92 protein-coding genes and 3 tRNA genes (2 of these 95 cut by a window edge) are annotated in these 115,343 nt (G+C 67.8%); 42 read left to right on the top strand and 53 right to left on the bottom strand.

Annotation, left to right across the window (positions count from 1 at the left end):
- The 3 genes in view from WFL22_RS08995 to WFL22_RS08985 are tightly spaced (at most 9 nt apart) and all read left to right on the top strand, a layout consistent with a single transcriptional unit that may run on beyond the window.
- On the top strand, nt 1–693 hold the 3' portion of the coding sequence (locus WFL22_RS08995) for a glycosyltransferase family 2 protein (RefSeq protein ID WP_336652210.1). Its footprint begins 6 nt before the window's first position; 693 of the gene's 699 nt are visible here — the last part of the coding sequence; its start codon lies off the left edge, out of view; it ends in the stop codon at nt 691–693.
- Between the two features lie 9 nt (nt 694–702).
- Complete coding sequence (locus WFL22_RS08990) at nt 703–1,047, top strand: DUF2304 domain-containing protein (RefSeq protein WP_336652211.1); 345 nt, start codon at nt 703–705, stop codon at nt 1,045–1,047.
- Nucleotides 1,044–2,996 carry a DUF6541 family protein gene (locus tag WFL22_RS08985; protein WP_336992381.1) on the top strand — a complete coding sequence of 651 codons (1,953 nt, stop codon included), beginning with the start codon at nt 1,044–1,046 and terminating at the stop codon, nt 2,994–2,996. Before WFL22_RS08990 ends, WFL22_RS08985 begins: the two co-directional genes overlap by 4 nt.
- Nucleotides 2,997–3,061: 65 nt before the next feature.
- Here the strand turns inward: WFL22_RS08985 and WFL22_RS08980 are convergent, their stop codons facing one another.
- Nucleotides 3,062–3,814 carry an ABC transporter ATP-binding protein gene (locus tag WFL22_RS08980; protein WP_336992380.1) on the bottom strand — a complete coding sequence of 251 codons (753 nt, stop codon included), beginning with the start codon at nt 3,812–3,814 and terminating at the stop codon, nt 3,062–3,064.
- Nucleotides 3,815–3,824: 10 nt separating this feature from the next.
- Entirely contained in the window at nt 3,825–4,706 is an 882-nt protein-coding gene (locus tag WFL22_RS08975; protein ID WP_336652214.1) for an ABC transporter permease, read from the bottom strand.
- Between the two features lie 151 nt (nt 4,707–4,857).
- Between WFL22_RS08975 and WFL22_RS08970 the strand changes: the two genes are divergently transcribed.
- The 5 genes from WFL22_RS08970 (at nt 4,858) to WFL22_RS08950 (ending at nt 12,530) form a co-directional block, all read left to right on the top strand.
- Nucleotides 4,858–5,595: an acyl-ACP--UDP-N- acetylglucosamine O-acyltransferase gene (locus WFL22_RS08970; RefSeq protein ID WP_336992379.1), complete on the top strand. Its 738-nt coding sequence runs from the start codon at nt 4,858–4,860 to the stop codon at nt 5,593–5,595.
- Nucleotides 5,596–5,597: 2 nt separating this feature from the next.
- A complete protein-coding gene (locus tag WFL22_RS08965; RefSeq protein ID WP_336992378.1) occupies nt 5,598–7,613 on the top strand; it encodes a DUF6541 family protein in 2,016 nt (671 codons plus the stop codon).
- Nucleotides 7,614–7,668: 55 nt separating this feature from the next.
- On the top strand, nt 7,669–9,309 hold the full coding sequence (locus WFL22_RS08960) for a glycosyltransferase (protein ID WP_336992377.1): 1,641 nt from the start codon (nt 7,669–7,671) through the stop codon (nt 9,307–9,309).
- On the top strand, nt 9,297–10,187 hold the full coding sequence (locus WFL22_RS08955; RefSeq protein ID WP_336652218.1) for a glycosyltransferase family 2 protein: 891 nt from the start codon (nt 9,297–9,299) through the stop codon (nt 10,185–10,187). Before WFL22_RS08960 ends, WFL22_RS08955 begins: the two co-directional genes overlap by 13 nt.
- A 96-nt stretch (nt 10,188–10,283) precedes the next feature.
- Nucleotides 10,284–12,530: an acyltransferase family protein gene (locus WFL22_RS08950; protein ID WP_336992376.1), complete on the top strand. Its 2,247-nt coding sequence runs from the start codon at nt 10,284–10,286 to the stop codon at nt 12,528–12,530.
- A 21-nt stretch (nt 12,531–12,551) separates the two neighbouring features.
- On the opposite strand, the gene WFL22_RS08945 is transcribed toward WFL22_RS08950, so the two are convergent.
- Genes WFL22_RS08945 through WFL22_RS08935 form a run of 3 tightly spaced genes read right to left on the bottom strand, consistent with a single transcriptional unit; the run spans nt 12,552 to nt 15,999 of the window.
- Entirely contained in the window at nt 12,552–13,412 is an 861-nt protein-coding gene (locus tag WFL22_RS08945) for a glycosyltransferase (RefSeq protein ID WP_336652220.1), read from the bottom strand.
- Nucleotides 13,409–14,395: a glycosyltransferase gene (locus tag WFL22_RS08940; protein WP_336992375.1), complete on the bottom strand. Its 987-nt coding sequence runs from the start codon at nt 14,393–14,395 to the stop codon at nt 13,409–13,411. The genes WFL22_RS08945 and WFL22_RS08940 overlap by 4 nt, the downstream gene beginning before the upstream one ends.
- A gap of 41 nt (nt 14,396–14,436) precedes the next feature.
- A complete protein-coding gene (locus WFL22_RS08935; protein WP_336992373.1) occupies nt 14,437–15,999 on the bottom strand; it encodes an LTA synthase family protein in 1,563 nt (520 codons plus the stop codon).
- A gap of 218 nt (nt 16,000–16,217) precedes the next feature.
- Here WFL22_RS08935 and WFL22_RS08930 point away from each other — a divergent pair, with 218 nt between their 5' ends.
- Nucleotides 16,218–17,234 (top strand): nitronate monooxygenase, encoded by a 1,017-nt coding sequence (locus WFL22_RS08930; protein ID WP_336992371.1) that lies wholly within the window; start codon nt 16,218–16,220, stop codon nt 17,232–17,234.
- A gap of 40 nt (nt 17,235–17,274) precedes the next feature.
- On the opposite strand, the gene WFL22_RS08925 is transcribed toward WFL22_RS08930, so the two are convergent.
- Both WFL22_RS08925 and galE read right to left on the bottom strand, forming a co-directional pair.
- A complete protein-coding gene (locus WFL22_RS08925) occupies nt 17,275–18,702 on the bottom strand; it encodes an LCP family protein (RefSeq protein ID WP_336652224.1) in 1,428 nt (475 codons plus the stop codon).
- Nucleotides 18,699–19,712, bottom strand: coding sequence for a UDP-glucose 4-epimerase GalE (gene galE / locus WFL22_RS08920; protein ID WP_336652225.1), 1,014 nt, complete (start codon nt 19,710–19,712; stop codon nt 18,699–18,701). The genes WFL22_RS08925 and galE overlap by 4 nt, the downstream gene beginning before the upstream one ends.
- A 193-nt stretch (nt 19,713–19,905) precedes the next feature.
- Between galE and WFL22_RS08915 the strand changes: the two genes are divergently transcribed.
- On the top strand, nt 19,906–21,027 hold the full coding sequence (locus tag WFL22_RS08915) for a glycosyltransferase (RefSeq protein WP_336652226.1): 1,122 nt from the start codon (nt 19,906–19,908) through the stop codon (nt 21,025–21,027).
- A gap of 62 nt (nt 21,028–21,089) precedes the next feature.
- Here WFL22_RS08915 and WFL22_RS08910 read toward each other — a convergent pair whose 3' ends face one another.
- The 3 genes from WFL22_RS08910 to WFL22_RS08900 all read right to left on the bottom strand — a co-directional run bounded on the left by WFL22_RS08910 (nt 21,090) and on the right by WFL22_RS08900 (nt 24,079).
- On the bottom strand, nt 21,090–22,334 hold the full coding sequence (locus tag WFL22_RS08910; RefSeq protein ID WP_336992369.1) for an MFS transporter: 1,245 nt from the start codon (nt 22,332–22,334) through the stop codon (nt 21,090–21,092).
- A 10-nt stretch (nt 22,335–22,344) separates the two neighbouring features.
- Nucleotides 22,345–22,860: a 5-(carboxyamino)imidazole ribonucleotide mutase gene (gene purE, locus WFL22_RS08905; protein WP_336992368.1), complete on the bottom strand. Its 516-nt coding sequence runs from the start codon at nt 22,858–22,860 to the stop codon at nt 22,345–22,347.
- A gap of 70 nt (nt 22,861–22,930) precedes the next feature.
- A complete protein-coding gene (locus WFL22_RS08900; protein ID WP_336992367.1) occupies nt 22,931–24,079 on the bottom strand; it encodes a 5-(carboxyamino)imidazole ribonucleotide synthase in 1,149 nt (382 codons plus the stop codon).
- A gap of 318 nt (nt 24,080–24,397) precedes the next feature.
- On the opposite strand from WFL22_RS08900, the gene WFL22_RS08895 reads away from it, so the two are divergent.
- The gene (locus WFL22_RS08895) at nt 24,398–26,149 is read left to right on the top strand and encodes a DHA2 family efflux MFS transporter permease subunit (protein WP_336992365.1); all 1,752 of its coding nucleotides are present in this window, start codon (nt 24,398–24,400) and stop codon (nt 26,147–26,149) included.
- A 10-nt stretch (nt 26,150–26,159) separates the two neighbouring features.
- Nucleotides 26,160–26,702 (top strand): MarR family winged helix-turn-helix transcriptional regulator, encoded by a 543-nt coding sequence (locus tag WFL22_RS08890; RefSeq protein WP_336652231.1) that lies wholly within the window; start codon nt 26,160–26,162, stop codon nt 26,700–26,702.
- A gap of 136 nt (nt 26,703–26,838) precedes the next feature.
- Here the strand turns inward: WFL22_RS08890 and WFL22_RS08885 are convergent, their stop codons facing one another.
- The 5 genes from WFL22_RS08885 to WFL22_RS08865 all read right to left on the bottom strand — a co-directional run bounded on the left by WFL22_RS08885 (nt 26,839) and on the right by WFL22_RS08865 (nt 33,545).
- On the bottom strand, nt 26,839–29,733 hold the full coding sequence (locus tag WFL22_RS08885; RefSeq protein WP_336992363.1) for a metallophosphoesterase: 2,895 nt from the start codon (nt 29,731–29,733) through the stop codon (nt 26,839–26,841).
- 61 nt (nt 29,734–29,794) lie between these two features.
- On the bottom strand, nt 29,795–30,640 hold the full coding sequence (gene phnE, locus WFL22_RS08880) for a phosphonate ABC transporter, permease protein PhnE (RefSeq protein ID WP_336652233.1): 846 nt from the start codon (nt 30,638–30,640) through the stop codon (nt 29,795–29,797).
- 12 nt (nt 30,641–30,652) lie between these two features.
- Nucleotides 30,653–31,444, bottom strand: a complete 792-nt coding sequence (locus tag WFL22_RS08875) for a phosphonate ABC transporter ATP-binding protein (protein WP_336652234.1) — start codon at nt 31,442–31,444, stop codon at nt 30,653–30,655.
- Nucleotides 31,444–32,355 (bottom strand): phosphate/phosphite/phosphonate ABC transporter substrate-binding protein, encoded by a 912-nt coding sequence (locus WFL22_RS08870; protein ID WP_336652235.1) that lies wholly within the window; start codon nt 32,353–32,355, stop codon nt 31,444–31,446. The genes WFL22_RS08875 and WFL22_RS08870 overlap by 1 nt, the downstream gene beginning before the upstream one ends.
- A 68-nt stretch (nt 32,356–32,423) precedes the next feature.
- The gene (locus WFL22_RS08865) at nt 32,424–33,545 is read right to left on the bottom strand and encodes a TIGR03364 family FAD-dependent oxidoreductase (RefSeq protein WP_336992362.1); all 1,122 of its coding nucleotides are present in this window, start codon (nt 33,543–33,545) and stop codon (nt 32,424–32,426) included.
- A gap of 165 nt (nt 33,546–33,710) precedes the next feature.
- On the opposite strand from WFL22_RS08865, the gene WFL22_RS08860 reads away from it, so the two are divergent.
- Nucleotides 33,711–34,490: a GntR family transcriptional regulator gene (locus WFL22_RS08860; RefSeq protein WP_336652237.1), complete on the top strand. Its 780-nt coding sequence runs from the start codon at nt 33,711–33,713 to the stop codon at nt 34,488–34,490.
- 77 nt (nt 34,491–34,567) lie between these two features.
- Nucleotides 34,568–35,284 carry a phosphonatase-like hydrolase gene (locus tag WFL22_RS08855; protein ID WP_336992361.1) on the top strand — a complete coding sequence of 239 codons (717 nt, stop codon included), beginning with the start codon at nt 34,568–34,570 and terminating at the stop codon, nt 35,282–35,284.
- A gap of 179 nt (nt 35,285–35,463) precedes the next feature.
- Here WFL22_RS08855 and WFL22_RS08850 read toward each other — a convergent pair whose 3' ends face one another.
- On the bottom strand, nt 35,464–36,159 hold the full coding sequence (locus WFL22_RS08850) for an endonuclease/exonuclease/phosphatase family protein (protein WP_336652239.1): 696 nt from the start codon (nt 36,157–36,159) through the stop codon (nt 35,464–35,466).
- 99 nt (nt 36,160–36,258) lie between these two features.
- Complete coding sequence (locus WFL22_RS08845) at nt 36,259–37,173, bottom strand: LysR family transcriptional regulator (protein WP_336992359.1); 915 nt, start codon at nt 37,171–37,173, stop codon at nt 36,259–36,261.
- Between the two features lie 258 nt (nt 37,174–37,431).
- On the opposite strand from WFL22_RS08845, the gene WFL22_RS08840 reads away from it, so the two are divergent.
- Nucleotides 37,432–41,013, top strand: coding sequence for a bifunctional proline dehydrogenase/L-glutamate gamma-semialdehyde dehydrogenase (locus WFL22_RS08840; protein ID WP_336992358.1), 3,582 nt, complete (start codon nt 37,432–37,434; stop codon nt 41,011–41,013).
- A gap of 29 nt (nt 41,014–41,042) precedes the next feature.
- Here WFL22_RS08840 and WFL22_RS08835 read toward each other — a convergent pair whose 3' ends face one another.
- The 13 genes from WFL22_RS08835 to WFL22_RS08775 all read right to left on the bottom strand — a co-directional run bounded on the left by WFL22_RS08835 (nt 41,043) and on the right by WFL22_RS08775 (nt 58,938).
- Nucleotides 41,043–42,593, bottom strand: a complete 1,551-nt coding sequence (locus WFL22_RS08835) for a DUF5684 domain-containing protein (RefSeq protein ID WP_336992357.1) — start codon at nt 42,591–42,593, stop codon at nt 41,043–41,045.
- Between the two features lie 113 nt (nt 42,594–42,706).
- A complete protein-coding gene (locus WFL22_RS08830) occupies nt 42,707–43,327 on the bottom strand; it encodes a hypothetical protein (protein WP_336992355.1) in 621 nt (206 codons plus the stop codon).
- Nucleotides 43,324–44,178: a PP2C family protein-serine/threonine phosphatase gene (locus WFL22_RS08825; RefSeq protein ID WP_336652244.1), complete on the bottom strand. Its 855-nt coding sequence runs from the start codon at nt 44,176–44,178 to the stop codon at nt 43,324–43,326. Before WFL22_RS08825 ends, WFL22_RS08830 begins: the two co-directional genes overlap by 4 nt.
- Complete coding sequence (locus WFL22_RS08820) at nt 44,175–46,622, bottom strand: transglutaminase domain-containing protein (RefSeq protein ID WP_336992354.1); 2,448 nt, start codon at nt 46,620–46,622, stop codon at nt 44,175–44,177. The genes WFL22_RS08825 and WFL22_RS08820 overlap by 4 nt, the downstream gene beginning before the upstream one ends.
- On the bottom strand, nt 46,619–48,004 hold the full coding sequence (locus WFL22_RS08815) for a DUF58 domain-containing protein (protein ID WP_336992353.1): 1,386 nt from the start codon (nt 48,002–48,004) through the stop codon (nt 46,619–46,621). Before WFL22_RS08815 ends, WFL22_RS08820 begins: the two co-directional genes overlap by 4 nt.
- On the bottom strand, nt 48,001–49,002 hold the full coding sequence (locus WFL22_RS08810; protein ID WP_336992352.1) for an AAA family ATPase: 1,002 nt from the start codon (nt 49,000–49,002) through the stop codon (nt 48,001–48,003). Before WFL22_RS08810 ends, WFL22_RS08815 begins: the two co-directional genes overlap by 4 nt.
- A 70-nt stretch (nt 49,003–49,072) precedes the next feature.
- Nucleotides 49,073–54,985, bottom strand: coding sequence for an Ig-like domain-containing protein (locus WFL22_RS08805; protein WP_336992351.1), 5,913 nt, complete (start codon nt 54,983–54,985; stop codon nt 49,073–49,075).
- Nucleotides 54,985–56,112 carry a serine/threonine-protein kinase gene (locus WFL22_RS08800; RefSeq protein ID WP_336992349.1) on the bottom strand — a complete coding sequence of 376 codons (1,128 nt, stop codon included), beginning with the start codon at nt 56,110–56,112 and terminating at the stop codon, nt 54,985–54,987. The genes WFL22_RS08805 and WFL22_RS08800 overlap by 1 nt, the downstream gene beginning before the upstream one ends.
- Nucleotides 56,113–56,268: 156 nt before the next feature.
- Nucleotides 56,269–56,958 carry a 50S ribosomal protein L1 gene (gene rplA / locus WFL22_RS08795; protein WP_336652250.1) on the bottom strand — a complete coding sequence of 230 codons (690 nt, stop codon included), beginning with the start codon at nt 56,956–56,958 and terminating at the stop codon, nt 56,269–56,271.
- A 12-nt stretch (nt 56,959–56,970) separates the two neighbouring features.
- Nucleotides 56,971–57,402 carry a 50S ribosomal protein L11 gene (rplK, locus tag WFL22_RS08790; protein WP_017884363.1) on the bottom strand — a complete coding sequence of 144 codons (432 nt, stop codon included), beginning with the start codon at nt 57,400–57,402 and terminating at the stop codon, nt 56,971–56,973.
- 277 nt (nt 57,403–57,679) lie between these two features.
- Nucleotides 57,680–58,480 (bottom strand): transcription termination/antitermination protein NusG, encoded by an 801-nt coding sequence (gene nusG, locus WFL22_RS08785; protein ID WP_336992348.1) that lies wholly within the window; start codon nt 58,478–58,480, stop codon nt 57,680–57,682.
- Between the two features lie 55 nt (nt 58,481–58,535).
- Nucleotides 58,536–58,811: a preprotein translocase subunit SecE gene (gene secE / locus WFL22_RS08780; protein WP_336652252.1), complete on the bottom strand. Its 276-nt coding sequence runs from the start codon at nt 58,809–58,811 to the stop codon at nt 58,536–58,538.
- Nucleotides 58,812–58,862: 51 nt separating this feature from the next.
- Nucleotides 58,863–58,938, bottom strand: a tRNA-Trp gene (locus WFL22_RS08775).
- Nucleotides 58,939–59,185: 247 nt separating this feature from the next.
- On the opposite strand from WFL22_RS08775, the gene WFL22_RS08770 reads away from it, so the two are divergent.
- Complete coding sequence (locus tag WFL22_RS08770; RefSeq protein WP_336992347.1) at nt 59,186–60,388, top strand: pyridoxal phosphate-dependent aminotransferase; 1,203 nt, start codon at nt 59,186–59,188, stop codon at nt 60,386–60,388.
- Nucleotides 60,389–60,533: 145 nt separating this feature from the next.
- Here WFL22_RS08770 and WFL22_RS08765 read toward each other — a convergent pair whose 3' ends face one another.
- From WFL22_RS08765 to WFL22_RS08755, 3 genes are all read right to left on the bottom strand, one after another.
- Nucleotides 60,534–61,103, bottom strand: a complete 570-nt coding sequence (locus WFL22_RS08765; RefSeq protein ID WP_336652254.1) for a TetR/AcrR family transcriptional regulator — start codon at nt 61,101–61,103, stop codon at nt 60,534–60,536.
- A 75-nt stretch (nt 61,104–61,178) separates the two neighbouring features.
- Nucleotides 61,179–63,410 carry a YhgE/Pip domain-containing protein gene (locus tag WFL22_RS08760; RefSeq protein ID WP_336992346.1) on the bottom strand — a complete coding sequence of 744 codons (2,232 nt, stop codon included), beginning with the start codon at nt 63,408–63,410 and terminating at the stop codon, nt 61,179–61,181.
- Nucleotides 63,411–63,444: 34 nt separating this feature from the next.
- Complete coding sequence (locus tag WFL22_RS08755; protein ID WP_336652256.1) at nt 63,445–64,203, bottom strand: ATP-binding cassette domain-containing protein; 759 nt, start codon at nt 64,201–64,203, stop codon at nt 63,445–63,447.
- A gap of 183 nt (nt 64,204–64,386) precedes the next feature.
- Between WFL22_RS08755 and WFL22_RS08750 the strand changes: the two genes are divergently transcribed.
- From WFL22_RS08750 to WFL22_RS08740, 3 genes are read left to right on the top strand one after another with little or no spacing between them, the layout of a single operon-like run.
- Entirely contained in the window at nt 64,387–65,574 is a 1,188-nt protein-coding gene (locus WFL22_RS08750) for a CE1758 family FMN-dependent luciferase-like monooxygenase (protein WP_336992344.1), read from the top strand.
- A gap of 26 nt (nt 65,575–65,600) precedes the next feature.
- The gene (locus WFL22_RS08745; RefSeq protein ID WP_336992343.1) at nt 65,601–66,056 is read left to right on the top strand and encodes a MarR family winged helix-turn-helix transcriptional regulator; all 456 of its coding nucleotides are present in this window, start codon (nt 65,601–65,603) and stop codon (nt 66,054–66,056) included.
- Nucleotides 66,057–66,103: 47 nt separating this feature from the next.
- Nucleotides 66,104–66,793: a CE1759 family FMN reductase gene (locus tag WFL22_RS08740; protein ID WP_336992342.1), complete on the top strand. Its 690-nt coding sequence runs from the start codon at nt 66,104–66,106 to the stop codon at nt 66,791–66,793.
- A gap of 5 nt (nt 66,794–66,798) precedes the next feature.
- Here WFL22_RS08740 and WFL22_RS08735 read toward each other — a convergent pair whose 3' ends face one another.
- Together WFL22_RS08735 and WFL22_RS08730 are read right to left on the bottom strand one after the other, a co-directional pair.
- Complete coding sequence (locus WFL22_RS08735) at nt 66,799–68,055, bottom strand: MFS transporter (protein ID WP_336992400.1); 1,257 nt, start codon at nt 68,053–68,055, stop codon at nt 66,799–66,801.
- Nucleotides 68,056–68,196: 141 nt separating this feature from the next.
- Nucleotides 68,197–68,658: a MarR family winged helix-turn-helix transcriptional regulator gene (locus WFL22_RS08730; RefSeq protein WP_336992341.1), complete on the bottom strand. Its 462-nt coding sequence runs from the start codon at nt 68,656–68,658 to the stop codon at nt 68,197–68,199.
- A gap of 170 nt (nt 68,659–68,828) precedes the next feature.
- Between WFL22_RS08730 and WFL22_RS08725 the strand changes: the two genes are divergently transcribed.
- Nucleotides 68,829–69,281: a VOC family protein gene (locus tag WFL22_RS08725; protein ID WP_336652261.1), complete on the top strand. Its 453-nt coding sequence runs from the start codon at nt 68,829–68,831 to the stop codon at nt 69,279–69,281.
- Between the two features lie 88 nt (nt 69,282–69,369).
- On the opposite strand, the gene WFL22_RS08720 is transcribed toward WFL22_RS08725, so the two are convergent.
- The 3 genes from WFL22_RS08720 to WFL22_RS08710 all read right to left on the bottom strand — a co-directional run bounded on the left by WFL22_RS08720 (nt 69,370) and on the right by WFL22_RS08710 (nt 73,841).
- Complete coding sequence (locus WFL22_RS08720) at nt 69,370–70,746, bottom strand: NAD-dependent succinate-semialdehyde dehydrogenase (RefSeq protein ID WP_336992340.1); 1,377 nt, start codon at nt 70,744–70,746, stop codon at nt 69,370–69,372.
- A gap of 92 nt (nt 70,747–70,838) precedes the next feature.
- A complete protein-coding gene (locus WFL22_RS08715; RefSeq protein ID WP_336992339.1) occupies nt 70,839–72,230 on the bottom strand; it encodes an aspartate aminotransferase family protein in 1,392 nt (463 codons plus the stop codon).
- Between the two features lie 126 nt (nt 72,231–72,356).
- Complete coding sequence (locus WFL22_RS08710) at nt 72,357–73,841, bottom strand: CoA-acylating methylmalonate-semialdehyde dehydrogenase (RefSeq protein WP_336652264.1); 1,485 nt, start codon at nt 73,839–73,841, stop codon at nt 72,357–72,359.
- A gap of 171 nt (nt 73,842–74,012) precedes the next feature.
- On the opposite strand from WFL22_RS08710, the gene WFL22_RS08705 reads away from it, so the two are divergent.
- The gene (locus tag WFL22_RS08705; RefSeq protein WP_336992336.1) at nt 74,013–75,704 is read left to right on the top strand and encodes a PucR family transcriptional regulator; all 1,692 of its coding nucleotides are present in this window, start codon (nt 74,013–74,015) and stop codon (nt 75,702–75,704) included.
- A 30-nt stretch (nt 75,705–75,734) separates the two neighbouring features.
- Here the strand turns inward: WFL22_RS08705 and WFL22_RS08700 are convergent, their stop codons facing one another.
- The 3 genes from WFL22_RS08700 to WFL22_RS08690 are packed head-to-tail and all read right to left on the bottom strand — an operon-like array spanning nt 75,735 to nt 78,495.
- Nucleotides 75,735–76,382 carry a Maf family protein gene (locus tag WFL22_RS08700; RefSeq protein ID WP_336992334.1) on the bottom strand — a complete coding sequence of 216 codons (648 nt, stop codon included), beginning with the start codon at nt 76,380–76,382 and terminating at the stop codon, nt 75,735–75,737.
- A 20-nt stretch (nt 76,383–76,402) separates the two neighbouring features.
- Nucleotides 76,403–76,942 (bottom strand): methylated-DNA--[protein]-cysteine S-methyltransferase, encoded by a 540-nt coding sequence (locus tag WFL22_RS08695; protein ID WP_336992332.1) that lies wholly within the window; start codon nt 76,940–76,942, stop codon nt 76,403–76,405.
- Nucleotides 76,939–78,495, bottom strand: coding sequence for a DNA-3-methyladenine glycosylase 2 family protein (locus tag WFL22_RS08690; protein ID WP_336992330.1), 1,557 nt, complete (start codon nt 78,493–78,495; stop codon nt 76,939–76,941). The genes WFL22_RS08695 and WFL22_RS08690 overlap by 4 nt, the downstream gene beginning before the upstream one ends.
- A 98-nt stretch (nt 78,496–78,593) precedes the next feature.
- Here WFL22_RS08690 and WFL22_RS08685 point away from each other — a divergent pair, with 98 nt between their 5' ends.
- The 5 genes from WFL22_RS08685 to WFL22_RS08665 all read left to right on the top strand — a co-directional run bounded on the left by WFL22_RS08685 (nt 78,594) and on the right by WFL22_RS08665 (nt 83,642).
- Nucleotides 78,594–79,133 carry a TetR/AcrR family transcriptional regulator gene (locus WFL22_RS08685; protein WP_336652269.1) on the top strand — a complete coding sequence of 180 codons (540 nt, stop codon included), beginning with the start codon at nt 78,594–78,596 and terminating at the stop codon, nt 79,131–79,133.
- A gap of 203 nt (nt 79,134–79,336) precedes the next feature.
- Nucleotides 79,337–80,485: a tyramine oxidase subunit B gene (locus tag WFL22_RS08680; RefSeq protein ID WP_336992328.1), complete on the top strand. Its 1,149-nt coding sequence runs from the start codon at nt 79,337–79,339 to the stop codon at nt 80,483–80,485.
- Nucleotides 80,486–80,553: 68 nt separating this feature from the next.
- On the top strand, nt 80,554–81,720 hold the full coding sequence (gene solA / locus WFL22_RS08675) for an N-methyl-L-tryptophan oxidase (protein ID WP_336992326.1): 1,167 nt from the start codon (nt 80,554–80,556) through the stop codon (nt 81,718–81,720).
- An 81-nt stretch (nt 81,721–81,801) separates the two neighbouring features.
- Complete coding sequence (locus WFL22_RS08670) at nt 81,802–82,797, top strand: ABC transporter ATP-binding protein (protein ID WP_336992324.1); 996 nt, start codon at nt 81,802–81,804, stop codon at nt 82,795–82,797.
- On the top strand, nt 82,794–83,642 hold the full coding sequence (locus WFL22_RS08665) for an ABC transporter permease (RefSeq protein WP_336652273.1): 849 nt from the start codon (nt 82,794–82,796) through the stop codon (nt 83,640–83,642). Before WFL22_RS08670 ends, WFL22_RS08665 begins: the two co-directional genes overlap by 4 nt.
- Before the next feature lie 66 nt (nt 83,643–83,708).
- Here WFL22_RS08665 and WFL22_RS08660 read toward each other — a convergent pair whose 3' ends face one another.
- The 5 genes from WFL22_RS08660 to WFL22_RS08640 form a co-directional block, all read right to left on the bottom strand.
- On the bottom strand, nt 83,709–84,395 hold the full coding sequence (locus tag WFL22_RS08660) for a TrmH family RNA methyltransferase (protein ID WP_336652274.1): 687 nt from the start codon (nt 84,393–84,395) through the stop codon (nt 83,709–83,711).
- A gap of 35 nt (nt 84,396–84,430) precedes the next feature.
- Nucleotides 84,431–85,399 (bottom strand): aldo/keto reductase, encoded by a 969-nt coding sequence (locus tag WFL22_RS08655; RefSeq protein ID WP_336992322.1) that lies wholly within the window; start codon nt 85,397–85,399, stop codon nt 84,431–84,433.
- A 196-nt stretch (nt 85,400–85,595) separates the two neighbouring features.
- Nucleotides 85,596–86,189, bottom strand: coding sequence for an excalibur calcium-binding domain-containing protein (locus WFL22_RS08650; protein ID WP_336992320.1), 594 nt, complete (start codon nt 86,187–86,189; stop codon nt 85,596–85,598).
- Nucleotides 86,190–86,380: 191 nt separating this feature from the next.
- The gene (locus WFL22_RS08645; protein ID WP_336992318.1) at nt 86,381–87,313 is read right to left on the bottom strand and encodes an aldo/keto reductase; all 933 of its coding nucleotides are present in this window, start codon (nt 87,311–87,313) and stop codon (nt 86,381–86,383) included.
- A 159-nt stretch (nt 87,314–87,472) separates the two neighbouring features.
- Entirely contained in the window at nt 87,473–89,728 is a 2,256-nt protein-coding gene (locus tag WFL22_RS08640) for an ATP-dependent Clp protease ATP-binding subunit (RefSeq protein WP_336652284.1), read from the bottom strand.
- Between the two features lie 262 nt (nt 89,729–89,990).
- On the opposite strand from WFL22_RS08640, the gene ddaH reads away from it, so the two are divergent.
- Together ddaH and WFL22_RS08630 are read left to right on the top strand one after the other, a co-directional pair.
- Nucleotides 89,991–90,761 carry a dimethylargininase gene (gene ddaH / locus WFL22_RS08635; protein WP_336992316.1) on the top strand — a complete coding sequence of 257 codons (771 nt, stop codon included), beginning with the start codon at nt 89,991–89,993 and terminating at the stop codon, nt 90,759–90,761.
- 68 nt (nt 90,762–90,829) lie between these two features.
- On the top strand, nt 90,830–92,101 hold the full coding sequence (locus tag WFL22_RS08630; protein WP_336992314.1) for an MFS transporter: 1,272 nt from the start codon (nt 90,830–90,832) through the stop codon (nt 92,099–92,101).
- Here the strand turns inward: WFL22_RS08630 and WFL22_RS08625 are convergent.
- Nucleotides 92,088–93,272, bottom strand: a complete 1,185-nt coding sequence (locus WFL22_RS08625) for an acetyl-CoA C-acyltransferase (protein WP_336992312.1) — start codon at nt 93,270–93,272, stop codon at nt 92,088–92,090. The genes WFL22_RS08630 and WFL22_RS08625 overlap by 14 nt on opposite strands.
- Nucleotides 93,273–93,469: 197 nt before the next feature.
- Here WFL22_RS08625 and WFL22_RS08620 point away from each other — a divergent pair, with 197 nt between their 5' ends.
- On the top strand, nt 93,470–94,732 hold the full coding sequence (locus tag WFL22_RS08620) for a D-alanyl-D-alanine carboxypeptidase family protein (RefSeq protein ID WP_336992310.1): 1,263 nt from the start codon (nt 93,470–93,472) through the stop codon (nt 94,730–94,732).
- Between the two features lie 15 nt (nt 94,733–94,747).
- Here WFL22_RS08620 and WFL22_RS08615 read toward each other — a convergent pair whose 3' ends face one another.
- From WFL22_RS08615 to WFL22_RS08600, 4 genes are all read right to left on the bottom strand, one after another.
- Nucleotides 94,748–95,584 (bottom strand): class I SAM-dependent methyltransferase, encoded by an 837-nt coding sequence (locus WFL22_RS08615; RefSeq protein WP_336992309.1) that lies wholly within the window; start codon nt 95,582–95,584, stop codon nt 94,748–94,750.
- 159 nt (nt 95,585–95,743) lie between these two features.
- Nucleotides 95,744–95,817 (bottom strand) — tRNA-Met (locus WFL22_RS08610).
- A 27-nt stretch (nt 95,818–95,844) separates the two neighbouring features.
- A tRNA-Thr gene (locus tag WFL22_RS08605) sits at nt 95,845–95,916 on the bottom strand.
- 111 nt (nt 95,917–96,027) lie between these two features.
- Complete coding sequence (locus tag WFL22_RS08600; RefSeq protein ID WP_336992307.1) at nt 96,028–97,374, bottom strand: LCP family protein; 1,347 nt, start codon at nt 97,372–97,374, stop codon at nt 96,028–96,030.
- Nucleotides 97,375–97,517: 143 nt separating this feature from the next.
- On the opposite strand from WFL22_RS08600, the gene WFL22_RS08595 reads away from it, so the two are divergent.
- From WFL22_RS08595 to trpS, 3 genes are all read left to right on the top strand, one after another.
- Nucleotides 97,518–98,396, top strand: coding sequence for an exodeoxyribonuclease III (locus tag WFL22_RS08595; RefSeq protein ID WP_336652291.1), 879 nt, complete (start codon nt 97,518–97,520; stop codon nt 98,394–98,396).
- A gap of 19 nt (nt 98,397–98,415) precedes the next feature.
- The gene (locus tag WFL22_RS08590) at nt 98,416–99,285 is read left to right on the top strand and encodes an exodeoxyribonuclease III (RefSeq protein ID WP_336992305.1); all 870 of its coding nucleotides are present in this window, start codon (nt 98,416–98,418) and stop codon (nt 99,283–99,285) included.
- A gap of 141 nt (nt 99,286–99,426) precedes the next feature.
- A complete protein-coding gene (gene trpS / locus WFL22_RS08585; RefSeq protein ID WP_336652293.1) occupies nt 99,427–100,443 on the top strand; it encodes a tryptophan--tRNA ligase in 1,017 nt (338 codons plus the stop codon).
- A 53-nt stretch (nt 100,444–100,496) separates the two neighbouring features.
- Here trpS and WFL22_RS08580 read toward each other — a convergent pair whose 3' ends face one another.
- Nucleotides 100,497–101,678 (bottom strand): M20 family metallopeptidase, encoded by a 1,182-nt coding sequence (locus WFL22_RS08580; RefSeq protein ID WP_336652294.1) that lies wholly within the window; start codon nt 101,676–101,678, stop codon nt 100,497–100,499.
- Nucleotides 101,679–101,932: 254 nt separating this feature from the next.
- Here WFL22_RS08580 and WFL22_RS08575 point away from each other — a divergent pair, with 254 nt between their 5' ends.
- From WFL22_RS08575 to WFL22_RS08565, 3 genes are read left to right on the top strand one after another with little or no spacing between them, the layout of a single operon-like run.
- Nucleotides 101,933–102,871 carry an ABC transporter substrate-binding protein gene (locus WFL22_RS08575; protein ID WP_336652295.1) on the top strand — a complete coding sequence of 313 codons (939 nt, stop codon included), beginning with the start codon at nt 101,933–101,935 and terminating at the stop codon, nt 102,869–102,871.
- A 44-nt stretch (nt 102,872–102,915) separates the two neighbouring features.
- Nucleotides 102,916–103,851 (top strand): amino acid ABC transporter permease, encoded by a 936-nt coding sequence (locus WFL22_RS08570; protein WP_336652296.1) that lies wholly within the window; start codon nt 102,916–102,918, stop codon nt 103,849–103,851.
- The gene (locus tag WFL22_RS08565; RefSeq protein ID WP_336652297.1) at nt 103,848–104,621 is read left to right on the top strand and encodes an amino acid ABC transporter ATP-binding protein; all 774 of its coding nucleotides are present in this window, start codon (nt 103,848–103,850) and stop codon (nt 104,619–104,621) included. The genes WFL22_RS08570 and WFL22_RS08565 overlap by 4 nt, the downstream gene beginning before the upstream one ends.
- 58 nt (nt 104,622–104,679) lie before the next feature.
- Here WFL22_RS08565 and WFL22_RS08560 read toward each other — a convergent pair whose 3' ends face one another.
- Entirely contained in the window at nt 104,680–105,588 is a 909-nt protein-coding gene (locus WFL22_RS08560; RefSeq protein WP_336652298.1) for a MurR/RpiR family transcriptional regulator, read from the bottom strand.
- Between the two features lie 215 nt (nt 105,589–105,803).
- Between WFL22_RS08560 and WFL22_RS08555 the strand changes: the two genes are divergently transcribed.
- The 7 genes from WFL22_RS08555 to WFL22_RS08525 all read left to right on the top strand — a co-directional run.
- Nucleotides 105,804–107,657 (top strand): cyanophycinase, encoded by a 1,854-nt coding sequence (locus tag WFL22_RS08555; RefSeq protein WP_336652299.1) that lies wholly within the window; start codon nt 105,804–105,806, stop codon nt 107,655–107,657.
- A 53-nt stretch (nt 107,658–107,710) separates the two neighbouring features.
- Nucleotides 107,711–109,324 carry an ABC transporter substrate-binding protein gene (locus tag WFL22_RS08550; protein WP_336652300.1) on the top strand — a complete coding sequence of 538 codons (1,614 nt, stop codon included), beginning with the start codon at nt 107,711–107,713 and terminating at the stop codon, nt 109,322–109,324.
- 63 nt (nt 109,325–109,387) lie between these two features.
- Nucleotides 109,388–110,338: an ABC transporter permease gene (locus WFL22_RS08545; RefSeq protein ID WP_336652301.1), complete on the top strand. Its 951-nt coding sequence runs from the start codon at nt 109,388–109,390 to the stop codon at nt 110,336–110,338.
- Nucleotides 110,339–110,343: 5 nt separating this feature from the next.
- Complete coding sequence (locus tag WFL22_RS08540) at nt 110,344–111,330, top strand: ABC transporter permease (RefSeq protein ID WP_336652302.1); 987 nt, start codon at nt 110,344–110,346, stop codon at nt 111,328–111,330.
- Entirely contained in the window at nt 111,327–113,051 is a 1,725-nt protein-coding gene (locus tag WFL22_RS08535) for an ABC transporter ATP-binding protein (RefSeq protein ID WP_336992302.1), read from the top strand. Before WFL22_RS08540 ends, WFL22_RS08535 begins: the two co-directional genes overlap by 4 nt.
- Entirely contained in the window at nt 113,048–114,739 is a 1,692-nt protein-coding gene (locus WFL22_RS08530) for an amidohydrolase (protein ID WP_336992300.1), read from the top strand. The genes WFL22_RS08535 and WFL22_RS08530 overlap by 4 nt, the downstream gene beginning before the upstream one ends.
- Before the next feature lie 9 nt (nt 114,740–114,748).
- Nucleotides 114,749–115,343: the beginning of a bifunctional lysylphosphatidylglycerol flippase/synthetase MprF gene (locus tag WFL22_RS08525; RefSeq protein WP_336992299.1), read on the top strand. Its footprint extends 1,511 nt past the window's final position; 595 of the gene's 2,106 nt are visible here — the first part of the coding sequence; it begins with the start codon at nt 114,749–114,751; its stop codon lies beyond the right edge, outside the window.

Below are 115,343 nucleotides of genomic sequence, written 5' to 3'. Positions count from 1 at the left end.
CCTGCCCTCTCAGGCGATCTGCGCGGCCTCAACGACGATGCGTGGGTCGTCATCCCCCTCTACAACGAGGCGCAGGTCATCGGCGATGTCGTGAGCGGTCTTCTCCCGCTCTTCTCGAACGTAGTCTGCATCGATGACGGCTCCCGCGACGGCTCCGGTCGAATCGCCGAGGCGGCGGGCGCGCGGCTCGTCACCCACCCCATCAATCTCGGCCAGGGAGCCGCACTGCAGACCGGGTTCGAGTACGCCCTCGAACGCGGCGCGCGCTTCGTCGTAACCTTCGATGCCGACGGCCAGCATCGGGTTGAAGACGCTGTGGTGATGCTCGAACGCGCCCGCTCGGAAGATCTCGCCATCGTGTTCGGGTCGCGGTTCCTTGACGACCGCACCAAGCCCGGCATTCTCAAGAAAATCGTGCTGAAGACTGCCGTGTGGGTCACCAACCTCACTACGCGCACGCGACTTACCGATGCGCACAACGGCTTGCGCGTGATCCGCGAGGATGCGCTGTCGCGCATCAAGCTGCGTCAGGATCGCATGGCGCACGGCACCGAGATCGTGGTGCAGCTCGGACGCACCGGCCTTCCCTACGCCGAGCAGGCGGTCGAGGTCATCTACAGTGACTATTCGAAGGCCAAGGGTCAGTCACTGCTCAACTCGGTCAACATCCTCATCGACCTGATCATCCGTTAGGAGAAGACGATGTCGATCTTCCAGTTCCTCCTCATCGCCGTGATCGTGATCGCCGCTGCGCTCGCGGTGAAGTTCCTCCCGGGTGAGCGTTCCCTCGCACTCAAACGGATCTTCGCGATCCTGTTCGTCATCGTCGCCGCGCTCGCAATCCTATTCCCGAGCGCGCTCACGGTCGTGGCGAACTTCTTCGGGGTCGGCCGCGGCACCGATCTCCTGCTCTATGTCTTTATCATCATGATGCTGCTCTTCGCCGTGGCGACGGTGCGCGCAAAGGCTCGAAGCGACGCGAGGGTTACCGAACTCGCGCGCGCTGTCGCGCTCATCGAGGCGCGCGCGCGCGAGGAGCGGCGTTGACAGCCTGGCTCTCAGCAGCACCGGCGCTGCTCACTACGATCGCCCTCACCACTCTTCCTGGCCTGCCGACGGCGTACGCCCTGCGGCTGCGCGGACTCGGCTTCCTGGCGGGCAGCATCGCCGCCTCCTTCGCCACAATCGCGGTCGCCTCGCTGAGCGCCCCGCTCCTCGGCGTGCGCTGGGGCCTGCTCCCCGTACTCATCTGCGCAGCAGTGCTCGCGGCCATCGCTTTCGGGCTGCGCCGCTGGTTGCCCGCAAGGCCACCGCTTCGGCAACATCCCAAGGCTCGCCTGCTCGCGGCGGTGCCGCTGCTCCTTGCCGGTAGCATCATCGCGGTCGAGGTGGCTCGCGCGATTCAAGCGCCCGAGAACGTCTCGCAGACCTATGACGCGGTCTTCCACCTCAATGCGGCCGAGTTCATTCTCGACACCGGTGATGCTTCTCCGCTGCACATGACTCTGGCGGTTCCCTACCAGGCCATCGCCCCTTACCCAACGCTCTGGCACGCCGTCGTCGCATTGGTCTCGGGCATCACAGGGGCGTCGATCCCCGTCGCCACAAACGCGATGGCGCTGGTAGTTGCCGCGTGGGTGTGGCCGATCGCGGTGCTCTTCTTCACCGCCCCCTTCGTCGCGACTCGGAGATCCGGGATGCTTGCCGCCGGGGTGTTCGCCGCAACCTCCTCGGCTTTCCCCTACCTGCTGCTCTCATGGGGGGTGCTCTACCCAAACCTGCTGGCAAACGCGCTCCTCCCGATCGCTGTCGGCTTCACCCACCTTGCGCTGCGCCCGTCGCTCCAAGCCTCGGCCGCCCCGCGCGCGTCCCTGTGGATCACTGCAGCCGGAGCGCTCGGTGCCACGGGCTTCGCCCACCCCAATGGCGTCTACGGCTTCGCTGTAGTGGCTCTTCCCCTGATCATTGCCTATGCCGGACGGGTCGATCGCCGCGGTCTCACCAGACGCGGCCGGATCGGGCGATGGATCGGCGTGCTCGCGGCCCTCGCTGTGATCGTGACGCTGTGGGCGGTCGTGCAGAACGGCGACAGCGACAAGCACTACGCCGGCGGAGTGCTCAAGGGCGCGCTGAGCGCGCTCTCCAACGCACCGCAGCTGCCCGCCAAGGCATGGTTCGTCTCGCTCTTCGTGCTTTCCGGCGCCGCGCTGCTGCTGATCTGGAAACAACACCGGTGGCTCGTCGTCTCATACAGCCTCATCGTCGCGCTGTACGCCATCGCTGTCGGTTTCAACGGCCCCCTGCGCGATGCCTTCACTGTGGCCTGGTACAACGATGCTGCCAGGCTCGCGGCGCTCCTTCCTCTTACAGCCGTGCCCCTCGCGGCAGTATCGGCCATGCTGCTCTTCGATGCGATCCGCCTCGGCCTGGCGCGCCTCCCCGAGCGGCTCCCGGCCCGTACGCCCGCGACGTGGATTCCCGTGATCGCGCTGCTCGCAGTCGCCGCAATCCTGCTCACCGGCGCGCGCGGCTCGAACATCGGCAGCCAGATCGGCTGGATGAGCGGGCTGTACTCCGCCACGCCCGCCGACAAGGACCAGCCAGACCTGCTGTCGGCCGACGAAATGGCGCTGCTGCAGCGGCTCGACACCGAAACGCCTGAGGACGCGCGGATCGCGGGCGATCCGTGGAGCGGTACGGCATACGCTTATTCAATCGCCGGGCGCACCGTGCTCTTTCCGCACATGACCTCGCAGTACGACGAGGACGCGGCCACGATCGCCGCCGGGCTGCGCGATATGGGCGACACCGCCTGCTCCTATCTTGATCGCCTCGGCGTGGACTACGTGCTCGACTTCGGCGACCCCAACTTCCAGGTCTACCCGGCTGAGAAGTCGGCGCACTTCTCCGGGCTGCGCCACGTCGGCGGCAATCCGATCCTGCAGGAGGTCGACCGAGAAGGAGACGCTGCGCTCTACCGTGTGGCGTGCAGCTAACAAGCAGCCGGTAGTCGGCAGAAAGGCGACCTCGCCAGGGGTACGATCAGCCAAAGGCAAGCCGTCTAATCAGCGACTCGGTACTCCTCCGAGCCGAGGTACGCGATCGCGTCTTCAATCGGCCCATCGAAGCGCTTCTTACCGCGCTTGATCACAATGCCCCGGCCGCAGAGCTCGCGCACCATCTCCATATCGTGGCTCACCACGACCATGGTCTTATTCTGCTCGATCATTTCCTGGAACTTCAGCCGACATTTCTCACGGAACGGTGCGTCACCGACCGAGAGGATCTCATCGACAAGAAGAATATCGAGCTCGACGTGGATCGCCACCGAGAACGCAAGGCGCATAAACATGCCCGAGGAGTAGAACTTCACTTCTTGGTCAAGGAACTCGCGGATCTCGGCAAAGTCGACGATCTCCTCGAAGATCGCGTCGATCTCAGCCTCTTTCATGCCAAGGATGGCGGCGTTGAGGTAGACGTTCTCACGACCGGTGAGATCGGGATGGAATCCAGCTCCCACCTCGATGAGACCTGCGACACGACCGCGGGTGAGCACTGCACCCTCGTCGGGCGGCATGACGCCCGACATGATCTTCAGCATCGTCGACTTGCCGGAGCCGTTGTATCCGAGCAGAGCGATCGACTCACCTTCGGCGACGTCGAAGCTCAAATCGTCGAGCGCAGTGAAGTCGGTGCGGAGCTGCTTGCCCTTCGTCCACCCGATGAACGCCTCTTTCATCGAGTGGGTGTGCTTGAGCGAGAAATGTTTCGTGACGCGATCAACGACAATCGCGGGAAGGTGCTGCTGTGCCATGCCGGTCTCCTTACAGGTCCTGCGCGAAGCGCGGCTCGATCTTGCGGAATGTCCACTGTCCGACGATCACGCCGAGGAGAGTGAGCGCTCCCGCAATGCCCACGGTGATCCAGAAGTTCTCGGGGAGCGCGTGAGCGTTCGCAGTCACCGGATCCCAGAATGCGAGGTGGAAGAGTTCGACTGCTGCAGTGAGCGGGTTGACCTGATAGATCCACATCGCCCAATTCGGTAGCTGCGAGGCGACCATCTCCCAGGAATAGAGCACCGGAGAAGCCCAGACCGCAACCATGAGAATGAGCTCAACGAAGTTCTGCGCATCGCGGAAGGCGACGTTGAGCGAGCCGAAGAACAGCCCGAGGCCGGTTGCGGCGAGGGCGATGATCAGCATGCCGAGGATCGCGGCGCCCAGGTACATCGGCAGTGGCAGCCAGCCGAAGATGAGTGCTACGGCGAGTAGCACAGCCGCCTGCGGCAGGAAGTGCACGAAGGAGACGATCACCGCCGCAACGGGGAAGAGTTCTCGCGGCATGTAGATCTTGCGTACGAGGTGGGCGTTGTCGACGAGGGAGCGCGTTGCGTTTGAGAATCCCTCGCTGAAGAAGTTGATGACGATGATGCCGGAAAACAGGTACATCGCGAAGTTCGGGATACCGCGGGCCATCTGCAGGAAGACGCCCATGACCAGGTAGAAGATCGTGAACTGTGCAGCCGGCCGCACATAGGACCACACCCACCCCAGCACCGAGTTGCGGTAGCGCGTCGACGTCTCCTTGCGCACGAGGAGACGCAGCAGGTAGCGCCAGCGGAATACCTCAAGCAGCCCTCGCCCCTGGCCGGGGACGTCGTATCCAGCCGGAATCGCTCCGGCACCGCCGACAGTCGTAGGTGCCACGTCTTCTCCTTACAGCCTGTCCCGCACACGCGCATCTCCGGGAGATTCACCCGGAGCAACCGCACGATTCTAACAAAGCACTTCCGGCGCGGGGCTGACGGCCCCTGCGGCTCACCGCCGCTCCCTATGAGGGGCCCGTAGAATAGTGCCCATGTCAGCCCCCCAGATCAGCCCGCTTGCGTACATCGGAGAGGGCGTCACCCTCGGTCAGAACGTGTCAGTTGGGCCCGGTGCCGTGGTTCTCGGTCCCGCAGTGATCGAGGACGATGTGTGGATCGGCCCCGGCGCGCAGATCGGCGCTCCGCCTGAGATGTCGAATCTGCGGCAGAACGCGGCATGGGCAGGCGATTTTGAACATGCCGGGGTGCGGATCGGGGAGGGTGCGGTGATCCGCGAGAATGCGGTGGTGCACCAGGGCAGCTACCGCGAGACGACGGTCGGCGCCGGCTGCTGGATTCTGGCGCGGGCCTACGTTGCGCACGACGTGCTGATCGGAGAGGGCACGACAGTGTCGGCAGGGGTGAGTATCGGAGGGCACTGCGTCATCGGACCGCGCGTGAACATCGGCATGAACGCCTGCATTCACCAGCGCCGCATCATCGGCGCCGGTGCGATGGTCGGCATGGGCACCCCCATCGCCCGAGATGTCCCTCCTTACGCCAAGGCCTTCGGCTCTCCCGCGAGACTCCGAGCGCTCAATACTGTCGGCATGGAGCGCTACGGCATCGATGCGGCCGAGGTCGCTCTGCTCAGCGAGCGCTACGCCAGCGGCGACGTGCTCGTTGCAGAACCGCTCGCCCTCAGCACCAACTCGCCGCTCGCCGCCGACCTCGCCTGGTGGGCCGCGCAGGAGGGCCGCGTGCCGCTGACCGTGGACCAGGCCGGCTGAGTTTGTTTGAGTGGATCGGCGCGCTCCCCGCAGCGGCGGTGAGCGTTTTCGTGCTGTTCGCGCCCGGCGCCGCTGTCGCGCACTTCTCGGGCATGCGCGGTCTGTGGGCGTGGAGCACAGCTCCTGTGATCTCGATCACGCTGCTGACGGGGGTGGCAATGCTGTTGCCCGTCATCGGGCTACCTTGGCACCCGGGGACAGCCCTGCTCGGCTTTGCGGCGCTCGGTGCCGCGGCGGTATGCCTCATACGATTCGCGCTGAGAACCCGCTTCTCAGCGTGTGCAGCGCCCGCAACGGAAGACGCCGCCATCCGGCGAGGGTCGGCCCGCTGGGTGCCGATCTCGCTCGCTATCTCGGGAGCGCTCCTCACGGTCCTCACCGTCGTCGGGCTGCAATCGCCGAGTCACATCTCTCAAACCGTTGACAATCTCTTCCACCTCAACGCGGTCAGGTACGCTCTCGACTCCCAGAACGCCTCCGCTTTCTGGATCTCAAGCTTCACCACCGCCTTTCCACAGCCCGTCTTCTATCCCGATGCGTGGCACGTCATGGTCTCCTTCGTGGTGGGAGTCAGCGGTGCCGACATTCCTACCGCGAGCAACATGTTCAACTGGGCGGTCTCAGCACTGGTGTGGCCGGCCGGCGCACTCACCCTGGCCTCACAGTTCGTACCGCGCCGCCCAGCCGTGCTCGTCACCGCAGCCGTACTCACCGCCGCATTCCCGGCCTTTCCGCTCAACACGCTGAGCTACGGAGTGCTCTACCCCTATTTCCTGGGCATCGCGATGCTGCCCCTGGCGCTCGCGCTCCTGCTGCAGCTCATCGGTCTCACCCGGGAAGCGCGCCTAGGTCGCTGGGATTCTTTGGCGCTGCTGGCCATCTTCAGCATCGGCGGCGTAGCACTCGCCCACCCCTCGGCGTTTCTGGGTCTCCTCGCCATCGCCATGCCACTGAGCCTCATCGCCCTCGTCGCGGCATGGGGGCACCAGCGCTGGCCGCTCCGGCTCGTGTCTGTCGCGCTCACTGGCGCAGTGCTGGCGGCGGGGGTGTTCTCCTTCACCAGGACCGTCACAGGCTTCCAGTGGCCGGCGCAGACGGGTACGCGAGCGGCATTCCTACAGGCACTCACCGGGGCCTTCCTCGACGCGGGCTTCCCAGTGGTGATCGGGCTTCTAGCCGTCGGCGGCGCACTGACATCGCTGATCTCGCGCAGTGTTCCCGGCATTGCAGCAACAGCGATCTGGGCCACGACCTCAGGCCTCTACGTGCTCGCCGCCGGGGTGAACGTGCCGGCGGCGCGCCAGATTCTCGCCGGCTGGTATGCGGATACCCCGCGACTGGGTGCCCTTGCAGTCATCGGCATCATCCCCATCGCGGTCTACGGCTGCGCCGCGATCGTCGGCTTCATTGAACGCCGCAACGTGCTGCCGCGCGCCGCTCTGGTCACCATCGGCGCCGCACTGCTCGGCTCGGTGCTCGTCACCTCCGGCTACGGTTCTTTCTTGAGGGTCATGCAACTCTCCTACGACCCGAGATCGTCTGAATACATCGACACCATCGCCCCTGAAGACCGTGCGCTACTCGGCAATCTCACCCCGGAGGGCGCACGACTCGCGCTTGACAACCTGATCTCCGCCGACGAACGCGCCCTTCTCAATCGCTTGGACACGCACGTCGCCCCTGAAGACCTCGTCATTGGCAGCCCTTGGACCGGCACCTCGCTCGCCTACGCACTGGAAGACCGTCGCACCCCTATGGCTTACGTCACATCCCCGGTCTCCGCCGAAACCCAGCTCATTCTGCAACGCTTCGCCTCCGAACCGGACACCCCGGAAATGTGCCGGGCGCTTGACACGACGGGGGTGCGGTTCATCATCGACTTCGGGCAGCGCGAGGTGCACGGCGGTCGCCACGAGTTCGCGGGCATTGAAGGACTCGACGCCAGCCCCGGAGTCGCCCTCGTCGATCGCGAGGGTGACGCGAAACTGTACAGGATCACCTCTTGCGGCCTGGGATAGCCCACGCGGCATACCGCCACAGGGTTTACAGCTACGGTGGTGTGTGATGGATTTCATGAACACGCCACTCGTCTCCCTCGCTCCGGCGAGCTCGGGACACCTCGAAGCGATCAGCGCACTCCAGCGGGAACAGCTATTCGCCGCGGCGAACTACCACGCGCTTCGCACCCCGGGGGCGACGCTCGAACTCCGTGTGGGCATCGGGAGCATCACCCAGATGCCAGCACTCACGGACGCCGGCACGGTCGACGGCAGTGCCCTCGAAGGCGAACCCGCCTTCACAGTCGAGGTGCGCAGCCTCGCAGTCGGCTCCATGCAGGCTTCCCCGCCTGAGCGCCCGGTGATCCGCTGGATCCGCCTCGGCCACGCCGATGCCACCCCTGCAACCACCGAGCCGCCCGCCCCGGCCTCCCTCCCCCGCCGCGTCTACCGCGAGCTGGAACGCCGCGCCCCCATCGTGCTCGACGCCGCGCGCGAGACGATCATGCGCCGACGCGAACGCGCCATCTCCGGCCCACTGCCCCGCTACCCGGAAGGGGCCGCCGCCGCTCACGGCCGCGCAGCCCTTGACTCTTGGCGGCACACCCCCGCTGCCGCGCCGAGTGATGCGCCGCCAGCCGTGCTCTTCGGGCTCCACTGGTTGCAGACCGGCGGTGCCGAGCGTTGGGCGGTTGAGACCATTCAGCTCGCGAAGAACGCTGGGCTGCTCCCCGTCGTGGTCACCGACCAGAACTCGGTGCACCCCTGGCTCACGCGCCCCGAGCTCGAGGGTTGCATCATCATCGCGCAGAGCTTCCGCGGGCATCTGCACGAGCTCGACATCGCCCTCACCCACGCAATCCTCGAGAACTTCAATCTGGCGGGCGTGATGCTGCACCACTGCCAGTGGCTCTACCTCAGCCTGCCATGGGTCGCCGAGCACCGCCCCGAGCTGCCCGTGATCGACTCGCTGCACATCGTCGAATATCTGGGCGGTGGATACCCGGGTCTCGCAGCTCAGTACGACGCTTTCGTCGACACCCACCACGCCATCTCACCCGAGCTAGTGCGCTGGCTGACCGAGGTGCAGGGCATTGCAGCACGCAAGGTCGCACTCGCCCCGCTCACCGCACTCACCGTCGACAGCAGCGCCGATTTCACGGGCCGCGACCCGCGAAACCCGTTCACAATCTCCTTCGTGGGCCGCCTGTCACGGCAGAAGCGCCCCGACGTCTTCCTAATGCTCGTGCACCGTCTGCAGCGATCAGGCATCCCCTTCCGCGCCATCATGCACGGCGACGGCGAGATGCGCGATGTGGTGCACGGTCTCATCGACCAGTTCGGTCTGCGCGGCATCATCGAACAGCGCTACGAAGAGACGCCCGTCTCCGAGACACTCGCAGAAACCAACTTGCTCGTGGTCACCTCGATCAACGAGGGCATCACCCTCACCACCTTCGAAGCGGTCGCCGCCGGGGTGCCGGTGCTGTCGGCCGATGTCGGCTCCCAGCGCACCATCGTGCAGGGCGACATGCTCGCGCCCCGCCCGGCGCGACCGTTCATCAAGGCAGCAGCCTCGGTGATCTCGAAGCTCGCCGCAGACGAGCAGCTGCGCGAGCAGCGGTGGAACGAGCAGCGCGAACGGGTCGCCGAGTTCGGCGAGCTGCAGAGCGCACACGAATGGATGAAGGAGACCTTCTCACAATGGCACGCGTAGCCGCAGTCGTCGTCACGTTCAATCGAATCGACAAGCTGAAGACCGTGATCGCCTCAATCGAGGCGCAGACGCACGCTCCCTCGTCGCTCGTGATCGTCGACAACGCTTCGACCGACGGCACCGGCGAGTACCTTGACGAGCTCGAATCGAGCCTGGACCTCGAGATCGTCTCACTGTCGAGCAACACCGGAGGAGCCGGTGGCTTCTCGGCGGGTATGCGGCGCGGGTACGAACTCGGCGCCGATTTCGTGTGGATCATGGATGACGACGGCTACCCCGAGCCCGACGCCCTCGAAAAGCTGATCACCGGCTTCGACGCGGCAGCCGCCGAACTCGGCGAGGAGATGCCCTTCGCCTGCTCCGTGGTGAAATACATCGACGGCACCATCTGCGAGATGAACAACCCCGTGCCCACCTGGGACTGGGGACGCCTGCTCGCCATCGGCCAGAACTCGGTGATGGTGACGAGCTGCTCCTTCGTGTCGGTGCTCGTGCCGCGCTGGGCGCTCGAACGCTACGGCCTGCCCTACAAGGAATACTTCATCTGGTTCGATGACGCCGAGTACACGCTGCGGCTCTCGAAGGCATGCCCTGGCGTGCAGGTGCTCGACAGCGTCACCGTGCACGACATGGGCGTGAACCAAGGCGTCAATTTCGGCATGATCGACGACAAGAACGCTTGGAAGTTTGCCTACGGCATCCGCAACCAGGCCTCATATCGTCGCCACCACCAGTCGCTGCCACACTTCCTGATGTTCGCAGCGCAGGTTATCGTCGGCATGCGCCGTGGGCGGGTGAAGCGCAAACTGCAGAGGCAGATGGTCTCGAAGCTCTGGGAAGGATTCCGATTCAACCCCCAGATCGACAGGGTCGTGTAGCGCTCCGGGATCTGCACCCCCGGGCGGCGACCCACCGCGGCGACAGCATGGACCCAGTTCACCCCGCAGCTCCCCACCGGGTGCGATACTGGCATGATGCCTGCTCCATCAGTGTCGCCTTCGGCAACGAACGCAAGACCCGCTGCACAGGCTCAGCATCCCCAAAACGGCTCGGCGAAGACCACATCGGCTCCGCGCTACCGGAAGGACATCGACGGCCTCCGCGCTGTCGCGGTACTGCTCGTGGTCGTTTACCACGTATGGCTCGACCGCGTCTCAGGCGGCGTCGATGCCTTCCTGATGATCTCGGCGTTCTTCCTCACGGGCTCCTTCGTACGCCGCCTCGAAGCCGGCAGGCCGCTTGCCATCGTGATCCAGTGGATCCGCACCTTCAAGCGGCTGATGCCGGCCGCAGCCGTAGTCATCGCCGCAACCGTCATCGCCGCAACCATCATCATGCCGGCCTCAGGCCACCCCGACCTCTGGCGGCACGCCTGGGCCTCACTCTTCTACTACGAGAACTGGGCACTGGCCGCCGAATCAGTCGACTACTACGCTGACAACTCGCTCGCCAGCCCACTGCAGCACTTCTGGTCGCTCTCGGTGCAGGGGCAGGTATTCTTCCTCTGGCCGCTGCTGTTCGCCGTCATCGCCTTCCTGCGCTGGGCCCTCGGCCGCCGCAGCGTGCGCGCCGTCGCGCTCGTGTGCTTCGCAGTGGTGTTCGCCGTCTCGCTCGCATACTCCATCATCACCACCCAGGAGCACCAGGAGAGCGCTTACTTCAACACCGGGGCCCGCATCTGGGAGTTCGCGGCCGGTTCGATCCTCGCGATCGCGCTGCCCTGGATCCGCCTGCCCCGCGCGCTCGGCGCCGTCATCGGCTGGCTCGGACTCGCCGCGCTCCTCGCGTGCGGCATGGTGCTCGACGTGCAGGGCGGCTTCCCCGGATACCTGGCGCTCTGGCCGGTGCTCGCCGTCGCGGCGATCATCCTGGCCGGCTCCCCCGACGAGAAGGGCTTCGGCCCCGCACTGCTGCTCGAAACGAAACCCGTGCTGATGCTGGGGCGCGACGCCTACGCGCTCTACCTAGTGCACTGGCCGATCCTCGTGCTGACGCTCATCGCCCGCCGCGGCGAACCCCTCGGCTTTTTCGAAGGCCTCGCCCTGATCATCATCTCGATCGTGCTCGCGCGTCTGCTCACCTGGCTCGTCGACGCCCGTGTGCGCCGACTGGCGTGGGCCAACAGCAACAACTTCCGCGGCGCCGCCGTGATCCTCCTGTCGATCGCGGTTGTCGCGATCCCTCTGGTGACCCTCCAGCAGTCGGCGCTGCAGGCCACGCAGGCGGTCCACTCGGCCAGCGCCGCCGAGCGCGCCGCCGCCAACCCCGGTGCCGCAGTCCTCGCCCCGGGGTGGGCCGGCAAGCTCGACCCCGACGCGCCCCGTATCCCGCTCCCCACCGAACTCGACCAGCAGTGGGGCACCATGCCCGAGTTCTGCAGCGCCGAAGACTTCGACTTCGCTTCGTCGGCCGTGCTCGAACGGTGCACCGAGAACGCCATGCAGTCACCCGAGCAGACCATGCTCGTTGTCGGCGATTCCCACGCCGAACAGTGGCTCGAACCGCTCGCAGCGATCGCAGAAGACCGCAATTGGCGTCTCGTCACCGTCCTGAACGGCGGCTGCCCCTTCACGCTCCGGGCAGCCGAAGACTACGCCGAGCCCGAGTTCGGTGCGAGCTGTCTGGCCTGGAACCTCGAACTCATCGACCTCACACTGGCGCTGCACCCAGACATATTCCTCACCGTCGGAACAGCGGCCGCCCCTGCCGACAACGACTCCGACATCGATGCGGGTGAGCGCGAGCACGCGCACGATCAGGCCGCAGCGCTCGACGTGTTCCGTTCTGTGGGCATCACGAGCATTCTGATCCGCGATAATCCGCGTTTCACCTTCGACAGCTATGTCTGCGTCGAACAATCGCGTAGCGTCGAGGAGTGCGAGGTGCTCCGGTCGCAGGCGCTCGCATCCGTAAACCCGCTCGATGCCGTCGCAGGCCCTGGCATCGCGACAGTCGACACCACCGACCTGCTCTGCCCCGGTGACATCTGCCGCGCCGTGATCGGCAACGTCAACGTCTACCTCGACGACAACCACCTCACCATTGCCTACACGGGCACCATGCGCCCCATGCTCGAGAAGCGCTTGCTGGCCGCTATCGCGCGGGCGCAGGAGGCAGCCGCCGCAGCGGTCGCGGCTGAAGAAGCTCAGCCGGCTGACGAGAGCGAAACCGTTGATCTTCCAGAGCTGGTATCCACCGAACCAGACAATAGTGGCGTCTGATCAGGTGCGCGCGGCGCGGAATCAGCCTGCGGTGCGATCCCCAGGTAGCCCCCGGCCGATGAGGCCGCGGAAGAGCACGCGCTTCACACTCGCGGGCATGAGACGGTAGGCCCCCTTCATCACCACGTTGCGCAAGTATTGCCCACGCGTCACAAACCCCATGCGCAGCATCTCGCGCTGCAGACGCCACTCGGTGCGCGCCTCGGCCCAACCACCACGGCGAGCGAAGGCACCAGAACCGACCCGGTAGGCGAGCAGGGGCTCGGCAATATTCTCGACACGGGCGCCGCTGTCGATGAGGCGGATCCCCAACCAGTAATCCTCCATCCTGCCGAAGGGCTGGTACCGGCCGACCCTGTCGAGCGCCGCAACGCGATACATCATCGTGGGGTGGTTGAAGGGATTGTGGGTGCGGGCGTGATCGCGGATGCGCTGCGCGCCCACCGGCGGCACACGCTGGGAAACAGGCTGCTGGGGATCATGCTCGAATTCGACCATGCCCGTGCCGACCAGGTCGAAGCCCTGCTGCAGCAGCTCCCACTGACGCTCGAATCGTTCCGGCAGCGAGACATCGTCGGCATCCATGCGCGCCACGACGGGCTGCGTGCACACCTCAAGGCCAGCATTGAGCGCCGCTGTGAGGCCGCGGTTCTCGGGCAGCCGCACCATGCGCACCGGCACGGGGCTGCCGGCCGCGATCCGCTCGATCTCCCGTGCGAGTGCGTCGGGCACCGGGCCATCCTGCACGATGACGGCCTCGGCTGGGCGCAAGCGCTGGCCATCGACGGAGCTTGCAAAAGCGAGGCGCAGAAAACCCGGATCATCGCCAGCGTAAACGGGGAGCAGCAGGGAAAACGGAGCCTGCGATGCAGAAGCACTCATGCGGCCGCCGCGCGATCGAGCTTCGAGAGCCGCTCGACCTCGATCATGACGTCAACGGGAACACCGGTGTTGCGCAGCACCTCGCGGGTGGATCGCGGAGCGCGCAGCCAACCATCGCGCCACCCCCGGCGCAAGCAGTCACGCAACTGGGCGCGGTCGGAGGAGGCGCGGAAGGTGCGGAACCAGCGCCGCGCCGTCGCCGCCGAGTACAGCAGCTTCTCCCAGCCGTAAAGCGCCCGCGACAGACGGAAGACCCACAGCTTGTTGCGCACCTCGAAATAGAAACGCTGCCCAGGATCGGCATCGCTCGAACCACGTTTGGCGGTCTTGTGCATGACCACCGACCCCGGCACGTAGAGGCCACGGGCGCCGCGCAGCAGGCGAGCCGAGTACTCGAAGTCGTCGTTCCAGAGGAAGTAGTCGGCGATGGGCAGACCCTGTTCGCGCACCCGCGGCGCACGCAAGAAGGCCGAAACGAATGAGATCGAGCGGATCTCCATACCGCCGGCCTCCGCGGCGCGCGCCCGCTCATCTTCCGATGCGCGGATCTTCGCCTTCGGAGTGTTCATCGGGTGATCCTCGCCGTCGGTCCAGACCACACGGGAGCCCATCACGGCAAGATCATCCTGACCGGTCGCACAGTAGCGCTCGTGCGCGGCGAGCGCACCGGAAAGCGCGTCGGGCCCTGGCACGGTGTCGTCGTCCATCACCCAGACCCAATCGACATCTTCTTCGGCGATCGCCGCAGCAATGCCCGTTGCGAAGCCACCGGCACCGCCGGTGTTCTTGGTGAGGGGAATGAGCCTTGCACGCTCGCCCCACTGCTCGAGCAGTTCGGCGGCCACCTCCACAGACCCGTCATCGGAAGCGTTATCGACGATCACGAGCCTGTCGACGGGTCGACTCTGCGCCGCCAGCGCTTCGAGGGACTCCCTCAGCAGCTCGCGGCGGTTGTAGGCGACCAGCACGGCCGTGACGTGCATGCGCACTCTCCTTCAGGGGGTCGAACCTGCACAGTCTACCGTCACCGATCCCACAGCTCACGATAGAACCCGGCGGCGCGGGCCGGCACCACGGCGCGATACTCCTCCGCGGTGAGGTCAAGGATGGTGCCGGGAGGCACCTGCGTCTCATCCGCGAGCGCCGAAACGCCGACCCCCGCGCGATGGTGCTCGAGCCCGATGCCCGCCAGTTCGATCAGGGTAGGGAACATGCTGAGTTGGTCGATATCGTCGCGGGCAAGCTCAACCCCATCGGGACTCCAGATCCTGTTGAAGATCGTGCGATCAGTGCGACCGTTCAGCTCATTCCAGAAGCTCGCCTCGGGCGCGAGCAGCTTCAGGTGATCGCCCATGAGCACGACGCTGGTGTCTTCGAGCACGCCCGCTTGGTCAAGCGCATCGACAAAGCCCGCGACCTGCTGCATCGAGCAGAAAGTGATCGAGGCGAGCGGCGCCTCCGTATCTTGCTCGCAGGAGTCGTAGAGGTGCGTCGGCTCGTGTGTGTCCAGGCTGAGTAACGTGAGATTGAACGGCTGCGCCTGCGCGTGCAGCCGCATCACCTCATCTTTCGCCAGCGCGAAAAGGCGCTGGTCTGAAAGGCCCCAGTCCTCGCGGATCTCCGTTTCGCCTGCGGCCTGCCACTCGGTCAGATCGTGCACTTCGTCATAGCCGTGGCTGCGGAAGAATGCGCCCTTCCCGGCGAAGTCCGCGTTCGCGCCGCCCATGAACACGTTATGGTAGCCCTCGCCTGCGAGCACGTCACCCAGGCAGCTCGCGTTGGGCAGATAGCTCGCCACCTCGTTGCCCTCTGAGCCCAGCAGGTTGAGATCGGCGTTCTCGCCCAGGGCGCCTCCCGAACGGAGCGGAATCCCGCACTGCGTGCTGACGATCCCAGCCATGGTCCAGCCGCCGCCCTCGTACTGCCGCAGACTCGGAATCGACTCCCACCCCGAGGTGGCCTGCTGCAGCGGGGCGAGCATGTTCTTCTCGAAGATACTGTCGTCGCCGAGTGTCTCCTCGACCGATTCCAGATAGACCACGATGAGGTTGCGATGCTCGTTCTCGCCGACGCCGCCCACGCTCATACCCTGACCGCCACCGCCGTTCGCGCTGACACCGTGCCGGGGCACAACGTAGTAATCGGCGACAGTAGCCGCACCCGCAGCTTCGCGAGCATAGGACTGCACGTACGCACCAATGCCGACAGTCGAACCAAACGCGACCACGCCGCTCACCATCACCGCGACGGCCACCACAGCGGAGAGCGTGCGCAGCACTCGGCTGGGCCGAGCCTGCAGGCCACCGCTGCGGCGGAGTGCGCACCGCGACCGCACCGTGAGCAGCACGAGCAGCAGCACCACCCCTGCTGGGATGAGCAGGATCGACACCACGGCATCAACGATCAAGCCGTCGCCTCCTGCACCCTCTCCCCCTGGCAGGTTCATGAGCATCTGATCGACGGAGATCGCCCCGAAGGTGCGCTGCACCCACAGCGCGGCGCCAAGGAGCACGGCTCCGATCAGGATGAGCAGCCAGAAGCCCGTGACAGCGGCACCCCGCAGGAAACGCGAGCGTCGGCTTGCCACTCGAACCCCACCGCTTCGAGTTTCGGCCGCCGACCGCCCGGGTTCACGCTCTTCTCTCGTCACAGTGGCACGAGTTTACGTCTTCTTTACGAGAGTTCACTTGGAGTTCATGCCCCGGATGCGGCGGGCGGCAGAATCTTGCGCCTGTCGCACGCGGAGAGCATGGAATGATAGTGGTGCGAGGCTGCCTCCGTGCCGCCGAGCGGTTTGGAGCGTCGATGCGACTACTGGATTCCGTGTTGCCGATCGTGGCTGCGCCCATGGCCGGCGGGCCGACGACGGTCGCGCTGGCTGCGGCGGTCGGGGCCGCGGGTGCCTATCCCTTCCTCGCCGGCGGCTACAAGTCACCCGAGGCGCTCGCAACAGAGATCGAGCAGCTGCGCCCCCAGGTGCACGGCTTCGGCGTGAACCTGTTCGTGCCGTCGCGCGCGGTCCCTGATCGGGCATCCTTCGCCGCCTATATCGATGAGATTCGCGGGGAGGCCGAGGCGCACGGCGTGCAGTTGCAGCCCGAGCCTGTGATCGACGACGACCACTGGAACCAGAAGCTGCGCTTGCTGCTTGAACGCCCTGTGCCGACGGTGTCGCTGACGTTCGGGCTGCCCGACGCCGGCGACATCGCCGCGCTGCGGCGGGCGGGCACGCGAGTGCTCGCGAGCGTCACCTCAGTTTCCGAGGCCCGGCTCGCACGCGCCGCCGGCGTCGATGGGCTGATTGTACAGGGGCCCGACGCCGGCGGCCATAGCGCCGTCTTCGATCCCGCACGGATCCCGGAACCGATCGACACCGCGGCGCTCGTGCACCATGTGATCCGCGAGAGCGACCTCCCCGCGATCGCCGCCGGAGGCGTCGACGGTCCGGCGGCCGTGAGCCGCTTGCTCGCCGCGGGCGCCGAGGCCGTGGCGGTGGGCACCCTGCTGCTGCGCACGGACGAGGCGGGCACGTCGCAAACCTACCGTGCAGCCCTTGCCGATCCCGCCTTCGACGAGACCGTCATCACACGGGCCTTCACCGGCCGCCCCGCCCGCGCACTGCGCAATGCCTTCATCGACCGTCACGGGAGCAACGCACCGAACGCCTACCCAGCGGTGCACCATCTCACCCGCGAACTGAGAGCCGCGGCCGCACGCTCCGGCGACACCGGCAGGCTGCACCTGTGGGCGGGAACCGGCTACCGCAACGCGAGCGAGGGCCCTGCCGCGGATGTTGTGCAGCGGCTCACCGCTGGCGTCTGAAGTCACTCGGGCAGGTCGCAAGGCCCGCACCCACGTGGGACTACTCCGTGGCCTCCTGCGGAGATGCGGCAGCAACGCCCTCGGCGACAAGCTGGTGGATGATGCTGTAATCGGGCAAATCGGGATCGACAGCCGGCGGCACCAACTCGACATTGACCGGAGCGTGCTCGCGCGCCTTCGAAGCCAGGTCGACGAAGCGGCCCAGCATCGACTCCGGGATATCGGTTTCGACAAGCTGCGTGCCAGCCGCAGCGACCTCCTGGAAGCGCAACAGCACATTCGCCGGGTTCATCTGCGCGAGAATCGCGGCCTGCAGCTCACGCTGACGCGCCATGCGGTCATAGTCGCCGTTCGAAGATCCGTAGCGCGAACGCGCATACCACTGCGCCTGATAGCCGTCGAGGCGCTGCTCGCCCGGCTCGATCCACCCGTCGACGTCAACAAGCTCACCCGTGTACTCATCAATGTGGCCGCCGATCGGCAATGGCTCCTGCACGTTCATCGTCACGCCACCGAGGGCGTCGATCATATGCGAGAACCCATCCATGTTGACGAGCACGTAGAACTGCACCTGCAGGCCGGTGATCCCCGTCACCGCATCCTTCGTCGCCTCGATACCGGGCGAAGACCCCTTCGATACCGCGTCTGCATACATGCCCTCGTACGAAGGCGATCCCGAGTCTTCAAGTTCGGTGACGAGCGAGTTCAGATTGCCCGTGGTGAAGCAGTAGTAGCCGCCGCCCTCGACAACGACGTAATCGTTCACCTCATCGCAATAGCCGTAGGGGTACACCGCAGCGAGCGGCGACTCCTCAGGGAATGGCGCAAGCTTGAGCTCGCGCGGCAGGCCGATGATGACGGACTGCCCCGTCTCGGCATCGACGCTGACAAGCGAAATGCTGTCGGGGCGCAGGCCCTCGCGATCCGCCCCCGCATCAGCGCCGAGCAGCAGAATGTTGTAGCGCCCATCGATCGGCTCAACAGCCGGCGCACCCTGAAACAGATCACCGAGCAGGCTGCGGCCCGCCCCCACCGCCGTGCCAGCCCATGCAGCGCCAGCAACCGGAAGAATCGTGAGCAGCACCGACAGAGCCGCCACCGGGACGCGCCAGTTGCCGGGCACGCGCACCAGGCGGGTGAGCCGCAGCGTATCGAACCCGAGCACCAACCACAGCACCGCATACGCGAACAGCAGAATCTGCACACCGAGCAATACGAAACCGTTGGTGAAGAACGACAGCGTCGCCACCCTGGCGAACAGCAGCCCCGCGAGCGAAGCGAGACCACCCGCGACCAGCAGCAGCGTTGCCGTCAGCCCCAGCCGGCCCAACCGACGGCTCCCTGCAAGCAGCTGCGCACTGCCAGGCAGCAGAAAGCCCAGCACGACCAACCAGCGGGCCCGCTTGCTCATCAGCGGACCCTCCGCCATATCGGGATGGCGGAGCGGCTGTTCGAGGTCGAGGCTCATGCCCCGTAGCCGCCCGGGTTCGCGGACTGCCACGCCCAGGTGTCGCGGCAGGCCTCGGCAAGGCTGCGAGTGGTGCGCCAACCGAGCCTGTCGTTTGCACGACGGGGATCGGCCACGACCTCGGCGACGTCACCCGGCCGCGGAGGAGCTACCTCGTAGGGCACCGGCTGCCCCGACGCCTCCTCGAAGGCGCGCACCACCTCAAGCACACTTGAGCCGATGCCGGAACCCAGGTTGTAGATCTCTACGCCCGCTTCGAGGTGTTCGAGGGCGGCTACATGACCCTCTGCGAGATCCATGACGTGAATGTAATCGCGCACCCCCGTGCCATCAGGCGTGGGGTAGCTGTCGCCGAAGACACTGAGGCGCTCGCGCGTGCCCACGGCAACCTGCGCGATGAACGGCATGAGATTGTTGGGAATCCCAGCAGGATCTTCTCCGATGCGCCCCGACGGATGCGCGCCGACAGGGTTGAAGTAGCGCAGCAGCACGGCACCCAAGTCGGGCCAGGAGGCGTGGGTATCGCGGATGATCTGCTCGTTCATGAATTTCGACCACCCGTAGGGGTTGGTGAGGCCAACGCCCGCGCGGTGCGACTCGTCGATGGGGGCCACATCGGGGTCGCCGTACACCGTCGCCGAGGAGCTGAACACGAGCTTGTCGACGCCTCGCTCGCGCATGAGATCGAGCAGCACAAGCGTCGAATCGAGGTTCACCCGGTAGTAGCGGGTGGGCTGAGCCACCGACTCGCCGACTGCTTTCAGACCCGCGAAGTGGATCACCGCATCGAAATCGACGCCCTGCAGCGCAGCAACAGCAGCGGCACGGTCGGCGAGATCGGCCTCGATGACGGGGATCTCCCGGCCCGTCAGCTGCTCCACTCGGCGCACGGCCTCAGGGCTGCTATTCGAGAAATCATCGAGCACGACAACCTCGTGGCCCCGCTCCAGCAACACAACGGCCGTGTGTGAACCGATGTATCCGGCTCCGCCGGTCAACAATACGCGCATGGATACCAGCGTACTGGGGCGAAACCCGAGAGAGCCGCCAGAATCTCGCGAAGATCACATTTCCATTACGGCTACGCGTGACGCCCAACTCCGCGGGACCCTCCGGGAGGTTTCCCCGGCGCACCTCAAATACAATGAGACCCAGGCACGCGCTTGAAGTTCCGCGCGCTGTTCGAGACGGAGGGGAGACTGCATGGCCACGCTCACCCTCATCGCCGAGCCGTTCCCCGACTGGGAAGCACCGGCCCACGCCGCAGCCGCCCGCGACCTCACCAATGCCGTCGCCGCCACCGCCCCGCGCAGCTGCAGCGCCCGCTATCTCATGGCGCGCGGCTCCGCACAACCAGCCTTCGCATCGCCGGTCATCCGAGTAGATCAGCTGCCGATGCGCGCCGCGATGCTCCCCTACGTCTGGCAGAGCGGCACCACGGCCCGCCCGCTCGACGGCGAGTTCGTGCACGCCCTCACCCCGATGCTGCCACTCCGCTCGCGCGGCGAAGACGACGGCTCGCAAACCTCGGTCACCATCCCGCACAGCCTCGCTTGGGAGGCGCCGGCGTTGCTCGGCAACGCCCAGGCCCGCCTCTTCCGCGCCTTCACGAGGCGCGCGGTGAAGCTTGCAGATGTGATCCTCACTCCCACCCACGCCACGGCCCGGGTGCTGCAGCGGCAGTACGGCGAGCACCTGCCCGTCCAGGTCCTGCCCCTCGCACCGCCGGCCGAGTACCTCGCGGGCAGTGATGCCGCGACGCGACGGGAGGCGCTGGCGTTGCCCGAGCGCTACGCGCTCACCACGGCGATGCCGGGCGAATTCGGCCGCCTCGAGTGGTTGTTCGACGCGCTGCGCACCGACCCGTCGCTCCCGGCACTGGTCGTGCTCGACGGGCTCGACCCGCGCGCACCTACGAAAGAGCACCGCGACGAGAACGGCGCGCACGAGATCGCGATTCCCGCAGAGTTGCACGATCGCGTCACCGTCGTGCGCCCCCGCGAGCTCGCCGATATCGGCGCTGTGCTTTCGGGAGCCGCGCTGCTGGTGCTGCCCCAGAGCTACTCCGGCACCGGCTACACCGTGCTCGGTGCGCTGAGCGCCGGCGTACCCGTGCTGCACGCCGACCAAGACGCCACCGCGGAGCTGGTGCTCGATGCCGGCGTCGCGGCAGAAAGCGCCGGGCCGTTCGCCGCCGAGTACAGCCGGCTATTCCGCGACGCCGAAGCGCTCGCCCAGCTGTCAGTGCTCGCCTGCGATCGGGGGCGCAGCTACAGCTGGCGCGGCGCCGCCTGGCAGCTGTGGGAAACCCACGCCAATCTCTAAGATCTATTGAGATGTGCGGATCCGCGAGCCCGGAGCCTCGCAGCGGTGCCCGCGGCACCCCCTCAGATCGCGTCGACTACCGCCACGCCTCCCCGCGAGCGCGCATAGCGCCACGCGAGAAGCGCAGCGAGCAGCGTCGTCGAGACGACGAAGGCGACGGTCGCCCACCAGCCGCCCGCACCGAAGGCCACACCGCCCACCCAGCCGAGCACACTTGAGCCCGTGTAGTAGCCGAGGTTGTAGAGCGCGGGTGCGAGGCTGCGCCCCGCCCCAGCCCGCCTGTCGATGAGACCGCTCGCAACGGTGTGGGCGGCGAAGAAGGCCCCCGTGAACAGCACCAGGCCGACGACCACCGCCACAAGCGAGGGGGCCAGCGTCAGCGCGAGCCCGGCCACCATCGTGGCAGCGCAGCCGAGCAGCGTCAGCGTCGGCGGAATGCCGCCTGTTGCTCGCCACACCCAGCGCGACGCCGCAGCGCCCGCGAGGTAGGCGAGGAAGATCCATGACGACTGCGCAAGCGACAGCCCGAACGGCTCGTGCTGCAGACGGAACGCGAGATAGTTGTACGCCGCGACGAAGCCGCCCATCATCAGGAACGCCTGGGCCACGAGCACCATGACGCCCGGCGTGCGGAGGTTGGCGAGGGTGGCGGGCAGGATCGCCATGCCGTCGCGCGGAGGCACGGCGGTCGGTGGGATGCGCACGAGAAACACCGCCGTCGCCGCGGCGGCGAGCACCGCGACGGCGCCCATCCCCCAGCGCCAATCACCGGGTTCGGCCGCTGTTGCGGCGATGATGCGGCCCGCGAGGCCGCCGAGCGTGGTGCCCGCAATGTAGGTGCCGATAGCGGTGCCGAGCGCCCGCGGGTGCACCATCTCGGCGATTGCGGTGACCGCGATGGCCACAAGCCCCGCGAGCAGCAGCCCTTCGACGAACCGCGCCGTGACGAACCATCCGAAGTGCGGAATGAACGGGGTGCCGAGGCCGACCACCATGGCCGACGCCATGGAGATACGCATGGCACGCACCCTGCCTATGCGGTCGGAGAGCCGTGCCCAGGGCAGCACCCCGATGGCGACGCCGATGGTCGCAGCACCGACCGCCCAGGAGGACTGCCCGGCAGACACTCCGAAGTCGCGCGCGAGATCCGGGAGTATGCCCTGCGGAGAATACATCTGCGCGAAGGTTGCGAGCCCCGCGCAGAACAGGGCGATCAGCGATCTCCGGTAGCGCGGCGTGCCCGCCTGCGCGCGAGGTTCGTCGCCGACGCCTTCCGGGCCGGAGCCCTCGCCGTCGCGGCCCGCCACAATAGCTCTGCTACTCGGAGGCGATGCGGGCCTGCAGCGCTGCGTTCTTCGTTTCAACGATGTCGGTGAGCTGCTGAGCGTACTCGGCAAGGCGCTGCGCGATCACCGGGTCGCTCGCGCCGAGAATGCGCGCAGCCAGCAGACCGGCGTTCTTCGCGCCGCCAATGCTCACTGTCGCCACCGGAATGCCACCGGGCATCTGCACGATCGACAGCAGCGAGTCGAGCCCGTCGAGCTTCGCAAGGGGCACCGGCACACCCACCACAGGCAGCGTGGTCATGGAGGCCACCATTCCCGGCAGGTGCGCGGCTCCGCCGGCACCGGCGATGATCACCCGAAGCCCGCGCGCGGCGGCCTCACGGGAGTAGCTCACCATTTTGTCTGGGGTGCGGTGGGCGCTCACCACCTCGACCTCGTGGGGAATGCCGAACTCCCGCAGCACCTGCACGGCGTCGGCCATGACGGAGAAGTCGCTATCGCTGCCCATGATCACGCCAACGAGGGGCGCTGCGGAGGTGTTGCTCATACGGTCCATCGTATCGTCGCGCGGCGGCCGTGCTCCGCGATCAGATCGGCGGATCCGCCGCGGTGCGAGCTCAGGCGAACGCTGCCGCGGCGGCGCGCGCCTCGGCGAGCACGACATCGAGCGAGTCGCCCGTGACGGTGACGTGCCCCACTTTGCGGCCGGGGCGGGGCTGCTTGTCATAGCTGTGGATCTTCGCGCGCGGGTGGGCGGCAAGCGCGGCGGCGTAGCGCACCGGCATCGGCCCCTCCTCGGGGCCGCCGAGCACATTGACCATCACCGCGACAGGCGCCGTCATCGAGGTGTCGCCGAGGGGCAGGTCGGCCACCGCCCGCAGGTGCTGCTCGAACTGGCTCGTCACCGAGCCCTCGATCGAGAAGTGGCCAGAGTTGTGCGGGCGCATGGCGAGCTCATTGACGAGCACCCGGCCATCGCGGGTTTCGAACATCTCAACGGCGAGCACACCAGTGACGCCGACGCCCTCAGCCACAGCGCTGCCGATGCGTGCGGCCTCTTCGAGCGTCTCGGCGCGCTGCACCGGAGCCGGGGCGACCACCTCAGCGCAGACGCCGTCGCGCTGGATAGTCTCGACCACAGGCCAGGTGCGAGTCTCGCCCCCGGGGCGGCGAGCCACGAGCTGTGACAGCTCACTGGTGAAATCGACGAGCTCTTCGACGAGCAGCCGCCCCCCGTGGCCGTCTTCGGCGAGCGCCGTGAACCAGTCGCGCACCTCTGCCGCGTCGGAGACGACGCGCACGCCCTTGCCGTCGTAACCGCCGCGGGCGGTCTTCACAACGGCACGACCGCCGTGCGCGTCGATGAACGATTGGAGCTCTTCGGCGTCGGCAACCGCCGCCCAGGCGGGCACTGGCACGCCCAGTTCGCCGAGCTTCTCGCGCATCAAGATCTTGTCTTGCGCGAACTGCAGGGCGTCGGGACGGGGGTGCACGGCGACGCCGCGGCGCTCCAGCTCGCGCAGAATCTCGCCGGGCACATGTTCGTGGTCGAAGGTGACCACGTCGACGGTCTCGGCAAAGGCGTAGACCGTCTCGGCGTCGCGGTAGTCGCCGACAACGTCAGCGGCGCGCGCGGCGCTCGAGCCCTCGGCTTCAGCGAGCACGCTGATACGCAGCCCGAGGTGGATGGCCGGCGGCACCATCATGCGGGCGAGCTGCCCGCCCCCGATGACGCCGATCCTGATGCTGCCGCTCTCGAGAGTCATGCCTTCTATTCTGCCGTATCGCGCCACTCGCCCCGCGCCCGCGCTCGCCAGCCGCTCCGCAGCGGAACCGATCGACGTTCACGCACCCCAATCCGCGGATGTTCGGTGCCTGCACGTCGATCGGTACGTTTGGGGGGCAGGGGATTTGGTTGATAAAAATCAACCATTGCCCTATAGTTGATCTTCGTCAACAAAGCGGAGCAGGATCCCGATCCGCCCCGGGCACACGCACCCCGGAGCCCCCGATCCGCACCCGCCAGCCGCGGCCCATCACCGAAGCCAGCCGCACCGCTCACCAGCATCCCGCGAAGGAACCATATGACGCACCCCTCCACCCAGGCCTCCGCAACGGGGCTGCTCACCGGCCGAGCCAAGAACCTCGCACTCGCGGGGCTCTTCCTCGCCAACTTCGTCTCCATGCTCGCCATGAACGTCGTGGGCACCTCGATGCCGATCATCATCGCCGACATCGGCGGCACGCAGGCCGCGTTCACCTGGGTGGTCACCGCCACCATGCTCGCCGCAGCGATCTCCACCCCGATCTGGGGCAAACTCGCCGACCTCACCAGCAAGAAGGTGCTGCTGCAGCTCGCAATCGTCATCTTCATCCTGGGCTCGGCGTTCGCCGGCATGGCGCAGGACCCCACCTGGCTCATCGCCTGCCGCATCGTGCAGGGCCTCGGCGTCGGCGGCCTCGGTGCACTCGCGCAGATCGTGCTCGCCGAGATCATCAGCCCGCTCGAACGCGGCAAGTACATGGGCATCCTGGGCGCCATCATGGCCGTGGCCACCGTCGGCGGCCCCCTGCTCGGCGGCCTACTCACCGACACCGTCGGCTGGCGCTGGAACTTCTACGTCGCCGCCCCCATCGCGATCGTCGCGATCATCATGCTGCAGCGCACCCTACACCTGCCCGTGCGCAAGCAGAAGGTCAAGATCGACTACTGGGGCACCGCGCTCATCTCGCTCGGCTTCTCGAGCCTGCTCATCTGGGTGACGCTCGCCGGCTCCAACTTCGAGTGGTGGTCGTGGCAGACCGTCGCTATGGTCGGCGGTGGCATCGCCGCCCTCGTGATCGCCGTGTTCGTCGAGCTGCGCGTCGAAGAACCGTTGATCCCGATGACCCTGTTCAAAAACCGCACCTTCACCCTCGCCTCCATCGCGTCGATCGCGGTCGGCCTCGCCATGATGGGCACCGCCGTGTTCCTCGGCCAGTACATGCAGCTCGCCCGCGGGCGCTCCGTGATCGAGTCGAGCCTGCTGACCCTGCCCATGATGGCGGGCGTGCTGCTCTCTTCCACGATCGTGGGCCAGATCATCACCCGCACCGGCAAGTGGAAGCGCTACATGGTGGCCGGCGCCGTCGCTCTGCTCGCCGGCCTGCTCATGATGGGCCAGCTGCGCTACGACACGAACTACTGGTACGTGGGCATCTCGATGGCGATCCTCGGCGCGGGCGTGGGCATGACCATGCAAAACCTCGTGCTCATCGTGCAGAACACTGTCGGGCCGACCGAGATGGGTGCGGCAAGCGCCTCGGTGACCTTCTTCCGCACCATCGGCGGCACCGCCGGTATCTCAGTGATGGGCGCGATCCTCGCCCACGAGATCGCCGACTACTTCACGGAGGGCTTCACGAAGCTGGCCGCGCTCATGCAGACGGACCCCGACCCCGCCGTGATCGCCGATCTGCAGCGGTTCCAGGAGAGCGACGCGATCCCGAAGATCGCCGAGCTGACCGCGCCCGTGCGAGAAATCGTCGAGTCGTCGTACGGTCACGCCATCGGCAACATCTTCCTCGCCGCCTCCCCCGTCGCGATCGTCGCGCTTATCGCGATCGCGCTGCTGCCCAACATTCCACTGAGCACCCAGAGCAATGCCGAGCGCATCGCCGAACTGAGCCGACGAGAGGCCACAGCCGCAAGCGACGCCGCGGGTACCGCCGCGCACGAACTCCTCGGCGACGCCGTGCAGGCGGCCACCGGGCCGATCGGTGTGGTGTCGGGCGATGACCGCTCGCAGCCCGCCACGGACGCCGAACGCGGCACCAGCCGCACTGAGGCCCGTTAGGCTCAAGACCATGGAGGATCACAACGGCCGCGCCCCGCTGGACGCCCCGGCGGGGACGGCCGACGCCCCCCGCGACGACCGCATCGCGCAGATCATCTCAGAATTCTCAGAGGTCTTCGCTTTCGCTCGCAGCCACTGGGCCAGCTACGCACAAGAAGTCGACCCCGAACTCAAGGGCGTCGGCATGATCGTGCTGCAGCTGATCTTCAAGAAGGGCCCGGTCACCGCGACCGCGCTCAGCCAGATGCTCGACATGGACAAGGCTGTGGTGAGCCGCCAACTCGCGAAACTGCGCGAACTTGCACTCGTCGACGCCGAACCCGCTGCAGAAGACCGCCGCGTGGTGTTGCTCACCACCACGCCGCGCGCCGCCGAAGTGCTCGAACGCGTCCGCACCCGTTGGGCGCACGCCTACCACGAGCGTTTCGCCGGCTGGAGTGCCGACGACCTCGACGGTCTGCGCGAGGGGCTGCACCGCTTCAACGCCTCCGCGCATGACATTCGCGTCGATGGGCCCGCCGGCCGCTGCACCCGCGGCCACACCGTCGAGTAGCGGATCGCCGCAGCAGCAGCATCTGCACGCAGCAGGCGCCGCAAACACCACAGTCACGACGACGGCCCAGTCTCGCAGGCCCACCCCGTGCGGGGTGAGACCTGGCGAGGCTGGGCCGTCGTCGTTGTTCAGAGCATCAGGCGCGTCGCCTGCGCGCCCGCCACACGATGATCGCGCCGCCACCCACCGCGAGCAGCAAAGCCCCAGCCGCAAGCGGTGCCGCACTCTGCGCACCCGTGCGGGCGAGCGAAGCGGAGTTCGAGCCCGCGCGATCCGCCGCCCCCTGACCGCCGGATCCACCCGATCCGCCAGCCCCGCCGCTGCCACCGCCGTCAGTGCCACCGCCACCGCTGCCTTCGGCGGCGGTGATCACCACAGGAGTCGACAGCTCCGAACCGTCGGCGCGCACCACCACCAGGCTGTGCTGGCCAGCGGGCGTCTCAGCCGGGATCCGCACCGTCTGCGACAGCCCTCCCTGAGCGTCGGCCACAGGCGACGCGAGCACCACAGGCTTCGACCGCAACTCGATCCGCAGCGCCTCCTGAGGCAGGAACCCGCTGCCAGCCACCGTGATCTCGCCGCCCTGTGCGACAGTGCTCACGCCGAGCGACACCTCCGGCGGCGCCGGGGGCGCATCATCAGCGGGCAGCGCGATATCGACGTGCTTGATCTCGGTCGGCTGCGCCTGGGTGTCGAAGCCATAGACCGTCGCGCGCAGACGATCTTCGTAGAGCGAGATGCGCAGGCCCGCGGGATCCGCGCCGCCGACACCCACCTCGCCCCAGTCCCCGCTCGGACCGTACTGGGTGGTGACCGCAGCGGTATTGATCACCGTCGGAGCGTGGCTCGTGGTCGGCACGAAGCGCTGCTCCACGCTCCAGTCGTGCAGCTTCGGGCTCCAGTGCGTGTGCGAACTCATCACTGTGACGTTCGGGTAGGCGGCCAGCAAGCGCTCCATGCGCTCCTGGTCGTCACCGAACTCACGCTTGTAGAGATTGGCGTAGGAACCCGAGACCGAATTCTCGAAGATGTGGTGCACGCTCAGCAGCACCGGCATGCCCGCGTCACGGTAGTGATCGAGGCGGTCGCGCAGCCAGTTGAACTGCTCGTCCCAGATCTCCACGAACGGTCCACTGCCGCCGTGGTACTCGTGGCGCTCGCTGCCGATCCAGAGCACCGGAAGCTTGCCGTCAACCACAACCTCACCCCAGAGGCCGCGGTTCGCGGACGCGGATCCCGGCACGCCGAGATCGCGCATGCCCGTGCGGTCGAGGAAGCGCTGGATGTAGGTAGCCGAGCCGTCGCCGCCGTAGAACTCGTGGTTGCCGATCGTGGAGATGCGAGTCGGGTAGTCGGCCCCGCCGCCGGCGTTGAAGGCCGCGAAGTAGCTGTCGTACTGCGCGGTCGTGCCGTTGCCAGTGAGGTCGCCGTTCGAGATCACAGTGTCGGCCCGGCCGCCCGGAAGGTTGCGGAAGCCGGGCAGCACCTGGTTCTGCAGCTTCGCGTTCGCGCCCTGCACGTCACTGAAGACGTCGACGATGGCCTCGGGCTCGGCACCGTCGGCGAGCGGCGCGAGCGGGGTCACGAGCTGCACGTCGTCGATCATCCATGAGCCGCCGCCTGCCGGCGCGGTGTAGTCGAACACGACGGTCGCGCGGGTCGCCGCCGCCGGCACCGACAGGGGCAGGCGCGGCTGCGCTGACTCCTCCTCAGCGGTGATGGCGCGCAGCTCCACGGTCTCGCCGGTGTCGAACTTCACGGCGACCGTACCCGTGTGGGCTCCGCCGCCGCGCACCCGGAAGTGGCTGTCGAAGCGCAGTTCGAGCTTTGCCCCGCCAGTGACCGCGACCGGAGCCGAGGTGAGCACACCGTCGAAGGCCGCGTTCTTCGCCTCGGCGACGGCGATCACCCCCGAAGCGCGGGTGAAGGTGTGTCGGCGGTCGAGGCCGTAGGCATCGACGACCTGCTGGCGGGTGAGAAACGCCCAATCGCCCTCGACACCCCAGGCATCGCTGGTGCCGTCGAAGCCGTCCCACCACAGCTGCGGCTCGGTGGTGGCGGCAGCAGCCGGAAGCTCTGCGAGCACCGTCACCGGGATCGACACCGGGGTCACCCCGCTGCCTGTGATGGCGAGCGGCAGCACGGCCTGCGGCTGCCCAGCCGGGATCGCCACGTCGAACGCAACCGTGCCGTCAGCCGCCGCGGCGGGGATGCCCGTGATAGGCACCGCTGCAGCCCCCTCACCGAGCACTGCGCTCAGTTGCTGGCCGGCACGCAGCCCGCGCAGCGACACCGTGGTGCTCGATCCCGGGGTCGCCACAGGCTTCGCGAGCGAGGTTACGACGGGCGTGCGATCGGCGGGCGCGGCCTCGGCGATGGCAACGTTGTCGATCATCCAGAACCAGTTATTGCTGCTCTTCAGGTACTGCCACCCGAAGCGCACGTTTTGCGCGCCAGCAGGCAGATCGATGGTGAAGGTGTGCGTCTGGTTCAACCGGTTCGCGGCGAAGGCGTCGACGAGTGCGGGGGCACCGCCGTCGATGCTGGCGAGCAGCTTCGCCTCCTGAGGCGCCTGGCCCTGCTTGTAGTGGCTGTCGAAGCTCACGCTCACTGCTTCGGCGCCGGGATCGACCGCGTAGGCGGGCGCCCACAGCGTCGAATCGAAGGTGCCGGTGGTGGGGCGATTGCTATCCGACTGCACCACGGCGACGAGGCCCTGCGCCTTGGAGAAGCTATTGCGGTCGCCGTTGTTGCCGAACGCCGAGACAACCTCGGCGGTGGTGTGGAAGGTCCACCCCTCCCAGCCGGCGCGCATCCCCGCAGTGTTCGTGCTCTCCACGGTCCAGCCGTCTGGTGCTTGGCCGGGGCCGCCGGCGGTGTCGAAGCCCTGCGTATACGGGGCGGCAACGGCCGCAGCCGGCGCGGCCACCGCGGGGGCGACGATGAGGCCACCGGCGAGCGCGAGCAGCGCGCCTCCGGCAATGGCACGTCCGGGCCGTCGCACGGCGCGACGGAGTGAACTGGGCAACATGGGGCGTTTCTCCTTATGTGAGCGTCAGATGCTGCGAAGAGCGGGAGGGGCGGATCGGCGGCTACTGCAGCCGCTTGCGGATCCAGCCCGAGGCGAGATCGACCGCCACGATCACCACGAGGATGATGATGAGGTAGGTGAGCATCTCGTCGAATTGGAAGGTCTTGATGGCTTTGTTGATGAGCAGACCGATGCCACCGGCACCCACGAGGCCGAGCACGAGCGAGGAGCGCACGTTCACGTCGAAGCGATAGAGCAGCAGCCCGGTCAGCTGCGGCAGAACCGTCGGGATCGTCGCGTTCGCAACCACCTGCCAGCGGCTCGCGCCGGCCGTGCGCAGCGCCTGCTCGGGGCCGGGGTCGATATCCTCCATGGCCTCTGACCAGAGCTTGCCCATCACGCCGGTGTTGTGGCAGATGAGCGCGAGCACGCCCGCGAAGGGGCCGAGGCCCACAGCCGTCACGAAGATGAGGGCGAAGACGATGTCGGGCACCGCGCGAAAGAACGACAGGATGCCGCGCGCAACCTGGTAGACGAAGGTGTTGGGTGCGGTGGTGCGGGCGCCGAGCACGGCGAGCAGCAGTGCGAATGGCACCGAGATCGTGGTGCCGAGCAGGCCGATCCAGAGCGTGGTCAGCGCACCTTCGAGACCCTTCTGCAGCACCTCGGGGCTGAGATCCGGCGGGATGGCCTCGGCGAGGAAGTTCACCATGCCTTGCGCGCCCGTGAGGAGCTTGGCGGGGTGGAAGTCGGTTGCCGAGAAGGCGAGCAGGTGCAGCACCACGAGTACCACGATGATCGCGGTCCAGGTTCCGGCCCGGTAGGGGGCTTTCGGATCCCGCGGCACGGGGATGTGATCGTCGGAGCGAGGCTCGCGGAGGGCGGCGGGGGTGAGCGTATCAGTCACGGGGAAGGTTCCTCAGAGGTACAGCGAGGCCAGCTCGATGTCGTCGATGTCGGCGGTGGGGGCGTCGAAGACGAGGCCGCCGTCGCGCAGGCCGATCACCCGGTGGGCGTAGCTGCGCGCCAGGTGGGGCTGATGCAGCACGGCTGCGACACCGAGGTTCTCCTCGACGGCGAGCTCGTGCAGCAGGCTCATCACGTCGTCGGCGGCCTTCGGGTCGAGGGCCGAGACGGGCTCGTCCGCGAGAATCATGCGCGGCCGCTGGCACAGGGCGCGGGCGATGGCCACCCGCTGCTGTTGGCCGCCGGAGAGGCTGCCGGCGCGGTCATGGGCGCGATCCGCCAGCCCCACACGATCGAGGCAAGCCATGGCCTCCTCCTTCAATGCGCGCGGGAACAGCGGGGGCAGCGAGCGCCAAGCGGACAGCCGCGAGAAGCCGCCGGCGCACACGTTCTGCAGCACCGTACGGCGCTGCACCAGGTGGATCTTCTGGAATACGGTCGCCGCGGTGCGGCGAGCCTCGGCGCGGCGCTGAGCGCTCGCCTCGGTCAGACGGACTCCGGCGATGGTGATGTCGCCGGAGTCCGCCTCGATGAGGCCGTTCACCGCGCGCAGAGTGGTCGACTTGCCCGAGCCATTGGCTCCGAGGAATGCGACGACCTCTCCCGCGTGCACGCGCATGCTCATATCCCTGAGCACGACGCGGTCGCCGAAGCTCTTGGAGATGGCTCGCACGTCGAGCAGCACTTCAGCGGTGCTGTTCGTCTGCGTCTGGGCGGGGGTTCCGAGCACGGTGACGGCACTCATCAGACGTCGGCCTCGGTGAGACCCATGGTGTCGGCGAGCTCGAACAGCGGCTGGTAGGTCTTGTTGTCGACCTCGATCAGCGGGCCTGCGGGGTCAACCCCGAGGAAGGCGCTGACCTTCGCAACGTCGGCGGCGTCGAGGCTCAGCAGAGCCTCCTTCACAGCGATCTGGAACTCTTCAGGCAGGTTCTTGCGCACGGTGATCGGATCGTTCGGGATAGGATCCGACTCCCAGACCTGGCGGAACTTCGAGGTGTCGAAGGTGCCCTCGGCAACCGCGGTCGCGAGCGTCTGCGAGTTGATCTGGGCAGCCTCGACGGTGCCGTTGGTGAGTGCGAGCAGCGCCTCGGGGTGACCGCCTGCGTAGTCCCACTGCACCTCTTCGTCGATGCCCGCATCGACGAGCGCCGACATCGGCAGCGCGTCACCCGAGGTCGAGCCGGGGCTGCCGAGGGCGAGGGTCTTGCCCTTCAGATCCTCGAGGGACTGCACGGGCGAATCCTTGGGCACCCAGATGCCGCCCGTGTAGGTGGTGGGCTTGCCCTCGGCGTCGCCGAAGGAGACCATCGCGGTGGCCCCGGCGCGCTCGTTCGCGAACACGAAGCCGAGCGGGCCGAACTGGGCGATCTCGAGCTGATCGTTCTCCATGGCGAGCACCTCGGCTGCGTAGTCCTCGGTGATACTCACCTCGACGGGGCAGTCGAGCTTCTCCGACAGCGCCTCGGCAAGCACCTGATAGGCGGGTTCAAGGGCCTCGGGATCCTCGTAGGGCAGGATGCCGAAGCGAATCTTGCCGTCGGGGCAGGTGGCGGAAGCCTCGCCCGATGCCGCATCGGCAGTGGACGAGCATGCGGTGAGGCCGAGGCCCAGCAGCGCGACCGCCGAGGCGGCGAGGATGGTGGTCTTCTTCACGATTCTCCTTGGGGTATGTGGTGCGGTGTGAAGGTCCGACCGCCTGTCGGGTTCGACAGGCGGGTGGTCTAGAGGGAGGCGATGGTGCGGGCGCCGAGGGCGAGGCCCACGGTCATGCCCACGCCCGTGGTCACGGTGACCACGGAGACGCCGGAGGCCGGGGTGGCGCGCAGGATGTCCTGCTCACCGCTCGTGGCGTAGAGCCCCTGCCAGCGTTCGAGCACGTCTAGATGGGGAACGCCGAGCAGCGCAGCAGCCTCGTCGAGCAGGATTTGCGACCAGCGCTCGTCGAGGAAGGGTGGCGCGGTGTCGTGGCTCGCGTGCGAGTCGCCCACGAGCAGCGTGCCGTCGGCCTGCTGGGTGAACATGACATTGGCGTCGATCTCGATCAGCTCGGGTCGGGAGATGCGGATCTCGGCGCGCAGCGCCTCTGCGGCTGGGCCGGCGAAAGCGCCGTAGCGCAGCATCGAGGTGCCGGTGAACACGGCGGGGCCGAGCCCCATCTCGCGCGGGGCGCGCACGCGCATCATCTGCAGCGCGCACTCTCGTACGCGGGCCTGCTCGGCGAGCTCGGGGAAGAGACGCCCCACGAGGTGACCGGCTGCGACCACGACGTGGTCGGCTTCGATCCGCCCCCGGCTCGTCTCCACAGCGCCCTCGCGCACCTCGCGCACCGCCGTCGAGAATCGCACTTCGCCGCGCTCGTGGGCGTCGACCCAGGCGGCGATGCGCGCCACCGTTGAGCGGGGGTTTGCGGTGAGATCGGCGGGGAGCAGCGCGCCGGCGCGCAGGTGGCTGGGATTCGGGATCCGCAGCAGTGCGCCGGCCTCGGTGCCGGTCACGAGCGTGGCGCCCTCGGGGGCGCGCTCGGCGAAGAACTCGTGGATCACTGATTCTTCAGCGGCGGATCGTGCCACGACGAGGGTGCCGGAGCGGCGCGCCTCGACGCCAGCGCGCTCGGCGAGCGACAGCCAGATCGGATTCGCTTCGAGCGCGAGTGCGCCGAGCTCGCCCGCCTGGGCCGAGGTGCAGACGTGGCCGAAGTTGCGCACGCTTGCGAGCACGGCAGCGGCGTCTTGTTCGATCACGGTCACGCGGCAGCCTGCGTCGAGCGCGGCGACGGCGTGGCCGAGGCCGACAATGCCGGCGCCGACGATCACGACGTGGGGTGCGGAGTGCGAGGAGGTCATGACTTCGATGGTGAAGCCTCAAAAGTAATCATGACAACTTTTCGCGGCGGTGTTCTTCAAGCGTTCACGGTGCGCCACCGGGTGATCGAAGATCGTCACAATTCGTTCACCTGACAGTCATCGGCACGCATTTCGAGTAGTACAGACAACTTGTAGGCTGACCGCATGACCGACAGCTCCCCGCTTCACGCACGGCTGTACGCCGAGATGGTGCACCGCATCCGCACCGGCGTCTGGCAGCCAGGCGACCGCGTGCCCAGCGAGAAATCGCTCGTCGCCGAGTTTGGCACCTCGCGAGGCCCCGTGCGCCAAGCACTGGCGGCACTGCGTGCCGAGGGCATGATCAGCGGTCGGCGCGGTGCCCCGCCGCGAGTGCAGCGAACCGCACCGGCGCAGTCGTTCGACACCTTCATGTCGTTCACCGAGTGGGCGCGAGAACTGGGGCTCGTGCCCGGCCAGCGCGTCATCGAGGCGAGTCGGCGGCCGGCCACCGAGGACATCTCGCGCGAGCTGCAAATCGAACCCGACACCCCCGTCGTCGAGATCATCAGGCTGCGACTGCTCGACGGCAAGCCCGCAATGCTCGAACGCTCGCTCTTCCCCTACGAAATCGGCAGGCACCTGCTCTCAGCCGACCTCGACGGCGGCAGCATCTACCAGACGCTGTGCAACGCTGGCGTGGTGCCCGTGCGCGCCCGCCACGTCATCGACGCCGTCGCCGCCCACCCCCTCGAAGTCGAACAACTGCATGTGCAGCCGGGAGCGCCGCTGCTGCGCGTGCGCCGCCTCGCCTACGACGTGCTCGGCACCGTCATCGAGACCGCCGACGACCGCTACCTGCCAGCCATGGCCACCTTCGTGGTCGAGAACAGCGCCGAACACCGCACGCCGCTGACGCGCCAGGCCGGCACCACCAACGTCGATCTTTTCGATCGCGCCCTCTGACCCCCGGCCGCACCCCTCCCCGGAGGAGGCGCGCCACCGGTGAACCCCGAGAAAACCCAACCTCCAGGAGTACCAGCATGATCACCCTCGCCGTCTTCGACATGGCAGGCACCACCATCGACGACGGCGGCGCCGTCTACGACGCTCTGCGCATCGCTGTCGAGGAGACGGGGGTGCCGGTCTCCCCCGCCGAGCTGCAGACGTGGATGGGCACCGAGAAGCGGGCCGCCATCACCGCGCTCATCGAACTCGGCGGCGGCGATCCGCTGCAGCCTGCCGACAAGGTCGATGCGGCCTTCGACAGCTTCCGCGCCACCCTCGACAAGCTCTACACCGAGCAGCCGCCCACGCCGATCGCCGGAGTGCCCGAAGCGATCGCAGCCCTCCGCGCCTCCGGCGTGCAGGTCGCCCTCACCACCGGATTCTCGCGCGACGTGGCCGAGGGCATCCTCGAACACCTCGGCTGGAGCATCGGTGAAGCCGCCGCGCCCGACGCGCCCACCCCCGCAACCGTGGTCGATGCGCTCGTCTGCGGTGACGAGGTGGCGGCCGGGCGGCCCGCGCCGTACATGATCCACCGTGCCATGGAACTCACCGGCACCCTTGCGGTCAGCGAGCTGATCGTCGCCGGTGACACTGCCGTCGACGTGCAGGCCGGCGCGAACGCTGGCGCGGCGATCACCATCGGGGTGCTCTCGGGCAAGCTCGACAGGCAGGCCTTCGAAGGGCAGCCGTACACGGCGCTGCTCGACTCGGTCGCCGAGATCCCGGCCTACCTCGCCACTCGAGGCTAGGCCCCCAAGCCCCCAAGCCCCTGCCCCCCTGTGCCCCCAGCACCCCCGCCGAGAGGCGGATTTCACAGCTCTCCGCGCGGGAGGTCCTGCGTTATCCGCCTTTCGACGGGGGTGAGCTGCGGGAGGGGATAAGAACAAAGGCAGGCAGGCAGAAGCAAGCCGCCCGCGCCCGCGAAGCCCTAGGCGGGCACGGGCGCGGTGACATCCTCCCGCAGCGACGCCGACACCATGATGGGCAGGTGGTCGGAGAGGCCGCGGTCGAGGGTGCGCACGCTGGAGATGTCGATGCCCGACGAGGTTGCGAAGTCGAAGTGCCCTCGGAACATCTTGTATCGGGTGTAGGTGCGCTTGTCGCTCAGGCTCAGCTCGTAGCCGTGGTCGCGCATTTCGGTGTCGAGGCGTCCCTTGAACACGGGGTAGTTGTAGTCGCCCACCATGAGCGCTGGCAGCCCGGGCCCGAGGGCGCGCAATTCACCGAGGGCGGCGTGGATCTGGTGCCGTCGCAGCGAGTTGAGTGCGGTGAGCGGGGCCGCGTGGAATGACGCGACCACGAAGTCGCGGCTCGTTTCCGAGTCGTGCAGCCGCGCACCCAGCAGGCGCTCGTGGGCGGGCGCGAGCAGACGGTCGTGCAGTGATTTTTTGAGCTGGAAGGTGTGCGCCGATCGCGCGACGAAGCGATCCTCGCGCACGTACATCGCGAGCCCGAGGCGGTTGCGCTCGGTGGCGTGCACGAGCGACATGTGGCCGAGGTGCGCCGGGAGGGCGACAGCTTCGGCTTCTTGCAGACAGAGCACATCGATCTCGTGATCATCCACCAGCGCACCGATCTCGGTGACGGCCCGGTTCTTGCGCAGGTTGTAGCTGACGACCTTCATGCAGCTCCCTTCCTCGGGTGGGCGTCGGATTCCGACAGCACCACCTTACGCTCGCGAAGCTGAGCACTCTGAGATTCTCAGCGCTTGCTGAAGTGGGGGTCACTCAAATGACAGCTGGGCGGCTTCGGCGGCGAGCGCTTCGCGTACGGCGGTGAGCGCCGGGTGTCTGTCTTGGGAGGCACGGGCTGCGGTGAAGACGGTGCGGTGGGGGCGGTCGGGGAGTTCGATGAGCCGCAGCCGTGGTTGCGCGCCGAGGTGCACGAGGCCTGGGAGCAGGGCGACGGCGTTACCTGATTCGATGAAGGCGATGTGGGCTTGCAGATCGGCGGTTTCGTAGCGCACATCGGGTTCGAAGCCGGCGGTGCGGCAGGCTTGCTCGGCCCAGTGCCTGGTGGCGGCGCCGTGCGGTTCCATCACCCAGGGCAGTTGAGCGAGGTCTTCGATGCCGCGGGCGCGGTCGAAGCGTGGGTCTCCGGTGCCGTGGGGTGGCACAGCGAGGCGGATCGGGTCGCTGGTGAGGGCTTGTCTGTCGAGCCCTGGGAGGTGCTGGGCGGCGTGGCCGGGGTACTGTTCGGCGACGACGAGGTCGAAGCTGCGGATCCAGGTTTCTTGGAGTGCTGCGCCCGGTTCGTACTGCATGATTTCGACCCGCAGTGCTGGGTATTGCTCGCGCAGGCGTCGAAGTGCGCCGGGCAGGATGGAGAGCATCGCGGTCTGGAAGGCGGCGACTTTGATGGTGCCGGTGACTTCTTCGCGCACGCGGTGGAGCGCTGCTTCGGCGCGTTCGAGGCCTGCGAGCAGTTCTGCGGTTTCGGCGACGAGCACTTCGCCGGCTGGGGTGAGTTCGAGGGTGCGGCCGCTGCGGCGCAGCAGTGGCGCGCCGGCTTCTCGTTCGAGCACGGCGAGTTGCTGCGACACGGCTGAGGGGCTGTAGTTGAGGGCTTCGGCGACGGCGGCGATGGTGCCACGGGCGTGCAGTTCCCAGAGGAGGCGCAGGCGTTTCATTTCGAGCATGGCGGCCTTTCGGGGCTGTGGGACGGGGGCGCGGATCTCCGCGTTCGCGCGGGGTGCCGGGTTCGGCGGCGAGGCCGGGCATTGCCGGGTACCCCTGAGTATTACCGGAGAGGCGATCGACGTTGATTCAGTTCAACTTCATGTTACTCGGAAAAAAGTACCGCTGTACTTCACGCTCGCCGCGCTCCACACTAGATACGCCCAGCCAAACAAGCACGTCACGTCACCGACGCCCCGCGCCCCAGAGAGAGGTCAGCAGTGAGCAGTCGCACCGCGGACACCGTTGCCCGCCCCCAGGATCTCGCCGAAGCGGCCGTCGCACTCGTGCGGCGCTGGCTGCGCGAGGCTGCCGAGTTTCCGGTTGACGCCTCCGCGGCGAGGCTCGCCGGGGTGCTGCGCGACCCGAACGGGCTCGACTTCACTGTCGGCTTCGTCGACGGGGTGGTGCGACCAGAAGATCTCGGCGCTGCCGCGAAGAAGCTGCACGAGCTCACCCCGCTCGCACCGAGCTTTCTGCCGACGCCGCTGCGCGCCGCGATCGGGCTGGGCGGCGCTATGGCGAAGCCGCTGCCAGGTGTTGTGGTGCCGATCGCCCGCCGGGTACTGCGCCAGATGGTGAGCCACCTCATCATCGACGCGAGCGACGCGAAGCTCGGCTCCGCCATCTCGAAGATCAAGCGCGACGGGGTGCGGCTCAACATCAACCTGCTCGGTGAGGCCATTCTCGGTGAGCACGAAGCCGAGCGGCGCCTCACCGGCACCCACCGCTTGCTCGGCCGCGCCGACGTCGACTATGTGTCGATCAAGGTGTCTTCGACGGTCGCGCCTCACAATCACTGGGCCTTCGATGAGGCTGTTGCGCACATCGAGCACCATCTGGTGCCGCTGTTCGAGCGGGCGAACGCTGCAAGCCCAAAGAAGTTCATCAACCTCGACATGGAAGAGTACAAGGATCTCGACCTCACCGTCGCAGTGTTCAAGCGCATCCTCGAACGCCCTGAGTTTGCGGGGCTCGAGGCCGGCATCGTGTTGCAGGCGTATCTGCCAGACGCGCTCGGTGCGATGGTGGATCTGCAAGGGTGGGCGGCGCGGCGCGTGGCCGCAGGGGGCGCGCCCATCAAGGTGCGTGTCGTGAAGGGTGCGAATCTGCCGATGGAGCACGTCGACGCCGCGCTCCACGGCTGGCCCACCGCCACCTGGGGTAGCAAGCAGGAGTCTGACACCAGCTATAAGGCCGTGCTCGACTACGCTCTTACGCCGGAGCGGGTGCGCCATGTGCGGATCGGCGTCGCCGGCCACAACCTCTTCGACGTGGCGCTCGCCTGGCTGCTCGCGAAGGAGCGCGGGGCGGCCGACGGTGTCGAGTTCGAGATGCTGCTCGGTATGACGACCGGCCAGGCCGAGGCGGTGAAGCGCGAAGTGGGGTCGCTGCTGCTCTACACCCCGGTGGTGCACCCCGAGGAGTTCGACGTGGCGATCGCCTACCTGATCCGTCGCTTGGAAGAGGGGGCGAGCCAGCAGAACTTCATGTCTGCCGTGTTCGAGCTGCACGACGATGAAGCCCTGTTCGAGCGGGAGCAGCAGCGCTTTCTTGCCTCGCTCGACGCGCTCGCAGCGATCACCGGCGATGGCTCACCGGAGTCTGTCACGGTGCCCCGCCCCAATCGACAGCAGGATCGCCGGCACTTCGATGAGGCCGGCGTTGAGGCCCGCGTGACGGCTCGTGTCGCGGCGGGGCGGCGTGGCGAGTTCGAGAACACCCCCGACACCGACCCTGATCTGCCGGGAAACCGGGAGTGGGGCCGCGCCGTTGCTGGCCGCATGGTGGGGTCGCAGCTGGGAAAGGCGCGTATCGAGTCTTCGCGCATCGACGACGCGGCAGCCCTCGACGCGGTGATCGAGCGTGGCATTGCCGCGGCCGACACCTGGCAGGCTGTCGGCGCCGATGAGCGTGCCCACATCCTGATGCGCGCCGGCGAGTGTCTGGAGGCGCGCCGGGCCGAGCTGCTCGAAGTGATGGGGTCCGAGTGCGGCAAAACCCTCGATCAGGGCGACCCGGAGGTGAGCGAGGCCATCGACTTCGCGAACTACTATGCGATGCTCGGCCAGCTGCTCGAACAGGTCGACGGCGCCATCTACCGCCCGAAGCGGCTCATCGCCGTGATCCCACCGTGGAACTTCCCGGTGGCGATCCCCGCCGGCGGTGTGCTCTCCGCGCTCGCCGCAGGCTCTTCGGTCATCATCAAGCCGGCCTCCAACTCGGCCCGCTCCGGCGCTGTCATGGTGGAGGCGCTGTGGGAGGCGGGGGTGCCGCGCGAGGTGCTGCAGATGGTGCAGTTTGCGGATCGCGAGCTCGCTTCGAAGTTTGTCGCCGATCCGCGCCTCGACAGACTGATTCTCACCGGAGCCTACGAAACCGCCGTCGCGTTCCGTGAGCTGCGCCCCGATCTGCCGATCCTCGCGGAGACGAGCGGCAAGAACGCGATCATCGTCACCCCCGACGCCGATCTCGACCTCGCTGCGCGCGATGTCGCCCAGTCGGCGTTCGGTCACGCCGGGCAGAAGTGCTCGGCAGCCTCGCTCGTGATTCTGGTCGGCTCAGTCGCCACATCGCAGCGCTTCCGCGGCCAGCTGCTCGATGCCGTGCGCTCGCTGCGGGTGGGCACGCCGGAACACGTCGACACCCAGATGGGACCGGTGATCACCGCGCCGGAGGGCAAGCTGCTGCGCGGGCTCACCGTACTCGGGCCAGGCGAGACCTGGCTCGTCGAGCCGAAGCCCGTCAAGAGCGACAGCCCGCTCGCGCGCGACCGCGACGGGGTGACGAAGCTGTGGAGCCCCGGCGTGCGCGACGGAGTGCAGCGGGGTTCGGAATTTCATCTCACCGAGTACTTCGGCCCGATCCTCGGCATCATGACCGCGAATACCCTCGACGAGGCGATCGACATGGTGAACGAGATCGACTACGGCCTGACGAGCGGCCTGCACTCGCTCGACCGCGCCGAGGTCGAGCACTGGCTCGACCGCATCGAGGCCGGCAATCTGTATGTCAACCGCGGCATCACGGGCGCCATCGTGCGGCGGCAGTCGTTCGGCGGTTGGAAGAAGTCTGCGATCGGGGCGGGCACGAAGGCCGGCGGCCCGAACTACCTGTACGGCCTCGGCGACTGGGCCGACGCCCCCGTGCACGGGGAACTGCGCGCGCCGCGGCAGGCGGCTGCTGCACTGCTGCGCGCCTTCGAGCAGGCCGTCGCGGGGCGGGCGCACGCCGCCGCGGAGACCGCCTGGCTGCGCGCCGCACTCGCTGCGGATGCCACGGCATGGGATGACGAGTTCGGAATCGCGCGTGACGCCTCACAGCTGGGCGTTGAGCGCAATGTGCTGCGCTATCTGCCGGTGAACGTCACGGTGCGCCTCGCAGCCGATGCGCCCCTGTACCACTCAGTGCGCGCCATCGCGGCGGGCATCGCAGCGGGGGCTGCGCCTGTGGTGAGCACGCCCGTTGCGCTGCCGCAGCCCGTGATCGCGGCACTCGCGGGCGCGGGAGTCGAGCTGTGCTTCGAAGACGCCGACGCGTGGCGTGACCGTGTGCGCAACCTCGCTGCGGGAGACGGCCCGCACACGGGCGCTCGCATCCGCGTGGTCGCCGGGGACTCCCTCGAGCAGGAGATTGCCGAGGTGTTCCGCGCCGCGGCAGGCAGCCCCGACATCGCGGTCTACGGCGGCGAGGTCGTTTCTGCTGGCCGAGTCGAGATGCTGCCGCACCTGCGCGAGCAGGCGGTCTCGATCACCGCGCATCGCTTCGGCACCCCGAGCCGCCTCGTCGCAGGCCTCTGCTGAAGCCTCGTCCGAGTGCGGCGCTGCGTCCCTCAGGAGACGCGGCGCAGCGTCACTTCGAGGGTGCCGAGCACGAGTCGCTCGGTCACTGGGTGCTCGCGTCCAGCTTCGAGCGGCACCTGCTCGCCCAGTTCGTCGACGAGGGCGACGCCGTTGGTGGAGTCGAGGTCTTCGATCGTCCACGATCCATCGACGCGGCGCAGGCGGGCGTGCGACTTCGAGAGGGTGCGCGTCGGATCGACGATCTGCAGCACGGAGCTGCCGTTCTTCGGCTCGGGCTTGCGCCCCACCACGACATCGTCGCCGCGCAGTTCGAGCACATCGCCGTCGGGGAGTTCGAGCCCCCAGCGCGAGGGGCGGGGCACTACCACGGTGCGGTCGAGCTCGTCTTCGACGTCGAGCGCGGGCCCGGCCTCTGCTGCGGCTGCGGCCACGACCTCGGGGGCGGCTGGTGCCGGAGTTTCGACTTGCGATCGCGCGGTCTCAGTGTCGCTGTGGGGCGTTGACGCCGAGTTCGAATCGAAGATCGAGGGGCGGTGGGTGATGAACGATTCCTGCTGCGGCGGCTGGGGTGCCGGAGCCACCACGGGCGTGGAAACCGCAGGCAGCCCGGCAACGAGCGGGGCGGGCGTCACCGGAGGCACCGGCACCGGAGGCGGCGTCGGTGCTGCGGGCACTGCGGGTGCGGCCGCAGGCGGTGTCACGGCCGGGCTCTGGCGCGCGGGCGGCGCGGGAGGCGGATTCGACTCGTCGATGCCGGGCCACGCGAAGGGGCGCACCGGTTCTTCGACGCCGAGGGTGGGTGCGGGGCGCTGCTGATAGCCCTCCTGAGCGAGGCGCTGGTAGTCGCCCTCTGTGGTGCGGCTGAATCCCCACTCGCTGCCGGGCAGGGGCTGCTCGGCGGGCTGCGAGGGTTGTTGCGGTTCGGCGAACAGTCGCGCGAGGGCGTCAGGCTGCTCGGCTGGGACGGCGCTTGCGGCGGGGGCCTGGGCGACCTCGGGGGTCTGCCACGGCTGCACCGGAGCCTGGGGCACGGGGTGCTGCGGTGCAGAGTATTGCTGCGGGGCAGGCTGTTGCGGAGCGTAGCCGGGCGGCGACGGCACCGCACTCGGTGCACCCGGGGCGGCGGCACCTGCTGCGGGCATCACGCCATAGATGCTGCTGCGCTCTTCGATCGAGCGGGCGAGCAACATCGCCCACACCGGCGGCAGCAGCGCGCCGAGCACTGTGAACCCGCCACCTTTGCCGTGTTCGGTGTTGAGGCGGTGGATGGCGATCACGGACACCACCCAGACCACGATGCCGAGGCCGGGCACAACACCGAGCAGCACGAGCCAGCCGGGCAGGCCGCCCCGCTGCACGAGCTGCCACTGGTTCCAGACCGGGATCCAGCCGTGGCTCGACGGCAGCCCGATGCAGGGAAACAGGCGTGACAACGACCACAGGCACCAGACATAGAAGCCGATGGCGACGAGCGACCAGACACCGAGCGCGAGCAGCGCCGCTGACCCCAGCATGGGGGCGGGCGCATTCGTCATCCCGATGATCGGGAGGACGTCGGGGCTCAGGGGGGTCGAGGGCATGTGCTCCTGCTTTCCAGACGCGAGAGTTGCGGCGTCAACTCTGCACAACGATATCCGTGGCCGTGCCACGACGCAAAGGTCCGAGCGCGCCCGCACGACGGGCCCGCACGGGCTCAGCTCAACGCCAGGCGGGCGACCACCCACAGGCCGAGCAGCGACAGCGCGACTGTAGCTGCGTAGGCCGAGATCGTGATGATGGCGGATCGGCGCGCGCGCTTCGCAAGTGACGGCAGCAGCGCGCGCTCGGGCAGCGGATCGGCACCAGCTTCGGGAGGTGCGCCGATGCGCCGCTGCACCTCGTCGAGGCCGGCCCGCTCGCCGGCCTGCCCGATGCTGCGCGGGCCATAGACCTGCGGCAGCGCCCCGCCTCTCCACGGTCGCGCCTCCTGATCCTCGATCGCTGGGGCGACTGCGGCTGCGGGCATGGTCACGGGCATTGTCTCGGGCGCAGCCGCAGGCACCGAAGGCTCGCGGCCCCCCGGCACCGCGACCGTGGCATCATCCGTTTCGAATGCGGGCGGGCGCGCCACCACGACGGTGGCGTCGTCGGGAACGGCCCTTTGCTCCGCGGCTCCACCCGGTCTGCTCACCCCGCCGCTGCGCGGCGCCGACAGCGTATCGTCATCGACACTGTCATCGGCCGCAGCACCGACATCGCCGACACGGCCGACACGGCCGACAGCCACAGTGTCATCTGCGCCAGGGTCGCCTGTGTGCTCCATCTGCTCGGTCATCCCGCCACCGGCTTCGTCACTTCAAGGGTGTTCTCGTCAACCTCTTCATCGACCGCATCCTCGGGTTGGGGCAGCGGATCCGCAACTGGCTCGGCTGTGCTGCCATCAGCAATCGTGTCGACAACCACCACTGTCACATTGTCACGACCACCGGCCGCGCAGGCTCGACGCACCAGATCCTCGGCCACCGCTTCGGGCCGCCCTCCCGTCGTGAGCACCGAGCGCAACTCCTCGTCGGCAAGCTCCGAAGTGAGCCCATCCGAGCAGATCAGCAGACGCAGCCCGCTGCGCAGCGGCAGCAGCCAGGCATCATGGCGAGCGTCGTCAGAGCCCAGGGCACGCGTAATCACATTGCGGGGGGTATTCGCCGCGTCGGCGTGCCCCGCAGCGAGCATCTCGGCATACAACGAGTGATCTGCGGTGATCTGCGCGAGGCTGCTGCCCCGATGCTGATACACCCGCGAATCCCCCACATTGATCACATACCAGTGCGGCGCCCCGTCGTGCTCCACGAGCACGGCACCCGTGAGCGTGCACCCCGCCCCGCGCTCGGCCTCCTGCGAAATCACATCGACCGCGAAGCGCGCAGCCTCGATCGCAGCATCCACATCGGCGATCCCCAGCTGCCTGGCCGCGCCAAGCTGCGCCAGCTCGGCGAATGCTGCAATCGCCGCGGCGCTCGCGAGATCACCGGCCGAGTGGCCGCCCATGCCATCGGCCACCACGAACACCGGCGCCTGCGCCAGCGCCAGATCCTCATTGACCGCGCGGCGCAGCCCGGTGTCTGTGCGCGTCGCAGCCTCGATCACCGGCTGCGACCCACCGGCCCGCGCGTTCGGTGCCTCGCTCATCCCTGCTCGCTTTCCCGAGTCGCCGCACCGCGTCGCCCCGCTCCAATGCCATACGAGCGCAGCGAATACGCTGCGCGCAGCCTGGCGAACGCGCTCAACCCGCGCGCTCGTTCTTCGCCGTCGGCCTCAGCCGCCGCCCACAGCTGCTCCGCCGTGCCCGGGTCGATGCCCGTCGGCGAGAACACCGCACGATCGACCTCTGCCGCGGCCCACCTCGCCGGCGCCGTTCCCAGCACCGCCGCAACCTCGCTGCGCGCCGCATTCGCAGGCACCGACACCCCCGCATCACGCGCGCGATCAAGCATCTCCGCCCACGTACCCAGCGCACGCAACTCAGGCACCTGCTCGGCCCTGCGGCGGCGCGCCCGCAAGCGCTTCGCGAGGGGCAGGAACAGCAGCGGCGCCGCAATCAGCAGCAGCGCCACCAGCGCAAGCGCCACAGCGCGCACCACCAGCCACAGCGGCGAAGGCGCAGCAGCGGGCTCGGCAGCATCGTCGTTCTCGCCCTGATCCCCGAGGCCCACGGGCGGATCCGCCTCCTGAGCATCCCGCTCCTCAGGGGTCGTCGGAAACTCGGGCAACTGCTCGCCCTGCTCCAAGCGCTCCGGCGGATGCTCGAGCTGCGGGGTGACGTCGAAGGGCACCCACTCGCCGCGGTCGCCGCGCACCTCAGCCCAGGCCGCGAGGTGCTCACCCGTGCACTCGGCCGTGCAAGCCGGCACGCCATCGACGCCTCGATCCGCCTCACCCAAGCGCACACCCACCACAACCCTGGCATCGAAGCCGAGCGCGCGCGCAATCAGCGCCGCAGCCGTCGCAAACTGCTCATCATCGCCCACACCCGCCACCAGCTGCGCCGACGAAGCCGACTCCCCCGCAGCGGACTGCTGCGTGTTGAGCTGCTCGAACAGCCGCTCAATGCGCGACAGCGAGTGCCCACCCGCACTCGACTCGAACACCGTGCCGTACTGCTCGCCCAGGCGCTCCAACCACAAACGCTCACCCGCTGCGTCACTCATCGAATGGCTCAGATAGCCGCGCTGCCGCAGCCGCTCGATGAGTTCGGCAAGACCGGCGGCGTCGCCAGGCAGCTGCTGACGATCGATCCACTCCCCCAGCTGCGGCGCCTTCTCGACATCGAAGCGAGGATCACCAGGCTCGCCGATACGATCAACGCCGGGGTCTGCTGATGTCTGCATCTCAGCCGTGTAGCCGTCGCCCGCGACAAGCCCGGCCGAAGACGCACCGGCACCCGGCACTGCGATCGCGCCACCGGTCTCACGATTCACGTAGAACGCATCGGCGAGCGCGTCGGCGCGCGGGCCCGCGAACACCGGCGGACTGCCCAGCGGAGCCGTCGGCGCCCAAATATCCGAATACCCCTCGGCGATGCGCACCGAAACCCTGGCAGGATCGGCCACACCGGTGCCGCTCGGGAACCTGGTGAAACGGCCCGCGGCAGCCTCGCCGACGTGAAAGTCAACACCGTCATAGGCATCGAGCACAGCGACACGCAGCCGCTCAGGCAGCGCCCCCGACGACGACACCGAGAACAGCGGCGTATCGAGAGCGGCGTCGCGCTTCGAACTGCGGTACTCGGCCAGCGGGCTCGGGCGCTCGCGCACCACCAGTTCGGGGTCGATGCGATCACGCGGCACCGCACGCGCACCGGCGTCGAGCACCGGCGCAAACACCCCTCCGGCGCACAGGGCAAGCACCACGATGCCGGCCCCGACAAGAGGGCGCAGCGCGCCACCCCTGCCCCGCACCGCACCATCAGCGGCACGGCCAAGCCTGAGCGCCGCACGACGCTCCTCACCAGAAACCAGCGCCACCCAGAGCGCCGCCACCAACGCCGCAGCCAGCCACAAGCCGATCTCGCGGGGGGCGACAATGGTAAATCCCGCAACATGCAGCGGTGCGCTCAGCTGCGACGCCCCAAACACCGTGCCGAAGGCAACGGGCGCGAGCAACGGGGCAGCGGCAAACACCGCAGCCCGGGCACCGCGACGCGCAAGCACCCCCACCAGCAGGGCCGTCACCAGAAACACCACATAGGCGGGCACCAGCACCGTACGGTAACTCCCGACAGGCAAACTCAGCGTCAACAACTGCTTCCAACCCAGCGCAACCGCCGCGAGACCGTCGAGCAACCCCCGCAGCAGCCCGCCGCCGTGCGCACCAGGCATCGCCTCAGGCACCGCAACCGGCACCACCGTGAGCACGAACACGCCGAGCGTCACCGCCGCGAGCACAACGACACCCCAGCGCAACCGCTCCCGCAGCCACGCGATCCCCGTGCCGAGGATCAGCGCAGCAGCAGCAACCACCCACAGCCAGGGCGTCCCGTAGATCGGCCACGCCGCCCACACTCCCAGCGCCACAGCCAGCGCAGCGGCCAGCGCACCCCAGGCGGCCCGAACCGACCCGCGATCCGCCGTCATCGTGCAGCCCTCACCATCAACTGGGGCACATCACCGAGAGCACCCACCGTGAACACCGTGAGCGCATCGATGCGCTGCGCGCGCGGCTCGGCATGCAGCTCGCAGCGCACCGCTAACACCTGCACATCAGGGGGGAACGCTACGGCGGCCCGGCGGATCCGCGCCAGGTCAGCACCGGATCCCGTAACGATCGCCACAATCGACAGTGGGCGGCGCGACTGCGCAAGCCCCCTGGCGAGCGTCTCGAACGACACCCCATCAGGCGCCGCTTCCAGCTCAGCCCAAGCATCGAGCAACTGCTGCGGATCGCGCGACGGCAGCTCCTCGAGCCCGTCAATACTGGGTCGCAGACGGCCAGGCGCCCACGCTGAAGCGACGAAACGCTCCCGCCCCTCACGCACCGCCTGCACCGAGATCGACGCCGCAACACTCACCGCCAGCTCGAACTCGTCATCGTTCTGGTATTCCTCGCGGATCGCATCGAAGAGCACGGCAACCCGCGCCGTCTGCGACTCCTCGTACTGACGCACCATGAGCGTGCCCGTCCTCGCTGTCGACTTCCAGTGCACATGCCGCATGGCGTCACCGCGGGCATACTCGCGCACCGCGTAAAACGAAAGATCAGAGTCGGTGAGCCGCCGGCTCGACGCGCCCTCAAGATCGCGCACCAGCCCCGCCGAGTTCGGCGGCAGCACCGCAATTGCCGGATGCACATGCACCAGATGCCGCTCAGGCCAGGTCACCTCGCGCCGCAGCAGCCCAACGGGGTCGCGGCGGGCCACGGTGAGCGGCCCCACCGGCACCACACCGCGCCGCACCGCCGCAACCCGCACCGGCAACTCGACAGAGGCGCCAGGCCCGATAAACGGCACCGTCAATTCTCGCAGCGCCGGCCCCACAGGCAGCTCGGCCACCGCGGGCAGCGCGGGCCGAGATCCGCCGTTCTCGACGATCACCCGCAGCTGCACCTCACCGCCCACGGTCACACTGCGACGGTCAAGCTCAAGCCGCACCCGATAGGCGCGACTGCCCACCAAGAACGGGGCGGCGACCAGCAGCAGCAAGCCGCCCACCACAGCGGCGAACCACGCCTCAACCCAGGAGAATGCAGCACCCAGCACCGCACCGGCCACCGTCAACGCCAGCACGAACCACCCCAGCGGGGTGACGGCCTGCGTCACGGCCCGCCACACGCGGCCGGCACGGCGACGCGCACGCCGCAACCACCGGCGCGCGACAACGCGCCGCCGCTGCACCGGATCGAGCGCCCGCGTCGAGGTGCGCATCTCGCCGAGACGCGACGCCGTGCGGGTACCCCGCGTGTGCCGCGTTCCGCGCGTCGCGGTGCGGAACCGGCGGCCCCTGGTGCTCTCGTCGCTCACGCCGTGCCGTTCTCCTGCGGCACGGGAGTGTCGATGAGGATTCGACCAATCACGGCCTCTGCGGTCACACCCTCGAACTCGGCCTCGGGCTCAAGCACGAGGCGATGCGCGAGCACTGGGATGGCGAGCTCACGCACATCGTCCGGGGTGACGTAGGGGCGGCCGGCGACGAGCGCCCACGCCGAAGCCATCCGCACCAGGGCGATCGCACCGCGCACGCTCGCGCCGAGGCGCACCTCGCCCGCGCGGCGACTCGCCTCCACAAGCTCGGAGACGTAGGAGGCGATGAGCGGGCTCACCGCAACCCCGCGCGAGAACCCCTGCAACTGGGTGAGCGTGCCCACGTTCATCACCGCGGGCACCTCCGGGGTGACCGCGATCTGCTGCAGAATACGCATCATCGCAGCTTCGTCGGGGTAGCCGATCGAGGTTTTGATCATGAAGCGGTCGAGCTGGGCCTCGGGCAGCCGGTAGGTGCCGGCCTGCTCGACAGGGTTCTGGGTGGCGATCACCAGGAACGGATCGCCCACGCGGTGCGTCTGACCATCGACAGTGACCTGGTGCTCCTCCATCACCTCGAGCAGCGCCGACTGCGTCTTTGGGCTCGCCCGGTTGATCTCGTCAGCCAGCACTACATTCGCGAAGATCGGCCCCGCATGAAACTCGAAGACGCCCTGCTTCTGGTCGTAGACGGTGATGCCGGTCACATCGCCGGGCAGCAGATCGGGGGTGAACTGGATGCGCGACGAGGTGCCGTGCATCGTCTTCGCCAGCGCGCGGGCGAGCGCGGTCTTGCCGGTGCCTGGCACGTCTTCCAGCAGCACATGCCCGCCTGCGATCGCGGTGGCGACAACGAGCTCGATCACGCGGCGCTTGCCCTGAATCGCCACCTCGATAGCGTCGGCGACGGTGCGCACGGCCTCGCTGGCCCAGCGAGCCCGCTCATCGGTGATGGGGCCGATCGTGGAGGCGGCCGCGAGATTCGGCTGAGGTGTCATCTTCGGTTCTCGGTTCCTTCGTGTTGCGGACAGTGCGGGGTGCGGTCGCGGGTGGCGGGACGCCTGGTGGTTACGGGCTCCCGGGTGGCGTCGGCGATGGCGGATCTGGCTCGGCGCACACCGGCGCTGTCAGCGTCTGCAAGTTCTCGTACAGCCCCGTCCAGGTCACGGTCAAAATGCCCGCAGCGTGGTCGAAACTCGGCAGCGCCCAGCTGCGGGCGTGCTCGGAGATGCGGGCGCGCAGCTCGGCTGTGGAGGCCGTGGAGGGGATGCAACCGCCGAGGTCGACGGTGACGGGGCCGGGCGCATTGCCGGTGATGGCGGCGGCTTCAGAGCACACGCCGTTCTTGCACTGCGCGACGCTGTAGGTGGAGCCGGCCGTCACCGTCGAGGGGAATGAGCCGCCGACACTCGCACCGTTCACGCGGAAGTCGAGGGTGTGGCCGGAGCTCGCCGAGACCACAGGGCCCGCGGCCAACGCGTAGCTCGCGAGCGACCCCGACACTGCGGCGTCGGTGCGGATCGTGTAGCCAGACTCGACGATGGGCTGCGCGGGCGTGCCACCGACGTTCACAACAACCGATGCCGTGGTGAGCGCAGCCCCCCACTTGTTCTCAGCGCAGGCCGTCACCTCAAGCGGGCGATAGGCCGTGCCGGTCACCGATGTGGTGCCGCCGGTGCCAGAGGTGTTCGGACTGCAGCTGCCGCCCGTGCTCACACCCCACTTCGCCTCGGGGGCCCCGCGTGAGTCGACGCTCACGATCACGGTCGCCTCATCGCTGCCCTGAGCTGAGCTCCCAGCCGCGATCGAAACCACCGGCCGGCCAGTCAGCTGCACGGTGTCTGCCCAGTTCGCCCCTTCCGCAGAGTCGCCGCTCGGGGGTTCATGCGCGCTCACTGGCACCACCGTGATCTCGGCCCCGCCAACCGGCAGACTCGCGATCCTCACGGTGCCGCTCTGACCGCTCAGCGCCGTCGTACCAGCCGGTGTCACGATGCGGAACCCTCTCGTACCGTCCTTGCCGGTGATATCCAGCCGCACAGTGCCGGTGTCGGGCGACTCAGCAGAGATCTGCTTCGCTTCGACCCGCGGCTGCTCGGGCCGTTCGTAGGCCCACGCCTGGGCGGCGTTCGCGGCGGGATCGGATTCGCCCACCGAGTTGAAGGCCACAGCGGTAAAACTGTGCTTCTCGCCGTTGGCGAGACCGCTCACCACGCAGTCGTAGGAGGCACCCGAACCGGAACAGCTGCCCGACTGCGCCGCACCGTCCATCCGCAGACGCACCCCCTCCGTCGCGGGATGCGAAGCTTCGCCGCTGAGGCTCACGCGAAGGGTGACCGAACTTGACGTGTACGACACCGCCGAAATCGCGACCGGCGCGCGAGGCACCCCCTGCGCGTCCAGCTCGATCACGCCCTCACCGATGCGGTTCTGTGCGTCGCGCACTGTGAACGACGCCGTGCACTTCCCGCCTGGGCCCTTCGCCCCGTTCGGCCAGGCAACCGATACCGAGTTCCCGGCTGCCTGGAAGGTGCCCACGGCGCACGATCCGCCAGACACAGCCTCCAGCTTCAGCCCGCCGCCGCTCTTGCCAGCGAACGGATCATGCTCACCAGGCGCACCGATCAGCGGTACCTGACAGGCCGAGCCCACCGTGCAATTCAGCTGCACCGTGGCACCGCGCGGAGTGTCCTTCGCGGCCTCACCCACGCGCAGCGTGAGCGGTGCCTGACTCTCGCCGGCGCCCGAGACCGTGACCACAAGCGCATCCTGGCTGCCAGGCACCGCATCGGCGCGGGCCGTGACGCTCAGCTGCGAGCCGGCGGGCACCACCTCGAAGCTGCCCCCGCCACCACTCACGCTGAACCGCAGATCGCCGGGCTTGCCCTCACGACCGCCCTGCCAACGCACCATATCGATCAGGTTGATCGTCTCAGAAGCACCCGGTGCGACCGTGCGAGTGATCGTCTCGAGTGCGGCGACCGGCGACGTTGGCACGATCTCGACGGGCACCGCCAGTTGCGTCCAAACCTTCTGTTCGGTGAGCTTCACCGACACCAGGCAGGTGTCGCTCCAGGGAGCTTCCTTGCCCGCAGCGTAGTTGAAGCCCGTCGCATGCTTCGCCGCGCAACTCGCCTGAGCACGCTGCGTGGGGAACGCCCCCACCTTGAACTCGGCCTCGTCACCCGCCGCGAGATCGACGACCTCGGCGAGCGCCGCATCGACAGACTTGCCCTCATCGACCCTGATCGGTGCAAGACCGGGCTTGAGCGTCAGCCGCAGCTCGTCGAGGGGCGGCACCACCAGGAAGCCGAACGTCTCGACCTCCTGCCCCGTGAGGTCAACACCCGAAAGCTTGAAGGGCACCAGATCACCCTCGGCACGGTACTTACCGACGATGCGATTGCCCTTAGCGGTAAAGCGATCCGCCGCAGCACCCCACACCGTCATCTGCAACGACCGCGCATCACCGGCTGCCCAGTAGACGCGGTCGGTGACCACATCGACGCCGCCGCGCTCCAGCTCCGCGCGGTCGCGTGCCGACAGCACAGTGTCGAGCACCGAGGGCGCCTGCTGCCCCACACGCGCCGACACCTGCACCACGATGAGGCCGTCAGCGGTGCTCGTGCTCTTCGCCGAACGCACGGTGTATCGGTATGAGACCGTGCCGAGATCGTCGCCGCCGCGCACCGACACCAGCCCCTTGTCGAGCTCGGAAGTGTCCAGGCGTGCGAGCAGGTCACGATACTGCGGAGACTCCCGCCCACCGGGCACATTCGGCACCACCTCGAGCAGTTCGAGCTCGCCATTCGCGGGGTCGATGTCGTTGTCGAGGGGGCGCACCACCGCGGGCTCCGCAGCGCCCTTCGCGAGACGCACATAGTCGCTGTAGGTGATCGGAGCCCCGCCAGCAGGGTCCGCCTCGGTGACAATCACCCGCAGACGCCCCTCCCCGGTGCCTCCGAACTCATCACGCACCGCATACTGCATCATGCGCACCCCCGGGTCAGCCTGCTTCGAAGCCTCTAGCTGCACCGCCGAGCTGCGGGGCGAAAGGGTCGCAGAGACCTGCGTGTCATCCGAGGCGCTTACGCCCGTCAGTCGCACGCGATCGCCGTCAGGGTCCACCCCGGAAAGTGGCACCTGCGCGGTAGCCCGCTCTCCAGGCGCAAGCCGAACCGTGAGCGTGCGCGGCTGAGGCGCCCGATTGCCGTCGCGCGGCATCACGGTTACCCGCACCTGCCCCACGTCGCTGGCCTCAGGAGAACTCGCGCTGTACGTGGTGTAACCGAGCGTGTAGGTGCCAGGTTCGCTCGGCGCGAGATAGCGCAGCGTATTGCCAGAAGCGAAGGCGAGCTCGCCCTTCGCGCCGGAACCGCCCACTTCAGGATGCAGCACGAGTCGCTGCCCCGGCGGCGCCACATCGTTGTCGAGCACGGGGATATCGGCGACCGCACCCGCGCGCACCGTCGCAGCATCGGCCACCGCAATTGCCCCCACCGAGCCGGCGTCTGGCACCTGGAACACCGTCAGACGCCCCACAGCGGTATCGGCACCCTCGGACACCGACACATCGGCCGCACCGATCCTGCCAGGGGCGCCGTCGGGCGTGCTGCCCGAAACCCGCACCAGTGCGTGCTCAATCACATCAGTGCGCAACTCACCATCGACCACGTTTGCTGCCCGCACCACGAGCGCACGCCCGTTCGCGCCAGGCACGGCGTCGAGCACATCGACCGTGGTGTCGGCGAGGGGGCGCACGAAAGCGCGCAACGGCGGCAAGCCAAGCTTCGGCCGCGCCTCCACAGCGGTCACCCGCAGGGTGCCGGAAATCTCGGCCTCAGTGCCTGTGTCGCGCGCGGTCAGCGCAACGACGGTCACGCCGGTCTCCTTCGCAGTGATCTCGATCGTGCCGGCTCCGGCATTGACGGTCGCGGTCGCGGAACCCGACTGCACGCTCGCGTCGACCAGCGCGTAGGATCCCGAACCGCCCACGATGCGCGTCAACGGGCGCACCGTCAGTGGCGTATTCACCTGCGCCGTCGCCGCAATTGCGGCCATCTCCGACTTCGCATTCCGGCGGATCTGCACGGTCAGCTCCCGCTCCGTGCGCTCGCCGCGCGCATCGGCCACCGTCACCTGCACCGCCACATCGCTGTCGGGCGCGTTGGGGTCGGTGTGACGCAGCGCCAAACGGCCATCGGCCGTAACGAGCGCACGCACCGGGTCGCTGACGTTGGCGGGCGCGGCAGATTCGAGCATCAGCGGATCGCCCTCAGGATCGACCCAACCCTCCAAGATCGGCAGCACCAGGGTGCCCCCGGGGGCGAGCTCTGGGCTCGGCCACGCCCGCTGACACCCCTGTACCGGGCACCACTGCGGGGAAGTGTTGGTGTCGTCGCCAACCACCGTAAGAGTGACTGTCGCCGGCTCCGAGGTGAGCACGCCGTCGGTGATGCGGTAGCTGAACGTCGCCGAACCCTTCGCACCCGGCTTCGGCTGCACCACGATCGACTGCGCATCCGTGAGCATCGCCACCGTGCCGAACGACTCCGGCAGGTCTGCGCCGAGCCCGTCAGGCACGATCGTGAGCACATCCTTACGGTTCGGGTCGAAATCGTTGAGCAGCACCGGCAACGGTGCCGGCTCACCCTCGCGCACCCCGAACTCGTCGGCCACAGCCACCGGGGGCTCCTGCTCGGTAACGTCGTCGACCACGACGACACCACTGCGCTCCTTGGGTGGGTCGACAAGCGACCATTGCTCAAGCGGGATCAGTCGCCCCTCGGGCAGCGTCCACATCATGCCGGTGACCTGCTCGGACAGCAACGCACTCGTGCCGTTCGAGCGCAGCACCGGATCGGGCCGCCCGGGCATATCCACTGTTTCGTCGAGATCGAGCTTCGCAGCGCCCGCGGTCGACGACCACAACTGCGCTGCGTTCTGTCCCACCCACGCTGCATAGCGCACGCCACCCAGCTCGATCGGCTGTGCGGGAACCCCGTCGGCCTGCTCCAGACGCTTCGCGCGATCCGCAGTCACGCCCCACAGCCCTGAACCATCGGCCACCAAAGCTTCAGCGCCCTCCGCACCCGAGGCTTGCAGCACCGCCCCGGCATCGGCGTCGAACTCGACCGGCCGCTCGGCCCCCTCCCACCACAAACGACCAGACTCAGCATCGAACAGCACCCAACGACCATCGATGATCGCGAGCTGCACGCCTTCCCCCGGCACCCCCGCTGGGGACTCCTCGCTGCGGGTAAAGCTCTCACGTGCAACGTCGTACCAGCGCAGCTCCCGGGTCTCCGCCGAGAAGAGCAACGCGCGGCCTTCCCCATCGATCGCCACGGCGCTCGCCGAGAACCCCGGCGTCTCCTCTGCCACGCCATCCTCGTCTGCAGCATCGGCAGCGCCGACACCATCAGTGTCGGCGAGCGGGTCGAGCAGCACCGGATCCGACAGACCCCGCTCAGACCCCTCCTCGAAGCGCGACAGGAAGACCTCGCCATCTTCTGTGCGAAACAGCACCGAATCCCCGGCCGTCACCGTGTCACGCGTACCCTCAGGCGTGCGCGACGCCGCCGACACCTCATCCGACACCGCCGAACCCGTTGACTCGGAGTCGGCTGCAGGCTGCGCCGATCCGCCATCGTCAACAAAATCACGAGGCATCGTCGGATCGATGCTCCATAGGCGCCCGTCACCGTGGCTCAGCACCACGCCGCGCGACCCCGACTGCAGCACACCGCTCGGATCGTCAACCCGGCGCACCGTATCGATCTCACCCGTGAGCGTATTCACGCGCGCATACTGGCCGGAGCCGCGCATCGCCCACACAGCAGGCTCCTCGCGTGGAATCTCCCGCGCATCATAGCCCGCAGCCACCACCGCGATCGTGCCGATCATCGCCAGCGCCGCAACCCCCGACACCCAGGTGACCAGACGCGAGCGGCGGCCAGGGGAACGACCTCCGCGCGCCATCAGCGACCGCCTACAACCGCGAACACGGTCGCCGCAAGCAGCAGCACACCCACCGCCGAGCCCGCCCCGATCAGCACCGGCCGCAACACCGCGCCCCGCTCTCCCCGCGAGTGCTCAGCAGCCGCGCGATCGCGTTCGAGCTCGGCACGCCGCTGCGCCCGCCCTTCAGGCCGCACGCTCGACACCACAGGGCCCCGCACCCCCACCGCCGGAGCAGCCGGCGGAATCCACTCCTGCCGCACCACATCAAGCGGTGTCACATCGAAACCGTAGTGGCGCTGCAACTGCTGCAACGCCTCTCCGAACTGCTGCATCGTGGCATAGCGTCGCTCCGGCTGCTTCGCCATCGCCGTCGCCATCACCCCGTCAAAGGCTTCATACCCCTGCGCCCCCGGCACCGGGGTGTACACGGCACGCACGATACGATCGCTCATCGCAGAGCGCTTGTCCTTCACACCGCCGCCACTGGAAAACGGCGAACGACCAGCCGCGAAGGTATACAGCGTCGCCGCAAGCGACCACACCTCACTCGCCGGGGTGCCAGCCGTCGACCGCTCGATCACCTCGGGCGCCGCCCACGGAATCGACATCGCTTCGCTCGTGCCCGCACCGTGCATCTGACCGCGCAGTGACACAATGCCGAAATCGGCGAGCACCGGCCGGCCCGTCGTCGCGAGCAGCACATTCGAGGGCTTGATGTCACGGTGCAGAATCCCTGCCCTGTGCGCAGTCTCCAAAGCCCCCGCCAAACGCACACCCGCGTCGAGCACCTCGTTCAGCGGAATGGGACTGCCATTGGAGCGATGCCTGAACGACTCCGGGCAGAACTCCATTGCGATGTATGGGTAGCCATCACTCGAAATACTCGCCGCGAAAATCGACACGATCGAGGGGTGACTGGACAGCCTCGCCATCGCGTCGGCCTCAGCCTCGAATGCCGAACGCTCCTCATGCGACGCGACCAGCGCAGCAAGACTGTCGCCGCCCATCAGCACCTTCACCGCGACCATGCGCCGCGGCATGTTCTGCTCGTACTGGTACACATGCGCAAAGCCGCCCGAACCGAGCGGCTGAACGTAGTTGAAGCCCGAGATGCGCGGGGGGCTGATCGCGGCCGCGTCAGCCATGACCGATCACGCTCGCTGCCGCCCACTGAAACATATGCACCATGCTAAAGCACGATCGCAGGCCCCGCCGACAGGTGTTGGAAAAGAGGGCCGCACAAACAACGCCGCCCCCGCTCTCCGAAGAGAGCGGGGGCGGCGCAACCCGAGGGTGAAGCCTTACAGGCCAGAAACGTCGAGCGGGATGCCCGGGCCGAAGGTCGTCGAAACGGCGCCCTTCTGCACGTACTTGCCCTTGGCCGACGACGGCTTGAGGCGCGAGATCTCCTCGAGCACCGAGTTGATGTTGTCGGTGAGCTGCTCAGCCGAGAACGAAGCCTTGCCGACGATGAAGTGCACGTTGGCGTGCTTGTCGACGCGGAACTCGATCTTGCCGCCCTTGATATCCTCGACGGCCTTCGCCGTGTTCGGGGTGACGGTGCCGGTCTTGGGGTTGGGCATCAGGCCGCGGGGGCCGAGCACCTTACCCAGACGACCAACCTTGCCCATGAGCTCGGGGGTCGCAACAGCCGAATCGAAGTCGGTGTAGCCAGCGGCCACCTTCTCGATCAGCTCGTCGCCGCCCACCTCGTCAGCGCCGGCGGCGATGGCTGCCTCAGCAGCAGCGCCCACCGCGAACACGATGACGCGTGCGGTCTTGCCGGTGCCGTGGGGCAGGTTGACGGTGCCGCGCACCATCTGGTCGGCCTTGCGGGGATCCACACCGAGCTTGACGGCGACCTCGACGGTCGAGTCGGTCTTGGTGGAACCGGTCTCCTTCGCCAGGGCCACGGCCTCGGCGGGAGTGTAGAACTTGTCTGCCTGAATCTTCTCGGCAGCGGCGCGGTACGCCTTCGACTTCTGTGCCATGTGTCCTACCCCTTAGCCTTCGACCGTGATGCCCATGGAACGGGCGGTGCCGGCGATGATCTTCGATGCTGCATCGAGGTCGTTCGCGTTGAGATCAGCCTGCTTCTGCTCGGCGATCGCGCGGACCTGCTCGGCCGTCACCTTTGCCACCTTGACGGTGTGAGGGGTGCCGGAGCCCTTCTGCACGCCGGCCGCCTTCTTCAGCAGCTCAGCTGCCGGAGGGGTCTTCAGAACGAAGGTGAAGGAGCGATCTTCGTAGACGGTGATCTCGACGGGCACGATGTTGCCGCGCTGGGATTCCGTGGCCGCGTTGTAGGCCTTGCAGAACTCCATGATGTTGACGCCGTGCTGACCCAGCGCGGGACCCACGGGGGGTGCCGGGTTGGCGGCGCCGGCTGCGATCTGAAGCTTGATCAGACCGGTAACCTTCTTGGCCTTTGCCATGATTGTTTCCTTTCGATCGAACCCGCGCGATTGCGCGTGCTCTCCCGCGTTCCCCGGCCGGTCCGGGGTGCGGTGTTCACCTGCGTTGCGCGCACCATGAGAGGCGCGCAGACGCAAACCACATAATTCTAGCGGATCCGCCCCGATCTCGCACCCCGAGCTCCCCGCGACCCGCGCCACCCAGCGCAGCGATCACCGGGCCGCGGAGGTCTCAGTCAGCCCGGAGACGCACGAAGGGCCCCGCCGGAGCGGGGCCCTTCGTAGGAGAAGCTGTGGATCAGACCATCTTGGTGACCTGGTCGAAGCTGAGCTCGACCGGGGTCTCGCGCTCGAACAGCGAAACGAGCACTGTGAGCTTGCCAGCGGCGGGGTTGATCTCGCTGATCGTGCCGGGCAGACCCTCGAAGGAACCCGACTTGATGGTGATGGTCTCACCGATCTCGAAGTCGATCTCGACGTTGCCCTGTGCGGCTGCGTTCGCAGCTGCCTTGCCCTTGGCTGCGGCGGCCGGCTCGAACTCGACGGTGCTCTTGAGCATCTCGAATGCCTCGTTGAGGCGCAGCGGCACCGGGTTGTGGGCGTTGCCCACGAAGCCGGTCACACCGGGGGTGTGACGCACAACCGACCAGGTGGTCTCGGTGAGGTTCATGCGAACGAGCACGTAGCCGGGGATGCGCACGCGCGTGACCATCTTGCGCTGGCCGTTCTTGACCTCCATGACCTCTTCCATGGGGACCTGGATCTCGTAGATGTCATCTACGGCACCCATGGTCTCGCGACGGTTCCAGAGGTTGGACTTCACCTTGCGCTCGTAGCCGGCGTAGGTGTGGATCACGAACCACTTGCCCGGGCGACGGCGCAGATCCTTCTTGAAGGCCTTGTAGGGGTCTTCGGCCGACTCGGCCTCATCCTCAACCTCTTCGTCGACGATCGCGTTGGCGGCGGCAGCCGCCTCCTCAGCGCTGTCGATGTCGAGCGCATCCTCCACTGCGGCGTCGGCGACCGGATCGGTCGACTGCACCAGTGCGTCGAGCGCCGCGTCGAGCTCGGCCTCAGGGTTCTTGTTCTCGCTCGTCATCTGCTCTTGCTTTCATTGATCGGGGTTCGGGATCGGACGCTCACCGGCCCGCAGGTCAGGCGAGCGGCGTACCGAAGATGAAGACGGTCACCCAGCCGAAGGCCTGATCGAGCACCCACACGAGGCCCATCATGATCAGGACGAACGCGATCACCACGAGGGTGAAGTTGACGAGTTCTTTGCGGGTCGGGGTGACGACCTTCTTCAGCTCGGCGATAACCTGCTGGACGAACAGGATGATTCGGCTGAACCAATTGCGCTTCGCAGCGCGATCAGCCTTGGCGCGCTCGACCAGGCCGCCGCCGCTCTCCTCGACTTCACTGCTGCTCACTCGCGTGTCCTTTCGATCCACCCACCCGGGGCTCTCGCCCCGAGCGGGATGTGGCAGGGCGGACAGGACTCGAACCTGCAACCTGCGGTTTTGGAGACCGCTGCGCTACCAATTGCGCCACCGCCCTAAGGGATTGGGACTCTCACCTTAGCCCCTGAGGGCATAAAAAATTTTGGTGAAAGTCAATCACCGTGGATCACTCTACGCGATCCGACCCCGCTTGTCGAACCGGCACCGCCTCGCCGCTACCTCGCCAACGGACCAGCGCGTGACGACGGGGCGGCGCCGCTGCTGCGCCTGAACAACCCGCCGCGACCTGGGATCCCTCTCCGAGACACCGCTCCCGGCATCCTTCAGCGGGTAGGCTTGTGCAGGTGACCACTACCTCCCGTCTTTCGAAGAAGATCGCCGCTATCGCCGAGTCCGCGACCCTCAAGGTCGACGCCAAGGCGAAGGCCCTCCAGGCCGAGGGCCGCCCCGTGATCAGCTACGCCGCAGGCGAACCCGATTTCGCAACCCCCCAGCACATCGTCGACGCTGCTCGCGCCGCGCTCGACGACCCGAAGAACTTCCGCTACACCGCTGCCACGGGCCTTCCCGAGCTGCGCGAAGCGATCGCCGCGAAGACCGCGCGCGACTCGGGCTGGAACGTTCCCGCCTCGCAGGTGATCGTGACGAACGGTGGCAAGCAGGCCGTCTACCAGTCGTTCCAGGTGCTGCTCGATCCGGGCGACGAGGTGCTGGTGCCGGCACCGTACTGGACCACCTACCCCGAGGCGATCCAGCTCGCCGACGGTGTACCCGTCGAGGTGTTCGCCGGCGCGGATCAGGGCTACAAGGTGACCGTCGACCAGCTCGAAGCCGCCCGCACCGAGCGCACCAAGGTGCTGCTCTTCGTGTCGCCCTCGAACCCGACGGGCGCTGTGTACTCGCCGGAAGAAACCCGCGCGATCGGTGAGTGGGCTGAGGCGAACGGCCTGTGGGTGGTCGCCGACGAGATCTACCAGAACCTCGTGTACGACGGGGTGCGCGCCGTGTCGATCGTCGAGGCCGTGCCGGCCCTGCAGGATCGCACGATCCTCGTGAACGGTGTTGCGAAGACCTACGCGATGACGGGCTGGCGTCTGGGCTGGATGGTCGGCCCCGCCGACGTCATGAAGGGTGCCGCGAATCTGCAGTCGCACCTCTGCTCAAACGTCAACAACATCGCGCAGCGCGCGGCGATTGCAGCACTCACCGGCCCCCAGGAGCCGATCGAGCAGATGCGTCTCGCATTTGACCGCCGCCGCAAGCTCATCGTCGAAGAACTCAACCGCGTGCCGGGCTTCCACTGCCCCACCCCCGAGGGCGCCTTCTACGCCTACGTCGACGTGACCGGTGCGCTCGGCCGCGAGGTCCGCGGCGTCACCCCCACGACCTCGCTCGAGCTGGCAGACCTCATCCTCTCCGAGGCCGAGGTGGCCGCGGTTCCCGGTGAGGCGTTCGGCCCCTCGGGCTACCTGCGTTTCAGCTACGCACTGGGCGATGAAGCGCTGGTCGAGGGTGTGCGCCGCATCCAGGCACTGCTCAGCGAGTAGCGCCTGCGGGGCCACCGCCTCTCAGAGTCGAAGGGCCGGTCGGGATCGCAAGATCCCGACCGGCCCTTCGCGCATCCGCCTCGGCGCGCCGGGCACTGCCCGGCCGATGCCCGGCCTCCGGCCCTGGCGCCCCGGCCTCCGGCGCTCACTGGCAGCGCAGCACCTGGTCGAGCACCTGGTCGACGCTCTGATCGCTGCGGAACAGCAGCCAGTCGAGGCAGGCACCCGCGAGCGCACCGAAGAAGGCCGCTCCGGCGGTCTCGGTGATCTCCTCCCCCGCACCGCGACCGCCCCGTGCGGCTTCGGCCTCGCGCAGCACGTCACGGTAGCGCACTATCACCGAGGAGCGCGCGAGTTCCATCGCACCGGCCCAGGGCCGGTCGGTGCGGAACACTTCGGACGCCATGAGCTTCGCGAGGTCGAGGTTGCCGCGCAGGGTTTCGAGGGTGGCCGCGGCGACCGCCCTCGGTAGCTGAGCCGGCTCATCCGATGCCCGTTCGCGCGCTTCATCGATGGCCGCCCCGAGTCGATCGAAGCCGTCGCGCATCACCTGCTCGAAGATCGCGTCCTTCGACGAAAAGTTGTAGTAGAGGCTGCCCTTCGCCACTCCCGCGGCCTCGGCGATCTGATCCATCGACGCACCGCTGATCCCGTGCTGCGCGGCCACCCGCACCGCCGCCTCGGTGATGAGCTGCTTCGTGTTGACCCGTGCCATGGTCCTATCCTCTCGTACCCCGTCTCCGCGCCCCACCCTTGAACGGTGGGGCGCGGAGACGAGTGGTCTCGCGCCTCAGATGGCGAGCTCGGGGTGCAGACGCTTGATCGTCCACACCTTCTGCCGGCGAGCCGCGACTGCGCTGATCGCGAGCGACCCGATGAGCACGCCCAGCATTACTAGCAGCGACCCCCAGAACCGGGCGTCGATGCCGCCGCCGATGAGCTGCCGCAGCCCCTCGACCACGTAGGAGGCGGGCATGAAGGGGTGCAGGGCCTGGAAGAACGCGGGGGTCGTCTCGACAGGGTAGGTGCCTCCCGACGAGGACAGCATGAGCATCAGCAGCACAAGGCTCACCACGCGGCCTGTCGCGGTGCCGAGCAGCGCGATGAACATCTGTTGCAGCGCGAGGAAGGCGAGGGTGACGAGCAGCATGAACCCGGCCATGCCCATCCAGTGCGCGGGGCGCATGCCGATGCCGAAGACCAGCACGAGCATCATGATGACCACCTGGCCCACGCCGATGAGCGCGGCGGGCCAGAAGCCGGTGAGCACTGACCGCAGCCCCGACACGTTCGATGCGAGCGGGCGGCGCGGCAGCGGGCGCAGAATCAACCAGGTGATGAGCGCCCCCACGAAGGAGGCGAGCGCGATGAAGAACGGGGCGAAGCCCTCGCCGAAGCCCTGAACTGCGTTTTCGGTGTGCTCGTCGAGCTGCACCGGCGCCGACATGGTCTCGGCGATGCGGTCGCCCTGCCCCGGCGCAAAGTCGGGGGCTTCGGCTGCGCCGTCGCTCAGCTGCTTCGCGAAAGTGCCGGCCCCGTCGTCGACCTTGCCAGCCCCCTCGGCGAGCTCCTGCGACTTCTCGCTCGCCTGCTGCGCGCCGGCATCGAGCTTCTGCGCACCGGCGGCGAGTTCTGGCGTTTTCGAGGCGAGCGCGCCCGCTCCGGCCGACACCTGCTGCACGCCACTCGCGAGCTCCCCGCTCTTCGAAGCGAGCGTGTGTGCGCCGTCGGAGAGTTGCGCGGCACCCGCGCTGAGCAGGCCCGTCTTCTCATCGAGCTGAGCGGCGCCGTCGCGCAGTTGTCCGGCCCCGGCGGCGAGCAGCTGCGACTTGCCGGATGCCTGTTGCAGCGAAGCATTGAGATCGGCGGCGCCCCCGGCGAGCCGGGTGGTGCCGTCGGCGAGCAGGGCCGAGCTATCGCGCAGCTGTCCTGCGCCGGCCGCGAAGGCCTGGATCGAGGATCCGCGCGACTGCAGCGCGGCGTCGAGTTCTGCGAGCGTCATCGCAGGGTTCTGTGCAGCGAGGCCGGCGATGCTCTCGGCACCGCTGGCGAGCTGCTCCGCACCGGCGCTCACGCCTGCGGCACCGCTCGTTACCGACGCCGCTGCTGCGTCGAGCTGGCCCGCACCGGCGCTGAGGTGCGCGATGCCACCGGAGAGCGCAGTCACATTGTCAGCGAGGCTCGCGCCCGATTCGGCGAGCTTGTGGGTGCCGTCGGCGAGGGCTTGGCTGCCCGCCGCCAGCTCGGCGGTCTTCGATGCGAGGGTGCCGGCCCCGGCGCTGAGCTTTACGCTGCCGTCGCGTGCGCGATCTGCTCCGCTGGCGAGGCGTTGCGTGCCTTCGACGAGTTCGGGGGATTTCTCGGCGATCTGCGCGGTGCCTGCGGCAAGTTCGCCGAGTCCGGCGCTGAGTTTGCTGCTGCCGTCTGCGACTTGCGCGGTGCCGGCTTCGAGGGTGCCTGCTGCGTCGGCAGCCTTTCGGGTGCCGTCGCTGAGTTTCTCGACGCCGACGAGCACCTGTTCGGCTGCGGTGCGGGTAGCTGTTTCGCCAACAGCGTCGCGCAGTTGCACCATGGCCTGCTTGCCGAGGGTGGATGCGAGGAAGGAGTTGTTGTCGTTGTAGACGACTTCAATTTCACCGGCTTTGGGGTCGTCTTGCAGTCCGGCGAGGGTGCTGGAGAAGTCGCGCGGAATGGTGACGGAGAAGTAGACGTCGCCGTCGCCGACGGCACGCGCTGCGGCTGCGGCGTCGAGTGGCTGCCAGTCGAGGTCTCCGCCTTCCTGCAGTTGTTGGAGCACGTCGTCGCCCGCGGTGAGTTGGGAGCCGTCGGGTTTTTCGGCGGCTTCGTCGAGATTGACGATGGCGACGGGCAGTTTGTTGAGGTTGTCGGTGGGTGCCCAGAACGCCCAGAGGTAGAGGGCGCCGTAGATGAGGGGGATGACGAGCAGCACGCCGAGGGCGATCTTCGGCAGGGTGCCTTGGCGGAAGCGCTTCAGCTCGGTGCTGCGGGTGAACAGTGACATGGGGGTTCCTTTTGCTGCTGCGGCTTGCGGCCGCTCAGAGCTCGATGAGGGTGGGAGCGGGCGCGGTTGCCGCGAACAGTGCGGCATCACCGGGGTCGCTGCTTGCTGCGACGATGCGGATCCCTCGCTGCGCGAGGTCGCTGAGGCGTTCGGCGACGAGAGCCCGCTCAGCGGGGTCTCGGAGGGCGTCGAAGTCGTCGATGACGAGCAGCCGCGGCTGCTCGATGAGGGCGAGAGAGACGCGCACGAGCATTTCTTCGGCGGGGCTGAGGTCGCGTACAAGCAGCGCAGGGTCGGGCTGTTCGAGGTCTCCGAATGCGTCGGCGAGCAGTTCGCGGGCGAGCTGCGGGGTGATGCGGGGGGTGCGCCGGTACCAGGGCAGGGCCCAGCCGAGGCGTTCGCGCAGCGAGGCCGCAAGTGTGACGGAGGGTTCGAGGGCGTCGACGGCTTCGAAGCCGACGACGCCGGTGAGGCGGCGGATCTCGGCGGGTGTGGTGGCGCCGAGGGTGGTGAGCGATCCGCCGGAGAGTCGCATGCGGCCGGCGATGGCGAGCAGCAGTGAGGTGCGGCCGCTGCCGCGTGAGCCGAGCACGATGGTGACGGGGGTGCTGCTGGTGACGGTCAGGGGGCCGAAAACGGGGCCGCGGGGGCCGCTCAGGTGCGCTGCCCGTAGCTCGATGGTGTGCTGCCCGCGGGTGGGGTCGGCGGCGGGTGCGTGGTCGGGGGCAGATCCGCGCGCTGCGCGATCCTCGCCTGGTGCTGCCGCGATGACGACGGTTTGAGTGGTACTCACGTCGCTCCTGTCGATTCAATGCTCAATTTCTAAACTGACTAGTCAGTCTAAAACGAGGATCCGCCCGCGTCAACCAGGCCGCGGGCAAGCCGCCGAAACCCCACGGGAATACCCACGGGTCATGCGCGTTAGATTTACATGCAAGCGCATATAATTAGCGCATCAACAGAAACGGAGCCCCCCATGGAATTCGGGATCTTCTCGGTCAGCGACGTGACCCGCGACCCGGTCAGCGGCGAAACCCCCAGCGAGGCCGAGCGCATTCAAGGCCTCGCCACCATCGCGAAGCACGCCGAAGAGGTTGGCTTCGACGTCTTCGCCATCGGTGAGCACCACAACCCGCCCTTCTTCTCATCAACCCCCACCACCTTCCTCGCCTACCTCGCGGCGCAGACCGAAACACTCAAACTCAGCACCAGCACCACGCTCATCACCACGAACGACCCCGTGCGCATCGCCGAGGAATACGCGATGCTGCAGCACCTCGCCCAGGGCCGCATGGATCTCATGCTCGGCCGCGGCAACACCGCCCCCGTCTACCCCTGGTTCGGCAAGGACATCCGCAGCGCGCTGCCGCTCGCACTCGAGAACTACAACCTGCTGCACCGCCTGTGGCGCGAAGACGTCGTCGACTTCGAAGGCAACTTCCGCACGCCGCTGCAGGGCTTCACCAGCACTCCGCGACCCCTCGACGACGTGCCACCCTTCGTGTGGCACGGCTCGATCCGCACCCCGGAGATCGCCGAACAGGCGGCCTACTACGGCGACGGCTTCTTCTCCAACCACATCTTCGCGCCCAGCGAGCACTCGCTGCGCCTCATCAGTTTCTACCGCGAACGCTACGAGCACTACGGCCACGGAACCGCCAAGCAGGCCATCGTCGGGCTCGGCGGCCAGGCCTTCGTCGCGAAGAAGTCGCAGGACGCCATCAACGGCTTCCGGCCCTACTTCAACGAAGCCCCCGTCTACGGCCACGGCCCACGCATGGAAGACTTCATGAGCCAGACCCCGCTCTCCGTCGGCAGCCCGCAGGAAGTCATCGACAAAACTCTTTCCTTCCGCGACACCTTCGGCGACTACCAACGTCAGATGTTCCTCATCGACCACGCCGGCCTCCCCCTCAAAACCGTGCTCGAACAGCTCGACCTGCTCGGCGAAGAGGTCATTCCCGTGCTGCGCCGCGAACTCGCCGCACGGCGCGATCCCGAGGTGCCAGAATCGCCCAGCCACGCAAGTCTCGTGCGCGCCAAGTACGGCGACGAAGCCCCGCGGCAGCCGCGACCCCGCGCGAACCGCGGTGATAACGTGACGGGCGGATCGCCCTACCTCGACAGCGCCGCAGCACCAGGCGCCAGCTTCGGCCTCCGCTGATCCGCCCCCCCTGATCGGAGAACCCCATGCGCACCGAACGCATCGACCTCAGGCTCGCCAACGAGGCCTGGGAATCCCTCATGACCGCCCACGCACGCCTCACCGCCCTGTTTGCGGCCGAGGATATGTGGGGCGAAGCGGGCATGCGCGAGTACGACGTGCTCTACACGCTCTCGAAAAGCGACGGGCCCCTGCGGCTCTGCGAAATTCAAGACGGCGTGCTGCTCAGCCAACCGGCCCTCTCGCGCATGATCGATCGTCTCGCCGCGCGCGGCCTGCTGCGCCGCGAAGCCGACCCCGATGACGGACGCGCAGTGCGCATCTCACTCACCGAGGATGGCACCCGCGTGCAACGCGAGATCGGTCGCGCGCACGCAAAGAGCATCGGGCGCGAACTCGGCGCCGCGCTCTCGCCCGCGCAGATGCGCGAACTGCGCGAACTCTGCACCCGCATCGTAGAACGCCCCCAACAAGACGCCTGAACCGCGCCCCACCACCGCCTTCCCACCCACTCACCCGAGGAGCCCCCATGCTGCACTCCCTCGACACCAGCCCCGCCCCCGAACCGCGCACGCTCGCCATCATCAGCGCGGGCACCAGCGACCCCTCCACCACCTCGATGCTCGCGAGCCGCATCGCAGACCGCGTCGCCGCGCTCGCACCGACTCGCGGCTTCACACTGCAACTGCGCTTCATCGACCTCCGCGGCCTCGCTCAGGACATCACCACGGCGCTCGTCTCCCAGCACGTCTCCCCCGCACTGCAGCAGGCCAGCGACGTGCTGCGTGACGCCGACGCCCTCGTGGTCTCGACCCCGGTGTACAAAGCCGGGCCCAGCGGGCTGTTCACCTCGTTTTTCCAGGTGCTCGACAATGACCTGCTCATCGGCACGCCCGTCGCGCTCGCAGCCACCGCGGGCAGCGCCCGCCACGCCCTGGTGGTCGATGACCAGTTGCGCGGCCTGTTCGCGTATCTGCGCACCATCACGGCACCCACCGGGGTGTTCGCGGCGCCAGAGGATTGGAACAGCGGCGAGCTCGGCAAGCGCATCGACCGCGCCGCCGCCGAACTGCTCGCCCTCGTCTCGGGCGGCTTCCGCGCCACGGTGCGCGACGAGGCCTGGGGCGGGTACCAGCACTCCTACGGCAGCGCCGGCGGCGCCGAGCTCGGCATCGACCTCAGCACCGACCTCATGCGCCTCGCAACCGGCGGCCGGTAGCGCCCCTACGCGGCGTCGCCCGTGGAGATCACGGCGGCTTCTTCCTCCGCGGTCTCGTGCGGTGCGCCCACCCGGTGCAGCAGGTGACCGACGCTCGCGAGCACGATGATCGACACCACGAGCGACGCGGCTCCGAGCCAGTAGGGTGCCGGAGCGCCGAGGGCCTCGGCGATCGGCCCGGCCACGGCGGGCGCGATCGCACCACCCACGAAGCGCACGGCTGAGTACGTGGAAGAGGCCACGTTGCGCGGCAGCTCGGTCGCTTCCATTACGGCCTCCGTCAGCGCAGTGTTCATCACGCCGAGCAGCAGACCGCTCACCACCACGACGGTCACAAGCCCCGGCAGTGAGTGCACGAAGACGCCGAGGAGCGCGAGGCAGACGGTGAGGCCGCCGAGCATCGTGAACAGCACCGGCCGCAAGCCGAAGCGGCGGGTGAGCACGGGGGCGACGAGCACCGAGGTGAGCGCGAGCGCGAGGCCCCAGCCGAAGAAGACCAGCCCCAGCTCGTGGGCGCCGAAGCCCTCCGCGCCCGCGGCCTTCGCTGCGGCCTCCATCGGGTAGGGGCTGTAGGCGAGTAGCACGAAGAAGCCGAAGTTGTAGAAGAACGCGACGCCGCTGAGTGCGAGCAGGGCGGGGTCGCGGAGGGCCGTGAACCCGGCGACGAGCGAGGGCCGTGCGGCGCGGGCCGCGGCGCGCTGCTCGGCGCTCTGCTTCGGGGTGCGCAGCAGCACCAGGATCGCGAGCAGCGCGACGGCCATGAGCACGGCGGTGCCGAAGAAGGGGCCCCGCCAGGAGACGGATCCGAGGGCGCCGCCCACGAGCGGGCCGATCGCCATACCGACGCCGAGGGCGGCCTCGTAGAGCACGATCGCCTGGCGCGATCCGCCCGAGGCAGCGCCGACGATCGCGGCGAGCGCGGTCGAGATGAAGAGGGCGTTGCCGAGCCCCCAGCCGGCCCGGAAGCCGATGATCTCATCGACGGTGCTGGAGGCGCCGGCGAGCGCGGCGAAGAGCACGATCAGCACGAGGCCCGTCACGAGCGTCCAGCGCACCCCGATGCGCCCGGAAACCCAGCTCGTGAAGAACATCGCGATGCCCGTGATGAAAAGGTAGCTCGTGAAGAGCAGCATGGTCTGGCTGGCGCTCGCACCCAGCTCGTGGCTGATGACCGGCAGGATCGGGTCGACGAGGCCGATGCCCATGAAGGAAATGGCGCAGGCGAAGGCGATCGCCCAGACGGCAGTCGGCTGACGCAAGATCGAGGCCTTGCGAACGGGGGCCGGGGCGGGAACCGTGGTGGCCCCGGTGCCCGGGGCGGACCCGGTGCTGGTGGCGGAATGGGTGACGGTGGACGTGATGGCTCCTCGGGGTGGAAGGGTGGTGATGGTGGCGGGTGCGGATCAGGCCCGAGGGTCGCCGATCCGCTCGCTCAGCTGCTGCATCAGCTCGACCGCTCGGGCGAGCGTGGCGCGGTCGAAGTCGGAGAGTTCGCCGAGGTGGGGCCGCACCCGGCCGGCGGCGATGCGCCGGTACTCGTCGAGTGCGGCCCTCCCCTGCTCGGTGATGGCCACGCGGGAGGCGCGGCCATCACCTGGGTCGGGGCTGCGGTTGACCCAGCCCTCATGCTCGAGCCGCTGCACGAGCCCTGTCATGGAGGGTTGCGCCACGCGCTGCTGCTGCGCGAGTGCGCTGACCCGCGCCGAGCCGGACTGCTCAAGATCGGCGAGCACGCGCCAGGCCACCAGGGAGTAGCCCACCCCGGCCGTGCGCCCCGCGATGCGCGCAAAGCGGCCGCTGGTGCGTGTCAGTTCAAGCGCAAGCGCATCGAGACCTGATGCGTTATCTTCGTTTTCTTCGGCCACGGCAGCTACTATACGCCCATTTGCATAGCTAAGCTATGCAAATGGTCATCAGCGGGGCTGTCGAGCTGCCGAGTCCCGCCCCTCCCACGATCAGCCAGGCACCCTTGACTCGCGCACGCGCTCCCTGCAAGCTGGCAGCACCGACGACGAACGAGCCAGAGGAGCCTCCCATGATCTTCGTCAACCTCACCACCACCGACCTCGACCGCAGCAAGGCCTTCTACTCGGCGCTCGGCTGCAGCATCAATCCACTGTTCACCGATGAGAACGCGGCCTGCGTCGTGTGGGACGAAAGCACCTTCTTCATGATGCTCACCCGCGAACACTTCGCACAGTTCACCGACAAGCCCCTGGCCGACCCACGCGAAAGCGCGCAGGTGATCGTGGCGCTCAGCCGGGACTCCCGCGCGCACGTCGACTCCACGGTCGAAGCCGGTCTCGCCGCAGGCGGCACCGAGAATCGCGATCCGCAGGACTACGGCTTCATGTACCAGCGCAGCATGCAAGACCCCGACGGCAACATCATCGAGTTCTCCTACATGGAAGCGCAGGCGGCCTCAGAGGGGCCGGGCGCCTACACCGACCAGCACGGCGCCGGCCCGGATCCCGTTCCCGGCTACTGAGCGCGACCCGCCGTCCGCAAACGCAGAGGGGGCGGGATCATCGATCCCGCCCCCTGCACCGCGCCAGCGGGCGCGTCTTCGCGACCGCTTACGCCGCTACGAAGAAGAGACGCTTGTTCGCGAACTCGCCGATGCCGAGCGGGCCCATCTCGCGACCGAAACCCGAGCGCTTCACGCCACCGAAGGGAATCTCGGCGGCCTCGGCCGCGATCGTGTTCACATGCGACATGCCCACCTCGAGTTGTGAGGCCACCCGCGCGGCACGGGCCTCATCGGTCGAGAACACGGATCCGCCAAGCCCCAAATCGCAGTCGTTCGCAAGCTCGAGCGCCTCTTCATCGCTCGACACGCGATACACGGTGGCGACCGGGCCGAAGATCTCCTCGCGGTACGACTCCGAATCGCGGGGAACACCCGTGAGCACGGCCGGCGAATAGTACGCAGCCGGGCCCTCCGACAGCACGCCGCCCGCCACGAGCGTGGCACCCTCGGCGATGGCCTTCTGCACCTGCGCATTGACGGTCTCAGCGGCGGCACGAGTCGACAGCGGGGCGAACTCGCCCTCAGCGAGGTTCAGCTGGTCACCGGGTACGAGCCCCTCGGCGAGCTTCGCGAGTTCGGCCACGAACTCGTCGTAGATGTCGTCCATCACAATGAGGCGCTTGTTCGAGTTGCAGACCTGGCCGCCGTTGTAGACGCGGAAGTTCCAGGCCTCAGCCGCGGTCGCCGCAACATCGTCGCTGTCGAGCACCACCATCGGATCGATGCCGCCGAGCTCAAGCACGCACTTCTTCAGGTGCTGGCCGGCCTGCGCGCCGATGATCGCACCCGCGCGCTCCGAGCCCGTCAGCGAAACACCCTGCACCCGCGGATCGGCGATCATCGAGGCGATCTGATCGTGCGAAGCGAACACGTTCTGGTAGCCGCCGACGGGCACGCCTGCCTGCTCGAAGATCTCCTGCATCGTGAGCGACGAACGCGCGCAGATGTCGGCGTGCTTGAGCAGAATCGTATTGCCCAGCAGCAGGTTCGGGGCCGCGAAACGAGCCACCTGGTAGTAGGGGAAGTTCCAGGGCATGACACCGAGCAGCACACCGATCGGACGGTGCTCGACGTAGGCCTTGCCCGGAATGGTGCTCGGGATCTCGTAATCGGTGATGAGGCTGGGCCCGTGCACCGCGTAATACTCGATGATGTCGCGCGCGAATTCGACCTCGTCGACCGACTCGGCGTACGACTTGCCCATCTCGGTGGCGATGATCTTCGCGAGCTCGTCCTTGCGCTCCTCGAAGATCTCAGCGGCGCGCTTCACCACGACGGCACGCTCCTGCACGCTCTTCTCACGCCACTCGCGGTAGACGGCGTCGGCGTTTGCGACAGCGGCCTCGATGTCGGCGTCGGTGGCGCTGTCGAAGGTCTCGACGATCTCGCCCGTCGCGGGATTCTGCACTCGGTACTTAGCCATGATGCTCCTTCTGTGTAGGTCGAATATACGCCTCAGCGGTGCAGCGGCGTGGTGACCGCTGCACCGCTCGGGCGCGCAATGTGCGTGGGGGGCTACTTGCCGGTGTAGTAGCCGTCGGCGACTGTCAGCGCCTCGTCGATGATGTCGAGACCCCGCACCAGATCTTCCTCGCTGATAATCAGCGGCGGGGCGATCTGCAGGCGATTGCCAGCGGCGAACGGCCACAGGCCGGCCTGCTTGCAGGCCGCGACAACAGCGTTGAACGGTGCCGCATCTGCGCCGGCAGCGTTGAACGGCACCAGCGGCTCGCGGGTGTCGCGGTCGAGCACCAGTTCGAGCGCCCAGAACAGGCCCTTGCCGCGCACCTCACCGATCGACGGGTGCTTCTCCGCGAGTTCGCGCAGGCGGGGTCCGACGACGCGCTCACCGAGATCGCGCACGCGCTCCAGGATCTGCTCCTGCTCGAAAATATCGAAGGTGGCGACGCCTGCTGCGGCTCCGAGGGGGTGCCCGCTGTAGGTGAGGCCTCCGGGGAAGGGGCGATCCGCGAAGGTGTCGTGAATCGGCTTCGAGATGACCACGCCCCCGAGGGGCACGTAGCCCGAGTTGACGCCCTTCGCGAAGGTGACGAGGTCGGGTGTGACGTCGAAGGCCTGGAACGCGAACCACTCACCGGTGCGCCCGAAGCCCGACATGACCTCGTCGCAGATCATCACGATGCCGTAGCGGTCGCAGAGCTCTCGCACGCCCTTAAGGTAACCGGGGGTGGGCACCAGGATGCCGTTCGTGCCGGTGACGCTCTCAAGGATGATGGCCGCGATAGTGCCGGGGCCTTCGAGCTGAATGGTGTGCTCAAGGTGCTGCAGCGCGCGCTCGGTCTCCTGCTCCGGGGTCTCGGCGTGAAACTCCGAGCGGTAGGGGTAGGGGCCGAAGAAGTGCACCACGCCGGCGTCGGGGGTGCCGTTCGCCCAGCGTCGGGGCTCGCCCGTGAGGGTGATCGCGGTGGCGGTCGAGCCGTGGTACGAGCGGTAGCGAGCGAGCACCTTCTGGCGGCCGGTGTGGTGGCGGGCCATGCGCACGGCGTACTCGTTGGCGTCAGCGCCGCCGTTGGTGAAGAACACCGAGCGGGCGCCCTCGAAGGAGTGCTCGACGATGCGCTTGGCAAGCTCGCCGCGCACGTCGTTCGCCATGGCGGGCTGGATCGTGGCGAGGCGGCCGGCCTGATCCTGGATCGCCTTCACGAGACCGGGGTGCTGGTGACCGAGGTTGAGGTTCACGAGCTGGGCCGAGAAGTCGAGGTACTCGGTGCCGTCGTAATCCCAGAAGCGCACGCCTTCGCCCTTGGCGACGGGCAGCGGGTTGATCTGGGCCTGAGCCGACCAGGAGTGGAAGACGTAGTCGCGGTCGTTCTGGCGCACCTCGCGCTGGGCGTCGGTGTCGCCGAAGCTCTGCTCCGCACCGTTCAGGTCGATGAAGTCGGTCATCTGATTCCTTCGTTCACGTGATGATTGCAAGCATGGGGGTCTGGGGGTCTGGGGGTCCGGGGGCTGGGAGCCCCGCTCCCCCAGATGGGTGGGGCGAGGACGGATCACCGCCCTCGCCCCGAACACTCAGCTGTTGCTGGGGAACCCGAGATCGACCTTCGACTGCTCCGGCTTGGGCCAGCGCGTGGTGACGACCTTCGAACGGGTGTAGAAGTGAATCGACTCGGGGCCGTAGATGTGGGCGTCGCCGAAGAGCGAGTCCTTCCAGCCACCGAAGGAGAACGAGCCAACGGGAACGGGAATCGGCACGTTGATGCCGACCATGCCGGCCTCGACCTCGAACTCGAACTGGCGGGCGACGCCGCCGTCGCGGGTGAAGATCGCCGTGCCGTTGCCGAACTGGTGATCGTTGATGAGCTGCACGCCCTCCTCGTAGGAGTCGACGCGCACGACCGCGAGCACCGGGCCGAAGATCTCTTCGAGGTACACCTTGCTGTCGGTCTTGACGTGGTCGATGAGCGAGACGCCGGTGAAGAAGCCGTTGCCCTCGAACTCGGCTTCGCGGCCATCGACGACCACGGTCGCACCCTCGGCTGCGGCACCGGCGACGTAGGACTCGACGCGGGCCTTTGCCTCTGCGGTGATGAGCGGGCCCATCTCCGATGCGGGGTCGGTGCCGTCACCGATCTGCAGCTTCTCCATGCGCTCGGCGATCTTGGAGACGAGCTCGTCGCCGACACCGCCGACGGCCACGACGACCGAGACTGCCATGCAGCGCTCGCCGGCCGAGCCGTACGCTGCCGAGACTGCGGCGTCTGCGGCGCCGTCGAGATCGGCGTCGGGCATCACGATCATGTGGTTCTTGGCACCGCCGAGAGCCTGCACGCGCTTGCCGTTCGCCGCGGCGCGCTCGTAGATGTAGCGTGCGATGGGGGTCGAGCCCACGAAGGAGATCGCCTTCACATCGCGGCTGTCGAGCAGCGTGTCGACGGCGACCTTGTCACCGTGCACAACATTGAGCACGCCGTCGGGCAGACCTGCCTCGCGGAAGAGCTCAGCGATGAAGACGGAGGCGGAGGGGTCGCGCTCGGAGGGCTTCAGCACGACGGTGTTGCCGCAGGCGATAGCCGAAGCGATCATCCAGAGCGGCACCATGACCGGGAAGTTGAAGGGGGTGATCGCCGCGACGACGCCCACGGGCTGCTTGATCGAGTGCACGTCGACGCCCGTCGAGACCTGCTCGTCGCGCTCGCCCTTCAGCAGGTGCAGCAGACCCGAGGCGAACTCGACGTTCTCGAGGCCGCGTGCGATTTCGCCGGCGGCATCGGAGAGCACCTTGCCGTGCTCGCTGGTGACGATGGCGGCGAGTTCGGGGGTGCGCTGCTTGAGCAGCTGGCGCAGGTTGAAGAACACGTCGGCGCGCTTGGTGAGGCTGGTCTTGCGCCACATCGGCAGCGCTGCCTGGGCTGCGGCGATGGCCTGCTCGACAGTCGCTGCCGAGGCGATGGCGACTTCGTGCTGCTGCTCGCCGGTGGCCGGATTGAAGACGGCCTGCGTGCGCTCTGCCGCTTCGACCTTCTCGCCGCCGATGATGTGAGGGATGAGTGCCATCCGCGTTCCTCTCGAATCGATCAATATGTTCGGCAATCCCGAACACTGTTGCAGCAAGTCTTTCAGCGGGCGTTTGCGATAGCTACCCGCACTTCATCCGCATTTCGGCCACTTCCCATACAATCTGTTCGAATGCTTTGCGGTGGGCGGAGCTGGCAAGGAGAACAGCGGATGTCAGATCTCATCAGCGTCGCCGACGCACTCGCCCTGGCCGAGGTGCAGGCAGGGGATCCCGAACTCATCGCGGGCGCGCAGGGCCTCGATCGCGAGATCCGCTGGGCGCACGTCGTCGCAGGCTCAGCCGCGGTTGGCCTGCTCGACGGCGGCGAACTCGTGCTCACCACCGGCGCAGGCTGGCCCCGCGAGGGCGACGAACTGGCCCGGCTCTCAACTGCACTGATCAGCACGGGCCCCGCCGCCGTGGTGCTCGAACTCGGGCGCTTCTTCACCGAACCACCGGCTCCGCTGCTGACCGCCTGCGAGGCGCACGGCATCCCCCTGATCGCGCTGCACCATGAGGTGCGCTTCGTGCAGATCACGCAGCGGGTGCACCAGCGCATCCTCGCAACGCAAACCGAAGCCCTCGCCGCCCGGGCCGAGGTGCACGCCATGCTCACCGAGCTGGGCCTCAACCGCAGCCCCGTCGACTACGTGATCGAACGGCTCGCAGACACCCTCGGCACCACAGTGGTGCTCGAAGACTCAGCTCGTCGCGTGGTCGCCTGGGCAGGGCGGGGCGCGGGTGCCCATGCGGGGGGCGGATCACCAGCCGCAGCGCACCCGCACCCGCTGGCGCCGTGGGCCGACGCCGACGGCACGGAGTTCGCACCGCTCGACGGCTGGGAGCGGGTGCCCGTCGAGGCGCAAGGCCGGCGCTGGGGCCGGCTCATTGCACTGCCCGGCCCGGAGCATCCGGCGGGGCGGCGCACCGTGCTCGAACTCGGCGCCTTCGCACTGGCGCTGGGCCGACTCGCCGACCCGGAAGGCGGGCAGTGGTTGCAGCTGTCGTCGAAGCACCTCTTCGATGTGCTGCTCGGCGGCCGTTACCGCCGCGACGAAGAACTCGCCGTGCAGCTCGCCGCCGCCGGCCTGCCCGTTTCGGGGCGGCTGCTGATCGGAGCGACCCTGCGCGGCGTCGGTGACTTCGGAGGCGATGCCTCCCTCGAACACGCCATGCTCGCGACGGCCCTGCGGCGAGCCGTCGGCCAGCACGGCCGGGTAATCCTCGCGCACGACGACGCGAGCGACGACCACGACACCGCCACGCCCAGGCGCCGCGGCGCCGCGCTCATCGCCCTGCTCTCTTTCGCCCCCGACGACGCGCGGCTGCACAGCGCAGAGGGATCCGCACCCCCGCTCGCATCACGCCTCGCCCGCGAACTCGACGCCCTACTGCCCTCCACAGTGCCCGCCACCTGGCGAGCCCACCTCGGTCTGGGGGCGGCCGGCCGCCGCGTGCGGGGGCTGATCTCATCGCTCGAACAGGTGCGTGCAGCCGGCGAGCTCGAACCCGCGGGCACCGCAGGCCGCGTCACCGTGCAGCAGGCCGAACGACAGCCCCTTGCCTACCTCGTACGTGGCCTCGCCTCACTGCCCGAGATGCAGGAGTTCGCCGACGAAACGCTCGCGCCAATCATCGAACACGACGCCACCAGCGGCGCCGGTCACAGCGGCGATCTGCTGCGCGTGCTGCGCGCCTACCTGGAACACCCCACGAATCGCTCGCTCGCGGCGCAGCGGGCACGGTTGTCGCGGTCGGTGTTCTATCAGCGTCTCGCACTGATCGAGGAGCTGCTCGGGGCTGATCTCAGCAACGGCACGGTGATCGCGACGCTCACGGTCGCGCTGCTCGCGCGGCGGTAATGCGCGGCGGATCCGCCACCCCGGCGCAGGTTACTGCACCGCGGGTGACGACCACAGCGCAGGATACGCATGCCCCAGCTCGATCACCAGACGGCGCAGCGCCGGCAACGACAGACCGATCACGCAGCTCGGTGCCCCCTCGATGCGCTCGATGAACGCGCCGGCGAGGCCATCGATCGCGAAGCCACCAGCCAATTCGAGCGGTTCGCCCGTGGCGACGTAGGCCTCCAGTTCGGCGTCGGTGAGGTCGGCCGACAGCTCCACCTTGGCCGTATCGACCGACCCAGCAGCGCCGCGCACTGCACCGCCTGTGTGATCGATCAGCCAGTGACCCGAGTGCAGCACCCCGGCGCGCCCACGATGGTGCTTCGCCCGGGCAAGGGCCACCTCCGGCTCGTGCGGCTTGCCCAGGATCTCGCCGTCGAGCAGAAACATCGAGTCGCCGCCGAGCACCAGACCATCGATCTCGTGCCCGTGGCGGCGCACCACGTCTTCGGCCTTGAGACGGCCCAGATACTCGGTGAACTCGGGGGCGCTGAGCCCACGACCCAGCTCGGCCTCACGAGCCGCGATCGCCGCATCCTCATCGACCTCGGGCGAGAAGCAGATCGGCTCGATGCCCGCCCCCCGCAGAACCGAGAGCCGGGCCGGAGACGTCGAAGCAAGGTACAAGCGCATAGGGCAAGCCTACGCACTGGTTACGGCATCGCGCCTTCGTGGCGCAGCAGGGCCTCCTTCACGGGGGTGCCGAACAAATACCCGCCCAGGCCACCGTCGGTGCGCACGATACGGTGACAGGGCACCACGAGCGCGACGAGGTTGTTCGCGCAGCCCGACGCCGCCGCTCGCACCGCCGAAGGTCGGCCGGCAAGCCCCGCCAGCTCCGTGTAGGTCACGGCGCGGCCCGCCGGCACCGCGCGCAACGCCCGCCACACCTCACCCCTGAACGGCGTCTCCGGCTGGGCAACCGGCAGGGCGTCGATCGCACTGAGATCACCGGCGGCGTAGGCGCGCAAAGCTGCGGCGATGCCGAAGTCATCATCCGTGGCCGGCACGATGCCGCGCTGCGCAACACCAGGGTCGAGCTTCGCGAGTCGCTGCATGAGACTCGCCGCCTCAGGGTCGTCGTCGGTGGCGAAGCCGGCGGCGCGCAGGGCGCCGTCTTCGGGGCTCCAGATCGCGTAGAAGGGGTGGCCTACGATCTCGACAACGGTGCTGGCCAGGGGTGCGGCGCTCATCTCGGTTCCTTTCGCGCGACCGACTCGAGAAAGTCGGCCCAGAGGTGCTGTGTGGCGTAGCCGCGGAACGGGCGCCAGGGTTCGGCGAGGCGCGCGGCCTCACGGTCGCCGCGCACGTCGAGCGCGCGGCGCAGAATCAGATCGCCCGCGGGGAAGGCGTCGGGGTCGCCGAGCGCGCGCATCGCGATCAGCTCGACACTCCACGGGCCGATACCGCGGATCTCCAGCAGTTCGCGCCTGGCGCGCTCGCGGTCGGCGCCGGGGCCGATATCGAGGCCTGCCGCGAGGGCTGCGGCGAGCGAGCGCAGTGTTTCGGCGCGGGCGCGGGTGAGGCCAAGTCGTGCCCGCAGCTCTTCGGCATCTGTTGCGGCGACGCGTTCAGGGCTGGGGCGCGGATGGAAGCCAGGCGCCTCGCCACCCGGCGCCACCCTCCCGGGGAATGCCGCCGCAAGCCGCCCCTGCACGGTGCGCGCAGCGGCAAGCGAGATCTGCTGGCCGAGCACTGTGCCGAGCGCGAATTCGGCCCCGTCGCGTGCCCCGGGCAGCCGCAGCCCCGGCCTGGCGATGAGCAACGAACGCAATCTGGGGTCGCCGCCGAGGGCGTCGGCGATCTGCGCGGGATCGGCGTCGAGGTCGAGCAGACGCCGCACGGCCTGGATCGCGGGCATGGTGTCGCTCAGACCGGGCAGCGAGAGGAGCACCGGGATCCAGGTCATCGTGCCGGCGGTGCCGTGGTCCGGCGGTACTCCCGCCCAGTCGATGTGCACCACTGCGGTGCCGCCCGGCACATCGATCGCGTGCGCGGTGGCTCCGTCGGCATCGCTGCGGTCGCGGCCGGGCACCGCGTGCGCGACGAGAAATGCGCGGGTCGCTGCTGCCGCGAACGGAGCGCGGGTGCGCAACCGCAGCGCGAGCCGGGGGCGTTCGTCTGAGGCTGCGCCAGCCGGGGCGCCCACAGCGTCGGCGCCATCAATACCCGGCCTGGGCAGCCGGGAGGGCGCGATCCCGAACTCCTCACGCATCGAATCGCCGAACTGCCGCACGCTGCCAAATCCCGCCGCGAAGGCGATGTCTGCGAGCGGCAGCGTGGTCTGCTCGATCAGTGATCGTGCCGCGTGCGCCCGCCGCGTGCGGGCGAGCTGCAGCGGGCTCGCCCCGATCTCTTGCAGCAGCATGCGGCGCAGATGGCGCTCGCTCACCGCGAGTTCGGCGGCGAGCCCGGCGACGCCGACGGCATCGACAGCGCCGTCGCGGATGCGACGCACGGCGCGCGCAACGAGATCGCTACGGGCATCCCAGTCGCGGGTGCCTGGCAGTGCGTCGGGGCGGCAGCGCTTGCAGGCGCGAAATCCCGCGGCGACACACGCTGCCGCGCTCGGCAGGAAGCGGCAGTTTTCCTGGCGGGGCTTGCGTGCCGGGCACGAAGGGCGGCAGTAGATGCCGGTGCTGGTGACGCAGAGGTAGACGCGCCCGTCCCAGCGCGCATCGCGACCCGACGCGGCGCGGTAGCAGGCGTCGAAGTCGAGTGCGGGGGCTGCGGTTTCGGTGGGCACGGATCCATTGTTCCGCCCCCGAAGGTCGCGCGCACGCGGAAATCGGACATTGCAGTGGATTCGGCTGCGCGGCGCGGCCGTTCGCTACGCTCGTGAGCATGAAAGATGTCTCCGGGCGCTCGGCGCTGTTGCGTGCCACGGTCGTGGTCGTTGCCGAGGGCGGGCTGCGCGCGCTGACCTATCGGGCTGTCGCCGCCGAGGCCGGAGTGTCGCACGGGCTGGTGCGGCACCATTTCGGCACGCGGGATCAGCTCATCGCCGAGGCCATGGAGTATGCCATCGATGAGAGCCTGCGCGGTTCGAACATGCTGAGTAGCGGGCTCACCGCGCAGGAGTTCGCCGACGGTATCGAATCTCTTGCGGATCGCGAGGCCGGCATCCAATCGTTCCAGTACGAACTGCTGCTGGAATCGCGGCGACGGCCCGAATTGCGTCCACTCGCTGAGCGGCATTTCCAGGCGTATCGCGAGGCGATCTCTCGGCAGCTGCACCGCATCGGGGTCGACGATCCGGAGCTCACCGAGCTGATCTGGTTCGCGCTCGACGGCATCGTGTTCAAACAGCTTGTCGCCCCTGAAGATCCTGCGCCTGCAGTGCGGCGGATCCGCGCCCTCATCGAAGCGAACATCACGGCCTAAGCCCCGCTCAACCGCACCGCTGCACCGGCACCGATCGACGTGTGAGCACCTCGGTTGCGCGCAGGCCGTTGCCTGAGCGTCGATCGGTGCTCGAACGCGCCATTCAGCACCGCCAGGCACATCCCGAATCGGCCGAAGTCGACGCTTGACTATCCAATTGGATAGTTCTATGCTGACGCTACCGACCGAAGGGACACACCGTCGTGCCTGACACCCAGAACGCACCCGACACCACCATCGAGTTCCTCTACCTGAGCGAACCCGACATGATCGCCGCCGGCGTCACCGACATGGCCGCCTGCGTCGACACCATGAGCGAAATGCTCGTCGAATTCAAGCGAGGCGACTACCGCATGGCAGGCGTCGAAAACGACCTGCACGGCGCGCAGATCTACTTCCCCCAGGAATCGCCCTTCGAGGGCATGCCGCTCGACGGGCCCGACCGCCGCTTCATGGCGATGCCCGCCTACCTCGGAGGCAGCTTCCAGACCGCTGGCTGCAAGTGGTACGGCTCCAACGTGGATAATCGCAAGATCGGCCTGCCCCGCTCGATCCTCATGTTCACGCTCAACGACAAAGACACCGGAGCACCCCTCGCCCACATGTCGGCGAACCTGCTGAGTGCCTACCGCACCGGCGCCATCCCCGGCGTCGGAGCCCGCTACCTCGCTCGCGAAGACGCGAAAGTCGTCGGCATCGCCGGCCCCGGCCCCATGAACCGCACCTCGCTCGAAGCGCTCGTCGCTGTGCGCCCCGGCATCGACACCGTGCAGGTGTTCGGTCGCAGCCAGGGCAGCATCGACGCCTACATCGCCTGGGTGCGCGAGAACTTCCCCGGTATCACCACCATCGTGCAGGTCGACTCACTACAGGGCGCAGTTGAGGGCGCCGATATCGTGAGCATCGCGATCCCCAGCCCCTCCGGCGTCGAGCACTATCCCTACGTCGCCAACGAATGGGTGAAGCCCGGCGCACTCGTGCTCTGCTCGGCCCACCTCGCCCTCGAAGAGAGCCTCGTGCAGCGCGCCCGCCATGTCGCCGACGCCCGCAGCATCTACGAAGCCTGGGGTGCCGAGCTTCCGGGCAATGCCCACGACACCGTTGGCATCTGGGGCATGGCCCTCGTCGATCGCGTGCGCGACGGCCGCATGACCCCCGAGCAGTTCGAAGACCTCGGCGAGATCATCGAGGGCGACACCCCGGGCCGCACGAGTGACGACGAGGTCTTCATCTACTCAGTGGGCGGCATGCCCGTCGAAGACGTCGCCTGGGCGACGCGCGTCTACCGCAACGCCGTCGAGCGCGGCATCGGCACGAAGCTGAAGCTCTGGGACAAGCCAGCCCTGGCCTGACCCACCGAGCCCACCCCAGCACAGCATCACGCCTCGCCTGTCGGGGCGGCACAATGAAAGAGGATCGAATGGATCTGCAAAAGACCGATGTGGTCGTCGTCGGCGCCGGTGCCGTCGGCGCGATGGCGCTCTGGCAGCTGAGCAAGCGCGACGGCCTCGACGTCGTGGGTATCGAGCAGTACGGCCGGGTGCACTCGCACGGCTCATACGCCGGCGAGACGCGCGTGTTTCGCACTGCGGTGCACGAGGGCGGCACCTATGTGAAGATGATCCAGCGCTCGCGCGAACTGTGGCGCGAACTCGAGGCCGAGTCCGGCCGCGACATCTATTACGAGGTGGGCTGCCTGTCGATCGCACCCGCCGGCTTCCCCGATCTCGAGGTCGCCATGGCCAATGTGCGCGAGTTCGACATTCCCCACCGGGTGCTCTCGAACGAGGAGCTGCGCACCGAATACCCGCAGCACCTCGTGAACGACGACGATATCGCCCTACTCGACGAGCACGGCGGCGGGCTGCGCCCCGAGGTGGCCGTGATGAGCGCGCTTGATCTCGCCGAGCAGAACGGCGCACGGCTCTTCTTCAACACACCCGTGATCGATATTGAGGAGCGCGCCGACGGCGTCGTCGTGCGCACCACGCAGGGTGCCTGGCTCGCCGACACCGTGGTGATCGCATCGGGGTCGTGGTCGACGCGCCTGCGCCCGCAGCTGCACGAACTGCTGCGCCTGCAGGTGCTGGGGCTAACCTGGTTCATGCCGAACGATCCCGAGGCGTTCGTGCCCGCGAAGTTCCCGGCCTTCCTGCGCGACGCGGGCGCTGTGCACTTTTTCGGCGCACCGAGCTTCGACGGCTACGCCTTCAAGGCGTGCACCAACCCCGAGTGGCCGGTGTTCCGCGACGTCTCCGAGGTGCCGACGCATCACACCCGGGAGGAGCTGATCCGCATCGGGCAGCGCGCCGCCGAGCTCTTCGACGGCGTCAACCCTGAGCCGGTGCGCGAGAGCGTGCATCACTGCGCTTATACGCCCGACCGCCTGCCCGTGGTCGACCGCACGGATCGTGTCGTCACCATCACGGGGCTCTCGGGGCATGGTTTCAAGTTCTCGCCGCAGCTCGGTGAGTGGGCCGCGCAGTTGGTGCAGGGCGAGGACAACACGGTGGATCCGCGCTTCGCGCTCGCCGAGCACATGCAGCGCCTCGCCGAGCTCGGCCCCTACACCGGCGGCGGGCACTAACTCACGCCCGGTCACCGCTCCACTGGCGCCAATAGTTCTATTTCATATAGAGTTATTGGCGTCAGTGACGAGAGGGGATCCATGATCCAGCAGGCCACACCCGTAGAGGTCGCGCACCTCTCGAAACGCTTCGGCAGCGTGCAGGCAGTGCACGATCTCAGCTTCACCGCCCAGCCGGGCCGCGTCACCGGCTTCCTCGGCCCGAACGGCTCGGGCAAGACCACCACCCTCGGCATGGTGCTCGGGCTGCTGCACCCCGATTCCGGCACGGCCACCATCGGCGGCACGCCCTACACCGAGCTCGACCACCCGGCGCTCACCGTGGGATCCGCCCTTTCCGCCAGCTTCCATCCCGCCCACACCGGTCGCGCCCACCTCGACATCGTGCGCCGCGCCATCGGGGTGCCGGCCTCGCGCGTCGATGACACACTCGCGCTCGTCGGCCTCGAAGCCGCCGCCGCCCGCAAAACCGGCACCTACTCCCTCGGCATGCGCCAGCGGCTCGCCCTCGCGGCGGCGCTGCTGGGCGACCCCCAGGTGCTCCTCCTCGACGAGCCCATCAACGGCCTCGACCCCGAGGGGATCCGCTGGATCCGCCTCTTCCTGCGACACCTCGCGAGCGAGGGAAAAACCGTGCTGCTGTCGTCGCACCTGCTGAGCGAGGTGCAACAGACCGTCGACGACGTCGTGGTGATCCGCCGCGGCGAGCTCGCCTTCGCGGGCACCCTCGCCGAACTGCAGCAGGGCGACGGCGAGCGCACCGTGCTCGTCTCGGCCGCAGACCGCCCGGGACTCGCCCACGCGCTGCAACAGGCGGGTGCGCAGGTGCACGGGGTGCGGGGCGAGACCATGCGGGTGAGCGGCATCGAGCCGGCCACTGTCGGCGAGATCGCCCTGGGGGCCGGTATCGCGCTCTCCCACCTCAGTGTCGAGGAGAGCGAGCTTGAGCAGAGCTTCCTCGATCTCATTGATGGCGGATCAGCGAACCAGGCAGCCGGCCCCGCGTCGACCGCCTCTGCAAGCTCCCCGACCCACGCGCCATCCTCGGCCACACCCAGGGAAGGAGGTGCGCGATGAGCGACTCGCGCGTCATCCGCAGCCTCTCCTCCGAGTGGCGCAAGGTACGTTCCACCAAGCTGTGGTGGATCCTCGCGATCGTGATCGCGGCCTACTCCGCGTTCATCGCCTCGATGTTCGCGTTCATGTTCAGCGCGATGGGCGATATGCTCACGGGCTCAGCGGCCGGTGCTCCGCAGTTGCCTGCGCAAGACACCGCCAATATGGTCTACTCCTCAGTGTCGGCGTTCGGCTATGTGGTGCCGCTGCTGCTCGGCGCGGTCATGGCCACTGGCGAGTTGCGGCACCGCACACTGGGGCTCACTTTCACGCTCGAACCGCGCCGCGGCCTCGTGTTGCTGAGCAAGACCGCAGTGCTGATCGTCTTCGGGGTGCTGCTCGGCGCCGCCGGTCTCCTCGGTGCCGTGGGCGCTGGGGCGGCCGTGACTGCCGCAACGGGCGGCGACCCGATGCTCGGGTCTGGCGAAACCTGGGCTGTGATCGCGCGCGTGCTCGCGGCCCTCGGTATCTGGGCCGTCATCGGATTCGGGATCGGCGTGCTCGTGCGCAACCAGGCCATAGCGATCGTGATCGCGCTCGTCTTCACCCAGTTCGTCGAACCGCTGCTGCGCACGGGAGCGCAGTTCTGGGATTGGAGCGCGCAGATCGCGAAGTTCTTGCCCGGGGCCGCGACGGATGCGTTCGTCGGTGCCAGCGTGATGAACAATCTGTCGTCGCTCGACCCGTCAGTGCCGCAAGGCGCGAACGGGCTCGGCATATGGGCCGGGTTCGCCGTGCTGCTCGCCTACGCGGTGGCGGCCGTGGTGGCTGGCTGGCTGCTGCGCTGGCGGCGCGACGTGGCCTAGGGCTCCGCGATCCGCACCCTCGCTCACCGCAGTTCACGGCGTGCGCGGGCGCGGGCAGGCGGGGCCTCAGCGCGGACGCAGGGAGGAGTGCTGGCCCACCCAGGAGTACATGGCGATCGCGGCCGCAGCGCTCGCGTTGATCGACCGGGTCGAACCGTACTGGGTGATCTCCACGACAGCCTCGGCCGCGGCGATCGCCTCGGCAGTGAGCCCAGGCCCCTCCTGCCCGAACAGCATCACGCAGCGCTCGGGCCAGTCGAACGTCTCCATCGGCACGCAGCCGGGCACATTGTCGATCGCGATGATCGGCATCCCCTCCTCGCGCGCCCACTCGACGAGCGCCGCCACGTCGGGTCGGTGCACCACGTGCTGGTAGCGATCCGTGACCATCGCACCCCGCTTGTTCCAACGGCGTCGGCCCACAATGTGCACGGTGTCAGCGGCGAAGGCATTGGCGCTGCGCACGATCGAACCGATGTTCATATCGTGCTGCCAATTTTCGATCGCCACATGGAACGGGTGCCGGTGCTCGTCGAGATCGGCCACGATCGCCGACATGCGCCAGTAGCGGTAGCGGTCGATCACGTTGCGGGTGTCGCCGTGCTCGAGCAGCTCAGGGTCGAAATGATCCTCGGTAGGCCACGCATCGCGGCCGCCGGGCCAGGGCCCGACGCCGGCAGTGGTGCGTTCGGGGTGCGGATCCGCCGCGGTGTCGGGGGTGCTGGGCTGATCGGGATCCGAATGCTGACTCACCGCACCATTCTCCCACCCACGCCGCCCGACCGGCCTCAGCCCACCCCGCCGGCAGCAGCGGTGAGCCGACCCAGCTCCGCATCGCTGAGTTCGAGTGTGAGCGAGGCGAGAAGCGACGCCAGCTGCTCGGTGGTGCGCGCGCTCGCAATCGGTGCCGCCACCGTAGGCTGGGCGCGCAGCCACGCGAGCGACACCGCCGCCACCGGCGCATCGTGCGCCGCAGCGACCTCGTCGAGCGCCGCGAGCACGGCCCGCCCCTGATCGTCGAGGTAGGAGATCGCATCGCCGGCGCGCGGGCTCGCCCCCGGCTCTGCCGCATCAGCGGTGTCGCGGTACTTTCCGGCGAGGAAGCCCTTCGCGAGCGAGAAATAGGGGAACACCGCGAGACCCTCGCGCTCGGCAGCGTCGCGCAGGCAGTTCGTCTCGAACTCGCGCTCCACGAGGTTGTAGTGCGGTTGCAGGGCCACGGGCAGGTGGTAGCCGCCCTCGCGGGCGATGCGGAACCACTCGGTCACCCGCTCGGCCGAGTAGTTGGAGACGCCAATCGCACGCACCTTGCCGGCGTCGACGAGCGCGGAGAACGCCTCGACCGTCTGCTCGAGTGGGGTGTCGGCGTCATCGAAGTGCGCGTAGTAGAGGTCGATGCTGTCGGTCTGCAGGCGACGCAAGGAGGCATCGGCGGCGGCGCGCACGGTGCCGGCGGCGAGGCCCTGGAACTGCGGATGCGTCGACACTTTGGTGGCGAGCACTACCGCGTCACGATTGCCGCGGGCCGCGACCCACTCCCCGATGATGGTCTCGGACTCGCCGCCACTGTTGCCAGGCGCCCAGTGCGAATATCCGTCTGCAGTATCGATGAAGTCGCCGCCGCCCGCAAGAAACGCGTCGAGCACATCGAAGGAGGTCGCCTGGTCGGCCGTCCAGCCGAAGACGTTGCCGCCGAGGGCGAGCGCGGAGATCTCGATGTCGGACGAGCCGATGCGGGTGCGAGCGGGTGCGGTCATGGCGAGGTCTCCTTCGATCGGTGCACCCCCGACGCTAGCAGCGGGGCCTCGGCCCGGCCAGCAGATGACGGCGTGCGACGGGGCTACCGACGCTCTTCGCTCGTCGAGGTCACTCGTGTGGCCGTTTCGCGTGGGTCGAAACGGCCACACGGGTGACCTCGATGATGTGCGGGGCGGGGTGCGGATCCGTGGGACGCTACTCGCAGGCCACGCCATCGCCGTCGCGATCCAGCGATCGGCTGTACCCCGGCGACCCACTGTAGAGCGGGGCAGCCCCAGCGGCGCGCACCGCAGCACAGTTCGCGTAGTAGGCGGCTGGCTGCGGAGCAGGAGCTGCGGCCAACGGCAACGGTGCTGCTGCGGCACTCGCGCTCGCCGCTTCCAGTTCGGTCACCCGCGACAACAGCTGGGAGTTCTGATCCGTCAGTGAAGTCTTTTCCTCCGTCAGCACCCGCGCGGCTTCGACCTGCTGAGCGAGCTTCGTTTGCAGCTCGGTTTCGCGTGCCTGGGCACCTTCGAGCGAGACTGTGGCCGCGCGCACTCGAGTCTCAGCGCGCTCAGTCGCCGCTTCGGCCCGATCAAGTCGCTGCTGCAACTCGGCTGCTGAGGCGCGCAACTCTTCGATCTCCGCTTTGGAACCAGAGGAGCCAATGCCAGTGCCCATGCCCAGCACCAGAAGGCCAGCGACAATCGGCAGCCCAACGGTCAGCCAGCGGCTTCGGCGCTTCGGCGCTTCCGGCTCTAGTTGGGTAGCCTGCACGGCTCCGATCGGCACTGTGAACTCTGACATCTTGACCTGTCCATCCGCTTTAAAACCCTATGGTCGCCTCCCGTGATCTTAGGGAGCGCAATGAGCGCGGGCAAGTGCCCAGAGCAGCCTCTAGCTCGTCGAGGTCACTCGTGTGGCCGTTTCGCGTGGGTCGAAACGGCCACACGAGTGACCTCGATGATGTGCGGGGCGGGGTGCGGATCCGCGGACGGCTACGGCACGGTGTAGCCGGCGGCGCGCACCAGTTCGTACCACTCGGCGCGTGTCAGCCGCACCTCGGAGCCGAGCGCAGCAGCAGCCACACGCTCGGGCGAGGTCGTGCCGAGCACCACCTGCATGCGCGCGGGATGCCTGGTGATCCACGCCACCGCGATCGCCTCCGGCGGCACCCTGCGATCCGCAGCAATCCGGTCGATCACGGCGTTCAGCTCGGGGTACCGCTCGGACCCGAGGAAGGGGCCATCGAAAAAGCCAGCTTGGAAGGGCGACCACGCCTGCACCGTGATGTCGTGCAGGCGGCAGTAGTCGAGCACGCCGTCATCGCGCGACACCGACTGCGGCAGGCCCTGCATGTTGGCGGCCAGACCCTGCGCCACCATCGGCGCGTGCGTGATCGAGAGCTGCATCTGATTGGCCACGATCGGCTGACGCACATACCTGCGCAGCAATTCGATCTGCCGGGGCGTGTGATTCGACACCCCGAAGGTGCGCACCTTGCCTGCGGCTTCGAGTTCGTCGAAGGCCCGAGCTACCTCCTCCGGCTCGACCAAAGCGTCAGGGCGGTGCAGCAACAGCAGATCGAGGTAATCGGTGCCGAGGGCGTCGAGCGAGCCGTGCACCGTCGCCATGATGTGCTCGTAGGAATGGTCGAAGTAGGGGCCCTGCGGCACGATCCCGGCCTTTGACTGGATCACCCAGCGCTCCCGCTCAGACGACGAAAACTTGATTGCCTCGCCGAAACGACGCTCACAGCCGTGCAGGCCGTCTCCGTAGATATCGGCGTGGTCGAGCACGGTGATGCCGGCATCGCCCGCAGCGCTCACGAGCGCGCGCAGCTGCTGGTCGCCCAGGTGCTGGATCCGCATCAGCCCGAGCACCACATCAGAGACGGCGAGCTCAGTGCCTGGCATGGTGAAGGTACGCATGGGGTCAGGCTACTCCGCCCCCGCTTCCTCTTCGCCCCGAACCCGGCCTACGTTCAGGCCGTGGATCGCAACTCATGCTGAGCGTTTCAGCGTCAGCCTCAGTCTGTACTGCGATCCACGGCCTGAACTTCGCCCGAAGGGACAGGGGAAGCAGGGAGGCTAATCGAGGAGTTCGGCCTCGATCACATCGTCATCGCCAGAGCCGCCAGACCCACCAGGCCCGCCAGCCCCCGGCACGCCGCTCGACGGCACCGAGCCTGCGCTCTCAAGCGTGAGCGCGTCACCTCCGGCGGCCACGTCCACCCGCACCGCGTCACCGTCATGCACACTGCCAGAGAGGATCGCCCTCGCGAGCCTGTCATCGATCTCATGCTGCATGAGCCTGCGCAGCGGGCGCGCACCGTAGATCGGGTCGTAGCCGCGCGACGCGAGCCACGCCCGCGCCTCGGGCGTGACGCCGAGGGTGAGCCTGCGATCGGCGAGCCGGGCCTGCAGCCTGTCGACCGAGAGATCAACGATATGCGCCAGATCAACCTCCGACAGCGGCCGGAAGATGACCATCTCATCGAGCCGGTTGATGAACTCGGGCTTGAACGCCCGGCGCACGGTCTCGCGCACACCGAACTCCTTCTCGCTCCACGGCAGATCGGGGTCGATGAGGTACTGCGAGCCCAGGTTCGAAGTGAGGATCAGGATCACGTTGCGGAAGTCGACGGTGCGGCCCTGGCCGTCGGTCAGGCGACCGTCGTCGAGAACCTGCAGCAGCACGTCGAACACTTCGGGGTGCGCTTTTTCGACCTCGTCGAGCAGCACCACCGAGTAGGGGCGCCGGCGCACGGCTTCGGTGAGTTGACCGCCCTGCTCGTAGCCGACGTAGCCCGGAGGGGCGCCCACGAGGCGTGACACCGAGTGCTTTTCGCCGTACTCGGACATGTCGATGCGCACCATGGCGTGCTCGTCGTCGAAGAGGAACTCGGCGAGCGCTTTCGCGAGCTCGGTCTTGCCTACACCGGTGGGCCCCAGGAAGAGGAAGGAGCCGGTCGGACGATTGGGATCCGCGATTCCTGCCCGCGTGCGCCGCACCGCATCGGCGACCGCGCGCACCGCGTCCGTCTGCCCGACGAGGCGCTTGCCGAGTTCACTTTCGAGTGCGAGCAGCTTCTCTGTCTCGCCCTGCAGCAGCCGGCCGACGGGGATGCCGGTCCAGGCGGCGACGACGCCCGCGATATCTTCGTCGGTGACTTGGTCGTTGACCATACGGGGTTCGCCGTCGATTTCGTCGGCGAGCTCGGCCTGCTCGGCTTCGGCGAGCTGCTTCTGAATGACGGGGATCTCGCCGTAGAGCAGCCGGGACGCCCGTTCGAGGTTGCCTTCTCGCTGTGCGACCTGCGCTTGCATACCGAGCTGATCAAGCTTCTCGCGCAGTTCGCCGACGCGGTTCAGGGAGGCTCGCTCGCGCTCCCAGCGCGCTTCGAGGCCGTCGAGTTCGCGCTGCTTCTGGGCAAGGTCGTCGCGCAGTTTCGTGAGGCGTTCCTTCGAGGCGGCGTCTTTCTCCTTCTTCAACGCGAGCTCTTCGAGGCGCATTCGGTCGACGGCGCGGCGCAGTTCGTCGATCTCCACCGGGGCCGAGTCGATCTCCATGCGCAGACGCGAGGCCGCCTCGTCGATCAGGTCGATCGCCTTGTCGGGCAGCTGCCGGGCCGTGATATAGCGGTTCGAGAGGCTTGCCGCGGCGACGAGGGCGGAGTCGGCGATGGTCACTTTGTGGTGTGCCTCGTACCGTTCTTTGAGGCCGCGCAGGATCGCGATGGTGTCTTCGACGCTCGGCTCGCCCACGTAGACCTGCTGGAAGCGTCGTTCGAGGGCCGCATCTTTCTCGATGTACTCGCGGTATTCGTCGAGGGTGGTGGCGCCGATGAGCCGCAGCTCACCGCGGGCAAGCATGGGCTTGAGCATCTGGGAGGCCGCGACAGAGGATTCGCCGCCGCCTGCGCCCATGAGGGTGTGCAGTTCGTCGATGAAGGTGATGATCTTGCCGTCAGAGTCTTTGATCTCCTGCAGCACGGCTTTCATGCGCTCTTCGAACTCGCCCCGGTATTTCGCTCCGGCAATGAGCGCGGAGATATCGAGGGAGATGAGTTCTTTGTCTTTGAGCGATTCGGCAACGTCGCCGGCGACGATGCGCTGGGCGAGGCCTTCGACGACGGCGGTCTTCCCGACGCCTGGTTCGCCGATGAGCACGGGGTTGTTCTTGGTGCGGCGGGTGAGCACTTGGCTCACGCGGCGGATTTCGCTGTCGCGGCCGATGACCGGATCGAGCTTGCCCGAGCGGGCGACTTCCGTGAGGTTGACGCCGAACTGCTCGAGGGCGGACTGCCCTTCTTCGCCCTGGGCGGGCTGCCAGTTTGCTTGCATCTGGATCCCTTCTGGTTCAGCAGGCTGCGGCGACCCGATCCGGGCAGCCACAAACTTGAGTGATTATGACTCAAGTTTACTTGAGGGTGCGACATTCCGCTAGGGATTGCGGCGGATCGCTTTTGTCCCCCACCCGCCACGGCCTGCGCAATCCGGCCCCGCCCGGCGAAAAGAGCCAGGCGACAGAGCCGGCTCACGCAGGGCGTCACCCGCGACCGCTAGCCTGGTGAGAGATTCGTCCCAACCTCGGAGGAGCCCACCCATGTCGAAGATCGCCCTCGTGCGCCAGCCCAGCAGCCTGCTCGACGACGGAATCGTCGACCACATCGAGAAGGTCGCCGTCGATCTTGACACGGCGCGCGAGCAGTGGCGGGGCTACGTCGCCGCGCTGCAGCAGCACGGCTGGCAGACCGTCGAGGTCGATCCCGCCGACGACTGCCCCGACTCCGTCTTCATTGAAGACACCGTGGTGATGTTCCGCAACGTGGCCGTGATCTCGCGCCCCGGTGCCGACAGCCGCAAGCCCGAAACCGCCGGCACCCGACGCGCCCTCGAAGCGCTCGGCTGCCCCGTTGTCGAGATTCAGGCGCCAGGCACCCTCGACGGCGGCGATGTGCTGAAGGTCGGCGACACCGTCTACGTAGGTCGCGGCGGCCGTACCAATGCCGAGGGCATCGCGCAGCTGCGTCGCATCCTCGCCCCGCTCGGCGGCAGGGTCGTGGCCGTGCCAGTCACGAAGGTGCTGCACCTGAAGACCGCCGTCACCGCCCTCCCCGATGGCACCGTGATCGGTTACCCCGATTTCGTCGACAACCCCGGCATCTTCCCCGCCTTCCTGCCCGTGCCCGAACCGCACGGCACCGCGGTGGTCTGCCTCAGCGACTCCGAACTGCTCATCTCGGCGTCGGCACCGCAGACCGCGGCGATGCTGCGCGATCTCGGCTACTCCGTGACCGAGGTCGCCATCTCCGAGTACGAGAAGCTCGAGGGCTGCCCCACCTGCCTGTCGGTGCGGGTGCGCTGCCTCGACTAGGGGCGGTCGGCGGCCCCGGGCAGGGGCCGCTTCTCACCCGCGATAGTTCCTTGCGATAGTGTCGCGTGGTGAACGCTCAACGTGATGCCCGTGTCTCTGGCACGCCTTGGGCGCTGCTGTTCGTAGCGGTCTGCTTGGTCGCCGTCAACATGCGCATGACGATCACGGGCGTTGGGCCACTGCTCGATGAAATCGCGGCGGATCAGGGCGTCACGCCCGCATCTCTGGGTTTCTTGGCCTCGATCCCGCTGCTCACCTGGGCCGTCGTATCACCAGCCGCACAGGCGCTATCAGCACGAATCGGTCCGAACGCCGCGGTGGCGGGCTCACTCGCGGCACTCACTCTCGGCACGGTCTGGCGCTCACTGCCTGGCCCACAGGCGAATCTCTGGCTGGGTACCGCGCTCGTGGGCGCCGCACTCGCCGTCGCCAACGTGCTCCTGCCCGCAACAATCAAGCGGGATTTCGGGGGGCGTGTGCCCTTGGTGATGGGCGCCTACTCGACCCTGCTGAGCGGGGCCGCTGCGGTCGGAGCCGGCATGGTGGCGCCGATCGCCCACGCATCGATGGCCTCGGGTGAACCTGTGGGTTGGCGGATCGCCCTGCTCACTACAGGGGCCATGGTGCCGCCCGCTCTGGTGATGTGGGTAGTCGCGACTCGCCGGGCGCAGCACCGCGGCGGGGGCGACACGACAAGCGTTTCCGCCACTGTTCAGGGCGAGCCCTCCTCGGGTATGGCCTCACGGTTGGGCAGTCGCATCTGGCGCGATCCTGTCGCCTGGAGCATCGCGGTGTACATGGGCACCCAGTCTTCGACCTTCTACGTGTGGGCCACCTGGCTTGCACCGCTCGACCTCTCACGCGGTTCAGATCCCGTGACAGCGGGCCTCCATGTGATGGTGTTCCACGTCTGCGGCATGTTCGGTTCATTGTCCGCGCCATTTATTTCTCGCGGAGCAATGCGGCGAATCCTCCCGGTGCTGTTGCCCGTCATCGCGGCCGCCGGTGCCGTGGGCCTCATCCTCGCACCCGCCGCATTGCTGGCATGGCTGATTCTCTCGGGCTTCTCAGCAGGCTGCGCTTTGACGGTGTCGCTCACACTGATGGCTCAGCGCTCGACAGATGCTGCGACGGCCGCTGCAACATCTGGCATGTCGCAATCCGTGGGATACCTGATCGCCGCTGTCGGGCCTGTCCTGTTCGGGGTGCTCTACGGCGCGACGGGGAGCTGGGTTCCGCCGCTCTTCGTGATACTCGCCGGTGTCGGCCTGCAGTTCTGCGCGGGGCTGCTGCTCGCTCGCGAGCGCATGGTCTTCGGCTCTGACCTCAGACCGCGCTGAGCACGACGGCGCTGCCCTGCCCACCGCCGCCGCAGATGCCGACGGCGCCGAGCGATCCGCTGCCGAGCTCTGCGAGCTGCCGCGCAAGCGTGCCCACGATGCGCGCGCCCGAAGCCCCGATTGGGTGACCGAGCGCGATCGCACCGCCATGCCGGTTCACGATCGCGGGATCCACACCCAGCTCGCGCGTGGATTGCACACCCACAGCGGCGAAAGCCTCGTTGATCTCCACAACCGCAAGATCATCGGCGGTCACGCCGTCGAGCTTCGCAAGCGCCGCAGCAATTGCGCGTGCCGGCTGCGAGTGCAGCTGAGTATCGGGCCCCGCAACGAACGCGGTCGCCTCGACGCGCGCCACCGGGGTCACCCCGAGGCGGCTCGCCGCGGCCTCGCTGACGAGCACCAGCGCCGCAGCGCCGTCAGTGATCTGGGAGGCGTTGCCCGCCGTGATCGTGCCCTGCTTCGCGAAGGCTGGCCGCAGGCCCGCAAGCGTCTCGGACGTGGTGTCGGCGCGGATGCCATCATCGGCCGAGACCACGGTGTCGCCCCGCCGCGACACCACTGTGAAGGGCTCGATCTCACCCGCGAAGAACTCAGCCGACTCGGCCGCGCGGCGGTGCGACTCGGCAGCGAAGGCGTCCTGCTCCTCGCGCGTCAGCCCGAGCGGCGTGTTGCCGTCTTCCGTGAGCGCGCCCATCGCCACCTGGTCGAAAGCGTCGGTCAGTCCGTCATGGTCGGCGGTGTCGACGAGCTGGGCCGTGCCGTACTTGGTGCCGGCCCGCAGCGGAATGACGTGCGGCGCGAGCGACATCGACTCCTGCCCCACAGCCACCACCACATCGGCCTCGCCCGCCGCGATGAGCCGCGCCGCCTGCGACACGGCCTCCGTGCCGGACAGGCACACCGCGTTCAGCGTGATCGCGGGCACCCCCATCGGAATCCCCGCAGCCACCGCCGTCTGACGGGCAGGGTTCTGCCCGGCACCGGCCTGCAACACCTGGCCAGCCACCACCGCATCTACCTGATCGGCGGCGATCCCGGCCCGCGAGAGCGCCGCACGCACCGCGTGCGCGCCGAGTTCCGTCGCAGGCTGGGAGGCGAGCTGACCGGTGAAACGCGTGAACGGCGTGCGGGCGTAGCCTGCGATCAGGGCGGAGTGGGGTGCGGTCATGGGTGACCTCCTCGGAAGCGGTGGGCGAGCGCCGGATCGGGCGCAGCGCCGCGATCCATCACGGCCATTCTGCCCGATCAGCTCGGCAGCTCCACTGCGCATTGGCACAGTCTGCAGCGCTACCCCTGTGCATGCCGCCGCGCCCGTGCCTCCCCCGCGGCACCGGCGCACCCTCCTCGCCCCCTACGCTGGAAGGCGTGAACCGAAGTCGCACCGGGGCCCGCCGCGCCCGCATCATCGCCCTGTCAGTCTGCGCGGCCACCGCCCTCGCCGCCGGCGGCTACACAGCGGCCTGCGCGCTCACCCCGCTGCCGGCACCCGCGATCGAACTGAGCCCCGCCTTCACCGCGGGCAACGACAGTGCGGCAGTCAGCGCAGACCCCGCAGCCGCTCAGGCAGCCGTCGACGCCCAGAACCTGCCCACCGCAATCGGCTACCTGCACGGCGACGAGGTGTGGGCGAACGACCCCACGGCCTATCCGCTCGCCAGCATCTCCAAGCTGATCACCGTGCTGGTGTGCATGGAGGCGCAGCCGCTTGAGCCAGGCGCTGAGGGCCCGGTCTACACCTGGACGGAGGCGGATCGCGCACGACAGGACGGCTACCTCGCGCTCGACGGCGTCGCCTACCCGATCCCCGTCGGCACCGAGGTCACACTGCGGCAGATGCTGCACTTCATCTTCCTGCCGTCGGCCAACGACTACGCCGCGGCCTACGCCTACTGGACCTTCGGCGACAACGACGCCTTCCTTGCCGCCGTCGCCGACTGGAAGCAGCGGCACGGCCTGGAATCGCTGCAGTTCGTCGAGCCGACAGGCATGGACGAGGCGAACATGGCCAGCGCACCCGACGTGCTGCGCATCGCCCGGCTCGCGTTGCAGAACCCCACCATTGCGGAGTTCACCAGCACCGCATCGATTGAGATGCCCTGGGGCATCGGCGTCGTCGAGAACACGAACCCGCTGATCACCGAAATGCCGGGGATCGTGGGCGTGAAGACGGGCCGTTCGGCGGCCGCGGGCTTCAACTTCGCCGTCGCCCAGCAGGTCGACGTCGACGGACGCGAGGTCGTGCAGCTGGCAGTAACGCTCGGCCGTGATTCGAAGGCGGCCCGAGCGCAGTCGGGCCGCGACATGCTCTCTGCCCTCGACACGCTCCCCCAGGCCATCACGGTGGTGGAGCAGGGCGCGGCGGTCGCCGAGGCTGTAACCGTTGACGGTGCGCGGATCCCCATTGTCGCTGCCGGCAACGGCGTGGTGACGATGTTGCCCGGCGAGCAGGCAACGCGGGCCGCGACCGTCGACGTTGCGGCGCTCGGCAAGGCTGGGGCCCGGGTCGGCACGATCACCGTCGAAGCGCCCGCACCCGTGGAAGAGGTCGCCGTGGTGGCCTCAGCCCCGGTCACGGAACCAGAACTGTGGTGGCGGCTCACCCACCCCGCCGAGCTCTTCAGCTGGTAGCTGCGACGGCGCGCGTCACACCCGAGCTTTGCTCGCCCGCAGCGTGTAGCTGAGCGGCATGACGCCCGAGCGCTCGGCGAGCGCCCACTCCCCTCCGGGGCGGAGCACCATCTGCCCGGGCAGTGCCTCCCACGGCACGCTGTCATGTTCGACGAGCAAGTCGATGCGGAGCCCCGCTTTGATGAGCGCTGTCACGATCTCGCCGAGGGAATGATTCCACTCGTACGTCTTCGACGCTTGCACCGGCTTGGCCGTGGGCACATAGCTCTGGTCGTCGTCCCACTCCGTGGGCGCCTCATGCTCGAAGTAGGGGAAGCGCAGGTGCAGGTCATCGTCAAGCGACTCATCCATCACCCACAGAATCGGGTGCCCCTCGCGGATGAACAAGAAGCCGCCGGGGGCAAGCAGCGCGGCTACGACCCGCGCCCACTCCTCCACTGAAGGAAGCCAGCAGAGCGCGCCGATGCCCGTGTAGACGAGATCGAACGCGCCGTTCGGCAGCGCCTCGGCGGCTGCCCGCACGTCGGCCTGCACAAAGTCGACGGCGTCGCCGCTTTCGGACACGAGCCGGCGCGCTTCAGCCACGGCACGCTCACTGAAGTCGAGCCCGGTGACCTGGGCACCGAGCCGCGCGAGGGAGAGCGTGTCGGTGCCGATGTGGCACTGCAGGTGCACGGCGCGCAGACCATCAATGTCTCCGAGAAGCGGCATGTCGAAACGCACCACGTCGGACAGCGCCTCTGCCTGTTCGATGTAACGCTGCGCCTCATAGCCGCTGCCATCACGGGCGGCATGCAGTTCGGCGCGGTCGTCCCAGTTTTCGCGGTTCGCCGCGATGTAGTCGATGGTCATGAGAGCCCGTCTCGTCGAGGATGGACCGCCGGCGACCCCGGCGGTGCCGCGGTGCGATCTCTCGTCACAGCGTAGTCGGCGACCGCCCCACGAGCCCAGCCTGACGTCACTGGAAACCACAAAACCCCCGGCGAACCAGGGGTTTTGTGTGACTCTCCGTAGCTGAGGCGGGGCTCGATCCCGCGACCTCACGATTATGAGTCGTGCGCTCTAACCAGCTGAGCTACTCAGCCATATCGGCCAATGACCCAGAGAGTCAGAGCCCCGAGCCAGGATTGAACTGGCGACCCCTTCCTTACCATGGAAGTGCTCTACCACTGAGCTATCGGGGCGAAGCCACCTTGCGATGACAACCGTTAGAGAATAGCACTACTTGTTCGCAAATAGAAAATCGACGCGGGATCCCGCGTCGCACGCGCGTGTCGCGGCGACGCGGGCCTCGATCAATAGACCGTGCGACCGCCCGAGCAGGTCTGCTTGCTCGCCGGCTGCCCGGTGATATTGCTTGGCAGCTGCACCGGGCCCTCAGCGGCCGGAGCAATCGTTGCGGGATCGGTCGGCGTGCCCGTCGCCGGATCGATCGGCCAGCCCGTGGCGGGGTCGATCGGCCAGCCGGTAGCGGGGTCGATCGGCAGGCCCGTGGCCGGGTCGATCGGCAGACCGGTGTTGGGGTCCACCTCGGCGGCAGCATCACCGGCGGCAGCGTCGTCGACACCCTTGCCCACACCCGTGACCTCGAACGGCTGCCCGCTCTGAATCACCTGGAAAAGCGCATCGGCGCTCGCGCGATCGGGGGTGAGGCGACCCTGCTCGTAGGGGTGCGTGAAGGTGGGGTACTGCACGAAGTTGATGCGGTCGAGGTCGATGTCCTTCACCGTGCCTGCAACCTGCTGCATGAACTGCACGCTCGCCATATTGCTCGAGAGGGTCATGTTGTCGACGCCGGCCTTCGCAAGGCTGTACACCTTCACCGGATCGGAGAGCGTTTCGGAACTCTGCAGCTTGCGCACGAGCGCCGACATGAAGACCTGCTGGTTGCTGATGCGGCTCGTGTCGCCGCCATCGCCCACACCGTGCCGGGTGCGCAGGAACTGCAGCGCCTCACGGCCCTGCAAGGTCACGTTTCCGGCAGGGAGGTCGAGTTCGGTTGCCGGGTCGACGATCGGCTGCGTGAGGCACACATCAACACCGCCGAGCGCGTTCGAGACGCCGATGACACCGTCGAAGGTGATGAGGCCGGCGTTCGGGATCTCCATCCCCGTGAGCTCGGAGATCACTCGCGCCACGCAGGGCAGACCGCCGTACATCATGGCCGAGTTGAGCTGCTGCTCGCTCATCGCGGAGTAGTAGCCCTCTTCACCATCGGGGCCGGGGCAGCTGGGGAAGGGCACCATTAGGTCGCGGGGGAAGCTCACAACGGTGGCGTTCTTGTGATCGGCCGAGACGTGCAGCATGAGGTTGACGTCGTTGAGTTCGCCCTCCTCGCCATCCTGATACGACTGCCCCGCCCGGGTGTCAGACCCCACGAGGAGAATCGTCAGCGGGCCGTCGAACGACTGGCTGCCGGCACCGACGAGCTCCGCCGAAGCCTCGTTGCCGAGGTCGACGGTGCGCACATCCTGCACCAGACCCCACACCGCATAGGCCACGGTCGCGACGCCGCTCAGCGCGACCACGATCGCCGCCGTCAGGAAGATCCGCATCGCGTTCGTCCAACTATTCGAACGGCGCAGCTTCCCGTGGCGCACGAAGCTCGAACGCCCGATACCTGCAGCGTGATTCTTGGCCATGCAACTTCCCGTCCTCGTCGAGCGCGCCACAGTTTTCAGGCGCGCTCGGTCATGGTGAGCCTCCAAAAATACCGGAAGCGACTGAACAGGCCCTTGGAATTGCGGATCGGCCCCGGCCCGAATCGCCCCGCTAGGCTGGGGCCATGCGCATCGCCACCTGGAACGTCAATTCGATCCGCACCCGTTTCGGCCGCGTCGCCGACTGGCTCGTGCGCGAGGACATCGACGTGCTCGCCATGCAGGAGATCAAGTGCCGCCCCGACCAGTTCCCCGTCGAGGCGTTCGAGCAGGCGGGTTATCAGCTTGAGATCCACGGACTCAACCAGTGGAACGGCGTTGCCTTCGCGAGCCGCCACGAGATGACCGACGTCGAGCGCTCCTTCGCCGGCATGCCAGGCTTCGGCAAGCCCGTGAAGGGGCAGGAAGACACGCAGGGTGTGGGGCCCAACGGCCTGCCCCTCGAAGCGCGCGCGCTCGGTGTCACCGTGGGCGATCTGCGACTTTGGAGCCTGTACGTGCCCAACGGGCGCGCGCTCGGCGATCCGCACCTCGCATACAAGCTGAGCTGGCTCGATGCGCTGCGCGAAGCCACCCACTCCTGGCTCGATGCAGACCCCGATCTCCCCCTCGCGCTCATGGGCGACTGGAACATCGCTCCCCTCGATGCCGACATGGGCGACCCGTCATTCACCGTGGGTGCGTCGACCCACGTCTCACCCGAAGAGCGGGCCACGTTCGCCTCCTTCGCACCCTACGTCGAAGACGTGGTGCGCCCCATCGTGCCCGAGGGGTTCACCTTCTGGGATTACAAAGCGGGCCGCTTCCCCAAGAACGAGGGCATGCGGATCGACTTCATCATGGGCTCTCGCACCTTCGCCGACGCGGTCACCGGGGCCTCCATCGAGCGCGATGAACGCAAGGGCGACTCCCCCAGCGATCACGTGCCCGTCGTCTGCGACATCGACGTCGACCTGCTCGGCGGCACCTTCGAAGACGAGTACGACCGCCCGATGGTGTTCTGAGCCGCATAAACTAGGTCGCATGGCTGACTTCATGCGCGTCGCATCCGTCAACGTGAACGGCATTCGTGCCGCCTTCCGCAAGGGGATGGGCGAGTGGCTCGACGCTTCGGGTGCCGACATCGTCGCGCTGCAGGAGGTGCGCGCCGCTGACGCCGACATCGCGAAGCTGGTGGCCGCAGCCGACGACGGCGGGTGGCATGTGCTGCATGATCCCTGCGCCATCAAGGGCCGCGCCGGCGTCGCCATTCTGAGCCGCACCCCCGCCGTCGCCCACCGCGTGGGCCTCGGCGCTCTCGACGCGCAGGAGAGCGTGCAGTCGTCAGGGCGCTGGCTCGAAGCCGACTTCGCCTTCGGCGACAGCACCCTCACGGTCGTCAGCAACTACACGCACTCCGGCGAGGTCGACACCCCCCGCCAGGATGCCAAGTGGGCGTTCCTCGACGCGATGGGCGTGCGCATGAACGAGCTCGCCGACGAGCGCGAGCACGTCGCCATCGTGGGTGACTTCAACGTGGGCCATCGCGAACTCGACATCAAGAACTGGCGCGGCAACGTGAAGCGATCCGGCTTCCTCCCCCGCGAGCGGGCCTACTTCGACCGCTTCTTCGGCCCGCGCGGCGAAACCGTCGTGGGCGTCGACGGCTCCGAAGGCCCCGGCCACGGCTGGATCGACGTGGGTCGCCGCTGGGCCGGCGAGGTCGACGGCCCCTACAGCTGGTGGTCGAACCGCGGCCAAGCCTTCGATAACGACACGGGCTGGCGCATCGACTACCACGTCGTCACCCCCGCACTCGGCGAACGCGTCGCCGACTACCGGGTCGACCGCTACCCCTCTTACGACACCCGATGGTCGGATCACGCGCCCGTCATCGCCGACTACCGGCTCTGACACCGAAATCAGAGGAAGATCGGCCTCGCTCGGCGTGAGTGGGCCTGGCGCCCCAGCGCGGCGCGATCCGCCCCCGATCTTCCCCTCGTTCTTCCGGCAGTCGCCGAATCCGTTCTCGTTTGTAAGGCAAGGAAAGCCCCCATGACCGCACCCACCACTTCCACGAAGCCCGTCCTGTTCTCAGGCATGCAGCCGTCGAGCGATTCGCTGCAGCTCGGCAACTACATCGGGGCGCTCGCCCAGTGGACGAAGATGCAGGAAGACTACGACGCGTTCTTCTGCGTGGTGAACCTGCACGCCATCACCGTGCCGCAGGATCCCGCTGAGCTCATCGCCCGCACCCGCCGCACCGCAGCCCAATACATCGCTGCGGGCATTGACCCGGAGAAGTCGACGCTGTTCGTGCAGTCGCAGGTGCCCGCGCACACCGAGCTGGCCTGGGTGCTGAACACTGTCACGGGCTTCGGCGAGGCGAGCCGTATGACCCAGTTCAAAGACAAGTCGCAGAAGCAGGGCGCTGACGCAGCCTCGGTGGGGCTGTTCACCTACCCGATCCTGATGGCCGCCGATATCTTGCTGTATCAGGCCGCGAGCGTCCCTGTGGGTGAGGATCAGCGCCAGCACGTCGAGCTGACCCGCGATCTCGCGACGCGTTTTAACTCGCGCTTCGGCGACACCTTCGTGGTGCCGGAGGCGCAGATCCCCAAGGGCACCGCGAAGGTCTACGACCTGCAGGAGCCGACCGCCAAGATGTCGAAGTCGGCGGAGAGCGAGGCCGGGCTCATCAAGGTGCTCGATCCCGCGAATGTCACGAAGAAGAAGATCATGCGTGCGGTCACCGACGCTGACGGCGAGGTGCGTTTCGATCGCGAGGCGAAGCCCGGTGTGTCGAATCTGCTCACCATCTATTCGGTGCTGTCGGGCCGCACGATCGATTCGGTGGTCGACGAGTATGCTGGCCGCGGCTACGGCGACCTGAAGAAGGGTCTTGTCGAGGTTGTCGAGGAGAGCCTCGCTCCGGTGCGCAATCGCACTGAGGAGCTGCTGGCGGATCCGGCTGAGCTTGATCGCCTGCTCGCGGGGGCCGCAGAGCGCGCCAATGAGGTTGCGAACCGCACGCTTGATCTGGTGTATGAGCGGATCGGCCTGATCCGCTGATTTCTCGACTCAGAGGCCGTGGGCTCAGCGGAGCCCACGGCCTGCGAGGGTGCTCACGCGTTGTCGAGCGGGAAGGCCGGGTCGCTGCTGCGCCGGATGAGCGCGGCGAGCAGCGCGATGCGCTCGGGCACTGTCGAGAGGTCGAGCCATTCTTCTGGGGTGTGGTCTCCGCCGCCGACGGGGCCGAGGCCGTCGAGTGTCGGCACTCCGCGGGCTGCGACGCGGTTGCCGTCGGAGACGCCTCCGGTGCGGGCGAGTCCGGGGGTGAAGCCGAGTTGCTGCGAGATGTCGATGGCGAGGGCGCCGAGTCTCGCAATGGCCGGGGTTTCTTCGAGTGGCGGGCAGTCGTCGGCGACGATGAGTTCGATGCGCGTGCCAGCGACCACGGGCTGTGCTGCGCGGGCTTCGATCCGTGCGACGACGTCGGCGAGGGCGGCCGCCTGGGCTGCGCGCATTTCGACGCGCAGCGAGGCCCTGTCGGGCACGATGTTGGTGCGGTCGCCGGCGCGCAGGATGCCGACGTTCACGGTGAGCCCGGTGCTCGTGTTCGCGAGTTCTTGAAGGAAAACGGTGAGGTGGGCGGCTTCGAGGCCAGCGTGCGCGCCGCGCTCGGGTTCGATGCCGGAGTGGGCGGCGCGGCCGTGCACCTCGATGTTGAGGTCGATGGCGCCCTTGCGCGACACCACGAGATCGCCGTTTTCTCTCGCGCATTCGAGGCAGAAGGCGACGTCGGCGTCTTCGGCGAGCGCTTCAAGGAAAGGGCCGCCAACGGCGGATCCGGTTTCTTCGTCTGGGGTGAAGGCGAGCACGAGTTCGCCGTAGTCTTCGGTGCCGTCGGCGATGAGCTGGGCTGCGGCGTGGAGGCCGGCGATCACACCGGCTTTGTCGTCGGTGACGCCGGGCCCGTGCGCTTTGCCGTCGGCGTCGATCGAGAAGGGGCGAGCTGCGGCGTCACCGCGCGCGAAGACCGTGTCCATGTGCGCAAAGAGGAGCACGCGTCGGGAGCCGGAGCCGGAGCGCCGACCGACGAGGGTGTCTCCTGCGCGACCCTGGGGGTCCGAGCACCGTTCGACACTGAATCCGAGTGCTCCGAGTCTGCGCTGCACCCAGTCGGCGACCCGGTTCACCCCTGCGGGGTCGTCCGATCCGGAGTCGATGCCGACGAGTGCGGCGAGGTCTTCAATGTAGGCCGCTCGTGTCGCTTCGACGCGACGCAGCAGGTCACTCGCTTCCATGCGGGAGCCTCCGGTGCTTCATGTGGGAATGATCGGTGTCTTCGGTGCGGCGCGTGCACGCTCACCCGGTTCGGGCGTTGGCCCAGGTTTCGGGCGATCCGCTTGGGCGCATCACCGGTTTCGTGGCGGCGTTTCCGTGGCAACGATGCCTGGATCCGGTCACCTCGTTTCGGAACAATCATTTCACAAGTTGCGAGCAACACAACATCGTGAAATGATTCGATCACACTCAACGTCGAGATTTGGGAGACCCCATGCACCTGTCACGAATCACTCCGATCGCCGTCGCCGCATCAGCGGCTCTCGCGTTCGCGCTCACCGGCTGCACCAACGCGGCCGAGGTCACCGCCAATGACTCCTCCGCCGCCCAGACGCCGCAGCTCCCCACCGAAACCATCAGTACACTCAAGGCCGATCCCAACCTCCAGGCGCTTCTGCCCCCTGAGGTCGCTGAGGCCGGCGTGCTCCGCATCGCCACCGACCCGACCTACGCCCCCTTCGAGGTATACGCTGATGACAACAAGACCGTCGTCGGTCTCGACGCCGATCTCGGCAACTCACTCGGCCAGCTCCTCGGGCTAAAGGTCGAGTTCATCCCCTCAAGCTTCGATGCCATCATCCCCGGCCTCTCTTCGGGCAAGTACGACATGGCGATGTCGGCGTTCTCCGTCACCGACGAGCGCAAGCAGAACGCCGACTTCGTCATCTACCACCAGTCCGGCAGCGGCGTCGCCGTGCCGCTCGGCAACCCGGAGTCGCTGTCGATGGATCCGATGACCCTCTGCGGCCGCACGATCGGCGCAGAGAAGGGCACCACGCAGGGCATGGAGATGCTGCCCGAGTTCAGCACCGAGTGTGAGGATGCGGGCAAGAAGCCCATCGACATCAAGCTCTTCCCCGGCACCGACAAGGCAATCACCGCGCTCTCCTCGGGCCGCGTCGAGGGCGTGGTCTCCGGTGCGACAGGCCTCGGTTACCAGGCGAAGATCACCGGCGCCTTCGAGCTCGCAGCCGGCGACGACTACGCCTCGAAGCCGACCGGACTCGTGCTCCCGAAGGGCTCGGCCCTCACGCCTGCGATCACCGCGGCGATGGCTGAGCTGGTCACTCTCGACCCCTACACCGAGGCGTTCGAGAAGTGGGGTATCAACTCCAGCAACCTCGTCACCCCCGATCAGGTTCCGGTGCAGTAGTCGGCTTCCTGATCACCAGCCTTTCCTGAAAGGGGCGCACCACTATGCGCACGAGATCTGCCGCACCACCGGTGCCGACAGACGTTGATTTCCCGGTCGCAAACAAGCAGCACCCGTGGCGTTGGGTGTCGGGGGCGTTCATTCTCTTCGTACTCGGCATGCTCGTCTATTCGGCGATCACCAACCCCCGCTTCCGCTGGGACGTCATCGGGCTGTACTTCCGCGACACCTCGATCGCTCAGGGCATCCAGGTCACCCTCATGCTCACCGTGGTGTGCATGCTGCTCGGCATCGTGCTGGGCGTGGTGCTCGCGGTGATGCGACTCTCGGTGAACCCGGTAGTCCGCGGTGCGGCAGGTCTCTACGTGTTCTTCTTCAGGGGCACCCCGGTGCTCGTGCAGCTTCTCCTCTGGTACAACCTTGCGGCGCTGTACCCCGACATCACCTTCGGCATCCCCGGCGTGCACCTCAATGCGAACGAGATCGTCACTCCGCTCATGGCGGCGATTCTCGGCCTCGGCCTGAACGAGGCGGCGTATATGTCGGAGATCGTTCGGGCCGGCATCCTGTCGGTCGATCAGGGTCAATCAGAGGCGGCCGGAGCGCTCGGCCTCAATAGGCTCCAGACGATGGTGAAGGTCGTGCTCCCGCAGGCGATGCGCGTCATCATTCCGCCCACGGGCAATGAGACGATCGGCATGCTCAAGCAGACCTCGCTCGTGAGCGTGCTCGCGGTGTCCGAGTTGCTCTATTCGACGCAAGTGATCTACGCGAAGAACTTCCAGGTCATCCCCATGCTCATTGTCGCCAGCCTCTGGTACATCATCATGACCACGGTGTTCACGCTCGGCCAGTCCTGGCTTGAGAATCGCTTCTCCCGGGGAAGCACCCGCCATGTTCAGCTGAGCTGGGGCGAGCGCATTCGCAAGGCGATGCGGATCCACGCACCCGAAGCGACCGGAAAGAGGGCCGCAGCATGAACCAGGCCACTGAAGCGATGGTGCTTGCGAAGCAGGTGCGCAAGCATTTCGGCTCACTGCAGGTGCTGCAGGGTGTCGACCTCGAAGTGCAACGCGGAGAGGTGGTCTGCCTCATCGGGGCCTCCGGCTCTGGCAAGAGCACTCTGCTGCGTTGCATCAACCACCTCGAGCAGCTCGATGGCGGTCGCATCTGGGTCGACGGCCAGGTCGTCGGTTACGAGCTCCGCGGTGGAAAGCTGCACGAGAAGAGCTACGCCGAGATCTGCCGGGATCGCACGCAAACAGGCATGGTGTTTCAACACTTCAATCTGTTCGCGCACATGACCGTGCTTGAGAACATCATGCTCGCACCCAAGACCGTGCTCGGCGAGAAGCATGCCACGGTGCTGCCGCGCGCAATGGCGCTGCTCGAGCGGGTCGGCCTCGCCGATAAGGCGAAGTCGTATCCGCGGCAGCTTTCGGGCGGCCAGCAGCAGCGTGTCGCGATCGCGAGGGCGCTCTGCATGGAACCCAAGCTGATGCTCTTCGACGAGCCAACCTCGGCCCTCGACCCCGAGCTCGTCGGCGATGTGCTCGCGGTGATGCGTGATCTCGCAGCCTCGGGCATGACGATGATCGTGGTCACTCACGAAATGGGCTTTGCTCGCGAGGTGGCGGATCGCGTCGTGTTCATGCACGGCGGGCAGATCGTGGAGCAGGGTCCGCCGGAGCAAGTGCTCGGTGATCCGCAGCACGAGCGAACCAGAGCATTTCTCTCCGCGGTGCGCTGACGCGCAACGATTGAGGGGGCCGGCGCATGCGCCGGCCCCCTCAATCGTGCGTGCCGCCTCAGATGAGGTCGAGGCGCTGCACGGTCTGCTCGATACGCCCGATGCGCTCGCGAGCGGGCAGGCCGATCCGCGTGACGAGTTCTTCGAAGAGCGCCTCGATGAGCGCCATGACGGGCACCACCGAGTCGAAGGGGCCACGTTCAGCGGCGACGCTCGTAAGCACTGCGTCGGCTTCGCTCGCGCAAGGCGAGACCCATTTGTCGGTGACAACGATCACCGTGGCCTTGCGCGACTTCGCGTGCTGCACGAGGTTGCGCGTCTCGGTCTCGTAGCGCCGGAAGTCGAAGGCGACGAGCACGTCTTTGGAGTCGAATTCGGACATCGCCGCACCGCGCAAACTCGCCATCTGCGGCACCATCTGAACGCCGGATCGGAGCTGCAGGAGACTCGCGGAGAAGTACTCGCCGAGAAACATGCTGTAGCGCCCGCCGACGATCCAGATGCGTCGCTTCGGGTTTGCGAGCGCGGCGAGTGTTGTCTCGAAGTCATGCTCGGAAAGCCCGGCGAAGGTCGCTTTGAGATCGTCGGCGGGCACGGTGGCGAGGTCGGCGAGATCGTCTGGGTTGGCGGATCGCCGCACTCGATTCGTGCGCTCGTACAGCGTTGACGGCGAGGCGCTGCGCTGGTCGAGCTCTTCACGAAGCGCCCGCTGGATGTCGGGGAAGCCGCGGTATCCGAGCCGGGTGGTGAAGCGCACGACAGTGGCCCCGCTCACGTCTGCGAGCTCGGCGAGGCCTGCAACGGTTTCGAATCCGGCGACCGGGTAGGCGGCGAGAAGCGTACGGGCAACCTTCCGCTCAGATGGCGTGCATTCCCCCATACGTTCTCGGATGCGCGATGCCACCGTGTCGTCATCGGTCGACGGCGAGGAGTTTGATTGCTTCGCCTGTCGCGGGTCGCGGGTCACGTCGGCTCCTCGGTCTGCATGTACGTATCGCCGACTTGTGGCGAGCGCGCTCACCTCACCCTGTCAGCGATGACGTCGGGTGCCGCCGATTCTAGCAACGCAGAAGCGTTATGACACTGAAATGTTGAAATGTTCGTTTCTGCATTGCAGAAATATTCTCAACATGAAACACTTACGCCGAAGTATCCCCTCAACGACGAGACCAGGAGTGTGCCGTGTCCGCAGTTTCCCATCGAGGCAGACGCATCCGCGTCGGCCTCCTCACCGCTTCACTGACCGCAGGCCTCGCCGGCTTCGCCGCAGCCCCCGCCACCGCGCTCCCCACCGTGCCGAGCGGCACGGTCGTCGCAATCGGCGGCGCGATCTCCCCCGGCGAGCCCTACAGCACCGCGATCGTGCAGCGCATCGTCGACCTCGCCCAGGCGCACGCCGGAGCCGGGAACACTCCGAAGATTGCGGTGTTCACCACCGCCTCAGAGGTCGCGACCAACGCCGCGGAAGCCGCAGACTGGCAGAACGAGGACAACGCCACCGCCAACGGCCTGTACTACGCCAACTGGTTCCAGGCCTTCGGCGTCGACGTCTACCCCGTGCCGATCGACGTGAACGCCGGCGAAGACTACCCTGGCGACCCCTACAGCGCCGACAACGCACTTGACCCGTCGGTAGCGGCCGAGATCGCCTCCTCGGACGCGGTGTACTTCGGCGGCGGCGATCAGATCAACTACGTGCGCGCGCTTATGGGCTGCACCGCAGCCGATCCGGCAGACGCAGCGATCTTCCTGTTTGATACCTGCTCGGGCACCCCCGCCATGGCGGCGATCCGCTCGGTCGTCGACTCCGGCGGCGTATCCGCAGGCACCAGCGCTGGCCTCACCATCCAGCAGGGAAGCGACATGATCACCGGCGGCGACCCCTACCCGGCTTGGCGCGACGGAGCAGTCCCCGGCTGGTTCGAAGACGACCGTCTCGCCTACTCCCCCACCGGCGGCTTCGGATTCTTCAGCGAAGGCATGCTCGACTCCCACTTCGCCCGCCGCGACCGCCAACCGCGCATCGTAAAGCTCGCACTCGAGCGCCAGCACACCCTCGCCTTCGGCGTCGAAGAGAAGACTGCGCTCGTCGTCGATCGCGCCACCCGCACCGGTGAAGTCATCGGCGAACTCGGTGTCAGCCTGCTCGACGTCGGCGCCGCATCCACGGACGGCACGAACGCTGCGGGCGTCGTCTACTCGTACCTGAGTTCCGGATCCACAATCGACTTCGCAAGCGGCGAGATGACCCTCGCAGGCACGCCGCACAACGGCCCAGGCACCGCGGCGCCACCCGCCGCGCCCACCGACATCTGGGGCTCGTATGAGTGCGACTACGGCACCTTCGGCACGCTGCACCTCGCCCAGGGACTGGTCACCTCAACCGCATCGACAGCCTTCGGAGACAGCTGCGATACGCCGGTGGAATCACCTCGCTTCCGCACCACCTACCACCGCACCGCCGCCACAACATGGAACGACGATGGCGGCTTCACCAACCTCGAGATGAGCATCACCCGCATCCCCTCATTCACCGCGAGCGCCCGACTCATCGGCGCAGCCGCCAGCGGATCGCTGCCCGTCGGCAGCGAGGCCGACATCGAAGTCACCGTCACCAACACCGGCGGCACCCCACTCGGCGGCATCAGCATCAATGGCGCCGCAGCCGCGGGCGCACCCGCCTCCCTTGCACCCAACGCCTCAGCGGTGCTCACGATCCGCCGCACCGTCGCCGCCGGCCCTCAGACCTTCACAGTCGAGGTGGGCGCCACCGCGCTCGACACGAACGGAGCCGAGCTGCGTGTCGCCGCAGCCCCGCAGACGGTCTCCGCTCAGATCACCGGCACCCCGGCACCGCAGCAGCCGACGACCCCCGCCCCGAATGGCGGGTCGGCCACGCCTGCCACGCAGCACGGGAACGCCACCCTGGCGCGCACCGGCGGGCCCGAGTTCGGCTGGCCGCTCGCCATCGCCGGCCTCCTCCTCGCCGGAGCAGCCGGCGCCCTCGCAGGCACCAGGCGTCTCGCCCGCCGCTGACACCAGTGCCTCCCCGACCACACATCATCAACTCCGCAGAAGGAGCACCATCCATGCTGACCACAGCACCAGCCCTCCGGCAACGCCACAGCGCCCGCCGTCCGATCACCGTCGCCGCGGCACTCACCGCAGGCGCCCTGCTCCTCTCGGGCTGCGGCGCATCAGGCGGCGGTGACGACGCCACGAAGAACATCGTGAACGTCGTCACCCCGGCACAGCCCGAAAGCCTCGACCCGCAGATCGCCACCGACTCGATCATGGCGGAGATCACCCTCCCCGTGTACGAGACCCTGCTCGCCGCCGACGCCGAACTCCAGCCGCAGCCGATGCTCGCCGAATCCTTCGAACGGAGCGCCGACGGCCTCGAATACACCTTCCGCCTGCGCGAAGGCGTGCAGTTCCAAGACGGCAGCGCGCTCGACGCCGATGACGTGGTCGCCTCAATGAACCGTTGGGATCGCGTCTCGATCGCCGCTCAGGAAGCCTTCGCCGGGGCAGAATGGACAAAAGTCGACGATCTCACCGTGAAGCTCACCGTGCCGAGCGCGAGCTTCCTGCACCTGCTCTATCTCTCAAACGTCACCACCGCCTACGCCGCGATCATGCCCTCCGAGGTCATCGACAAAGTGGGCGACGAGCCGATCTCCGACGTCGCCGACATCATCGGCACCGGGCCGTACCGTCTCGCGAGCTGGGATGCCGACCGTGAGATCGTCATCGAGAAGTGGGACGACTACCAGTCGCGAGACGAAGCATCGAGCGGCTTCGCCGGGGCGAAGCACGCAAGCCTCGACAAGGTGGTGTTCAACTTCGTGTCCGATGCATCCACCCGGGCCATGGGCATCCAGTCCGGCCAGTACGACGCAACTACCGAACTCCCCTTCGACAGCCTCGACCAGTTCTCCAACGACCCCAATCTCGTGCTCGACACTTACCTCGTCGGCCCGATCAACCTGGTCTACAGCGACGACCCCGCGAGCCCCTTCTCGAACGTCACGAACCGGCAGGCGGTGAACACCGCCCTCGATCGCGACCCGATCATGCTCGCAGCGGTCGGCTCGGAAGAGCTCTACGACCTCGTGCACCACAACATGACCCGTGAGCAGCAGGCGATCTGGGATACCGAAGTCGGGAAAGACGGCTTCAACGTGCACGATGCGGCACAGGCGAAGGAAATGCTCGCGGAGGGCGGCTACACGGGAGAGCCCATCACCCTCCTCGCGAACAAGGACTACACCGAGGCGTACAACTCGGCCGTCGTCGTCGCAGAGCAGCTCAAGGCGATCGGCATGGACGTCACCCTCGACGCCTACGAGTGGGGCGCCTTCAGCGAGAAGTGGCGCGAGGCCCGCGACGAATGGGATCTCGTGGTGTTCCCGTTCAGCACCGAGGTGGATCCGACCCAGACGATCGGCTTCCTCCCCGACCGCGCCGGCTACTTCGACGGCCCTGAACTCCAGAGTCTGCTCACGCGCTTCCGTGCGGCACCGACGCAGGCCGATGCGAGCGCGATCTACGACGACATGCAGGCGTACGTCGAGAAGACCCGCCCCATGAGCCGTATCGGCGACGCGCACAACGTCTACGCCGCGAACAAGGATCTTGACCTGCCCTGGTTCCACGAGCACTTCGTGTGGTGGAACGCCGGCTGGAAGCAGGCCGACTGACCCGGTGCCGGGCCGTTCGCGGCCCGGCACCCCACCCCCACCCGTTCCTCTCACGGAAATCGCATGCTCACGTTCATCTTCAAGAGGCTGCTCAGCCTCGTCCCCGTCCTCTTCGTCGTCTCCGTGGTGATCTTCTCGCTCATCCACCTCACCCCCGGCGATCCCGCACGCCGCATTCTCGGCCAGAAAGCCCCCGACGAGCAGGTGGCGGCGCTGCGCGAAAGCATGGGTCTCGACGAACCCGTCATCACCCAGTACCTCAACTGGGTGGGCGGGGTGTTCCGCGGGGATCTCGGAGATTCCTACTTCCTCCACAAGAGCGTCGTGCAGGCCATCAGCGACAACGCGGTGCCGACCGTGCAACTCGCAGCAATCGCCATCATCGTAGCGATCCTCCTCTCCGTGCCGTTTGGCACCCTCGCCGCCCGCTACCGAGACGGCTGGCTCGACCGCTCGCTGCTCGGTTTCACCCTCGTCGGCATGACCGTGCCGAGCTTCGTGCTCGCCCTCGGCATGATGCTCCTCTTCGGGCTCGCACTGCGCTGGCTGCCGGTCTCCGGGTACGTGAACCCGTTCGACAACTTCAGCGACGGCATCCGCACGCTCATCATGCCCGGCATCGCGCTCGGCGCGATCACCGCAGCGATCATCACGCGCACCACGCGCGCCGCAGTGCTCGACGTACTCAACGCCGACTACATCGACGCCGCCCGTTCGCGAGGCGTGCTCGAACGCCGGCTGCTTTTCTCCCACACCCTCAAGAACGCGAGCCTCCCCGTGCTCACCATCGTCGGGCTCTCGCTCGGCGGGCTCGTCACCGGCGCCGCCGTCACCGAAACCATCTTCAACATCCCAGGGCTCGGACAGCTGCTCGTCACCTCGATCTCACGCCGCGACTACCCCGTGATCCAGGGTGTCATCCTGTTCGTCACGCTCATCTACCTGCTCACCAATCTCCTCATCGACCTGCTCTACGGCATCGTCGATCCGCGGATCCGCGTCGGAAAGGCCTGACACCGATGACCGATCACACCCCTCGCACCGGCCAGGCCTCGGTGCCGAGCACTACGATGCTCTCCATGCGCCCGGCCCCGCCGGCCCGTATCTCGCTCTGGCAGCGCATGCTCGCGAACACCGGGCTCATGTCGGGCATCGTCATCGTGCTCGCGATGTTCCTCCTCTCCGTCGTGCTCCCGCCGCTCCTCCACCTCGACCCCTTCGCGGTAGATCCAGCGGATCGCCTCGCCCCGCCCTCCGCCCAGCACCTCTTCGGCACCGACAATTTCGGCCGAGACCTCCTCGCCCGCATCCTCTCCGGCGCCTCCACCTCGCTCCTCGTCGGCTTCGTCGTCGCACTGGTGAGCGGCGTGCTCGGCGCGATCATCGGTGTGCTCGCGGTGTTCTCGAGCGTGCTCGACGCAATCCTCATGCGCATCTGCGATGGCCTCATGGCGATCCCCGCGATCCTTCTCGCGGTCGCGCTCGCTGCGGCGCTCGGCCCCAGTGTGACCAACCTCATCATCGCGCTGACGATCGTCTACACCCCGGGCACCGCCCGGCTCGTACGCTCCCGGGCGCTCGCAGTGCGCTCGGAAACCTTCGTCACTGCAAGCACGATGCAGGGCGGCAGCATGCTCCACGTCATGCTCAGACACATTCTCCCCAACACCCTCTCCGTGCTCGTCGTGCAGGCCACCTTCACCTTCGCCGAGTCGGTGATCACCGAGGCCGCCATGAGCTTCCTCGGCGCCGGTGTGCCCGCCCCGCACGCGAGCTGGGGCAACATCCTCTACGACGGGAAATCGGTGATCATGCAGGCCCCGCAGATGATTCTCATCACGAGCGCCTTCCTCATCGTGACGGTGCTCGCGCTCAACCTCATCGGCGACGGTCTCCGCGACCTCGTGGATCAGCGCTCCCGCGCACTCGTGGCTCGACCCGGCATCTTTGCCAGGCTTGCCGCCGTCGTCACCCCGGGCCGATTCCGTCAGGAGAACCAGCGATGACCACGCCCTCTGCAGCTCCGCTGCGCTTCGAAGACCTCACCCTCGACATCGACACCCCGCAGGGCGTCGTGCACGCGGTCACCGGCGTCTCCTTGGATCTCGCCCCTGGCGAGATCCTCGCGATCGTCGGCGAGTCCGGCTCAGGGAAGACGCTCACGGCCCGTGCCGCGCTCGGCCTCCTCCCTCCCCGCACCCGCGCGCACGGCGCAGTCATCCTCTCCGGCACCGATGTGCTCACCGCCGACCCGCAGCGTCTCAGGGAGCTGCGCGGCGGTGAGGCCGCAATGATCTTCCAGGAGCCGTCGACCGCCCTCAACCCGGTGTTCCGCATCGGATGGCAGATCGAAGAGGGGCTCCGTGCGCACGGTATGAGCGACCGGGCCGAGCGACGCGCCCGCGCCATCGAGATGCTTCGCGCGGTCGGCATCCCCGATCCTGAGCGCCGCATCGACGATTACCCTCATGAGTTCTCCGGCGGGCAGAAGCAGCGCATTGTCATCGCCACGGCGCTTGCGCTTCGCCCTGCGGTGATCATTGCCGACGAGCCGACGACGGCACTCGATGTCACCGTGCAGGCCGAGATCCTCGATCTGCTGCGCGCCTGCCGCGACGATTTCGGGGCCTCGATTGTGCTCATCACCCACAATATGGGCGTGGTGGCCGACATCGCCGACCGAGTCGCCGTGATGTACCGCGGCGACCTCGTCGAAGAGGCGCCCGTCGATGAGCTGTTCGCCGCGCCCCGCGAGGCATACACGCGCGAACTGCTCGCAGCGGTGCCGCGCCTGGGCAGCGGGCTGGGCCCAGACGGCACCGTGCGGGTGGCGCCTGCGCACGACACGGGCATCCCGTCGGCCGAGGGCGCAACATCTGAGCCGGCGGTCAGGCTCGACGGCCTCGACATCGTCTACCGCGGAACCTTCGGCAGGAACCCTGTTCGCGCGGTGCACGGAGTCGATCTGACGATCGGGCGCGGCGAGGTGGTTGGGCTCGTTGGCGAGTCCGGCTCGGGAAAATCGACCATCGGGCGCGCGATCGGCGGGCTTGAAACGATCGCTGCGGGGCATCTCGAAGTGCTCGGGGCAGATCTCGCGCGGACCCGCGGGCGCGCGCTCCGTGCGCTGCGGCGGCGGATCGGATTCGTGTTCCAGGATCCGGCCGCGTCGTTCAACCCCTTCATGACCATCGAGGAGTGCGTCATGGAGCCGCTGCGCATCCACCGCAGCCCCGGCGGGCGGGCGGCGCATCGGGCGCGCGCAGCCGAACTGCTCGACGCGGTTGAACTCCCCGGCTCGTATGCCACGCGATACCCGTTCGAGCTCTCAGGCGGGCAGCGTCAGCGGGTGGGGCTCGCCCGCGCGCTCGCCCTGCACCCAGAACTCGTCATCGCCGACGAGCCGACCTCAGCGCTTGACGTTTCGGTGCAGGCGCGGGTGCTCGAGATCTTCTCGACGCTGCAGCGCGAACTCGGCTTCGCGGCGCTGTTCATCAGTCATGACCTCGCAGTCGTCGAGATGCTCGCCCACCGCGTGGGAGTGCTCTGCTCGGGCGAACTCGTCGAGATCGGGCGCACAGAACAGGTGCTGCACGCACCAGAACATCCCTACACGCAGCGGCTCATCGCCGCGGTTCCGGTACCCGACCCCGAAGTGCAACGGAGACGACGTGCCGGGGCGGGCGACCCCGCGCATCCGCTGCTCATCGAGGAGGCTCAGGCATGAACACGCAGCTGACGGCCGGCTCGCACCCCGCAGAGGCGATTCGCGCCGATCTCGTGATTCTCGGCGGCAGGGTGCACCGGGGGCTCGCGCCCGAGGCGTCGCAGGGCGACGCACTCGCCGACGCTGTCGCCGTGAGCGGGCGCCGCATCGTGGCTGTCGCTTCGCGGGCCGACGCCGCAGGCTGGGACACTGCCGACGCTGAGGTGATTGATCTCGGTGACGCCACGATCACCGCCGGTTTCGTCGACGCCCACGTGCATCCGCTCTCCGGAGCAGAATCCCGGCATGAGGCGCTGCTGCTTCACGACTGCACCTCGATTGAGGATGTTGCTGCACGGCTCGCCGCATTCGCTGCGGATCGCGGGCCAGACGAGTGGATCCGCGGCTTCGGCCTGTCCTTCGACCTGTTTGTGGGCGGCGAGGTATCGAACGCGCCCTTTGCGGAGGCCTTCGGCGGCCGCCCCGGCTATCTCCTCCTCTTCGACGGCCACTCGGTGATCGCAAGCCCCCGCGCCCTTGAACTCGCAAGCATCGACGGTCCCCGCGACTTCGGCAACAATTCCTCGATCGAGGTCGACGCCGCAGGCGTGCCCACCGGATACCTCATCGAATCAGACGCGGAAATGCTCGTGACCGAGCTGTTTCCACGGATGCCCTTCGCCGAGCGAGTCGAAGCGGTGCGGGCGAAGCTCGCCGAGTTCGCAGCGACCGGCTACACCTCCCTCCACCAGATGAACATGGAAGAGGGCGACATCGACGTGCTCCGCGCCATCGAGGAGACCGGCGAGCTTGCCGTGCGCGTGCGTGTGTCGCCTCTGTGGCGGGCGACAGACCCCTGGCACGCCACCTTCGAACGCATGCTCGCACTGCAGGGTCTCGCTGGCAGGCGTTGGCAGGTCGAGGGCGTGAAGTTCATGCTTGACGGGAGCATCGACAACGGCTCCGCGTGGCTCTTCGAGACGGATACGCGCGGCGGCGGCGGGGAGCCCTACTGGGTGCCGAGCGCTACCTTTGTGCGCACCATCCACGCGCTGGCCGAGAGCGGAGTGCCAACAGCAACCCACGCAATCGGCGACCGCGCGGTCGAGTTCGTGCTCGACACCGTCGCTGCGATCCCGACGCACGCACCGAAGGTCACCCACCGCATCGAGCACATCGAAACGATCCCTGACAGTCTCGTGCCGCGTTTCGCGGAGCTCGGCGTGCCCGCAAGCATGCAGCCGATCCACGCCTTCACCCAGCGAGCCGACGGCTGCGACATGTGGACCACGCTGCTCGGTAGGGGCAGCGAGCGCGCCAAGCACGGGTGGCGGATCGCGGATCTCGATCGCGCGGGAGCCACTGTGGCGCTCGGCTCGGATTGGCCGGTCGAAGAGTTCGATGCTCGGCGCGTGTTCGCGGCGAATGTCACCCGGAGGCGGCACGGATCGGAGCGTCCGGCTGTCGATCCGCATCAGGCGTTGAGCCCTGAACGCACCCTCGCCGCGATCACCAGAAACTGCTGGACCGCGATCGACCGCGAGGGCGAGGGGGTGGTCGCCCCCGGCGCGATCGCAGATCTCGCGGTGTTCGCCGTTGATCCGCTCAGCGATGACCCTGACCGCTTTGCTGAGGGCGAGGTGCTGCTCACCGTCGTCGGGGGTCGCGTCGTGCACCGGGCAGAGGCGCAACATTGCCCCGAATCATAGACTGGGTCCATGACCGAGGATGACTCCCGAAACCGCATCGTTGCGGTGATCAGCCGCACCCCGTTCACCATTGCGTTCACACTCGCGCTCCTCGTGATCGCAGCGGCCACAGGCACACTCTTCACCCCGGCCTCGCAGCAGCCCTGGTATCCCCAGGTCGCCACGGGCATTCCGTCGTTCGCCGACGGCCGGTGGTGGACCGTAGTCACCTCACCGTTCTTTGTCGACCATCCGCTCGTGCTGATCACGCTGCTGCCGCTCGTGCTCGGCGGGCTCGGCTGGGCGGAGTGGCGATTCGGCTCGCTGCGCACGATCGGCCTGTTCGCGGCGGGCCACCTCGTCGGAGTGCTCGGGGCGGCCGGCATCCTCGCCCTCCTTGCGAGCACCGGCTGGCCCTGGGCGGTAGGCCTCACGACGGTCTACGATGTGGGCCCGTCCTGCGGCGCACTGACCGCGCTGGTCTTCGCGATCGCCACGCTGCCGGCTCCGTGGCGCCTGCGCGCCCGCATCGCGGTGGGGTTATGGACCGGCATTTCGGTGCTCTACCTGGGCCATCTGCACGATCTCGAACATGCGGTCTCCATGGCAGCAGCGCTGGCGGTGA

The sequence above is a fragment of the Leucobacter sp. VD1 genome, assembly GCF_037150695.1.
GTDB lineage: Bacteria > Actinomycetota > Actinomycetes > Actinomycetales > Microbacteriaceae > Leucobacter.
The sequence above is the reverse complement of the archived record's forward strand: the minus strand, read 5'-3'. Positions and strand labels throughout refer to the sequence as shown.

Coding starts and splice junctions, on each gene's coding strand:
- WFL22_RS08990 (WP_336652211.1), top strand. CDS start 703: ATGTCGATCTTCCAGTTCCTCCTCATCGCCGTGATCGTGATCGCCGCT.
- WFL22_RS08980 (WP_336992380.1), bottom strand. CDS start 3,814: ATGGCACAGCAGCACCTTCCCGCGATTGTCGTTGATCGCGTCACGAAA.
- WFL22_RS08970 (WP_336992379.1), top strand. CDS start 4,858: ATGTCAGCCCCCCAGATCAGCCCGCTTGCGTACATCGGAGAGGGCGTC.
- WFL22_RS08960 (WP_336992377.1), top strand. CDS start 7,669: ATGAACACGCCACTCGTCTCCCTCGCTCCGGCGAGCTCGGGACACCTC.
- WFL22_RS08955 (WP_336652218.1), top strand. CDS start 9,297: ATGGCACGCGTAGCCGCAGTCGTCGTCACGTTCAATCGAATCGACAAG.
- WFL22_RS08950 (WP_336992376.1), top strand. CDS start 10,284: ATGCCTGCTCCATCAGTGTCGCCTTCGGCAACGAACGCAAGACCCGCT.
- WFL22_RS08945 (WP_336652220.1), bottom strand. CDS start 13,412: ATGAGTGCTTCTGCATCGCAGGCTCCGTTTTCCCTGCTGCTCCCCGTT.
- WFL22_RS08940 (WP_336992375.1), bottom strand. CDS start 14,395: ATGCACGTCACGGCCGTGCTGGTCGCCTACAACCGCCGCGAGCTGCTG.
- WFL22_RS08930 (WP_336992371.1), top strand. CDS start 16,218: ATGCGACTACTGGATTCCGTGTTGCCGATCGTGGCTGCGCCCATGGCC.
- WFL22_RS08925 (WP_336652224.1), bottom strand. CDS start 18,702: ATGAGCCTCGACCTCGAACAGCCGCTCCGCCATCCCGATATGGCGGAG.
- galE (WP_336652225.1), bottom strand. CDS start 19,712: ATGCGCGTATTGTTGACCGGCGGAGCCGGATACATCGGTTCACACACG.
- WFL22_RS08915 (WP_336652226.1), top strand. CDS start 19,906: ATGGCCACGCTCACCCTCATCGCCGAGCCGTTCCCCGACTGGGAAGCA.
- purE (WP_336992368.1), bottom strand. CDS start 22,860: ATGAGCAACACCTCCGCAGCGCCCCTCGTTGGCGTGATCATGGGCAGC.
- WFL22_RS08900 (WP_336992367.1), bottom strand. CDS start 24,079: ATGACTCTCGAGAGCGGCAGCATCAGGATCGGCGTCATCGGGGGCGGG.
- WFL22_RS08895 (WP_336992365.1), top strand. CDS start 24,398: ATGACGCACCCCTCCACCCAGGCCTCCGCAACGGGGCTGCTCACCGGC.
- WFL22_RS08890 (WP_336652231.1), top strand. CDS start 26,160: ATGGAGGATCACAACGGCCGCGCCCCGCTGGACGCCCCGGCGGGGACG.
- WFL22_RS08885 (WP_336992363.1), bottom strand. CDS start 29,733: ATGTTGCCCAGTTCACTCCGTCGCGCCGTGCGACGGCCCGGACGTGCC.
- WFL22_RS08875 (WP_336652234.1), bottom strand. CDS start 31,444: ATGAGTGCCGTCACCGTGCTCGGAACCCCCGCCCAGACGCAGACGAAC.
- WFL22_RS08865 (WP_336992362.1), bottom strand. CDS start 33,545: ATGACCTCCTCGCACTCCGCACCCCACGTCGTGATCGTCGGCGCCGGC.
- WFL22_RS08860 (WP_336652237.1), top strand. CDS start 33,711: ATGACCGACAGCTCCCCGCTTCACGCACGGCTGTACGCCGAGATGGTG.
- WFL22_RS08855 (WP_336992361.1), top strand. CDS start 34,568: ATGATCACCCTCGCCGTCTTCGACATGGCAGGCACCACCATCGACGAC.
- WFL22_RS08850 (WP_336652239.1), bottom strand. CDS start 36,159: ATGAAGGTCGTCAGCTACAACCTGCGCAAGAACCGGGCCGTCACCGAG.
- WFL22_RS08845 (WP_336992359.1), bottom strand. CDS start 37,173: ATGCTCGAAATGAAACGCCTGCGCCTCCTCTGGGAACTGCACGCCCGT.
- WFL22_RS08835 (WP_336992357.1), bottom strand. CDS start 42,593: ATGCCCTCGACCCCCCTGAGCCCCGACGTCCTCCCGATCATCGGGATG.
- WFL22_RS08830 (WP_336992355.1), bottom strand. CDS start 43,327: ATGACCGAGCAGATGGAGCACACAGGCGACCCTGGCGCAGATGACACT.
- WFL22_RS08825 (WP_336652244.1), bottom strand. CDS start 44,178: ATGAGCGAGGCACCGAACGCGCGGGCCGGTGGGTCGCAGCCGGTGATC.
- WFL22_RS08820 (WP_336992354.1), bottom strand. CDS start 46,622: ATGACGGCGGATCGCGGGTCGGTTCGGGCCGCCTGGGGTGCGCTGGCC.
- WFL22_RS08810 (WP_336992352.1), bottom strand. CDS start 49,002: ATGACACCTCAGCCGAATCTCGCGGCCGCCTCCACGATCGGCCCCATC.
- WFL22_RS08805 (WP_336992351.1), bottom strand. CDS start 54,985: ATGGCGCGCGGAGGTCGTTCCCCTGGCCGCCGCTCGCGTCTGGTCACC.
- WFL22_RS08800 (WP_336992349.1), bottom strand. CDS start 56,112: ATGGCTGACGCGGCCGCGATCAGCCCCCCGCGCATCTCGGGCTTCAAC.
- rplA (WP_336652250.1), bottom strand. CDS start 56,958: ATGGCACAGAAGTCGAAGGCGTACCGCGCCGCTGCCGAGAAGATTCAG.
- rplK (WP_017884363.1), bottom strand. CDS start 57,402: ATGGCAAAGGCCAAGAAGGTTACCGGTCTGATCAAGCTTCAGATCGCA.
- nusG (WP_336992348.1), bottom strand. CDS start 58,480: ATGACGAGCGAGAACAAGAACCCTGAGGCCGAGCTCGACGCGGCGCTC.
- WFL22_RS08765 (WP_336652254.1), bottom strand. CDS start 61,103: ATGGCACGGGTCAACACGAAGCAGCTCATCACCGAGGCGGCGGTGCGG.
- WFL22_RS08760 (WP_336992346.1), bottom strand. CDS start 63,410: ATGTCACTGTTCACCCGCAGCACCGAGCTGAAGCGCTTCCGCCAAGGC.
- WFL22_RS08750 (WP_336992344.1), top strand. CDS start 64,387: ATGGAATTCGGGATCTTCTCGGTCAGCGACGTGACCCGCGACCCGGTC.
- WFL22_RS08745 (WP_336992343.1), top strand. CDS start 65,601: ATGCGCACCGAACGCATCGACCTCAGGCTCGCCAACGAGGCCTGGGAA.
- WFL22_RS08740 (WP_336992342.1), top strand. CDS start 66,104: ATGCTGCACTCCCTCGACACCAGCCCCGCCCCCGAACCGCGCACGCTC.
- WFL22_RS08725 (WP_336652261.1), top strand. CDS start 68,829: ATGATCTTCGTCAACCTCACCACCACCGACCTCGACCGCAGCAAGGCC.
- WFL22_RS08720 (WP_336992340.1), bottom strand. CDS start 70,746: ATGGCTAAGTACCGAGTGCAGAATCCCGCGACGGGCGAGATCGTCGAG.
- WFL22_RS08715 (WP_336992339.1), bottom strand. CDS start 72,230: ATGACCGACTTCATCGACCTGAACGGTGCGGAGCAGAGCTTCGGCGAC.
- WFL22_RS08710 (WP_336652264.1), bottom strand. CDS start 73,841: ATGGCACTCATCCCTCACATCATCGGCGGCGAGAAGGTCGAAGCGGCA.
- WFL22_RS08705 (WP_336992336.1), top strand. CDS start 74,013: ATGTCAGATCTCATCAGCGTCGCCGACGCACTCGCCCTGGCCGAGGTG.
- WFL22_RS08700 (WP_336992334.1), bottom strand. CDS start 76,382: ATGCGCTTGTACCTTGCTTCGACGTCTCCGGCCCGGCTCTCGGTTCTG.
- WFL22_RS08695 (WP_336992332.1), bottom strand. CDS start 76,942: ATGAGCGCCGCACCCCTGGCCAGCACCGTTGTCGAGATCGTAGGCCAC.
- WFL22_RS08685 (WP_336652269.1), top strand. CDS start 78,594: ATGAAAGATGTCTCCGGGCGCTCGGCGCTGTTGCGTGCCACGGTCGTG.
- solA (WP_336992326.1), top strand. CDS start 80,554: ATGGATCTGCAAAAGACCGATGTGGTCGTCGTCGGCGCCGGTGCCGTC.
- WFL22_RS08670 (WP_336992324.1), top strand. CDS start 81,802: ATGATCCAGCAGGCCACACCCGTAGAGGTCGCGCACCTCTCGAAACGC.
- WFL22_RS08665 (WP_336652273.1), top strand. CDS start 82,794: ATGAGCGACTCGCGCGTCATCCGCAGCCTCTCCTCCGAGTGGCGCAAG.
- WFL22_RS08655 (WP_336992322.1), bottom strand. CDS start 85,399: ATGACCGCACCCGCTCGCACCCGCATCGGCTCGTCCGACATCGAGATC.
- WFL22_RS08650 (WP_336992320.1), bottom strand. CDS start 86,189: ATGTCAGAGTTCACAGTGCCGATCGGAGCCGTGCAGGCTACCCAACTA.
- WFL22_RS08645 (WP_336992318.1), bottom strand. CDS start 87,313: ATGCGTACCTTCACCATGCCAGGCACTGAGCTCGCCGTCTCTGATGTG.
- WFL22_RS08640 (WP_336652284.1), bottom strand. CDS start 89,728: ATGCAAGCAAACTGGCAGCCCGCCCAGGGCGAAGAAGGGCAGTCCGCC.
- ddaH (WP_336992316.1), top strand. CDS start 89,991: ATGTCGAAGATCGCCCTCGTGCGCCAGCCCAGCAGCCTGCTCGACGAC.
- WFL22_RS08625 (WP_336992312.1), bottom strand. CDS start 93,272: ATGACCGCACCCCACTCCGCCCTGATCGCAGGCTACGCCCGCACGCCG.
- WFL22_RS08615 (WP_336992309.1), bottom strand. CDS start 95,584: ATGACCATCGACTACATCGCGGCGAACCGCGAAAACTGGGACGACCGC.
- WFL22_RS08600 (WP_336992307.1), bottom strand. CDS start 97,374: ATGGCCAAGAATCACGCTGCAGGTATCGGGCGTTCGAGCTTCGTGCGC.
- WFL22_RS08595 (WP_336652291.1), top strand. CDS start 97,518: ATGCGCATCGCCACCTGGAACGTCAATTCGATCCGCACCCGTTTCGGC.
- WFL22_RS08590 (WP_336992305.1), top strand. CDS start 98,416: ATGGCTGACTTCATGCGCGTCGCATCCGTCAACGTGAACGGCATTCGT.
- trpS (WP_336652293.1), top strand. CDS start 99,427: ATGACCGCACCCACCACTTCCACGAAGCCCGTCCTGTTCTCAGGCATG.
- WFL22_RS08580 (WP_336652294.1), bottom strand. CDS start 101,678: ATGGAAGCGAGTGACCTGCTGCGTCGCGTCGAAGCGACACGAGCGGCC.
- WFL22_RS08575 (WP_336652295.1), top strand. CDS start 101,933: ATGCACCTGTCACGAATCACTCCGATCGCCGTCGCCGCATCAGCGGCT.
- WFL22_RS08570 (WP_336652296.1), top strand. CDS start 102,916: ATGCGCACGAGATCTGCCGCACCACCGGTGCCGACAGACGTTGATTTC.
- WFL22_RS08565 (WP_336652297.1), top strand. CDS start 103,848: ATGAACCAGGCCACTGAAGCGATGGTGCTTGCGAAGCAGGTGCGCAAG.
- WFL22_RS08550 (WP_336652300.1), top strand. CDS start 107,711: ATGCTGACCACAGCACCAGCCCTCCGGCAACGCCACAGCGCCCGCCGT.
- WFL22_RS08545 (WP_336652301.1), top strand. CDS start 109,388: ATGCTCACGTTCATCTTCAAGAGGCTGCTCAGCCTCGTCCCCGTCCTC.
- WFL22_RS08540 (WP_336652302.1), top strand. CDS start 110,344: ATGACCGATCACACCCCTCGCACCGGCCAGGCCTCGGTGCCGAGCACT.
- WFL22_RS08535 (WP_336992302.1), top strand. CDS start 111,327: ATGACCACGCCCTCTGCAGCTCCGCTGCGCTTCGAAGACCTCACCCTC.
- WFL22_RS08530 (WP_336992300.1), top strand. CDS start 113,048: ATGAACACGCAGCTGACGGCCGGCTCGCACCCCGCAGAGGCGATTCGC.